Genomic DNA, 111205 nt, shown 5'->3' on the forward strand with positions numbered 1-111205 from the left:
GCGACGGCGCCCAGTGCGGCTTCAGCGACGACACCACCAGGATGTAGGCGAAGTACAGGCACGACAGCAGCAGGCCCGGCAGGATCGCGCCGAGGAACAGGTTGCCGACCGAGATCGCCAGCAGGTCGGCCATGATCACCAACATGATGCTGGGGGGGATCAGGATGCCCAGCGTCGCCGATGCCGCCAATGTGCCGGTCGCCAGTTCCTTCTGGTAGCGCTGGCGCAGCATGGTCGGCAGCGCCATCAGCGTCATCATCACGACCGAGGCCCCGATGATGCCGGTGGTGGCCGCCATGATGGTGCCCATCACGGTGACCGACAGGGCCAGGCCGCCGGGAACCCGGCGCAACAGGATCTCCAGGATGTCGAGCAGGTCGTTCGCCACGCCCGACCGCTCGAGCATGGTACCCATGAAGATGAAGCAGGGGACGGCGACAAGCACCAGGTTAGCGGCGGCGCCGCCCCAGATGCGCGGCAGGATGTTGTAGAACTCGATCAGCGAGAAGTAGTCGACGGCGGCACCGATGAAACCGAACGCCAGCCCGATCCCGCCGACCACGAACGCCACGGGAAACCCGGAGAACAGTCCGAGCGCCAACGCCGCGAACATGTAGACGGAGAGATAGTCCTCCCAATAGAACTCCACGGCTCAACCTCCCCGGGCGATCTCGGGGTCGTCGTAGTGACCCTCGAGCTTCGCGATATCATTGTCTTCGTCGGTGTCTGCGATCTTCGGCAGGTGTTCCGCCTCGGCGCTGGTCAGCATGTTCATCTTGATCTCCGGCCGCAGCTCCTCCGGCCCGAACAGGTAGACCAGTTGTCGCAGCAGGGTGGAGATGCCGGCCATCAATGCCAGCAGCAGTCCGAGCAGCACGAAGGACTTGATGACCCAGCGGTGCGACAGGCCGGTCATGGCGTCCGACGACTCGTTGGATTCCCAGGCCTGGTGCACGAAGGTCCAGCCGTAATACATCACCACGACGATGTAGGGGATCATCAGCAGGCAGATCCCGCCCAGCTCGACCCAGGCCTGCCCGCGGTCGCTGAGTTTCTCGCGCATCAGGTCGACGCGGACATGGGCGTTGACCGTGTAGGCATAGCCCAGCGCCAGCAGGAACAGGGCGGCGTGCAGGTGCCACTCGAGCTCCTGCAGCTTGGTCGGCGACATGAAGTCGTACAGCGGCGTGGACATGATCCACTGCTGCATGAATTGGAACTTCCGGGTAATCACGTCGAACATGATGATCCCGATCAGCGGAAGGATCAGCCAGGACCCCAGCTTCCCAAACCTCTGCGGTATCCCTTCGAGCCGGTCCGCGACCGTCAAAAGACTTCGCATTGAGCGTCCCCAGGTAGTGGTTTTTTGTTATCAACGACTAAACGAACCGGTCGTCTTTCAAAATAACACCCGACTCCATCGGCGATCTGCCGACAAGGCCGGGTTCTGCAAAAAAGCCGCGGTACCGGCCCATGCCATCGGCCTGAGCCGATACCGCGATTACGCGTACTGCAATCCGGAACGTCGTCCGGCGACGGTTACTTCAGGTAGCCGTTGTCCTTCCAGATCGCATAGTCCTTGCGGAACGAAGACAGCGAAGCCCAGATCTTCTTGGAGTCCTCGTTGTCCTTGATCTCGTCGGCGATCACCTCGTTCCAGGCGGCCTCGAACTTGTCGAGCATGTCATCCGACCAGCGGTGGATGTTCACACCCTTCTCCTGGTGGAACTTCATCGCGGCGAACTGGATCGCCTCGCCACGGACGAACATGAACATCACGTTGGCGTCGCAGGAGGCCTTGATCACGGCCTTCTGGGTGTCGTCCAGCGCGTCATAGGCCGGCTGATGGATCAGCAGCTCGTTCAGGGTCGACTGCTGGTGCCAGCCCGGGAAGTAGTTGTGCTTGGCGATCTGGTAGAAACCCAGGTCCTTGTCGATCGCCGGCATCGAGAACTCGGTGGCGTCGATCGAGCCGAGCTCCAGGGCCGGGTAGATGTCGCCGCCGGCCAGCAGCTGGGTGGAGACACCGAACTTCTCCATGACCTTGGCGCCAAGCCCGAAGAACCGCATCTTCAGGCCCTTGAGATCATTGAGACTCTTGATCTCGTTGCGGAACCAGCCCGAGGACTCCGGTGCGATAACGCCACAGAGGTTGTAGCGGATCTTGTCGCGGCCATACATCTCGGTGGCCATCTCCTCGCCACCGCCGTACCGCATCCACGCCAGATACTCACCGCCGCTCGGCCCGAACGGAACCGCCGAGAAGAAGGCGTAGGCGTTGTTCTTGTTGACGTTGTAGCCCGGGGTGCCGAACGCCGCGTCGAGCGCGCCGCTGGAAACCGGATCATAATACTGGGTACCCGGAACCAGGGCGCCCGGCTCGAACATCTTCAGGGTGACGTCGCCGCCCGAAGCCTTGGTGATGGTGTCGGATGCGTTCACCGCACCTTCACCGATCACGGCGATTTTCGAACCGAAGGCCGAGTGCATCTTCCAGCGGACCCGCTTGGCGTCTGCTTCCCCGGTCGACGCCACCATGACGCCGGCGGCCAACCCCATCAAGGCGGCCGTTCTAACGAACTTCCTAAATGCCATTCCTGTTACCTCCCAGTCGAAGACCGACCCTGGCGGATCGGTTCCGTTTCGCCGATCCGTCGCTTTGTTGTTTGTTTTTGTTGATTAAACCCCGATCTGTCAGTGCCGGAGCCGCGACGGCTGGCGCAATTGTTACCGTCGCACCTACGGAATTCAAGAAGGTTCGGTACACAATCCCGCCGATCGGCGTCGATTTCCATCGATGCATTCCGAAATATGATGAATCTATGGGCAGTTACTTGGCGGCTCGCGATAAATTCAGCGAGCAGAACACGCATATCGCGAGAACGCCCGGCCGACACCGACCGTTCCCGCCGGTGGGCGGGTCGGGGAATGTCGATTCGACCGGTACCGGCGCGCCGAGGCGTCAGCCGCGGTGCGATTCCCGGTCTCGTCCGGCACGCGGGGTGACGGACGGGTCGTGTTTGCGAATCCGCTGCTCGATGTTTTCGATATGATCGAAATCGTAGCTGCGGCCGCGGACCTCGGCGGTGCGCTCGTCGATCCAGTCCCGGTCCAGGTCGTAGGAACTGGCGACGAAGTAGTGGATCACGAGTGCCGCCGCCCACAGCCCGACCGGCCAGAACAGCGGCCAGTCCGAACCGGACGCGGCCTCGGCCGCCAGGATGATCGACGCGGTGATTGCGAATACCGCGAAATGGGCCACGAAATGCAAGCGACGCGGCAGGCGGTGGCCCGGCCGGGACGGGTCGTCGCTCACTTGAACAGGCGCCGCCGAGGCGGCAGGGCGTCGCCTTCCGGCATCTGCGGATAGCCGCGCGCGAGATTGACCAGTCGGACCGAATACCAGAGCAGCAGCAGCAGGACGACGGCGACCATCGAGGTGTCGATCGGTTCGCGCGGGGTCCCGCTGCCCGCCAGGGTCGCGGCCAGGTAGACCAGCCCGGCGAGCGGCGCCGTACCCAGATAGACCGCGGCCGGGACCGCCTTGGTGTAGTTCAGCAGCAGGCAGGCGCAAACCACGGTGAACCCGTAAAGGGTGGTGAACGGCGAACGCCCGGTCGGCGACAACTCGCTCATCGCGCCGAGCGCGACCACGGTGAACAGCACGCCCATGAACAGGCAGTAGGCCAGCACCTCGCTGTCGGCCTGACGGCGGTTCAGCTTCGCGACCGGCACCAGATAGGGGGTGGTCCGGTCATCCCAGACGTAACGCTTGAACAGACCTTCCCAGTCGAGCACGGTCATTCCGTCCTGTTCCAGGCCCTGGACCTGCATTCAGTCCGAGGCCATCGCTTCCGCTTCCCGGCGCTTGCGTTCCATGGCCCGACGCTCGAGCTCGTCGGCGGCCTCGTCGAGGGCGATCCGCTCCTTGCCCTCGATGGTCGAGCCGGCTTCCTCCGGCCACTCCACCGTGCTGAGCGGGAACCGCCAGTGCTTCGGCCCGAACAGGGCCACCGCCATCTCCAGCCAGACCGCGATCCCGGCGATGAGCACCACGATCAGCCCGAAGGCGAGGGTCAGCTTGATGACCCAGCGATGGCTGAGCCCGACCAGGGAAGCCGATACCTCGCCGCACTCGTACCACGCGCAGCCCGCCTCGCGGTTGATCGCCCACGAATCGTAGGCATAGACCAGGGCGAAGTAGGTCACCACCAGGGTGAACGGAATCAGGAAGATGTTCAGCCCGATGAACTCGATCCAGGCCTTCTTCCGGAATGCCAGGTTCTCGCGCACCAGGTCGACCCGCACATGGGTGTTCCAGATGTAGCCGAATCCGAGCACCAGGCAGAACAGCACGGTGTGGGCGTGCCACTCCAGCTCCTGCAGCAGGGTCGATCCGAAATAGGGGCTGACGTTCTCGACCAGCCAGATCTGTATCCAGCCGGTCTTGCGGATCGCCAGGTCGAAGGCGGTCACCAGGATCAGCGGCATCGCGAACCACGACCCGAACCGGCCGACCAGATCGACGAAGTTCCTGAGCTTCTGGCTCACCTGGAGGATCGTCGGCATCTGATCCGGCTTCAGGTGGGTCAACTCGGCGGCGGCATCCACCGTCTTTGCCGGCGCGATGTCTGCGGTTGCTTGCGTCACTGCACTGTCTCCAGCTTTCCGGGCCGCATCGTCAGTAGTCGTAGACCGATTTCATCAGCCACAGGGCAAGGTTCGGCTGCCAGATCACCAGCAGCAGGCCGATCAGCTGCAGGATGACGAACGGCACGATGCCCTTGTAGATCGACTGGATCTTCACTTCCTTCGGCGCGATCCCCTTCATGTAGAACAGCGCGAAGCCGAACGGCGGGGTCAGGAACGAGGTCTGCAGGTTGATCGCCATCAGGATCAGGAACCAGAACACCACGTCCTTGGCGGCGACGTGGTCGCCGAAGTCGAGCGACGCCACCAGCGGCGCGAATACCGGCAGGACGATCAGCGTGATCTCGATCCAGTCGAGGAAGAAGCCGAGGAAGAAGGTGATGGCCATCAGCAGGAACAGCAGTTCCCAGGACCCGAGTCCGGCCGACTTGATGAGGTGCTCGACGATGTCGTCGCCGCCGAGCGACCGGTAGACATAGGCGAAGCAGGTCGCGCTGATGATGATGAAGAAGATCATCGCGATCGTGCGGGCCGAGGTGTTGCACACCCCCTGCAGCAGCGGGAAGGTCAGCCGCCGGTTACCGGCCGCCAGCACCAGGGTTCCGAAGGCGCCGACCGCACCGGCCTCGCTCGGCGTGGCGACGCCGAACAGGATCGAGCCCTTGATCATCGAGATCAGCAGGACCGGCGGCAGGAAGCTCTTGAAGATCATCTTCGGGTATTCGTTCTTCGGTACGTAGAGCAGGTCGGGCGGCAGCGGCGGGGCGGCGGCCGGCGACAGCTTCGCGAAGATGCCGACGAACAGCAGATAGAACAGCGCCAGCAGCAGGCCCGGCAGGATCGCCGCCATGAACATGTTTCCGACCGACACCGCCATCAGGTCGGCCATGATGATCAGCATGATGCTCGGCGGGATCAGGATCCCGAGGGTGCCCGACGCGGCGATGCAGCCGGTGGCCAGCGCGTGACTGTAGCCCTGGCGGAGCATGGTCGGCAGCGCGAGCGCGGTCATCATGGTGACCGACGCGCCGATGATGCCGGTCATCGCCGCCAGCACGGTGCCCATCACCACGACGGCCAGCGCCAGCGACCCGGCGACCTTCTTCAGCAGCACCTGCACGCAGTAGAGCAGGTCGTTGGCGACCCCGCTGCGCTCCATCATCACGCCCATGAAGACGAAGGCCGGGACCGACACCAGGACGAGGTTCTCCGCGCCCTGGAACCAGATCCGGGGCATGAAGTTGAAGAACTCGATCAGCGAGAACATGTCGAGGTAGTAGCCGATCAGCCCGAACAGCAGGGCGAGGCCACCAAGGATGAAGGCGACCGGAAAGCCCGAGAACAGCAGGGTCGCGAGCGAAACGAACATGATGATCGGCAGGTAGTCCTGGATCAGCCAGAGCAGTTCGTTCTGCTCGTCGGCGGTCATGCCCAGGATCCGCGCGTAGGCGATTCCGATCACCGCGAGCGCGACGATCGCCACGACCAGGGCCGGGTTGCGGCCGAACGTCCTCAGTGCAGGCGCCAGATATTGCATCTACCGGATCCCTCGAGCGCGAAGTGGGAATGGCCGACCGCGCCGCGCAGGCTCGGGAGATGCCACCGCCCTGTCGGGTCGGCGGCACCCCCCGGGTCCCCCCGCAAACGAACGGTCGTCCGTGTGTGAGACGCGTTCTCAGTCCAGATAGGTCGGCTTGAGCGCCTGGGCGTTGCCCCACTTCGAGTAGACCTTGCGGAACGCCAGGTAGCTGTCGGCGACCTTCTTGAAGAGCGGATCCGTCTTGGAATCCTCCTCCATCACCTCGAGCCAGGCCTTCTCGAAGGTCCCGATCTGGGCGTCGGTCCAGCGCTTGGTGATCACGCCGTATTTCTCGCCCATTTCGGTCATCGCGGACGGGTTGACGTATTCCGTCTCGGCGAAGGTGTAGTGGATGCTTTCGCCGGCCGCGATCTCGACGATGGCCTTGTACTTGTCCGGCAGGGCGTTCCACTTGTCCATGTTGATTAGCAGGTGGCTCACCGACACCTGCTGGTGCCAGCCCGGGAAGTAGTTGTACTTGGCGATCTGGTAGAAGCCGTACTTGATGTCCATGGCGGGCATCGAGAACTCGGTGGCGTCGATCACGCCCTTCTCCAGCGCCGGGAAGATGTCGCCGCCGGCCAGCAACTGGGTCGACACGCCGAGCTTCTGCATGACCCGGGCGCCGAGGCCGAAGAACCGCATCTTCAGGCCGCGAAGCTGCTCGAGATCGTTGACCTCGTTCTTGAACCAGCCCGAGGTCTCCGGGCCGATCGCGAAGCAGTCGATCTTCTTCACGTTGTGCTGGCCGTAGATCTCCTGCTCCAGCACGTCGCCGCCGCCGAACTTCTTCCAGGCGAAATACTCGCCCATGGTCGGGCCGAACGGCACCGCGGTGAAGAACGCCAGGGCCGGATATTTGCCTACATCGTAGCCGGCAGTGGTCCAGGCCGCCTCGATGGAACCCTTGGAGGTAGCGTCGAAGCCTTCGTTCGCCGGAATCAGCGCGCCCGGCTCGAAGAACTTCATCGTGAAGTCCCCGCCGGTCATCCGGTCGATGTTCTCGGAGTAGCGGACCGCCGAGGTGCCCAGATGCGGGACGCTGGATCCCCAGGCGCTGTGCAGCTTCCAGCGGACCCGCTGCGCTTCCGCTGACGTCGCCGCCAGCGTCACGACCGCGACAGCTGCGGCCAGCACGAACTTGTTGGTGAGATGCATGAGTACTCTCCTCCCAGTAGAGCCCGGTTGGATTGGCGTCGGTGGCTTGTCGCCACTCGGATCTCTGTCGAAACAGCCAATCGCTCTGGTCGTTCAGCTAGAACATTCGTCCGATCGCCCCCCGACTTCGTTCGAATGGACGGTCCATTCGATTACCGGATGCTCGGATCATATCTCATAGGATGGGTGGAGAGAAGTATCGAGGTCAAATATGTAGAGTCCAATGACAGATAAGCTAGGCAATAATCAGGGTGAATACTTTTGTCTTACATAACCTAAGCGTGACAACCGGAAGTGGCCTGGGCAACGATTGCCCATGCAACGTCACGAGGACTCGAAACGGACTCGTATGTTGTTCAGCGGGTTATTGCGGTCATGCATCGCCGATGCGACGCGCTGATCCCGCCCCGGGCGCGACCGGCCGGCGACGCGCCACCGGGGGCGGGCCGCTATGACGGGCCGTGCGAGCGGCGCTCGATGAGGCGCGCCAGAGCCTCCAGACCGAACCGGTAGGAGTCGATTCCAAGGCCGACCACGATGCCGTCGGCCTCGCCGGCCAGCACCGATCGCATGTCGCGACGTTCGATGTTGGTCATGTGCACCTCGACATAGGGCAGACGGACCCCGCGCAGGCAGTCTCGCAGCGCATAGCCGGCGTACAGGAAGCCGGCCGGGTTCATCAGCAGGCCGTCGACACCGCTGCGGGCGGCCTCGTAGATGCGGTCGATCGCGATGCCCTCGAGGTTCGTGTAGGCGATCTCCAGATCGACCCCCAGGCGCTCCGCCTCGGCCGTCACGATCGCGTCGAGTTCGGCGGCCGTAGTGGTGCCGTAGAGTTCCGGCTGGCGGAATCCGAGCCACCCCATGTTGGCTCCCTGGATCAGCAAGATGCGCATGGTCGGTCTCCGTTCAGGCGGTCCGAAAGTCGGGGCAGGGGCGTTGCAACGGGCGGGCGGCTGCCCGACAGTCGCGGCGGTGATCCGAGCATGCCGCATCCGGGGCGGCAAACGACAGCTGGAGGGAGGATTCGATGTCCGACGCGGCGATGGCGGTCTGGGGCGACGTCGAGCCCGGGGCCGAACCCGAGTTCAACGAGTGGTACCACCGTCAGCACGTACCGGAGCGGGTCGGCATGCCGGGTTGGCGTGCCGGCCGGCGCTATCGGCGGGTCGACCGCGGCCGGCATCGCTATCTGGCGCTCTACGAGGTCGATTCGCTGACCTGCTTCGACGACCCGGTGTACCGGCACGCACTCGACCATCCGACCGACTGGACCACCCGGATGATGCCGTCGTTCCGCAACTTCGTTCGCGCGACCTGCCGGGTCCGGCTGGTGGCCGGCGAGGTCGTGGGCGGCTACCTGGCGTCGGTCCGGTTCGATCCGCCGGAGCCGGAGCGCGAGGCGGTGGTGCGCTGGATCGGCGGCGAGGCCCTGCACGACCTGCGGGAGCGGCCGGGTATCACGCGCGTGCAGCTCTGGGAGGCCGACAGCGGGCGCAGCCTGGCGCCGACCGCCGAACAGACGATGCGGACCGGGCCGGACGGACGGGCGGCGTTCGCGGCGATCATCGAAGGGACCGACCGGGCGGCGGTCGAGGCGGCGCTCGTCGCGTCGGCCATCGGGCCCGGGCTGGCCGCGCGGAACGCCCGCGACGTCGAGACTGGGGTCTACCAGCTGATGTTCGCGCTGACCCGCTGAACTCGACGCCGGCAGGGCAACGCAGCCGTGCCGCGGAACGGCTGCCACGGGGGTTGCGGGACGCCGCGCATCCCTGCGGTAATGCCCGCCGCGAAATCGTGACCGACGTCAGGAGAGCGTGCCCATGGCCGACGATATCAGGCGCTTCGAAACCATCCTCTACGAGGAGGACGGCCCGATCGGCTGGATCACCATCAACCGGCCCGACGACGGCAACATGTTCACCGCCGTCACCTGCCACGAGATCCGCGACTGCATCGAGGGGATCCGGCGCGAGACCCGGACCCGGGTGGTCGTGCTGACCGGGGCCGGCGACAAGTTCTTCTGCATCGGCGGCCGCAAGGACGCCATGGAGGACACCAATCTCTATGCCGGGGTGCTGCCGACCCTGGAGATGTACGACGCCATCGACCGGCTGCAGAAGCCGGTGATCGCCATGGTCAACGGCTTCGCGGTCGGCGGCGGCAACGTGCTGCAGGTGGTCTGCGACCTGACCATCGCCAAGGAGAGCGCGGTGTTCCGCCAGGTCGGGCCGATGATGGGCAGCTTCGACGCCGGCTACGGCACCTGGTACCTGGAGGACGCGATCGGCAAGAAGCGCGCCAAGGAGCTCTGGTACACCAACCGCAAGGTATCGGCGGCCGAGGCGGTCGAGATGGGCCTGATCAACCGGATGGTGCCGGACGCCGAACTGCGCGCCGAGACCCGCAAGTGGGCGCTGGAGATCGCCGAGCGCGGCCCGATGGCGCTGGCCGGCATCAAGAGCGCGTTCCTGGCCCGCCACGGCGGCGTCGCCGGCCTGGGCCGGGTCAGCCACGACATGCTGCTGAAGCTGTACCTCAAGACCGACGAGTCCAAGGAGCTCTCGGCGGCCTTCGGCGAGCGCCGGACCCCCGACGCCGACAAGTTCGGGCATTGAGGCCACTCGCATGTCGCGGCTGCTGACCCTGCACGACCCGGCCGAGGCGAGGGCGCACTACGACGCCGGGCTGTGGCACGACGAAACTTTCTACGCACTGCTGGCGAAGCACGCCGCGGCCCGTCCGGACGCCAGGGCGATGCGCGATTCGGCCCGGCACCTGAGCTGGGCGGAGCTGAAGGACTGGGTCGACGCCATCGCCGACGCCTTCCACGAGTCCGGCCTGCGCACCGGCGAACGGGTCGCCCTGTGGGCCTCGAACCGGGTCGAGGTGGTGGCGGCCTTCCTGGCCTGCTCGCGCCAGGGCTATGTCTGCAACCCGTCCCTGCACCGCAACTACACGGTCGAGGAGATCGCCGGCCTGCTGACCCGGGTGCGCGCCGCCGCGGCGGTGGTCGAGGACGGCTGGGGCGCCGATACCGACCGCCACGACCCGGTCGCGGCGGTGTCCGATCTGCCCGACATGCGCCGGGTGTTCCGGCTGCCGAAGGCGCGGGCCTGCGGCGACCTGCCGGCGATCGGCGCCTCGCCGCGCAACCTGCGCGAGCCCGACCCGAACCCGGACAGCGTCTGCTACCTGGCGTTCACCAGCGGCACCACCGGGCGCCCGAAGGGCGTCATGCATTCCGACAACTCGCTGCTGGCGAACTGCCGCGACCTGGTGCGCGACTGGGGCCACGACCACTCGACGGTGCTGCTGACCCTGTCGCCGCTCAGCCACCACATCGCCTGGGTGGCGGTCGGGCAGTGGCTGGTCGCGGGGATGGAACTGGTGGTCGACGACCCGGCGCCCGGCCTGTCGCGGCTCGACTGGATGATCGAGACCGGGGCGACCTACGTGATGGGGGTGCCGACCCACGCCATGGACATCCAGGCCGAGCAGGCGCGCCGCGGCATCGCTCGTCTGGGCGCGGTGAACCTGTTCTACATGGCCGGCGCGCCGATTCCGCCGGCGGTCGCCGAGCGGTTCGTGGCCCAGGGGGTCAGGCCGCAGAACATCTACGGCATGACCGAGAACTCGTCGCACCAGTACACCCACCCGACCGACGACGAGGCGACGATCTGCACCACCTGCGGGCGCGGCGGCGCCGGCTACACCGTGCGGATCTTCGCCCAGGACGACCCGGACCGCGAAGTGCCGGCGGGCACGGTCGGCCAGATCGGCGGCAAGGGGGCGGCCCTGATGCTCGGCTATTTCGACAACCAGGAGGCCACCGAGACCTCGTTCAACCGCGACGGCTGGTTCCTGTCGGGCGACCTCGGCGTGCTGGACGAGCGTGGCAACCTGTCGATCGTCGGCCGGCTGAAGGACGTGGTGATCCGCGGCGGCCACAACATCTTCCCGGCGCGCGTCGAGGACCTCGCGATCAAGCACCCGGCGGTCGCCCGGGCGGCGGCCTTCGCGGTGCCGGACGAGCGGCTCGGCGAGAAACTGTGCCTGGCGGTGCTGCCGGCCGGGCCGGACCGGCCGGCGGCCGACGAGGTGCTGGCCCACCTGTTCGCCGTCGGGCTGTCGAAATACGACATGCCGGAATACTTCCTGGCCATGGACGCGTTCCCGCTGACCGCCAGCGGCAAGATCCTGAAGCGCGAGCTGGCGGAGTGGGCGAAAGCCGGCCGGATCGCGCCGCAGCCCTGCCGGTTCCGGGCCCCGGAGACGGCGGGATGAGGGATCGCCGGAACACGGTCAGCCAAGGCGGCGGCGGGTGGGTTCCGGCTCGATCCGGCACGCTCGCGCGTTCCGGCTCGTCCGGAATGACGATGAGAATGTTTGTCGTCATTCCGGACGGACGCGCCGCCGCGGCGCGACCGAGCCGGAACCCACGTGCACCGAGCGGCACCACATGAGGAGCGGCGGATGAGTCTTGCTCTCACCACCCGTGACGGCGTCGCGGTCCTGACGATCGACCGGCAGGACGCGCTGAACGCCCTGAACTTCGGGCTGATCGCCGAGCTGTCGCGGCTGCTGGACACCGTGCCGGGCATGGGCGTTCGAGCCCTGCTGATCACCGGGGCCGGCGACAAGGCGTTCTGCGCCGGCGCCGACATCAAGGAGCTGATGGACCGCGGCCTGATGGCCCAGCGGCGCGGCGCCGAGGCCGGCCAGCGGGCGTTCGCCAGGATCGCCGACCTGGAGATCCCGTCGGTCGCGCTGATCAACGGCTACGCCTTCGGCGGCGGGCTGGAGATGGCGCTGGCCTGCAGCTTCCGGCTGGCGGTTCCGACCGCGAAGATGGGGCTGCCGGAGATCAAGCTCGGGCTGATCCCGGGCTATGGCGGCACCCAGCGGCTGCCGCGGCTGGTCGGCGAGGGCCGGGCGCTCGAGATGATCATGACCGGCCGCACCGTCGATGCCGCCGAGGCCGAGCGTATCGGGCTGGTGAACCGGGTCCTGGCGGGCGACGCCCCGATGGCGGAAGCCCTGGCCTTCCTGGGCGAGATGACGTGCTACGGCTTGCCGGCGCTGGCCCTGGCCAAGCAGGCGGTGAGCCGGGCGCTCGACCTGCCGGTGCACGAGGGGCTGAAGGTCGAGGCCGACCTGTCGACCCTGGCCTACCGCACCGAGGATGCCGCCGAGGGCCTGGCGGCCTTCGTCGAGAAGCGCAAGCCGAGCTTCAGGGACCGCTGACCATGACGACCGTCTTCGACCGCCTGGACGCGGAACTGGCGCTGCCCGAGCACGAGGCCCAGGTGCTGGAGTCGGTGCGCCGACTGGCGGCCGAGGTGATCGCGCCGCGCGCCGCCGACTACGACCGCCGCGAGGCCTACCCGGCCGAGAACATGGCCGCCATCAACGACCTCGGCCTGAACGCCATGTTCGTGCCCGAGGAGTACGGCGGCATCGGCCTCAGCTACTCGGTCTACCTCGCCTGCGTGCGCGAGGTGTCGAAGGCCTGCGCCTCGACCGGGATCATCTGGGCGACCACCTTCCACGGCATGAAGCCGGTGATGGACTTCGGCTCCGAGGAGCTCAAGCGCCGGGTGCTCGGCAGCGTCGCCGAGGGCGGGATCGGCGCGCTGTGCATCACCGAGCCGACGGCCGGATCCGACGCCACCGGCATGAAGACCCGGTTCACCCCGGACGGCGACCACGTGGTGGTCGACGGCGGCAAGACCTTCATCTCCAACGGCGACGTCGCCGACCACCTGCTGGTGTTCGGCAAGTGGGCCGGGATCGACGACCCCAAGGGCGCCATCACCGCGCTGGTGGTCGACCGGGGCACGCCCGGCCTGTCGGTGCTCCGCAAGGAGGAGAAGATGGGGCACCGCGCCGCCCCGACCGTGGCGCTGTCGTTCGACGGCATGCGGGTGCCGCGCGGCAACGTCCTGGGCGGGCCGGGCGAGGGGCTGCGGATCCTGCTCGCCTCGCTGAACAAGTCGCGGCCCAGCGTGGCGGCCCACGCGCTCGGCATCGCCCGCGCCGCCTTCGAGGACGCGGTCGGCTACATCAACGACCGCCGCCAGTCCGGCCGCCGGATCGTCGAGTTCCAGGGCATCCAGTTCACGCTCGCCGACCTCGCGACCGACCTGGCGATGTGCGAGAACTGGCTGTGGCGGGTCGCCAGGATGGTCGAGGCCGGGGCCACCGACTTCGGGGTCGAGGCGTCGATGCTGAAGATGCGGGCCTCCGACCTCGCCATGCGGATCGCCGAGGAGGCGGTGCAGCTGCACGGCGGCTACGGCTACATCCGCGACTACCGGGTCGAGCGGCTGATGCGCGACGCCAAGATTACCCAGATCTGGGAAGGCACCAACCAGATCCACCGCCAGCTGATCGGCCGCAGTTTCGTTCGCAAGTAGGAGGCAAGCCTTGTCCGAGATCCGCACCGTCGGCGTCTGCGGCGCCGGCACCATGGGCGCCGGGATCGCGATCGTCGCGGCCCGCGCCGGCCATCGGGTGGTGCTGTACGACACCCACGACTCCAGCCTGGAACGGGCACGCCGGCAGACCGAGGGGTTCTTCGGCAAGTCGGTGGAGCGCGGCAAGATGACCCGCGAGCAGGCCGACGCCGCGCTGGCCGCCTGCAGCACGACCGGTTTCCTCGCCGACCTCGCCGAGTGCGACATCGTCATCGAGGCGGTTTTCGAGAACCTCGAAGTGAAAAGATCGCTTTTCGCCCAGCTCAACGAGATCTGCCCGGCCCGCACGATCCTCGCGTCCAACACCTCGACCCTGTCGATCACCGAGATCGCCGGCGGCTGCGGCCGCGAGGACCGCGTCGTCGGCATGCATTTCTGCCTGCCGGCCCAGCTCATGAAGCTGGTCGAGATGTCGCCCGGGCTCAACACCTCGGACGAGACCTTCCGGTCGGCCTGGGCGTTCTGCGAGGCCATGGGGCAGCGGCCGGTGAAAACCCAGGACACGCCGGGCTTCGTGCTCAACTACTTCCTGGTGCCGTTCAACAACGACGCGATCCGGTTGATCGAGGCCGGCGTGGCCGAGCCGGCCGACGTCGACCGGGCGATCAAGGCCGGGCTCGGCTACAAGATGGGACCCTGCGAACTGCTCGACCTGATCGGCCTGGACACCCAGGTGCTGCTCTGCGAGGCGTTCTACGGGGTCACCCACGATCCGCGCTGCGCGGCCCCGCCGCTGCTCAAGCGCATGGTCGCCGCCGGCCATCTCGGGCGGAAGTCCGGCCGCGGCTTCTTCACCTACGACCGCGACGCGATGTTCGGAGGCTGACATGACGAGCCATGCCATCGTCGACACCGGCGGCAGCCGGTCGTTCCCCGTCCCGCACGCCTTCCTCGACGGCGCGGCGCCGCACGGAGAAGTCACGGTCTACGTCGGCGCCGGAGCGGTCGCCGCCTACCGGCCCGATCCGACCCGCAAGGCGATCCTGGTCGAACTCGGCACCGAATGCCTGGGCGAGGCGACCGGCGAGGGTGCCGGGCTGGAGGGCTCCAACACCCTCGGCTTCGCGCGCTTCCGGCTGGGCGACGGCGAGCCCTCCGACCTGGTCGAGCTGGTCCGCCAGCCGGCCACCGACCCGGCGGCAATCGAGGCCGCCAGGGCGATGTTCGAGGCCGCCGGCCTGCAGGTGTCGGTGTGCGCCGACTTTGCCGGCCGCATCCTCGACCGGCTGATCCGGCCCTACTACAACGAGGCGCTGACCCGGCTCGACGAGGGCCTGGCGACCGCCGCCGATATGGACCTGACGGTCAAGCTCGGCCTCGGCTATCCCGAGGGGCCGATCGAGCTGCTGGAGCGCACCGGCCTGCATCATCATCACGACGTCACCCGCGCACTGTTCGAAACCTACGGCACCCGCCACTACGCGCCGGCCCGGCGGGCGGTGGTGGCCAGGCGCCGGGCCGACCGGGAGGCCGGCGAGTGAGTGCACCGCGCAAGCCGCTGACGGGCGTCCGCGTCCTGGACTTCTCGACCCTGCTGCCGGGGCCGATGGCCACCCTGATCCTGGCCGAGGCCGGCGCCGAGGTGATCAAGGTCGAGCGCCCGGGCAGCGGCGAGGAGATGCGCCACTATCCCCCGATGGTGACGGCCGACAGCGGCGTGAACTTCGCCCTGCTGAACCGCGGCAAGCGATCCCTGGCGCTGGACCTGAAAAATGAAGAATCAATACGTATTATCAAATCATTGATGACCGATATTGATGTTGTAGTCGAGCAATTTCGGCCCGGCGTGATGGACCGGCTCGGGCTCGGCTGGGAGGCGCTGAAGGCGATCAACCCGGCGCTGGTCTACTGCTCGATCACCGGCTGGGGCCAGGACGGCCCGAAGGCCCAGCTGGCGGCCCACGACCTGAACTATATGGCCGAGACCGGGGTGCTGAACCTGGGCGCCGACCGGGCCGGCGACCCGGTGGTGCCGCCGGTGCTGGTGGCCGACATAGGCGGCGGCACCATGCCGGCGGTGATCTCGATCCTGCTGGCCCTGCGCGAGGCCGAGAAGACCGGCGCGGGGGCCCATCTCGACGTCGCCATGGGCGACAACCTGTTCGCCTGGGCCTACTGGGCGCTCGGCGAGCGGGCGGTCGGCCGGCCCGACCCGCGGCCCGGCGGCGAACTGGTGACCGGCGGGTCGCCGCGCTACCAGGTGTACCGCTGCGCCGACGGCCGCTGGCTGGCCTGCGCGCCGCTGGAGCAGAAGTTCTGGATGAACTTCTGCGCGGTCATCGGCCTGCCGAAAGCCCTTCGCGACGATTCCGGGGACCCGGCCGCAACGATGGCGGCGGTTCGCGACATCGTCGCCGCGAAACCGAGTGCCGACTGGCTGTCCGCGTTCGAGGGCGTCGACGCCTGCGTTACCCTGGTGAAGTCGATCGGCGAGGCGGCCGACGATCCGCATTTCCGGGCGCGCGGCCTGTTCCGCGGCGCCATGCCCGCCGGCGAGGTCACCCTGACGCCGCTGCCACCGCCGATCGCCCCGATCTACCGCGACCCCGAGGGCGGGCAGGGCTTCCCGGCGCTCGGCGACGCCAACGCCGACCTGACAGGAGGCTGACATGCGCGCGATGGTGATGCGCGGGTTCGGTCCGCCCGAGACCGCCGAGAGCGTGGAACTGCCGGACCCGGAGCCGGGCCCCGGCGAGGTGGTGGTCCGGATGCGGGCCGCCGGCGTGAACTACCCCGACCTGCTGGTGGTCGAGGGCCGCTACCAGCACAAGCCGCCGCTGCCGTTCACCCCGGGCAAGGAGTTGGCCGGCGAGGTGCTGGCGATCGGCTGGGAGGTGACCAACTTCGTCGCCGGCGACCGGGTGATGGTGCAGGTCGAGCATGGCGCCTTCGCCGAGCGGGTGGTCGCCCGCCAGGAGCAGTGCCTGGAGATCCCCGACGAGATGCCGTTCGACGACGCGGCGTCGATGGGGCTGGTCTACCAGACCGCCTGGTTCGCCCTGCGCGAGCGGGCGCGGTTCCAACCCGGCGAGACCGTGCTGGTCAACGGCGCCACCGGCGGGGTCGGGCTGGCGGCGGTCCAGCTGGTCAAGGCGCTGGGCGGCACCGCGCTGGCCGGGGTGACCACGCCGGCCAAGGCGCAGGCCGCGGTCGACGCCGGCGCCGACCACGTGATCGACCTGTCGGTCGCCGACCTGCGGGACGGCCTGCGCGCGCAGGTCCACGCGGTGACCGAGGGCAAGGGCGCCGACGTCTGCATCGACATGCTGGGCGGCGATCCGTTCGACGCGGCGATGCGGGCGCTGGCCTGGTGCGGCCGGATGGTGGTGGTCGGCTTCGCCGCCGGCCGGATCCCGGAGATCAAGGCCAACTACCTGCTGGTCAAGAACATCGAGGTCTCCGGGCTGCAGTGGTCGGACTACCGCGACCGCACCCCGGCGGTGATGGCGAAGGCGCAGGCCGAGATCTTCCGGCTGTACGGCGAGGGCAAGCTGAAGCCGGCGATCATGGCGCGGCTGCCGCTCGACCGCATGGCCGAGGCGCTGGCGCTGATCCGGGACCGGAAAGTGATCGGCAAGATCGTCCTGGAGGCCTAGCGGCGGCGCGCCGCATGGCTATGCTGCCGCCACGGGACCGGCCCATGTCCCGAGCCAGGGAGGCACCCAGCATGAGTACCCTCGATCCGAACCGCCTGATCATGACAGGCGAGAACCCGTTCATCCGGCTGTCCCAAAAGGACGGCGACCCGCTGTCGACTGACGCCAGCTTCTGGCGGGTAATCACCTGCCCGGGCGGCCCCGGCCACGTGCTGTACGTGAAGAGCGAGCTGACCGACGGCGCCTGGCGGATCTACTCCGACAACATCGCCATGGCCCGTTGGCTGCAGCAGACCGTGCAGGGGATGCTTAACCCGGAACTCGCAGACACCTCGATCCCGGTGATCGGCGCCGAGTTCTCCAAGGAGGGCGACCCGCGCTACTTCTGGACCGAACGGCTGGTGTCCTACGACGACGTGGTCGAACTGACCTGGCACGACTGCGGCGATCCGCTGCTGATCCACACCCAGCCGAATCAGACGCCGGGCCGGCCGTACGGCGTGTGCACGGTGCTGATCCCGGCGCATGGCGCCCGGCTGACCATCAACGGCGAGCAGGCGGCCGGCACCCCGTTCCCGCGCGACCGCGAGGGCAAGCCGTTCAGCACCTGCGCGCTGGCGTTCTCGGAGAGCTGGACCGAATAGCCGCTACCCGCCGCCGCCGAGACCCTGCAGGCCGTCGACCACGGCCCGCAGGCCCCGGGTCAGCGGCTTGTCGTGGCGCAGCACGACCGCGAGCTTGCGGATCAGCGGCGGTGCCAGCGGCCGCACGGTCAGCCGCGGGTCGGTGCGGTCGCCGCGCAGCGCCATGCCCGGCAGCACCCCGCAGCCGAGGCCGGCGGCGACGATCTCCTTGATCGCCTCGACGCTCCCGAGCTGCATGATCGGCCGCAGGGTCAGGCCGCCGCGCGCCGCCCAGTCGTCGACGATGCGCCGGGTGTTGGCGCCCGGCTCGTACAGCACCGTCGGCCAGGCGGCCAGCACGTCCGGGGCGACCGCGTCCGGGATCGGGGCCTGTTCCGGCGGGAAGATCGCCATGAACTCGTCGTCCATCACCGGCGTGACCTGGAATCCGCGGCCCGGGATCGGCAGGGTGGCAAAGGCGACGTCCAGCCCGTTGTTCTCCAGCAGCCGCAGCATCTCCGCGGTGTTGCCGGTACTGACCACGATCTCCAGGCCCGGGAAACGGGTGCGGAGCGCGCGCAGCAGCGGCGGCAGCAGGTAGGTGCAGGCGGTGGCGCCGGTGCCGAGCCGGACCCGGCCGGCGACCCCGCTGGCGTGCTCGGCCAGCGCGTCGAACGCCCCGATCACGGCGGCGTCGATGCGCCGGGCGTGTTCCAGCAGCACCAGCCCGGCGGCGGTCGGGGTCGAGCGTCTTCCGGTGCGCTCGAGCAGCTTGACCCGCAGCCGCTGCTCGAGCTGGCGGACCTGCAGGCTGACCGCCGGCTGGGTCAGGTTAAGGCGCTCGGCGGCGGCCGAGAAGGAGCCGAGCTCCGCCACGTCGGCGAAGGCGCGCAGGTGGTCGAGGTTGAGGCCGCGCATCCAAAGATTTCCTGATCCGGAAAATAAGAAGTCTAAATTTCACTTATCCGGCGGTCGAGCATCAGGATGGCGGCAACGATCCGACCGGAGCCGCCGATGACCCTGCTCGCCCCCGATCCCGTCCCCGAATCCGCCCCCGATCCCGCCGTTGCCGTCGGTGCGCCGCCGACCGTGCGGGATTCCCGTGACGGCGACGTCGCGGCGATCCACGGGATCTACGCCTTCCACGTGCTGCACGGGCTGGCGAGCTTCGAGGAGCAGCCGCCGGCGGTCGACGAGATGGCGCGCCGCCGGGCCGCGGTGATCGCCGCCGGCTACCCGCATCTGGTGGCCGAGCTCGACGGCGCGGTGGTCGGCTACAGCTACGCCTCGGCCTACCGGCCGCGCCCGGCCTACCGGTTCACGGTCGAGAACTCGGTCTATGTCCGCGACGGGCTGCATGGCCGCGGGGTCGGGCGGGCGCTGCTCGGCGCGCTGATCGACCGCTGCGAGGCCGGGCCGTGGCGGCAGATGATCGCGGTGATCGGCGACACCGGGAACGAGCCGTCGATCGGCCTGCACGCCGCCTTCGGGTTCCGCAGAGTCGGCACCCTGCAGGCGGTCGGCTTCAAGTTCGGGCGCTGGGTCGACAGCGTGCTGATGCAGCGCGAACTGGGCCCGGGCGACGCGGCCGACCCGGTGTGAGCGCTCAGCCGGCGACCGCCTCGTAGCTGACGATCGGGCGGGTCGACAGGTCGGCCGGCAGCGGAACGCCGAGATCGCAGTAGGTGGTGTCCTCGCTGGCCAGGATCGCGGCGAGCGACGAGCCCTCGATCTCGGCGGCGCAGTCGACGTCCTGCGGGAAGCCCATGTCGATCAGCTCGCGGCCGGACGCGCTGGCGCGCAGCCGGTCGGGGAGCGCCGGACGGGCCACCAGGAAGGCGGCGCGGGCCGCCTCGGCCTCCGGCGACGCCGCCAGGTCCAGTGCCGCGACGATTGCACCGGCGCCGATCTGGTCCTCGACGGCGACCCTGAGCCGGCCGTCCGGCCAGCGCTCGCCGGCCGGCACCACCAGAATCCGTTGGCCGAGGTCGCACGCCGCCCGGGCCACCGCGCCGGCGTTGCGCAGGCAGCCGCACAGCACCGCCGGGCCGTCGGGGATCAGCGACAGGGTCGAGCCGTTCGGGGAGGGCAGCAGCACCCTATCGCCGGCCGACAGGGCTGCGAGGCTGGGCGGCGACAGCGACAGGCCGCCGGCCGAGCGGGGGCCGGCAGGACGGGCGCCCAGGGCCGCCGCGACGGCCGTCGCCGCCTGCGGGTCGCGGAACGGGAACGGGTAGACCGTGGCGCCGCGCCCGACCGCAACGCTGACGCAGGTCGAGAACGACAGCACGTCGACGATGATCACGACATCGAAGCCGGGCAGCGCCGCCCCGTGCTCGCCCCACTCGACATGGACGCGCGGGCTCACCCGAGCGCGCGCTCCAGGTCGGCGATGATGTCGTCGGCGTTCTCCAGGCCGATCGACAGCCGGATCACGTCGTCGCCGGCGCCGGCGGCGGTGCGCTGCTCCTCGGTCAGCTGGCGGTGGGTGGTGCTGGCCGGGTGCAGGATCAGCGAGCGGGTGTCGCCGATGTTGGCGAGGTGCGACAGCAGCCGGCAGCGCTCGACCGCCCGCACCCCGGCCTCGAAGCCGCCCTTTATCCCGAAGGTGAACACCGATCCCGCGCCCTTCGGCAGGTAGCGCTGGGCAAGGCCGTGGTAGCGGTTGCCCGGCAGCCCGGCATAGGACACCCAGGCGACCTTCGGGTTGCCGTTCAGCCACTCGGCGACCTTCGCGGCGTTGGCGACGTGGCGCTCCATGCGGACCGGCAGGGTCTCGATGCCGGTGATCGTCAGGTAGGCGTTCATCGGCGCCATGGTCGGGCCCAGGTCGCGCAGGCCGATGGCGTGGCCGTAGATGGTGTAGGCGAGGTCGCCGAAGGTCTCGTAGAAGGTCAGGCCGTGATAGGCCGGCTCCGGCTTGGACAGCGACGGGAACTTGTCGTTCTTGTCCCAGGCGAACTTGCCGCCGTCGACCACCGCCCCGCCCATGGCGTTGCCATGCCCAGACAGGAACTTGGTGGTCGAGTGCACGACGATGTCGGCACCGTGCTCCAGCGGCCGGCAGAGATACGGCGTGGCCATGGTGTTGTCGATGATCAGCGGCACCCCGGCCTCGTCGGCGATCCGCGCCAGCGCCTGGATGTCGGTGATCACGCCGCCGGGGTTGGCCAGCGACTCCGCGAAGATCGCCTTGCATTTCGGGTGCAGGGCGGCCTGCCGGACGATCTCCGGCTCCTCGACGTCGACGAAGTCGCAATGCCAGTCGAACTTCTGGAAGGTCCGGCCGAACTGGGTGATCGAGCCGCCATACAGCTTCTTCGAGGCCACGAACCGGTCGCCCGGGCCCATCAGCGCGAACAGCGCCAGCAGCTGGGCGGAGTGGCCGGACGCCGTGCAGGTGGTGCCGTGGCCGCCCTCCAGGGCCGCGATCCGCTCCTCCAGTACCGCGACCGTGGGGTTCGACAGGCGCGAGTAGATGTTGCCGAAGGTCTGCAGGTTGAACAGCGACGCGGCGTGGTCGACGTCGTCGAACACATAGGCGGTGGTCTGGTAGATCGGCGTCGAGCGGGCGCCGGTGGTCGGATCGGGGGCCGCGCCGGCATGCACCGCCAGGGTCTCGAAGCCCTTGGCGACGAAGCCGTCGCCGACGTCGCTGTCGCGGCTGACGGTATCGCTCTTGCCCGGGGTGCGGCGCTTGGAGGAGATCACCCGGCTGTTGAAGCCGTGCCAGCCGAGCTCGCCGAAAAGCCGCGAGAACTCGATCTTCGGGCAGCGGTTCATGACGACCTTGATTCCGGCCTTCTCGGCCCGGGCCGCCGCTTCGTCGTTGCGCACGCCGAGCTGCATCCACACCACCCGGGTGCCGTGGGCGATGGCGGCGTCGGTCACCGGCCCGGCGGCCTCGGAGTTGCGGAACACGTCGACCATGTCGACGGTCTCGGGCAGCGAGTCCAGGTCGGCATAGGCCTTCTCGCCGAGGATCTCGCCGCCGGCCGCCGCCACCTTCGGGTTCACCGGATAGACCCGGTAGCCCTTCTGCTGCAGGTACTTCATGGCGAAGTAGCTGGGCCGGTTCCAGTTGTCCGACGCCCCGACCATGGCGATGGTCTTCACGTCCCGCAGGATCCCGCGGATGAAGTCGTCGGAATAGGCGTCGTGGACGACCGGCGCGGTCGGATCGTTCTCGGCCATGGGTTCAGGTGTCCGTTTCTTCGAGGTCTGAAATGACGGAGAGGTGGGTGGGTCCCGGCTCTGGCCCACCTGCGGCGATCCCGTCCGGGATGACGTCAGAGGAGGGCGCTCCTCCCCCTGTCGTCATCCCGGACGAGGCGGCCCGAAGGGCGTCTCGATCCGGGACCCACGGAGCGACGGGCGCTAGTGTCCCCATCACTCCCCCCGCCACACCGGCTCGCGTCTGGCGATGAAGGCGTCGATGCCCTCCCGGGCGTCGCGGGCCAGCATGTTGCGGGTCATCACCGCGCTGGCGTAGCCGTAGGCCTCGGCCATCGGCATCTCCAGCTGGGCGTAGAACGCCTGCTTGCCGATCGCCAGGGTCAGCGGCGACTTCGAGACGATCTTGCCGGCCAGCTCGGCGACCGCGGCGTCCAGCGCGTCGGCCGGCACCACCCGGTTCACCAGTCCCAGGGTCTCGGCCGTCCGGGCGTCGATCGCCTCGCCGGTGACCAGCATCTCCATCATCTTCTTGCGTCCGACATTGCGGCTGATCGCAACCATCGGGGTCGAGCAGAACAGCCCGATGTTCACCCCCGGCGTGGCGAACCTGGCGTCCTCGGACGCCACCGCGAGGTCGCAGCTGGCCACCAGCTGGCAGCCGGCGGCGGTCGCCATGGCGTGCACCCTGGCGATCACCAGCTGCGGGATCCGGGTGATCGTCAGCATCAGCTCGGAGCACTGCTCGAACAGCGCCTTGAAGAACGGCTCGTCGCTGCGCGAGCGCACCTCCTTGAGGTCGTGGCCGGCGCAGAACGCCGGGCCGGCGGCCGCCAGCACCACCACCTTGACCGAGCGGTCGTCGCCGATCGCCTCCAGCTCGGCCTGCAGCGCCGCCATCAGCTCGCGCGACAGGGCGTTGCGGGCGCCCGGGCGGTTCAGGGTCAGGGTGGCGACCCCGCCGCCTTCCTGGCGCAGCAGGATCGGCTCGGGCTCGGCAGCGTGGGCGATCGACATCGGCTTCTCCTTCCCTGGCGGTCACTTTGCCCCGCGGCGGCGGGATTGCAAGCTCACCGCACCTCGAGCAGGGTCAGAACCCCGGCCACCGTCAGCACCGACAGCCCGGTCGAGATCAGGATCGCGGTCACCGTCGGGGCGATGCCGGCCTGGTAGCGCTGGGCCATCAGGTAGACGTTGATGCCGACCGGCAGCGACGCCAGGATCACCGCCACGTCGCGCCACAGCGGGTCGACCGCGAACACATGGGTCGCCAGCAGCCAGACCAGCACCGGGTGCAGTGCCAGCTTGAGGGCCACGCCGATGCCGGCCTCGCCGATCGAGCCGGCCAGACGGTAGCCGGCCAGCGAGGCGCCCATGGCGAACACCGCGCAGGGCAGGGCGGCCCGCCCCAGGGTGCCGGTCAGGGTGTCGACCACCGGCGGCAGCTGCAGCCCGGCCAGGTTCCACAGCACGCCGGCCAGCAGGGCGATGATGATCGGGTTGCGGACCAGGCCCTTGATCACGTTGACCGGCAGCCGGCGCATGTCCTCGCGGGCGCCGATGCCGGCCTCGGCCTGGACCGTCACGACCGACAGCAGCTGCCAGGAATGGCAGGCGATGATCAGGAACAGCGGCAGGGTGGCCTGGTCGCCGAGCGCCGTCAGCACAAGCGGCACGCCGAGCATGACGGTGTTGGAGAAGCCGCCGGTCATGCCGGCGATCGCCGGCTCGGCGCCGCCGCGCCGGAACACGAAGTGGCTGAGCAGGCTGCCGATCAGCCAGGCGCCGTAGCCGCCGCCGAAGTAGGAGATCAGGTAGGCCCACTCGATCTCCGCCGGCAGTGCGGTGGTCGCCATGGTGCGGAACAGCATGGCGGGAATCGCGAAGTCGAAGACGAAGGCCGACAGGCCCTTGTTGGCCTCCTGCCGGAACACCCCGAGGCGCGCGGCGGCGTAGCCGATTCCGACGATGCCGAACACCGGCACGATGATCTCGAGGATGATCTCCATCAGCGAGCCTTACGGGGCGGTCGCCGGTCCGACAAGCGCCATTGCCGCAACACGGTCTTGCGGCGGCCGGGCGGGTCGGCTGTCATCGGGGGCGAGATTGACGCGGCCGACGTGCCGTCGTACCGACAAGTCCAATCCCCGGGAGGAAGACCGATGCCGCACCTCGAGATCGCCGACGGTGAGAGCCTGTACTACGAGTACGTGGCGCCCGGTTCGGCCGGCAAGACCTTCGTGTTCGTGAACGCGCTGACCGGCAGCTACCAGATGTGGGAGGCCGTGATCGGCCCGAAGCTGCGGGAGGCCGGCTACGGCACCCTGGTCTACAATTTCCGCGGCCAGGCAGAGAGCCGGACGAAGCCGACCACGCCGCCCACTCCGACCCAGATCGTCGACGACCTGGTTCGGCTGTGCCGGGCGATCGACCCGCCGAAGCCGGTCCTGGTCGGCCTGTCGATCGGCGGCCTGTTCGCCGCCCAGGCCTTCGCCAAGGGCGTGCCGGCGGCCGGGCTGGTGCTGATCAACACCCTGCGCAAGCCGACCGAGCGGCTGGCCTGGATCAACCAGGCGATGGCCCACGGCGTGGCGGCCGGCGGATTCCGGCTGATCATGGAGCTGTCGCTGCCTATGCTGGTGAACCCGGACAAGCTGGCCGAGATGAAGGCGACGGTGCAGACCGGCGAGCCCTATGCGCCGATCGACCCGGCCGACGGCGGCTACCGGCTGATGGTGGAATCGACCGCGACCGACTGGGACTTCCCGTGGCAGAGCCTGACCCCGCCGGTGTTGCTGACGGTCGGTGCCCACGACCGGGTGTTCTACGTGGCCGACGACGTCGACGAGCTGGCGGCGCGGATTCCGAACCACACCCGCATCGACTTCCCGGACGCCGGCCACCTGATCCCCGCCGAGCGGCCGGAAACCTTCACCGCGGCGCTGCTCGACTTCGCCGGCCGGATCTGAGGGCGGACCGATGGCATGGACGCCGGCCCTGGTGATCTTCGACTGCGACGGGGTGCTGGTCGATTCGGAGCCGATCGCCAACCGGCTGATCGCCGAGGCGCTGAGCAAGGCCGGCCTGCCGATGTCCGGCGACGAGGCGCTGGAGCGGTATCGTGGCGGCAAGCTGACCCGCATCAAGCTCAGGGTCGAGGAGGACCTCGGCATCGACCTCGGCGAGCACTGGGTCGACGACATCTACCAGCGCCAGTTCGACATCTTCCGGCGCGAGCTGCAGCTGATCCCGGGAATCCTGGACGTCCTGGACGCTCTCGATCGGGCGGGCGTGCCGTACTGCGTCGGCTCCAACGGCCCGCTCTACAAGATGCGGGTGTCGCTCGGGGTGACCGGGCTGTACGAGCGGCTGGAGAGCCGGATCTTCTCGGCCGACATGGTGCCGGAGCCGAAGCCGGCTCCCGACCTGTTCCTGCATGCGGCCGCCGCCTTCGACATCCCACCCGAGGATGTGGCGGTGGTCGAGGACAGCGCCCCCGGCGTCACCGCCGGCGTCGCCGCCGGCATGCGGGTGTTCGGCTATGCCCACGATTCCGGCGAGGCGCCGCTGGTGCAGGCCGGGGCCACCGCCACCTTCCTGCGCATGCCGGCGCTGCCCGGCCTGCTCGGGCTCGGATAGCCGTGGCCGTAACAGACCGTAGCCATTCGTGACGTGACGGCGGCCGGCCGGCCGGGTAATCAGCGCCCATGAACTATGACGCGATCATCTTCGACTGCGACGGCGTCCTGATCGATTCCGAGCCGATCGCGGTGGCCATCCTGACCGAGGACCTTCTGGAGCTCGGCCTTCGGACCACCGAGGAGGAGGCCCATCACCGGTTCACCGGCTGGGCGTCGAGCGAGATCGCCGCCGCCGTGTCAGCCGAGACCGGGATCCCGGTGCCGGACGGCTGGGTGACCCGGCACAACGCCAGCGTGCGCGAAGCGGTCGCCGCGGCCGTCGAACCGATCGCCGGCGTGCTAGACGTGCTGGATGCCCTCGACGCGGCCGGCGTCCGCTGGGGCGTCGCCAGCCAGAGCGGCCTGAGCTACCTGGAGCGCGCGCTCGGCCGGGTCGGCATCTGGCAGCGCGCCCGGGGCCGGGTGGCGTCGTCGCAGATGGTCGCCAGGCCGAAGCCGGCGCCCGACGTCTACCTGAAGGCGATGGAACTGGTCGGGGTGCGTCCGGACCGCGTGATCGTGGTCGAGGACAGCCCGACCGGGGTGCGCGCCGGCGTGGCGGCCGGCGGGCGGGTGATCGGCTATGCCGTCGACCGGGCGCCGGCGTTGCTGCTGTCGGCGGGGGCCTCGCACGCGGTCACGGCGATGGCCGATCTCGGCCCGATCCTGGGCCTCAGGCTGCAGGCAGGCGCGTGAACAGCAGGTTCTTGGCGTCGTCGGCGATCGCGACCGAATAGCCCTGGTCGACGATGCTGTCGACCAGCTTGCGGCGCTCGGCCTCGTGCCAGCGGATCTCCATCCGCAGCGACTTGAAACGGGGGTCCGCCAGGATGCCGCGCATCCCCTCGATCACCTGTTCCTCGAAGCCGTCGACATCGATCTTCACATGGCTTGGGAACGGGATCTCGCCGCGCGCCACAAGGACGTCGATCGGCACGCCGCGAACCTCCTCGCGGTCGGCGTCGCGGTCGTCGTACTGCTCGCTGATGTCGTCCCGGCCGAAGGACTGGTTGGCGGCGCCCGCATAGTCCTGGCCGAAATACAGGGTGTCGATCCGCTCGCGGTCGCTGGCGGCGGCATGCATCACCGTGACGCGGTCCTGCAGGCCGTTGACGGCCACGTTGTGATCGAGGTCGGCGACGTTGAGCGAGAACGGCTCGAGCGCGATCACCCGGCACCCCGACAGGCCGGCGGCCAGCACCGTGAACATCCCGATGTTGGCGCCGATGTCGACCAGTACGTCGTCGGGCGAGAAGCCGGCGAACCAGAGCAGCATCCCGGGTTCGAGGGCATACAGGATGCCGGCCGAGCTGCGGATCTGCGGCGAGGTCAGGCGCAGGCGGAGATGGCGGCCGGCGACGGCGATGTGAGCATGGGTGGCGCCCCGGCGGACCGCAACGTTGCCGCCGAACGTGGCCCCGGCGGCCAGGGCGCCCAGCGCGTGGGCCAGCCGCAGCCCGTGGCCGCTGGTCCGGAGCGACATGTCGTTCTTCAGCCGCACGCACTCGGCGAACGCCATGTCGGGTCCCGGCGTCAGGCCGGTGCCCAGCAGCCAGGCGGCACGGCGCGCCAGCCGCAGGATCTCCGCGCGGTCGTGGTCGGCCGAATGCAGCAGCATGGTCAGAAGGACGAGTATCGCGTCCGGCGCATCGGGAGCTTCCAGCAGCCGGCTGCGGGCGGTGGCGAGGGCACGCGCCGCCGAGCGCGCGTCGCCCAGCTCGAGCGCGATCTCGTGGCGCAGCTCTGCGCCTGAAGGATCGCGGCCCTGGACGGCGTCGAGCAAGGCTGCGGCCCGCTCGACCTGGCCGACGTGGAAGGCGGCGGCGGCCGCGACATGGGCGAGCTTCAGCCGGCGCAGTAGTGCCGGATCGAGGCCCCCGGCGAGGCGATTGACGCTCGCGATCCCGTTCGGCCTGTCGTGCATCAGGTTCGCGACCATCGACACCGCGGAGTCGACGTCGTGGTTCAGGCTGGCGGCCAAGCCGACCAGGTCGACCGCCTCGCGGTAGCGCTCGAGCTCCACGAGCGCCCGCAGCTTGGTCGTCAGCAATCCCTCGGGCCGGGCGCCGAGCATCTGTGCCTGCGCCGCCAGTCCGAGCGCGGTCGCCGGATCCGCGACCATCCCGGCCGCTTCGGCGACTGCCGCGGCGGCCACCGGGGCGGCGGGATCGCCGACCAGGATCCGCCGGAAGCGGTCGAACGCGATGCCGGCGCCGCCGCAGGTCATAAGCAGCCGCCCGACGGCGATCGACACCGACGGCTCGAGGCGCGTCGGGATCTTGCGCAGCGTCGCCAGCGCGCCCGGAAGGTCGACGTCGATCAGCTGGCTGTAGCCGACCAGCATCTCGATCGGGCCGACGATCGCCGGTATGCCCCGATAGGGAGCCAGCGCGGCGCGGGCTTCCTTGGTCCTGCGCTGCGCGATCAGGGTTCGCGCCTGTTCGATTGTCCTGGATACGTCGGTGGCGGACATCGGGCTCCCGCAGGAAATCTCGTCGTTTGCCCAGGTCCTGGGCCCTGCCGTCAGGGTAACGGCAAGGCCCGCGGCCGCGCCAGCGTCCGTTTCCCGGGCGCCGGCGCGGACCGGTCTATTCGGCGGCCGGCGCCATGACCGCCGGGGCCGCCCGCCAGGAGTCCGGCCGGCAGCGGATGTACTGCGGCGGATACTCGGTCTCGGCGCCGAGCGCCCGGGCCGCGTGCCAGGCCCAGCGCGGGTTGTCCATGGCGCCGCGGGCGATTGCCACGAAGTCGGCCTTGCCGGAGCTCACGATGGCCTCGGCCTGATGCGGATCGGTGATCAGCCCGACCGCCATCACCGGGATGCCGGCCTCCTGCCGCACGCGCTCGGCGAACGGCACCTGATAGCCCGGGCCGAGCGTGATCTTCTGGCCCGGGTCGTTGCCGCCGGACGAGACGTCGACATAGTCGCAGCCCTTCTCCTTCAGGGCTTTGGCGAACTCGACGATCTCGTCGACGGTGAGGCCGCCGTCGACCCAGTCGCTCGCCGATACGCGCACGCCGAGGGGCAGGTTCTCCGGCCAGGCCGCGCGGCAGGCCTCGAACACCTCCAGCGGGAAGCGCATGCGGCCTTCGATCGTGCCGCCGTAGCCGTCGTTGCGCCGGTTCGACAGTGGCGACAGGAACTGGTGCATCAGGTAGCCGTGGGCGCAGTGGAGCTGGGCTGTGTCGAAGCCGAGCCGGGCGGACCGCTCGGTCGCCGTCACGAACTGCTGCTTGACCATCGCGAGGCCGGCGTCGTCGAGGGCGCGCGGCGCCGGCCAGTCCCCGTAGGCCACGGCCGACGGCCCGAGGGTCTGCCAGGCGCCGTCGTTCGCGGCCAGCGGGCCGGCGCCGTTCAGCGGCGTGCGGTTGGACGCCTTGCGCCCGGCATGCGCCAGCTGGATGCCCATCCGGGCGACCCCGTGGGTCTTGCAGAAGTCGACGACACGCTTGAGGGTCCGCTCGTTGTCGTCCGACCACAGGCCCAGGCATTTCGGGGTGATCCGGCCTTCGGGCGAGACATGGGTCGCCTCGGTGAACACCAGCCCGCCGGCGCCCATCGACATCTGGCCCAGATGCATCAGGTGCCAGTCGTTGGCATTGCCGTCCTCGGCGAGGTATTGGCACATGGGGGCGACGACGAGTCGGTTGTTGAATGTTACGTCACGCAAGGTGATCGGCGAGAACAGCTGGCTCATCGGTCGCTCCGTCGGTCTAGAATTCGCGGCCGACCCTAACGGCGACCGTGACGGAAGGAAATGTGCGATGACGGCAAGGGTGTCGGTCGACGAGATGAACCGGATCATGCGCGAGGAGGTGCCGATGGCCGGCAACCTCGGGATCCTGTTCGAGTCGATCGAGGACGGCCGCGCCACCGCCCGCCTGCCGTTCCGCGACGATCTGCTGCGGCCCGGCGGTACCGTGACCGGTCCGGCGATGATGGCGATGGCGGATGTGGTGATGTACGGCGTCGTGCTGTCGCGCATCGGCCCCGTGAAGCTGGCGGTGACCACCAACCTGAACGCCAACTTCCTGCGCCGCCCGCGACCGGGCGACCTGCTGGCCGACGGCCGCCTGATCAAGTGCGGGCGGCGGCTGGCCTATGGCGAGGTCACGCTGGTGTCCGCCGATGCACCCGACGACCCGGTCTGCCACGTCACCTGCACCTATTCGATCCCGCCGGAGGAGGCCCGATGACCCCGCCACCGATTCAGTTGTCCGCCGGCGAGCTCGAGGCGACCGTCGAGCCCGCCCTCGGGGGCCGGATCACCGCGTTCCGGCGGTCCGGGGTGGACCTGTTCGTGCCGGTCGCCGGCGACCGGGACGAGCCGGCCCGGGTCGGGGCCGGTGGCTGCTTCCCGCTGGTGCCCTGGTCGAACCGCATCCGGGACGGTCGCCTGGGCATGGGCGGCCGGACGCTCGAGCTGGCCGCCACCGAGACCGGTGCGGGGCACGCGATCCACGGGCACGGGCGACGGCGGGCGTGGACGGTGTCGGCGGACGGCAGCCCGTTGTCGGTGCGGATGCGCTATGCCCATCCGGCGGGCGAGGAGGGCTGGCCGTTCGCCTATACCGCCGACCAGACCGTGAGCCTCGGCGACGACGCGCTGAGCATCACCCTGTCGGTCGAGAATACGTCGTCGGACGCGATGCCGGTCGGGCTCGGGCTGCACCCCTATCTGGCACGCACCCCCGAGATGGGCCTGTGGTTCGAAGCCGCCAGCGCCTGGCCGCCGATCGACGGCAAGCTCCCGGCCGGCCCGCAGCCGGTGCCGGCGGAGCTCGACTTCTCCGAACCGCGCGCGGTGGTGTCCGGCCTGGACCAGGGCTTCGGCGGCTGGAACGGCAGCGTCCACGCGATCTGGCCGGAGCGGGGACTGGCGCTGGCGATCCACGGGGGCGCCGCGCTCAACCACCTGATCGTGTTCACGCCGCCGGATCGGGACTACCTCTGCCTGGAGCCGGTAACCCACTGCATCGACGCCGCCAACCTCGCCGCGCGCGGCGTCGGGGGCACCGGGCACCGGATGCTCCAGGCCAAGGAAAGGCTGGCCGTCACGGTCCGGTTTCAGATCGAGGTATTCTGATACCCTATCTGTAATCTCACTGATTTTTTTGACGCTTTTCGGCTTGACCGGGCGAAATCGTTCCGTCATATAGCCGCCCGTCGCCGGTCCGTTCGGGGCCGGTGGTTTGTTTTTCTCGTGTCCTCGGGTGATCGCGATGCGGACCTACTCGGCCAAGCCGAGCGAGATTGAGAAGAAGTGGTACGTGGTCGACGCCGAAGGCGTTGTTCTCGGCCGCCTCGCCTCGATCATCGCCAACTACCTTCGCGGCAAGCACAAGCCGACCTTCACCCCCCACATGGACTGCGGTGACAACATCATCGTGGTGAATGCGGAGAAGGTGAAGCTGACCGGCAACAAGCTGTCGCAGAAGCACTACTACTGGCACACCGGCTATCCGGGCGGCATCAAGTCGCGTCGGGCCGACCACCTGCTGGCCGGCGCTCATCCGGAGCGGGTGATCACCAAGGCGGTGCAGCGCATGATCGCGCGCGGCCCGCTCGGCCGTACCCAGATGGGCAACCTTCGGGTCTATGCGGGCGGCGCGCATCCCCACGAGGCGCAGCAGCCCCAGGTGCTGGACGTCGCGGGCATGAACCCGAAGAACGCGAGGTAAGCGATGTCGATCGATACCGATACCGCCGAGCCGTCGGGCCTCGGCAAGCTTGCGGAGCTCCAGGCCGAAGCCGCCGCCGAGGCGAAGCCGGTCGAGCCGCAAATCGATGCGCAGGGTCGCTCCTATGCGACCGGCAAGCGCAAGAACGCGATCGCGCGGGTCTGGCTGAAGCGCGGCCAGGGCCGGATCACCGTGAACGGCAAGGACCAGTCCGAGTACTTCGCTCGCCCGGTTCTGCAGATGATCATCGGCCAGCCGTTCCATGTCGCCGAGCGCACCGGCCAGTTCGACATCGTCTGCACCGTCAAGGGCGGCGGTCTGTCCGGCCAGGCCGGGGCGGTCCGCCACGGCATCAGCAAGGCGCTGATCCTGTTCGAGCCGGACCTGCGCCCGGTACTCAAGAAGGGCGGCTTCCTGACCCGCGACCCGCGCGTGGTCGAGCGCAAGAAGTACGGCCGGGCCAAGGCGCGCCGGAGCTTCCAGTTCTCCAAGCGCTGACGTCTCGCCAAACCGCATACGGGAGGCCGGCTCGCGAGAGCCGGCCTTTCGCGTTTCGGACGCTGCTTCCGCCGGCCCGCCGCGTTACTATCGTCACTGGTCCGGCCGCGCACCGTGGACGGAAACCGGGGAAACCGATGCCGACGTCGTCGAACAGAGCCGAGGCGCTGCCGTGGCGGCGCTGATCCGCCCGCACCATGGCGTCGCGCCGACGTTGAGCCCGGACGCCTTCGTCGCCGAGACGGCGGTGCTGGTCGGCGACGTCGCGATCGGGGCGGGCGCGTCGATCTGGTACGGCTGCGTGCTGCGGGGCGACGGCAACTACATCCGCGTCGGCGATCGCACCAACGTCCAGGACGGCACCGTGGTGCATATCGCCACCGATCGGTACCCGACGCTGATCGGCGCCGGCGTGACCATCGGCCATGCCGCGGTGATCCACGCCTGCACGCTGGAGGATGACAGCTTCGTGGGCATGTCGGCGACCGTGATGGACGGCGCGGTGGTACAGCGCCATGCCATGGTGGCGGCCGGGGCGCTGGTGACCCCGGGCAAGATCGTACGCTCGGGCGAGCTTTGGGCCGGCTTGCCGGCGAAGAAGATGCGCGACTTGACCACCGCGGAGATCGACAATATCCACGCCTCGGCGGTGCATTACTGGGAGCTGGCGCAATCCTACCGATGACAACGCAGGACGGCGGCATGGTTGCGGGCGTCGCCGATCGCCTGACCTGCGAGAGTTCCCGCAGGCTGCTGGCCGCGCTTGAGCGGTTTCGCGGCCCCGACGGGATCATCCGGCGCCATGCGTTCGGCCCGGAGGACCTCTGGCCCTGGCTCGGCGGAATTGCCATCAACCAGTGGAGCGAGCAGCGGGGCGACTACGTCTACCGGCTGTTCGGAACCCACCTGGCGGAGAACCTCGGCCGCGACCTCACCGGCCTGACCTTCGGCGAGTGGCCGGATCCGGTGGCCCGGATAATGCGGGACCAGGCGGACCTCGTCCGCCGGACCGGGGCGGTGGTGGTGTCGCACTACCGCCTCAAGGTGATCGAGCGGGACGGTCGGATCGAGGATCGTGTGCAGACCCAGGAGAAGGTCGTGGTGGCGATCGCCTATGCGGCCGAGGGTCCCCCCGACGCGGTGCTGGTGCATGTCGACCAGACCCGCGGTGACCTGTCGGTGCTGCACGCCCACATGAATGCGACCGATGGATCGTGCTGGTGCGTCGCCGGCGGGCCGGTCGACGAGGGATGCCCGATCGCGCCCCGGCCCCGGTCCGCGTAGGGCGGCTACCGGAACTCCGACCAGGGTTCCGACCGCGGCCGTTTCTCGAAGACGATGATCGAATCGTAGAACTGGATGCTGAAGGTCGACGCGGCGAACCGGGACGCGGTCAGGCTGCCCTCGCGCTCGTCCAGCGGTTGGGTGAAGTAGGCCTTCGGGCGCTCCCGGTAGATCGAGTGCATGTCGTCCACGGTCTTCTTGGCGTGCTCCATCATGGTGATGCCGGGGCCGGCATCCTGGAACTTCGACCAGTAGCTGGTATGGGTGTCCTCGCAGATGTACAGCCCGCGCTCGGCGACGCTGCCGTAGATCCGGTTGAAGGTGCTGATCTGCTGGCGCGCGGTGTGGCCGCCGTCGTCGATCACGATGTCGAACGGACCGTGGCTGGCGATCCGGTCGAGCACAGCCACATCCGACTGGTCGCCGATCATCACCGAGACGTTCGGCCGGATCCCGTCGAAGCACTTGGTCTTCGGGTCGATGTCGACGCCGATGATCCTCGCCTTCGGGCCGAGATACTCGCTCCACATGACCAGCGATCCGCCGTCCAGCACGCCGAATTCGAGCATCAGGCAGTCGGTTCCCCGGTACCGTTCCAGGTGCCGCTCGTAGATGTCGAAATAGTGGTGCCATTTGTGCAGCACGCGCGGCCGGGTCTCGCGGCTCCAGGCCAGGAACATGTCGTAGAGCACGCCGCTGGACTGCCGCGGGTCGCGGGCGAGCGGAACCTTCTCGTCCAATGGCGGCCGTGGAGGTGTCGTCATGGGGCCTCGGAATGGAGGTCGGCGGCGGTCCCGGGAGTCACTCTCCCGTCCGGACCGCGACATAGCGGCCGGGAGCGTCTTCAATCGGTGTCAGGGCGTGGTCTCCGGGAACCCGGGCCGGTATCTCGCCGCCGGAGAACCGGGCCAGCCAGTCCCGCCATTCCGGCCACCAGGACCCTTCGACATGGGTGGCGCCCTGCAGCCACTTTTCGGGGTCCTTGGGGGCCTTGCCCTTGCGGGTCCAGTAGCCGTATTTCGGCGGGTCCGCCGGCGGGTTCACCACACCGGCGATGTGTCCCGACATCGCCAGCACGAACTTCACCGGACCGCCATAGACCTGGGTGGCGGCATAGGTCGACTTCCAGGGGGCGATATGGTCCTCCTTGGTCGACAGCACGAAGGTCGGCAGCCGGTTCTGCGACAGGTCGATCGGTACGCCGGCCAGGGTCAGGCAGCCCGGCTTCACCAGGTCGTTCTGCTGGTACATGCGGCGCAGGTAGAAGCTGTGCATCGCCGCCGGCATCCGGGTGGAATCGGAATTCCAGTACAGCAGGTCGAACGGGAACGGTTCCTTGCCCATCAGGTAGTTGTTGATGACGAACGACCAGATCAGGTCGTTGGCGCGCAGCATGTTGAAGGTGCTCGCCATCGCCCGGCCGTCGAGATAGCCGGTCTTGTTCATCCGGTCCTCGAGGGCGGCCAGCTGCTCCTCGTCGATGAACACCGAGAGCTCGCCGGCCTCGGCGAAGTCGATCATCGTGGTGAAGAAGGTGATCGACTTGATCCGGTCGTCGCCGGTCGCCGCCATCCGGGCGATCGTGGCCGCCATCAGAGTGCCGCCGATGCAGTAGCCGATGGCGTTGATCTCGCGCTCGCCGGTGGCCTGTTCGATGGCGTCGAGCGCCGCCAGCGGGCCTTCCAGCAGGTAGTCGTCGAAGCTCTTCTGCGCGAGCCGCTCGTCCGGGTTGACCCAGGACACCACAAAAACCGTCAGGCCCTGGGAGACCGCCCAGCGGATGAACGAGTTCTTCGGGCGCAGGTCGAGGATATAGAACTTGTTGATCCAGGGCGGCACGATCAGCAGCGGCCGGCGCATCACCGTCTCGGTGGTCGGCGCGTACTGGATGAGCTGCATCAGCTCGTTCTCGAAGATCACCTTTCCGGGCGTGGTCGCGACGTTGACACCGACCTGGAAGGCGTCCTGGTCGGTCATGCTGATGTCGAGCTTGCCGTGGCCGCGCTCGAGGTCGGTGACCAGGTTCTGCAGCCCCTTGACCAGGTTCTCGCCACCGCTCTCCAGGGTGGTGCGCAGCACCTCGGGATTGCTCATCGCGAAGTTCGACGGCGCCATCGCATCGACGAACTGGCGGGTATAGAAGTCGACCTTGCGGCGGGTCTTGTCGTCCAGCCCTTCGACCTCCTGGACGGTCTTCTGCATCCAGCGCGCGGTCAGCAGATAGGTCTGCTTGATGTAGTCGAAGAGGTAGCTGTCCTCCCAGGCCTGGTCCTTGAAACGCCGGTCGCCATGCTCGGGGGCCGCCACCGGGTCGGCCTTGCCGCCGAACATCCGCGAGGTGGTGGCCTGCCACAGCGACATGTAGTCCTGCCAGAGACCCATCTGGGCCTGAAACAGGCGGGCCGGGTCGGCCATCATCTTGGTGGTCATCTCGATGAAGGCGTTGCCGATGTTCAGCGGGTCCGACATGCCCATCGCATCGCGGTCGCCCTCGGCGGCCGGCTGGCTCTCGATGAACTCCTGCACGATTCGCTGACTGCGCTCGGCGATGCTTGCCATCGTCCGGGACAGTTCCACCGGGTCTGGCAGCTTGCTCTGGGTATCCTGCGGCTCGGTCATGACAGTGCTGTAGCACCTCCGGACGGTATCGGGTCCGCCTTCTGCGGTCGGTTGTAGCAGAATTTGGTGATGCCTGGCCATTGCGGTACCGGCACTCTGTCTCTAAGCGTGTCCGTCTGTTGAAAACCGTGTTATTTTCGCGGCTTGACGGGTAAGGCTAAGGGGCTTCGGCGCGGCGTGCCGCGAAGGCCGGAGAGACCGCAAGGGCGAGGTCGGGAGAGCGGGATGGCGCAGCAATCGCGGGTCACGAAGGTGTCGGCAGGGCGACGGGCGACGACCGCGCTCGTGATCGCCGGGGCATTGGGTCTGGCCGGTTGCTCATCGGTGCCGGACGCGATCAATCCGGTCGAGTGGTACCGCGGCGCCTCGGATACCGTCGGGGGGTGGTTCGGCGACGACGAGCCGATCCCCGCCGAGCCCGGCAGAGCCACGGCCGGCGACCCCGGCAGCAGCCCCGGAACCGCGTATCCGAATCTGGCGACGGTACCGCCGCGTCCGACCCCGTCGACGACGGCGGCCGAGCGGGACGCGCTTCGCCAGGGTCTGGTCGCCGACCGCACCAACGCCCGCTATACCGACCAGCCGGCACAGGCTTCGGCGCCCGCCGCCACAGCGCCGCAGCCCGGCGCCCAGGCGAGCGTTGCGCCGGCACCCGAGCGGCAGGCCGCGGTGCCGCCGCCGGCCGCCGAACCGGCGGCACCCGCGGCGGCGCCGTCGCGCGCCAGCTCCTCGGGCGAGGGCTCAAATCTGTGGCCGAACCGGCCACCGCCGGAGACGCCGGGCCTGCGGGCGTCGACCAGCGGCCGGGTCGGAGGCGGGATCGTCCACAATGCCACGCCGGCGCCGGCGGCTGCGCCGGTGCCCGAGCGACGGGCACCGCAGGCCGAGCAGACCGCCTCGCGTACGACCCTGGATTCCGCCGGCAGCGCGGCCCGGACGCAGCCGCCGGCCAGCCGGGAGGCGGGGTCGATACGGGCCCCGGCGCCCGAAGTTTCCAACCAGCCCAGCAGGCAGGAGCCCAGCGCATCCAGCCAGAGCGTGATCGTCAACGAGGACGCGATCGGTGGATCGGCGCCGGCCACGGTTTCGTTCTCGGGACGCCGCTACCTGGCCTCGACGATCTATTTCGGGCACGGCTCGGCCCGGCTGACCGACGCCGAGCGGCAGACGATCGCCGAGATCGCGCGGACCGCCGCCGCCAACGGCGCCGCGGTGCAGGTGATCGGGCATGCCTCCGCCCGGACCGCGGAACTCGCCCTGCGCGACCACGAACTGGCGAACTTCACGATCTCGCTCAAACGGGCGCAGGCGGTGGCGGACGTCCTGGTTCGCGGCGGCCTGCCGGCCGACCGGCTGCAGGTCGAGGCGCTCGGTGACGCGCAGCCGGAGTTCTACGAGGTGATGCCGTCCGGGGAGGCCGGCAACCGGCGCGTGGAGATTGTCCTGATCTACTGATTCGCAAGGCTTAATACAAATCGTGCTTTCAACGCTCTACGGGGCGTTTTTAATGTGATTTGAGAGGATGAGATGAGCGAAGTTCTGCGGGTTGCGGTCGCCGGCCTGGGCACGGTCGGGGCCGAGACCGTGCGGTTGCTGCAGCTGCGGCGGGAGGACCTCGGACGCCGGGCCGGCCGGCCGATCGAGCTGGTGGCGGTATCGGCGCGCGACCGCGCCAGGAACCGTGGCATCGACCTGTCGGGCGTGGCCTGGGAAGACGATGCGGTGGCGCTCGCCCGCCGGGACGACGTCGACCTGGTCTGCGAGCTGATCGGCGGGTCCGAGGGCCCGGCGCGGACGCTGGTGGAAACCGCGCTGGCCGCCGGCAAGCAGGTGGTGACCGCCAACAAGGCCCTGCTCGCCCATCACGGTACCGCCCTCGCCAAGACGGCCGAGGCCGGCGGCGTCACGCTGGGCTACGAGGCCGCGGTGGCGGGCGGCATCCCGATCATCCGGGCCCTGCGCCAGGGGCTGGTGGCCAACAGCATCGGCCGCGTCTACGGCATCCTGAACGGCACCTGCAACTACATCCTCACGGCGATGCGCGAGAGCGGGCGGGCGTTCGACGACGTGCTCGCGGAGGCCCAGGAACTGGGCTACGCCGAGGCCGACCCGTCGTTCGACGTCGACGGCATCGACGCCGCCCACAAGCTGTCGCTGCTGGCGGCCCTGGTGTTCGGCCGCGAGGTCGACTTCGACGGCGTGCATGTGGAGGGCATCCGGCCGGTCTCGCCGCTCGACATCGCCTATGCCGAGGAGTTCGGCTTCCGCATCAAGCTGCTGGGCATCGCCGAGGAGGCCCCGGAGGGGGTGCGCCAGCGGGTGCACCCGTGCATGGTCCGCAAGGATGCCCCGATCGCCCAGGTCGAAGGCGTGTTCAACGCGGTGGTCGCCGAGGGCGACGCGGTCGGCACCACCCTGTATCTCGGTCGCGGCGCCGGTGCCGGGCCGACGGCCTCGGCGGTCATCGGCGACATCGTCGACGTCGCCGCCGGCCGGCGCGCGCCGGTGTTCGGGATCGCCGCCGCCGAGTTGCGGGCGGCCGAGCCGGCGCCGATGGAGGCCCTCGAGGGCCGCTACTATGTCCGCCTGATGGTGATCGACCGGCCCGGCGTGCTGGCCGACGTCACGGCGATCCTGCGCGACGAGCATGTCTCGATGGAGTCCATGCTGCAGCAGGGTCGCGATCCGATGGAGAAGGTCCCGGTCGCGCTCACCACCCACGAGGTGGACGAGGCTTCGATGCGACGGGCCCTCGAGAAGATCGGCCGGCTTGACGCGGTGCAGGAACCGCCGGCGATGATCCGGATTGTCGAGCTGTGACTCTCCAATAGGCCCTCGCGACGGGGGCCGGTTTGGGCTAAAAGCCCGGCTGGGTGGGGCTCGTCGCTCGGACGGGTCGATCGACCTGCAAAGATCATAATCAAGGGATCGGGAGCGACCGATGTCGGAAGAGGGCGCCGAAGTTTTCACCATGGACCGGAACCTCGCGCTGGAAGCGGTGCGGGTGACCGAGGCCGCGGCTTTGGCCGCATCGCGGCTGATGGGCCGGGGCGACGAGAAGGCGGCGGACCAGGCGGCGGTCGACGCCATGCGGACCGCGCTGAACAACCTCGAGATCGACGGCACGGTGGTGATCGGCGAGGGCGAGCGCGACGAGGCGCCGATGCTCTACATCGGCGAGAAGGTTGGCCGCGGCGGCCCGAAGATCGACATCGCGCTCGACCCGCTGGAAGGCACCACCATCACCGCCAAGGGTGGGCAGAACGCGCTGGCCGTGGTCGCCCTGGCGTCCGAGGGCGGCTTCCTGAACGCCCCCGACGTCTACATGGACAAGATCGCGATCGGCGGCGGGCTGCCCGAGGATCTGGTCGACCTGGACGCCTCGGTGGTGGAGAACCTCACCAATCTCGCCAAGGCCAAGAAGGCCGAGGTCTCGGACATCGTCGCCTGCATCCTCGACCGGCCGCGCCACGCCGAGCTGATCGCCAAGGTCCGCGAGGCCGGCGCCCGCATCATGCTGATCTCCGACGGCGACGTGTCCGGCGTGATCGCGACCTCGCAGCCGACCAGCGGAGTAGACATCTACATGGGCTCCGGCGGCGCCCCCGAGGGCGTGCTGGCGGCCGCCGCGCTGCGCTGCATCGGCGGCCAGATCCAGGGCCGCCTGCTGTTCCGCAACGACGACGAGCGGGCGCGGGCCAAGCGCTGGGGCATCGAGGACCTGGACCGCAAATACGGGCTGATGGAACTGGCCGGCGGCGACGTCATGTTCGCCGCCACCGGCGTCACCAACGGCGCCATGCTGAAGGGCGTGCGGCGGTACCCGGGCGGGGCCTACACGCACTCGATCATCATGCGGTCGAAGACCGGGACGGTCCGGACCGTCGAGGCGACCCACGACTTCACTCGCAAGCCCTCGGTCCGCGATTGAGCCGTCGGGCATGACCGCCACCGTTCTCGGTGTCGAGCGGTCGGCGACGGGCAGGCGCTGGGTGGAGCGCGGGATGGGCGGCGTCGAGGCGGAGCGCCTCGGCCTCGCCATCGCCCAGCGGCACGGGCTGCCGGAGATCGTCGGCCGGCTGATCGCCGGCCGCGGCATCGACCTCGACGCGGTCGAGCGTTTCCTCGATCCGACCCTCAAGACAGAGCTGCCCGATCCTAGCGTTCTCAAGGACATGGACGCCGCGGCGACGCGCCTGGCCGACGCGGTCGAGGCGGGCGGGGCGATCGGCCTGTTCGCCGACTACGACGTCGACGGGGCGACCTCGGCGGCGCTGATGTCGCGCTATCTGCGGGCGGTCGGCACCGAGACCGTCGTCCATATCCCGGACCGGATCGACGAGGGCTACGGACCGAACCTGCCGGCCCTGCAGGGCCTGGCGGACCGCGGGGCCGGCGTGGTCGCCTGCCTCGACTGCGGCATCCTGGCGGTCGACACCCTGGGCGAGGCCCGGGCCGCCGGCATCGACGTGATCGTGATCGACCACCATCTGGCCGGGCCGGAACTGCCGCCGGCGGTCGCCGTGGTGAACCCGAACCGGCTCGACGAGGACGGCCGGTTCGGCCAGCTGGCGGCCTGCGGGGTCACCTTCCTGGTGCTGGTGGCGCTGAACCGCGAGCTCCGGCGGCGCGGCCGTTTCCGCGCCGGGGCCGAACCGGACCTGCGGGCCCTGCTCGACGTGGTCGCCCTCGGCACGGTGTGCGACGTGGTGCCGCTGGCCGGGCTGAACCGCGCCTTCGTGGCCCAGGGCCTGAAGGTGATGGCCGGCCGGGGCAATCCCGGGCTGGCTGCGCTCGGCGACATCGCCCGGCTCGACCGCCGGCCCGACCCCTATCATCTCGGCTTCGTGCTGGGGCCGCGGATCAATGCCGGCGGGCGGGTCGGCCGGGCCGATCTCGGTGCCCGGCTGCTGTCGACCGACGATCCGGCGGAGGCGGCCGCGCTGTCCGCCGAGCTCGACCGCTACAACGACGAACGCCGGGTGATCGAGGCGCAGGTGCTGGAGGCGGCGATCGAGCAGGCCGAAGGGCAGGGCGACGCGCCGGCGCTGGTCGTGGTCGGCGACGGCTGGCATCCCGGGGTGGTCGGCATCGTCGCCAGCCGCCTGAAGGACCGCTTCAACCGGCCGGCCTGCGTGGTCGGGGTCGAGGACGGCCAGGGAAAGGGCTCCGGCCGCTCGGTACCGGGCGTGCAACTCGGCGCCGCCGTGATCGCGGCCCAGCAGTCCGGGCTGCTGCTGAAGGGCGGCGGCCACGCGATGGCAGCCGGCTTCACCGTGGCGCTCGACCGGGTCGACGCCTTCCGCGCCTTCCTGTGCGACCGGGTGACGGGCGAACTGGCCGGGGCGGCGGCGACCGCGACGCTCTCGATCGACGCCGCCCTGGCCACGGCCGGCGCCACCGGCGACCTGGTGCGCACGGTCGGCCGGATCGGACCGTTCGGGACCGGCAACCCGGAGCCGCGATTCGTGTTCCCGGCGGCCCGCGTGGTCGGCGCCGGCGTGGTCGGCGAGAACCATGTGCGCTGCACCCTGGCCGGCGCCGACGGCGGCCGGCTCAAGGCGATCGCCTTCCGGGCGCTCGACGGCGATCTCGGGCCGGCCCTGCTGAAGGCCGGTTCCAGCCCGCTGCACGTCGCTGGGCATCTGCGCGCCGACGACTTCCGGGGCGGCGACCAGGTGCAGCTGATCGTCGACGACGCCGCCCCGGTCGGGGGCTGATCACATGGCCGCGTCGTCGGGGTTGATTTCCGCACGGCGCGAGGCTACACCCCCGTTCGCGACGAGACCCCTTCGTCTAGAGGCCTAGGACACCGCCCTTTCACGGCGGCGACACGGGTTCGAATCCCGTAGGGGTCGCCACGCTTCCGGTTCCGGGTTTCCGGCCGGAGGGCGGCGCGGCTACAGCACCCGGTACAGCCCGATCTCGACGGCCGACGCGTGCCGGGCCCCGGTGCCCACGAACACCATCCGGTTCACCCAGTCGTATCGCGGGTCGCCTGTCTCCAGGCGGGCGGTGGTCCGCATGTAGTATTCCGCCGGGTCGCAGTCCTCGCCGCGGCGCAGCCGCTCGATGACCTCGGGCGGGCCGTGGCGGTAGCCGTGATTGGCGACCTCGATCAGCGCGCCGTCGCCGGTTTCGAAGGCGTAGCGGGCGTCGAGTTCGGCGACGCCGTCGTGGAAGATCGTCTGCCAGTCGGCGCCGAGGTTCAGGATCCGGCCGGAGATCCGGGGGCCGGTCACCGTCCCGCCGACGATCGGGATGATCCGGCGGGCCCCGGCACGGCCCCGGCCGAGTTCCCGGACCGGGTCGAGCTCGACCAGCAGGTCGCAGACATGTTCGAGCGTCGGCGGCGTCAGCATCTGCTTCATCCTCCCTTGGCGATACCGAGCAGCAGCCGGAGCATCCGCAGCAGTTCGGCGCGCTCGTCGGCGGTCAGGCTCTCGGTCAGGTCGTCCTCGCTCCGCATGATTGCCGGGCGGATCCGCTCGAACCATCGCAGGCCCTCGGCGGTCGCCTCGTAGACCCGTTGTCGGGTGTCCCCGGCCTTCGCGGCGCTGGCGATCCTGCCGTCCTTCAGCATCGGCTTCAGGGTCGTGGTGACGACCGAGGGCGCGGTGCCCATGGCCCGGGTGACGTCGCCGTGGGTGACCCCCGGGTTGTTCTGGATCAGCTCGAAGATCATGAACTGCAGCGGCGAGATGTCCTCGTCGCCGAAGGCGGCCTCGAACGCCGCGAAGGCGCGGTTGTAGGAGTGCCGCAGCAGATGCCCGACGAGGTCGTGGAGGATTCCGTAGCGGAGCGGCGGGAACGCCGGGGGCGGCCGGTCGGTCATCGGGAAGGTCCAGTGGGTCCGGGTGGAATCGCGGGAACGGGGCACTGTTCGTGGCTTCGTTCGTTTACGGGATAAACGAAATCGTTTACGATCTGAACGGAATTCGCAATGACAAGAAACCACGAACGGGAGGGTAGAATGGCACAGAATCGGTTTGGTTTCCTCGCGGCGGCGGCCGTCTGCCTCGCGCTCGGCGCGACGCCGGGCCAGGCCCAGGAGGTCACGCTTCGCCTGCACCAGTTCCTGCCGCCGCCGGCGACGCTGCCGGCCAAGGTCATCAAGCCGTGGGCGGCCTCGGTCGAGGCGGCGTCCGGCGGCCGCATCAAGTTCGAGCATTACGACGCCATGTCGCTCGGCGGGCGCCCGCCGGAGCTGTACGACCAGGCGCGCGACGGTGTCGCCGACATCGTCATGACCGTCACCGGCTACACGCCGAACCGCTTCCCGAAGTCCGAGGTGTTCGAGCTGCCGTTCATGATGCGCGGCTCGGTGGCGACCTCGAAGGCGTTCTGGGACCTGGTGGAGACCGAGCTGCAGGCCACCGAGTACCGCGACGTGAAGATGCTGGGGGCCTGGGTGCACGGCCCGGGGGTGATCCACACCGCCGATGGCGTGGCGAAGCTCGAGGACATGCAGGGCCTGAAGCTGCGCGGCCCGACCCGGGTCATCAACTCGCTGCTCGGCACGCTCGGCGCGGTGCCGGTCGGCATGCCGCTGCCGGCGATCCCCGAGGCGCTGTCGAAGGGCGTGGTCAGCGGCACCGTGATCCCGTGGGAGGTCACGCCGGCGATCAAGCTCAGCGAGCTGGTGCACAACGCCACCGAATTCTCCGGCAAGGAGGCGCTGTACACCGCGACCATCATCATGGCGATGAACAAGGCGCGCTATGAGGGCCTGCCGGCCGACCTGAAGGCGATCCTGGACGCCAAGTCCGGCATGGCACTGACCACGCTGGCGGCCGACGAGATGCTGGCGGGCGACGCCCCGGGCCGGGCGATCGCGGTCAAGAACGGCACCAAGGTGGTGGTGCTGGACGACAAGGAGGTGGCCCGCTGGAAGGCGGCGGCGCAGCCGGTGATCGAGCAGTGGACCGCCGACGTCGCCAAGCGCGGCATCGACGGCAAGGCGGCGATCGCCCAGGCCAACGCGCTGATCGACAAGTACCAGCAGTAACCCCTTCGAGGCGTGCCTGCGGCGCACGCCTCAGGATGATAGAAAGGGGTATGCGACGCCCACACCCCAACCCTGTCGCCCCGAGGTGCCCTCCGCGCAAGCGGGGGGCCGCCAGGGGCGGGGAGCGCCTGCGACCATGACCGTGATCATCGCCGGGGCCGGCATCGCCGGCCTGACGCTGGGCCTGACCCTGCACCAGATCGGCGTGCCGTTCCGGATCTTCGAGGCGGCGTCCGAACTCAAGCCGCTGGGCGTCGGCATCAACCTGCAGCCCAACGCGGTCCGCGAGTTGTTCGACCTCGGGCTCGAGGCCGAACTGGACCGGATCGGGATCCGCACCCGGGACTACGGCTTCTACACCAGGACCGGGCTGGAGATCTGGACCGAGCCGCGCGGGCTCGACGCCGGCTACCGCTGGCCGCAGTACTCGGTCCATCGCGGCAAGCTGCAGATGGCGCTGTACGACGCCCTCGTCGCGCGGGCCGGCCGCGACTGCGTGACACCGGCAGCCCGGGCGACCGGATTCGACAACGTCGACGGCGCCGCCGTCCTCCACCTCGACACCGGGGCCGGGGCGACCGACGTCCACGGCGACCTGGTGGTCGCCGCCGACGGCATCCACTCGGCGATCCGCCGGCAGATGTACCCGCAGGAGGGGGCGCCGATCTGGGGCGGCGCCGTGCTCTGGCGCGCCACCACAGAGGCGGCCCCCTACAAGAGCGGCGCCTCGATGATCCTCGCCGGCCACCGGACCCAGCGGATCGTGGCCTATCCGATCACCCCGCCCGACCCGGCCACCGGGCTGGCGACGATCAACTGGATCGCCGAGCTCACAATCGACCCGTCGCGCGGCTGGCGCCGGGAGGACTGGAACCGCCGGGCCGATCTCGGCGACTTCCTGCCGGCGTTCGATGACTGGCGGTTCGACTGGCTCGACGTGCCGGCGCTGATCTGCGGCGCGAAGGAGGTCTTCGAGTATCCGATGGTCGATCGCGACCCGATCGACCGCTGGACCGACGGCCGCGTCACCCTGATGGGCGATGCCGCGCACCCGACCTACCCGGTCGGCTCGAACGGCGCCAGCCAGGCGATCGTCGACGCCCGGGTGATCGGCGCGGCGTTTCTCGAGCACGGCGTCGGCGCGGCGGCCCTGCAGGCCTACGAGGACGTGGTGCGGCCGCAGACCGAGCGGGTCATCCTCGCCAACCGCGGCAGCGGGCCGGACGCGATCATGCAACTGGTGGAAAGCCGCTGCGGCGGTGTTTTCGATCGGATCGAGGACGTCGTCCCGCGCGCCGAACTGGCCGCCCACGCCGAGAAGTACAAGAAGATCGCCGGCTTCAGCATCGCCGAGCTGAACGCCCGGCCGCCCCTGATCCCGGCAGGGGGTAGGGTCGGATGATGAGGCGCGCGCGCGCATCGGCCGCCGCAGCCACGAATCGCTGCCCGTCACCGCGTGGGTTCCGGATCGTTCGCGCCGAAGGCGGCGCGCCCGTCCGGAATGACGAGGGAGGAGGATGCCCTCGGAGTTCCGATCTCGGAAGGCTCCCTCTATGTCGTCACTCCGGACCAGACCGCCGAAGGCGGGACGGATCCGGAACCCACCCGCCGCTTCGGCAACCGACATGAAGAGCGCGGTCGAACGCCTGGCGGTCTGGACCGCGCTCGCCGGCGGGCTGGTCCTGGTGGCGCTGGTCGGCCTGACCTGCGTCAGTATCGCCGGGCGGGCGCTCAGCGGCATCGGGCTGGGCCCGGTCCCCGGGGACTACGAACTGGTCGAGATCGGCATCGGCTTCGCGGTGTTCGCTGCGCTGCCGTGGTGTCACCTCAACCGGGGGAACGCGACGGTCGAGCTGTTCGCGCCGCTGCTCGGCGACCGGCTCAACCGCGCGCTCGACGCCCTGATCGACCTCGCGGTCCTGGCGATGGCCGCCTTGCTGGCCTGGCGGCTGGCGGTCGGGATGCTGGACAAGAAGGCGTTCTTCGAGACCACCTTCATTCTCGGGTTCGAGATCTGGCAGGCCTACACGCTGTGCCTGGCCGGCGCCGTGGTGTTCTGCGTGGTGGCGCTGTGGCGCGCGGGCGAAAGCCTCGCGGCCCTGCGCGGCGCCCGGGCATGAGCAACCTGGAGATCGGGATCTGGTCCTTCCCGGTGCTGCTCGCGCTGATTTTCCTGCGGGTCCCGATCGGCGTCGCGATGTTCGGCGTCGGGGTGGTGGGAAGCGTGATCGTCAACGGCACGCCGCTGATGATGCTGGCTCAGCTCAAGCACCTGACCTACGGGACGTTCTCGAACTACTCGTTCTCGATCGTCCCGCTGTTCCTGCTGATGGGGCAGTTCGCGACGGTCGGCGGGCTGTCGAAGGCGCTGTTCAAGGCGGCGGAGGCCTGGATGGGGCACCGGCCCGGCGGCGTCGCCATGGCCGCGATCGGGGCCTGCGCCGGCTTCGGGGCGATCTGCGGCTCGTCGCTCGCCACCGCTGCGACCATGGGCCAGGTGGCGCTGCCGGAACTCCGTCGTTTCGGCTGCTCCGGCAGCCTGGCGACCGGCGCGCTGGCGGCCGGCGGAACCCTCGGGATCCTGATCCCGCCCTCGGTGATCCTGGTGATCTACGCGATCCTGACCGAGCAGAACATCGCCAAGCTGTTCTCCGCGGCGCTGCTGCCCGGCCTGCTGGCGGCGGCCGGCTACGTCCTGGCGATCTACGTCATCGCCCGCCTGAGCGGCGCCGCCGGCAGCCCGACCGAACGCATGCCCTATGGCGACCGGTTCCGGATGCTGCTGCGGATCTGGCCGGTGATCGCGATCTTCGCCGCGGTGATCGGCGGGATCTATGTCGGGGTCTTCACGCCGACCGAGGCCGCCGCCGTCGGCGCCGCCGGCACCGGGCTCGTCGCGCTCCTGAACCGCGGCCTGAACCGCCAGAGCTTCCGGGCCTGCATTCTCGGGACGATGTCCTCGACCGGGATGATCTTCCTGATCATCCTCGGCGCGGCGGTGTTCAACACCTTCCTGGCGACTACCCGGCTGCCGCAGGAACTGTCGGTCTTCGTCGCCACGCAGGCCCTGAACCCATGGCTGGTGCTGGTGCTGGTCCTGGTGCTGTACCTGGTGTTCGGCTGCGTGATGGACAGCCTGTCGATGGTGCTGCTGACCGTGCCGATCCTGTTCCCGGTCATGAGCGCGCTCGACTTCGGGCTGACGCCGGAGGAGTTCGCCCTGTGGTTCGGCGTGCTGGTGCTGATCGTCGTTGAGGTCGGGCTCATCACCCCGCCGGTCGGGCTGAACCTGTTCGTCATCAACTCGATGGCCGGCGACGTGCCGATCGGCGAGACGTTTCGCGGCGTGATGCCCTTCGTGGCCACCGATCTCGCCCGGGTCGTCGTCCTGGTGCTTTTCCCGGTAATATCGCTGGCACTCGTGCGGGCGCTCTACTGACCGCCGCCGCAGGGCGAATTCCGGTTCGTCCGGCATCGCGGCGATTGACCAGCATCAAGGATCACTTGCCGTGGCGCCCGCATCGTGCATCTTCGTGGCCCGCACGGCGATCAGCGCCGAGAGCAGGACGACCTTGAAACCATGATGTTCTCGCGGCGCAAGCTCCTGAAGATGTTGACCGTCCTCGCCGCCGGAACGGCTGGCGGAAACGCCGTCCGCGCGGCGCCGGCGGGGCTGAACTTCGGCGCCGTGCTCGGCGAGGCCGAGGAACTGTCGAAGCGTGCCTATGCCGAGCCCGGCACCGCTGACCGCTACGGTTTCAACGACCTGACCTACGACCAGTACCGCGACATCCGGTTCCACCGGGACCGAGGTCTTTGGGCCGGGCAGGGGCTGAACTTCCAGGTCGACTTCTTCCACCCGGGGTTCCGGTTCAGGACACCGGTCGAGATCCTGGCGGTGGAGGGCGGGCAAGCGCAGCCGGTGGCCTTCACGCCCGAGATGTTCGAGTACGGTCCGCTGGTGACCGCGCCGACCGACCCGGCCGGGCTGGGGTTCTCCGGCTTCCGGGTGCGGGCGCCGATCAACACCGCCGACGTGATGGACGAGTTCGCGGTGTTCCAGGGCGCCAGCTATTTCCGCTCGGTCGCCAAGGGGCAGCGCTACGGGCTGTCGGCCCGCGGTCTGGCGATCAACACTGCCGACCCTGAAGGCGAGGAGTTTCCGCATTTCCGGAAGTTCTGGCTGATGCGGCCGGAACCCGGTGCGACGTCCCTGGTCGTCCTGGCGCTGCTCGACAGCCCGTCGACCACCGGCGCCTACCGGTTCGCCATCCGTCCCGGCTCGCCGACCGCGGTCGATATCGAACTGGTGCTGTTCCCGCGCGTCGAGATGCCGCGGGTCGGCTTTGGCGCCCTGTCTTCGATGTTCCTGTTCGGCCCATCGGGCCGGGCCGGCTACGACGACTTCCGCAACGCGGTCCACGATTCCGAGGGGCTGCAGATCGTCACCGGCGCCGGCGAGCGGGTGTACCGGCCGCTGGCCAACCCGTCGCGGCTGCAGGTCTCGGCCTTCCTGGACCGCGGGCCGCGCGGCTTCGGCCTGGTGCAGCGGACCCGGTCGTTCTCCGACTACCAGGACCTCGAGACCCGCTTCGAACTCCGGCCGTCGGCCTGGATCGAGCCGATCGGCGACTGGGGAGCCGGCGCGGTCGTGCTGGTCGAGATCCCGGCTGAGACCGAGACCAACGACAATATCGTCGCGTACTGGCGGCCGAGCGACCCGATCCCGGCGGGCCGGCCCTATGCGCTGACCTATCGCCTGACCTGGTGCGAGACACCCCCGGTGGACCCGGCACCGGCCCGGGTGGTCGCCAGCCGCGGCGGCCTCAGCTTCGACCGCAAGCGCCGGCTGTTCGTCGTCGATTTCGACGGCCTGGCGCGCGACGACCCGGCACCGACCGTGGATGTGAGCGCGACCCGCGGTACCGTCGGCAACGTGTCGGCCCGCTGGAACCCGCCGTCGGGCGGCTATCGGGTCAGCTTCGAGCTCGATACCGGTCGCGAGACGCTGATCGAGCTTCGCCTTGTGCTGGTGCGTGACGCGATGCCGGTCAGCGAAACCTGGTTGTACCGATGGACACCGGCCTAGAGGGTCGCGACCGGGTGCTGCGGATCGCCGGCGCCACACCGCCGCCGGAACCGCTGGACATGCCGGATCAGGACCTGCGGTCGCCACCGTTGCGCCGCATGACGCCCGGCGTCCAGGGCTGGCGGACCCGGCTCGCCCGTTTCGTGGCCTTCGGCGGCGCCGCCGCCCTGACCGTGGTGGCGATCGACCAGATGATCCGCACGGTGGCGGTCGGCGATCCGACGGTCATGCAGATCGTCCTGATCGGCATGTTCGCGCTGAACTTCGCCTGGATCGCCCTGTCGGCGACCTCGGCGGTCGCCGGCCTGCTGCCGCTCGAGGCCGGGCCGTCCGGGCGACCGGAGGGAGAGCCGGGGCGCTGCGCGCTGGCCATGCCGGTCTACAACGAGGATCCGGCGCGTACCACCGCGGCGCTGCTGGCGATGGCGCGCGACCTGGTCGATCTCGGCGAGGGCGAGCGGTTCGAGATCTTCGTGCTGTCGGACACCACCGACCCGATGGTCTGGGCGCGCGAGACCGCGGCGATGGCGCGGCTGCGCGACCGGCTCGACGGCCGCATGGCGGTCTGGTACCGGCACCGGCAGCGCAACGTGGACCGCAAGGCCGGCAACGTCCGTGACTTCGTCGAGCGCTGGGGCGGACGCTACGAGACCATGCTGGTGCTCGACGCCGACAGCCTGATGTCGGCCGAGACGATCCGGGCGCTGCGCGACGGCATGGCCGCCGATCCGGCACTGGGGCTGCTGCAGAGCGTGCCGGCCCTGGCCGGCATGGACAGCCTGTTCGCCCGCCTCCAGCAGTTCGCCGCCCGCATCGCCGGTCCCGTGGTCTCGCGCGGGCTGGCGGCCTGGCAGGGCGACGACGGCAACTACTGGGGCCACAACGCCATCATCCGGACCCGCGCCTTCGCCGAGGCCTGCGGATTGCCGCGGCTGCCCGGCCGGCTGCCGTTCGGCGGATCGATCCTCAGCCACGACTTCGTCGAGGCCGCCCTGATGCGGCGCGCCGGCTGGAAGGTCCGCATGGCGGCCGAGCTCGGCGGGTCGTGGGAGACGTCGCCGGCCTCGCTCTTGGACTCCGGCGCCCGCGACCGACGCTGGGCCCAGGGCAACATGCAGCACCTCGCGGTGATCGGCGCGCGCGGCCTGGGATGGTGCAGCCGGGCGCACCTGGCGACCGGGGTGATGAGCTACCTGTCGTCGCTGCTGTGGCTCGGCTTCATCGTGGTAGGGCTGGTGCTGCTGGTCCAGGCGCAGGCGCTGCGGCCGAAGTACTTCACCGAGGCGTTCCAGCTGTTCCCGACCTGGCCGCGGTTCGACAGCGAGCGGATGGTCTGGCTGTTCGTGTTCACCATGGCGACCCTGCTGGTGCCCAAGACCATCGGGCTGCTGCGGGCCATGCTGTCCCGCGCCCATGTGCGATCGGTCGGCGACGCGGTGCGGCTGCTGGCCGGCTGGCTGGTTGAGATCCTGGTGTCGGCGCTGTTCGCGCCGATCATGATGCTGATCCACTCGCGTCATGTGTGGGAGATCCTGCTCGGCCAGGACACCGGCTGGAAACTGCAGCGCCGCGACGACGGTGCGATCCCGCTGCGCGAGGCGGCGGCCAGGCACGCCGGGCACACCGTCGTCGGGATCGCGGTCGCCGGGGCGTTGCTGCCGATCTCGATGATCGCGTTGGCGTGGCTCGCGCCGATCCTGATCGGCTGGACGCTCGCGATCCCGCTGTCGATCGCCAGCGGCAGCGTTGGCCTGGGCCTGGCGCTCAGGCGGTTCGGCCTGCTGCTGATCCCCGAGGAGCGCGATCTGCCGCCGCTGCTGAAAGCGGCCGCCGAGGAGCGCGACGCAGTGACCGACGACCTGGCCGGGGTTTCGCTGGTCGGGCTGCTGGACACCCCGGAGGGGGCGGAGCGGCATTTCCTGTTCGCCGGCCAGCGCTGGCACTGGACCCGGGGCAGCCCGGACACCGACTACCTGACCCTGAACGCCAAGCTGGCGGATGCCGAGACCCGCGAGCAGGCGCTCGGCTGGCTGCGCCCGACCGAGCTGCTCCGGCTGCTCGGCGACCGCCGCGCCTTCGACACCCTGCGCGGCCTGCCGTCGGTGGTTTCCGGGGCCGCGATCGCGGGTTCCGGCGAGCGCTCCGCCGGCCCCCGCACTTCTTGATGTCGCCGTCGCATTCCGCCCCTTGCATTCGATCGGGAGGCTTGCTATCTGACGCGTCTCGTCGACGACCCCTTCGTCTAGAGGCCTAGGACACCGCCCTCTCACGGCGGCAACACGGGTTCGAATCCCGTAGGGGTCGCCATCGACGGACAATCCCAGAACCCACCGGTTTACCCTGCCGCCCCGGCGTCGCATGATGCGTCGGGGGTGTGTCCGGAGGCGGCGATGGTCAGCGATGACAATCTGCGCGTCGATCTGCAGGCGCCGGATATCGCGGACTGGCGGCACGGCAATACCGGCGTCGAATACGCGCACTGCCTGGACAGCGGCCGATCCGGTCCGGACGCCCTGATCAATGCCCTGATGCATGGCAATGAACTGTGCGGCGCGATCGCGGTCGACCGCCTGCTGCGCAGCGGCTTCCGGCCGACCCGCGGCCGGCTGACGCTGTGCTTCGCCAATACCGAGGCCTATCGCCGGTTCGACCCGTCGGCACCCGCCCGCTCGCGCTTCGTCGACGAGGACATGAACCGGCTTTGGTCGGCCGACCGCCTGGACGCGCCGCCGGTCACCGCCGAGGCCCGGCGGGCGCGGGCGCTGCGGCCGCTGTTCGACCGGGCCGACCGGCTGCTGGATATCCACTCCATGGGCACCCGGTCGGCGCCGGTCCTGCTGATCCACGGCCTGGCGAAGGAACGCCGGTTCGCCCGCGCGATGCGGGTGCCGGCGACGGTCGCCTGCGGCGGCGGCCACGTGCAGGGCCGCCGGCTGATCGAGTACGCGCCGTTCAACGATCCGGACAGCGACAAGGTCGCGCTGCTGGTGGAGTGCGGCCATCACTGGTCGCCGGAGTCCGCGGTGGTGGCGATGGACGCCGCCCTGTACTTCCTTCGGGCGCTGGACATGGTCGACCCGGGCTATTTCCGGGAGCATGTCGGCGATCCGGCGCCGCCGCCGCAGATCGTCCTGGACGTCACCCACGGCTACACCATCCGGACCGACGACTTCTACTTCACCGCGCAGTTCGCCGGGCTGGAACGGTTCCCGCGGGCCGGCGAGGTATTCGCGGTCGACGGCGGCGAGGAGAACCGGACCCCCTATGACGACTGCGTGCTGGTGATGCCGAACCATCGCGCGGTGAAAGGCCAGCGGGCGTTCCGGCTGGCGAGGGCGGCCGCGGACTGACCGTCCCGGAAACACGGCTCGAGCCATGCATGCCGCGCAGGTCGGCCGCGTGCCGGCCGCGCTGGTGCGGGCCCGGTGAAATCCCTACATCCGCGACAGTTCAGAGTCCCGGTCGCAGGAGGCCGCCATGACCCGTTCCGATCTCCGCCTCGGCGCCAACCAGACCCCGGCCGCCGCCGTCACGCTCGCTCAGTCCGAGGTGCTCGCCCCGGTCGCATTGGCGATCGCCGGCCTGGTCCTGGCCGGGATCGACCGCATCGCCCGGCTGTTTGGCCGCGGCTGATCGGGCGCCGGTCGCCCGGCCGCTCAAGGCACCACCCATTCGGCCTGACGGCTGCCGTCCGCGTCCCACCGGAAGCGGGCCCGCCAGTGGCTGTCGGGCCCGAGCCATATCCAGTCCCAGCGCCGCCACACGACGGTGACCAGCGCGAAGGCGCTGCGGTCGCCGTCGGCGGCCGGTCTGGCCGGCGTTCCCGGTCGGCCGATCGGCGTGCCGGGAGCCGCGCCGTGGCGGTAGATCGACCGGCCTTCCGGGGGCAGGGCCGACCAGGCGGCATCGGCGGCCGGGCCGGCGTCCTCGACCCGCGCATCGCCGGCAATCCGAACCTGCTGGGCGGTCGCGGGATTCCAGAAGCACAGCTCGACCTGCCGCTGCCGGTCGATCTGTCCGGCCTTGTCCGAGCGGATGTCGGTGTTCACCCGCAGCGCCCGGTCGGCCGGCCGAACCGACCGCAGCACGACGGTGCGCAGCGTCGGCTCGCCGTCGGCCGTGAGCGAGGCCAGCATCGGCGTGCGCCAGGGCGAGGCCGGGGCCGATACCGCATCGGAGAGCTGGCCGAGAATGTGCTCGGCGAGGGTGTTCAGGTCGTCGGGCGGCGTCACGGCGGCTACTCCGTCCGCGCGGTACGGGCCAGCAGGTAGCAGAGATAGGAGCCGACGCAGGCGAACAGGATCATGCCGGCCATGGCGCCGTGGTCCGTCTGGTTCTGCAGCACGCCGACAACGACGGTGAACACCGCGCCGACCGCCATCTGGCCGAAGCCCATCAGGCCGGACGCGGCCCCGGCGATCCGCGGGTTGACGCTGATCGCCCCGGCGATGCCGTTGGGCTGGCTGAGGCCGTTGCCGACCGCCACCAGCATCATCGGCACGAACACGCTGGCGGTGGTCACGATCCCGGCCAGCAGCAGGCCGACGCCGGCCAGCCCGCCCAGCGTCGACACGCCGATCCCGAGCGCGATCATCCGGTCGACACCGAGCCGCTGGGACAGCCGGCTGGCGAGGAAGTTGCCGGTCATGTAGCCGCCCGAGATCAGCACGAAATACAGGCCGTATTCGCTCGGATCCTTGTGCAGGATCTCGATCACGACATAGGGACCGCCGGCCAGGAACGCGAAGAAGGCGCCGACCGACATGGCGGTATTGCCGGCATAGCCGAGGAAGGCGCGCGAGCGCAGCAGCTCGCCGTAGCTTCGCAGCATTGACAGCAGGTCGATGCGCGGGATCGGCGTGAGGTTGGTCTCGTTCAGGCGGGGGATCGCGGCCGCCAGTACGACCAGCCCCAGCGCCATCGGCACCAGGAAGGTCGAGTGCCAGCCGAAGCTGGCCTCCAGCAGCCCGCCGAGCGCAGGGGCGATCGCCGGCGCCACCGCCATCGCCATGGTGACCAGCGCGATGACGCTGGCGGCACGGTCGCGCTCGAACACGTCGCGCACGATCGCCCGGCCGAGCACCATGCCGGCGCAGCCGCCGACCGCCTGCAGCACGCGCCCGGCGATCAGCGCTTCGACCGACCAGGCGAAGGCGCACATCAGACTGGCGGCAACGTAGATCGCCAGGCCGGTGAGCAGGGCCGGTCGTCGCCCGAAACGGTCGGACAGGGGGCCGTAGGCGAGCTGCGCCACCGCGACGCCCGCCAGATAGAGCGTCAGGGTCAGCTGGATGGTGGCGTAGTCGGTTCCGAACACCCGCGTCAGCCCGGGCATCGAAGGCACGAAGATGTTGAGCGCCAGCGGTCCGGTGGCGGTGGCCACGACCAGGATCCAGATCGGCGGGGAGATCGGCTTGTCGGACATCGCGCTGCGGCCGGCGGGCCGTCCCAGGTGATAGGCGGGACACCCTAAGGGCGGGACGGTCGGTGGCCAAGGGCCCCTGAGGAAAGCCTCCTCCGACAGGTATGTCGGCCTTGGCGACCGGGCCGCGCCATCGGGCTTGCGGAGTGCGTCCCGCACACCGTCCTGCCGTTGGCGGCCGGCCGATCCCTCGCGTTAACACCTTGGCGACGTTTGTATGGTAAAAACCGCGACGGAGAGGGGCGCACACCCGCCAACGCGGAGACCGAGCCGGGGATGACGAGCGCCGCGCAGATCGGAGCGACAGGGATCGGAGGCGTGCCGGGATACGGCGCGCCCGGGATCTATGGCCGCCCGCCTGCCGGCCCCGACCAGGGCGAGGACGAGCGCAACGCCACCACGCTTCCCGGCCAGGACGATACCGAGCAGAGCGAGGCGCTGCCGGGCCGCCGGCCGCCGCCGCCGCCGGGCACCGCGCCCTCGACATCCGATGTCGTGCGGCTGCCCGGCCAGGAGACGGTCGGCGAGAGCGGACCGCGAAACCCCTTGATCGCCGGCGGTGCCTTCACCCTCGCCGTCGCCATCGGCCTGTCGCTCGACCAGCGGACGCAGCCGCAGGGGCTGGAGCCGGCGACGCCGTCCACGACGGCCGCCGCCGACGACGAGGACCAGGCCCAGGCGGAAGGCGAGGAGGACATCGAAGGCCTCACCGAGGAAGAGCGCGAACTGGTCAGGGAACTGCAGCAGAGCGACGCCGAGGTGCGGCGGCACGAAGCCGCTCACGCGGCCGCCGGCGGCGAGTTCGCCGGCGCTCCGACCTTCACCTACCAGACCGGTCCGGACGGCAAGCGCTATGCGGTCGGCGGCGAGGTCTCGATCGACACCTCGCCGGTCAGGGGCGATCCCGAGGCGACCATCCGCAAGGCCCAGCGTATCCGGGCCGCGGCCAACGCACCCGCCGACCCGTCGTCGCAGGACCGGCGCGTCGCCGCCCAGGCAGACTCCCTGCGGCAGCAGGCACAGGCCGAACTGCAGGCCGAGCGCCGCGAGGAGCGGCAGGCGGAAGACGCGGAATCCGCGGGCGGGGGCACGCCGGTCGGCCAGGCCGGATCGCAGGACGCCCCCGGGGCCGAGGCGGCTGCCGTGCCGGGCGTTGCCCCGCCGGCCTCGCCGCCGCCGGCGCCGGCGGAAGAACCGGGCTTCGGCGCGCGAAGTGCCGGGGCCGGTGGCGGCTTTGCGCCGGCTGGGGAAGACACCGATACCGCCGCGGGTTCCCGACCGCCGAACGGACCGCAGGATCGCGACGACGATTCGGCGGGTCCGTTCACGCCGGGCGCCTTCAGTGCCGCCGCCGCGAGCTACCGCGGCCCGACAGCCAGGCAGAGCCTGGTTTCTCTCGCCGTCTGAACGGACACCAGCGTCTTCAGCTCTTCGGGGCCGCCGCCTTGTCGCCGCCTCCGGCCGGGGTGGCCGGCTGTAGGCGCCGCGGCTCGAAGCCGAGGCATTTCTTGAAGCTGTCGGCGGTCTGGCCCGGTGTCTCGGAGCATGTGAAGAACAGGTCGCGGCAGCGGGTGTAGTCGGTGTCGTTGCCGGTGAAGCGAAGGTCGTCGCAGAGTTCCTGGAACCGCTTTGCGATCAGGGAGAAGCTCTCGGCCGGCTCCTCGAATGCGTCGGCCTCGGGATCGAGCGGCTTCACCTTCAGGAACTGCGCGATCGCCTGGTTGGCGCGCCGCAGCGTGAGTTCCGCCCGAAGCTGCTCGCCGAGGATGGTGTAGTAGGTCACGTGGATATTCTCGCCGAGCATCATCTGGCGGAGCACCGGCGGAATGAATCCCCGCCGTGCGTCGCCCCAGATGATGAACTGGATGGCGCGACCGGCGATCTTGTAGAGGGTCGGCTCGCTGCCGACCTCCAGTTTCTTGAGTTCATCGAGGTCGATCGGGTCGTTGCCGTCGATCTGGTAGGTCGGCAACCGGTCGGAAGTCAGCATCGCCTGGCTGGAGCGTGGCAGGTTGAACTCGCCCCAGATAGAATTATCGTTCAATCTCATAAGTTTGAAGCTGTATCCCTCCTGCGTCAGGATGCGCGCTTCGAGGATCGGCTGTTTGCTGATCGGGTCGGTGAGGACCTCGACGTACCACTGCACGCGCGCTGCGCTCGCGGATGTGATCCCGGTCATGCATCCAAGTGCGAGGATCATGACGAACAGGGAGGCGCGGATGGATTGCGGGATGCTCTGCATGGACGCGCATTATAGGCGAATCGGGACTGGGTCGATAGGACGCGGCGATGGGAATGGTGGCCGGACTTGCGATGACGGCGGTAGCCGGATGGGGGCTGCTGGCGACGGTGCTGTACGTCATGCAGCGCAGCATCCTGTTCGTTCCGGACGTCGCCCGGCCAGACCCGGCGGAGAGCCGGGCACCGACGATGCAGCGCGTGCAGGCCGAGACCGGGGATGGACTGCGGCTCGAGGGTTGGTGGCAGCCGCCGGCGCCCGGCCGGCCGACGGTCGCCTATTTCCACGGCAACGGCGGCAACGTCGGCGGCCGCGACGAGAAGGCGCGCCGCTTCATCGAACGCGGCTACGGGCTGCTGCTTGCGGGTTACCGCGGCTATGGCGGCAATCCCGGCTCGCCGAGTGAACTCGGGCTGATCGAGGACGGTCGCGCCTGGATGGACCGGCTGGAGCAGTTCGGGGTGCCGGCGCAGGGCGTGCTGCTGTACGGCGAGTCCCTCGGATCGGGGGTTGCGACCGCACTGGCGCTCGAACGGTCGGTGGCCGGACTGGTGCTGGAGGCACCCTATACGTCGATCGTCGACATCGCCGCCGCGCGCTACTGGTTCGTGCCCGTGCGGCTGCTGCTGCTCGACCGGTTCGACACCCGCAGCCGGCTGCCCGGGGTCGGGATGCCGGTGCTGATCGTCCATGGCACCGACGACCGGGTGATCCCGGCGTCCCACGGCGAAGCGCTGTTCGCGGTCGCGCCGGAGCCGAAGCGCCTGGTGCAGATCGAAGGCGGCGGCCATACCGACCTGTTCGAGCACGGCGCCCTGGATGCGGTCGACCGCTTCGTCCGCGAGGTCCTGGGCCCCGGTCCCTGGTCGGCGGCGCGGTTATGAGTTATTTAACGGGTGTCGGAGGAAGATGACGCGATGGCTATCGGCAACGCGATCTCCAGCGCCCTGAGCGGCGTACTGGCCGCCGAACGGCGGGTCGGGAACTCGGCGAACAACGTCGCCAACCTGCGCAGCGTGGCGGCGCCCGGCGTCGACGGCCCGGCGACCGATGCCGAGGGCAACCCGCTGTTCCGCCCGGGCCGCACCGCCGACGTGACGGCACCGACCGGCGGCGTGCGGTCCAACCAACTGCTGGTCGATCCCTCGGCCGTGCGGGAATACGATCCGTCGGCGCCCGACGCCGATGCCGAGGGCCTGGTCAACCGCCCGAATGTCGACCTGGCCCGGGAAACCGCAGACCGGATCGCCGGTCAGCGGCAGTTCGAGGCCAACCTGGCGACGATCCGCGCGGCCGACGAACTCCTGCAGGCGACCTTAGACATCAAGAGCTGACGGCTTCGCGCTGGCTCAGGGCCTTGCTGGCCGCCTTGAACGGCAGCAGCACGCAGTCGTGTCGCGGCCGCGCGCCCCGGACCGGCGCGAAGCTGCCCAGCTGCGCCCACGGAAGCCCGTCCTCGGCGACCTGCCCGGCCAGATAGGCCGCGACCGCGGCGCCGGCGTGCTCCAGCGTCGCCACCGGCGCGCCGACGGCTTCCCCGGCGATGATGGCGGTGGCGGCCTGGCAGAGCGCGCAGCCCTGGACCTTGGCCCCCACGGCGATGATCCGACCGTCCTCGATGCGCAGGTCGACGGTGACCCGGTCGCCGCAGATCGGGTTGTCGATCCGGGCCGAGACCGTGGGCTCCTCGAGCCGGCCGATCGCGCGGCCCAGCCTGGCGAGAGCGAGGATCTCGGCCTGGTAGAGCGGATCGCTCATGGCTCGGCACCGCCGGTGAGGGCGGCCAGCGCCGCCGGCGTATCGACGTCGAGCAGCACCGCCTCGTCCTCGACCTCGACCTCGGCGACCACCTCGTCGTGTTCGCCGATGATGTGACGGGCGCCGACGTCGCCGGACACCGCCCCCATCTCCTCGAAGAACCGCCGGGCGAACAGCACCGGGTTGCCGCGCTTGCCGCGCCGCGTGGGCACGATGATCGCGCGGCCCTCGACCGGGTCGAAGGCGGCGATCATGCGGTCAAGGATGGCGGCGCTGACCTTCGGCATGTCGGCCAGGCAGACGATCGCCCCGTCGGTTTCCGCCGGCAGGGCGGCGAGGCCGGTCTTCAGCGAGGTCGACAGGCCGTCGGCGAAATCCGGGTTCTCCGCGAAGGTCACCGGGCAGCCGCCGAGCGCGCTCCGGACCCGGTCGGCCTCGTGTCCGGTCACGACGACCACCGGGTCGGCCCCGGACTCCAGTACGTGGTCGACCACGTGGCGGACCATGGGGCGCCCGTCGATGTCGGCCAGCAGCTTGTTCAGTTCCCCCATGCGGCGGGACTGGCCGCCGGCGAGGACCAGGGCGGCGACCGTGGGCCGGCGGGCCGGGGCCTTGTGGGCCTGGACCGGGGCCTTGCCTTCCTTGGCGCGGGTACGGGGCATCGGGCGGCTCGGTATGTCCTTCAGCAGGCCGCCGGGTCCCATGCGCATGACCTCCTCGCGGCCGATCGGCAGTCGGGCGACCGCGCGCTGCAGCACCCAGTCGAAACCGTTCAGCTTGGGCGAGCGCGCGCAGCCCGGCAGGCCGATCACCGTGGCGTCGCCGATCCGCCCCATCAGCATCAGGTTGCCCGGATCGACCGGCATGCCGAAATGGGTGACGGCACCGCCGGCGGCGACGATGGCGGCCGGCACCACGTCGCGGCGGTCGACCACCGCCGAGGCGCCGGACACCAGAACCATCTGGGCGCCGTTCTGCAGGGTGGTCTCGATCGCCTTGGCGATGGCCGCGGTGGCATGCTCGCAACGGGCCTCGTGGCAGATCTCGCTGTTCATCGGGTGCAGGCGGGTGCGGGTGACCTCCAGCGTGGAGTCCAGCACGCTTTCCTTGGTCCCGGGCAGCCGCGACTGCACCAGGCCGACCCGCGTCGGCCGGTACAGTGCCACCCGGACCATCGGCGTGTCGCGCCGGGCGATCGCCTCGGTCAGCAGCACGGTGTCGTCGGGGACCGCGAAGGCGATGATCTTCAGGGTGGCGATCATCTGGCCGGCCTCGACCGACAGGTAGGGCGGCACCATCGCCAGGGTCACGGCCTCGTCGATCAGGTTGAAGGCGTCCAGCCGGGCGGGGTCGTAGACCACGACGCCGGCACTCTCGGCGTACAGGTTGGCGCGGCCGGTGAAGGCGGCCCCGGCGGTCACCGCATCGCCGACCAGGGCACGGGCGAGCCGGTTCGCGGCATCGTCCTCGCCGACGTCGCCGGGCTCCAGGCGGGCGGCGACGACCTGGGCGTAGCCGGCGTCGCGCAGCACCGTCAGGTCGTCCGGCCCGAGCACCGTGCCCTTCTTCAGGGTCTTGGCTTCGAGTCGCAGCGAATGGGCGAGGATGGCGCCCTCGGCCTCATCGGTCGGAATGTCGCCGAACTGCAATCCAGTCTCCTCAGGCGGCCTTGGCTACGGCCGGCGCCTCGTGCAGTACCGCGGTAAGCTCGGCCAGGATAGACAACGCGATCTCGGCCGGCGAGACCGCCCCGATCGGCAGTCCGGCCGGCCCGTGGATACGGGCAAGGGTAGCGTCGTCGAAGCCGAGCTCGCGCAGCCGGTCGAGCCGGCGCGCGTGGGTGCGGCGGCTGCCCAGGCAGGCGATGTAGAAGGCGTCGGACTTCAGCGCGATCTCGAGCGCCGGATCGTCCAGCTTGGGGTCGTGGGTGAGGGTGACCACCGCGGTCCGGTTGTCGGGGGCGAGCGCCTCCATCGCCTCGTCCGGCCAGTCGTCGACCAACTGTACGTTCGGGAAGCGCTCGGCGGTGGCGAAGCTGGCGCGCGGGTCGATGACGATCACCTCGTAGCCGGCGATCGCCGCCATCGGCACCAGGGTCTGGGAGATGTGGACGGCGCCGACCACGACGATCCGCAGCGGCGGGTTGTGGCAGTCCACGAAATACCGGGCGTCGCCGTGCTCGACGGTGCCGCCGGCGTTGTCGCGCAACCGCCGCCGCGCCTCGGCGACCACCGCATCCGGCAGCGTTCCGTCGACCCGATCGTGGAATACCAGGACCTGGGCGCCGTCGGTCAGCGCCGTGACCAGGGCCACCGGGGTCTTGGCCGCCCGGGCGGCCTGCAATGCGTTCAACAGTACCGCCTTCATGACCTCAGGCCTCCAGCCGCTCGACCCAAACCTCGACCTTGCCGCCGCAGGCCAGCCCGACCTCCCAGGCCTGCTCGTCGCTGACCCCGAAGTCCAGCAGGCGCGGGGCGGCGCCGGCCATCACGTCGAAAGCCTCCTTGATGACGGCGCCCTCGATGCAGCCGCCGGAGACCGACCCGACCATCGCGCCCTCGCCGTCGACGACAAGCCGCGAGCCGACGGGCCGCGGCGAGCTGCCCCAGGTCTTCACAACCGTGGCGACCGCGACCTTGCGACCCTCGGCCAGCCAGGCGCCGGCGGTGGCGAGAACGTCGTCCTGGGTGGCGAATGCGCTGGTGTCGGTCATCGTCAGGTTCCCCTCACACGGTTTCCCGGGTCTCGCGCTGCTCGTCCTCGACGCGGCGCAGGGCCGCCAGCCAGCCTTCCATGCCCTCGCGCCGGCGCAGTGCCGGCCGGCCGATAGCATCCGCAAGTTGCTCCAGGCTGTCGAGCGAGTGAACGGTCCGGAAATCGTCGACATGCGGAAGGATCGCCCGCACTCCCAGAGATTTGGGCGCGAAGCCGTCGAAGCGCAACAGCGGATTGAGCCAGATCAGGCGGCGGCAGGACTTGTGCAGCCGTTCCATCTCCTCGGCCAGCCCGGCGCCGACCTCGCGGTCCAGGCCGTCGGTGATCAGCAGCACGACGGCGCCCTGGGTCAGCACCCGGCGCCCCCAGTAGCGGTTGAATTCGTGCAGGCAGTGGCCGATGCGGGTGCCGCCCGACCAGTCGTCGACATTGGCGCCGACCTTGGCCAGGGCATCGTCCACGTCGCGCGAGCGCAGGTAGCGGGTGACGTTGGTCAGCCGGGTGCCGAACAGGAAGGTGTGGACCCGGTCGCGGTCGCTGGTCACCGCGTGCATGAAATGCAGCAGCATCCGGGAATACCGGCTCATCGAGCCGGAGATGTCGCACAGCGCCACCAGCGGCGGGTGCCGCATCCGGCGCTTCTTGTGCTGCAGCGGGATCTCGTCGCCGCCGGACCGCAGGGTCGCCTGAAGGGTGCGGCGCAGGTCGACGCGGTTGCCGAACTCGGCCGGCCGGAACCGGCGGGTCGGGACCTCCATGATCGGCAGCCGCATGGTCCGCACCGCTTGCGTCGCGCGCGCGACCTCCTCGGCCGACATCTTCTCGAAATCCATGGCGCGCAACAGCTCTCGGTCCGACCAGGTCATGGCGGCGTCGAACTCGATGTTCTCCTCGTCGGGTTCGCGGCCTTCGTCCTCGCGCGGGGTCTTCGGCGGCTGCAGCGCCTCGGCGACGCGGCGGTTGATCTCCTCACGCTGCTTGTCGTCGGGCACGTCGGCCCGGAATTCCGGCAGGATCACCTGCAGCATGCGCTCCAGGATCCGCGGGTTGCGCCAGAACACGTGGAAAGCCTGGTCGAACACCGTCCGCTGGTCGCGGCGGTTCACGAACACCGCGTGCAGCGTCCAATAGAAGTCGCGGCGGTTGGTGATTCCGGCGACCTCGACCGCCTTGATCGCATCGATCACCGTGCCCGGCCCGACCGGCAGGCCGGCCGCCCGCAGGGCACGGCCGAAATACATGATGTTGTCGACCAGCTTGCCGCCGCCGGGTCCTTCGGCGTCCGGCAGCCCGCGTTCGGGAGGGGCGGCGTCGTTCACGGTGCCTCCGGCGTGTTCCGGATCACGCCACCGCCGCGGCGCCGGCCAGCTCGGACTTGATCTGGTTCAGGATGCGGGTCGCCTCGCTGCCCTGGATCTTGGCGATGTCGTCCTGGTACTTCAGCAGCACGCCCAGCGTATTGTCGATGGCAGCCGGGTCGAGTGCCAGATGGTCGAGCTGGACCAGGGCGTGAACCCAGTCGATGGTCTCGGCCACGCCGGGCAGCTTGAACAGGTCCATCTTGCGCAACGCGTGCACGAAGGCGACGACCTGGCGCGTCAGTTCGGCCGGCGCCTCCGGTGCCTTGACCCGCAGGATCTCGCGCTCGCGCGCGGCACTCGGATAGTCGACCCAGTAGTAGAAGCAGCGGCGCTTCAGGGCGTCGTGGATCTCGCGGGTCCGGTTCGAGGTGATGACCACGATCGGCGGCGTCGCCGCCTTCATCGGGCCGAGTTCCGGGATCGTCACCTGGAAGTCCGAGAGCACCTCCAGCAGGAACGCCTCGAACGGCTCGTCGGTGCGGTCGAGCTCGTCGATCAGCAGCACCGGGGCGCCGCGCTCGTCGGCCTCGAGGGCCTGCAGGATCGGGCGCTTGATCAGGAACCGGTCGTCGAAGATGTCGCGCGCCAGCGCCTCGCGGTCGGCCCCGCCGGATGCCTCGGCCAGCCGGATCTCGACCATCTGCCGGGCGTAGTTCCACTCGTAGACCGCGGAGGAGACGTCCAGGCCCTCGTAGCACTGCAGCCGGATCAGCCGGCGGTCGAGCTGCTCGGCCAGCACCTTGGCGATCTCGGTCTTGCCGACCCCGGCCTCGCCCTCCAGGAAGATCGGTCGCTGCAGGCTGAGCGACAGATGCAGGGCGGTGGCCAGCGACCGGTCGGCGACGTAGTTGCCGCCGGTCAGCAGCGCCAAGGTGGCGTCGACGGACTCGGGGATCGAGACGGCCATGGGATCTCCGGGTGGGATCGAGGTCGAAGGGGAAGTCGTGGGCGACATAACATGCAGTGCCGGTTAAGGCCAATAACGGCCCGAGGCGCCGATCGCCACGACGACCAGGCCGAGCGCGAGATTGAGCGCGACGATCCGGCGGATACCGGCGAGCGCCGGCCCGGCGGCCTGCAGGTCGCCGGCGTCGACGGCCCGGCGGAACCGGGCCCATGACGCGAAGTACAGGTGCCCGTACAGCAGGAACATGATCCAGCCGAGGCCCTGCATGACGTGGATGTGCAGGCCGACCCCGGCCATGCCGCCGAAATGCCCGAACACCAGGGCGTAGCCGGTGACGATCAGGACCAGGACGGCGGCCGAGACCCAGGGGAAGAACCGGGCGAACACCCGGCGCCACAGGCGCGGGCGCTCCGCCGCCGGCTCGATCCCGCCGACCGACGGCCGCAGGACGACGTAGGCGAAGAACATCCCGCCGACCCAGATCACGGCGGCGACGATGTGCAGGGCGACAAGCAGGGCGGTCATGAACGGGGCCTTCTCACGCGGTTGCCCAACAGATTGGTGTTTGTGGCACGAATGCCAGCCCCGGGTAAGCCCGGCACGGGTGCGGTGCCCCGACGGCGCCGGTCCCCGCCGCCTGGGAGCCGAAACCCGCCCCGGGGGTTGTCCGGGGCGAGGGCGCGCCACCACCGGGCGGGGCCGCAAGACATCGATGGGAGTACCCAATGCCGGACGCAGGAACCGTCCCGCCGCCGGAGGCGGTGAGCCGACTGCCCAGCATCGACTATGCCGTCTGGGTCCTGGCGGCCTGCGTCTTCGGGGCCGCCATGTTCGCGGCCAGCGCCGTGGTGATCCCGATCGTCGGGGCGGCGGTGCTCTCGGTGATCGTCGCACCGATCGCACGGTGGCTGATGCGTCGCCTGCACCTGCCGAACGGCCTGGCCTCGCTGGCGGCCTTCCTGCTGGCCGTCGTGGTCATCCTGTCGGTCGCGCTGATCGCGGTTCCCACGGTTCAGCGTATCGCAAACGACTTCCCGCTGCTGTCGTACCGGGTCGAGTACAAGCTGCGCAGCCTGGCGCTGCCGATCGATGCCGTGAAAAGCTGGTCGGAGACCGTCGAGAAGGTCGCGTCGTTCGGCCAGGAGACCGACAACGAGAAGGTGGTGGTGCGCGAGGGCGGGGGCACCATTGGCCAGCTGATGAGTTCGGCCCCCGGTTTCGCCGCCCAGCTTCTGCTGATGGTGGTGCTGGTGTTCTTCTTCGTACGGGACCGCCGTACGATAAACCGGACGGTCCTGGCGCTGGCGCCGACCCATCAGGCGCGGTTGCGGATCGGCCGGGTATCCCGCCTGGTCCAGCGCAACGCGGTATCCTATCTGGCCGCCGTCACCATGATCAACGTCACCCTCGGCGTCGCGACCGGCACCGCGTTCTGGATCATCGGCATGCCGGAGCCCTGGGCCTGGGGGGCCGCGATGGCGGTCCTGAACTATCTGCCGTTCATCGGCCCGTTCACCCTCCAGGTGATCTCGTTCCTGGCCGGACTGATCGTGTTCCCGTCGGTCGAGGCGGCACTGGTGCCGCCGATCGTGCTGCTGGCGCTGAACATCGCCGAGTCGAACTTCGGGATGCCGCTGGTGATGGAGCGCCGGTTCATGACCAGCCCGCTGGCGATCCTGATCGGGATCGCCTTCGGGGCCTGGCTGTGGGGTGTGGCGGGCGCGATCCTGGCGGTGCCGCTGGTGGTGATGGTGGCGACCGGGATGCGGGCGTTCTACGATCGCGGGAGCGGCGCGCCGGTGACCGCCAGGAAGCGGGTGGCGGCGGTCCGCGGTTAGCGGCGACCGCCGCTGCGGGCGACCAGGGTTCCGACGATGAAGGCCGCCGCAACCAGGCCGAGCGGCGGCAGGGCGTTGCTGGCGCTCATGCCGGCCCGGAACCCGATGTCGGACATCAGCGCGGCGCCGGGGTCGGGGACCGGCGCCGCGCCGGCCCGCTCGATCTCCCGCAGGCGCCGCCGCCGTCGTCCCGCCATCTGGACGTGCAGGGCGGACAGGGTCACCAGGGCAAGTCCGCCCGACCACGCCAGCAACGCTTCGACCAGGCCGATGCGGTCGGCGGTCGCGATCACCCCGGCGGCGACCGCGAGGCCGACCGCCAGGGTGCCGGCGAACAGCAGCACGACGGCCCCCGCGACGCTCCAGGCGGCCTGTCGCAGGCGGGCCCGGAGCAGTTGCCGCAGGACGACGACGGATGGCAGCGCCATGTCAGGAGCGGCGCGCGAAGGTACCGAACAGCAGGCCGACGCCGAAAGCGATCAGCAGCGAGGTGGTCGGCTTCTCCTCGACGAAGTCGGTGACGCGGGTGCCGGCGGAACTGGCAGCCTGCTGGGCGGCGGTGGCGGTCTTCTGGACGCGATCGCGGGTGCGGTCGCGGACATCGTCGGCGGTTTCGCCCAGGAGCCGGCTGACGGCGTCGGTCAGGCTCGAGATGTCGCGGCGCAGCGCGTCGAACTCGGCCTGAACGTCGGCGCCCGCGGTCTTGGTGGTTTCGGCCATTGTCATGCTCCTGTGATGGTTGCCGGTAAGGGAACCGTCAGGACGGCGGAGCGGTTCCGCGCAGGCAGGTCGACGCACCGGACATTGCCGCACCGGTTGAACTCCGCCGGAAACCGCCGGAGACTGCAGCTTCCGAGAACCCCCATACGAGGCCGCGATGCGCCCGAGTGCCGGCAGTTTCCCCTACACCGACCAGAACGGCACGGTCTGGCTCGCCTTCATGGACTTCGGCGAGCGTTCGCGCGACCGGGTGGTGATCTGTGTCCACGGCCTGACCCGCAACGGCCGCGATTTCGACCGGCTGGCGACCGCCATGGCCAGGGACTTCAGGGTCATCGAGGTCGACGTCGCCGGGCGCGGGCGGTCGGGCTGGCTGGCCGACAAGGCCAGCTACGGCTACCCCACCTACCTCAAGCACATGGAGGCGCTGCTGGCCTATCGCGGCCTCGAGCAGGTCGACTGGATCGGCACCTCGATGGGCGGGCTGATCGGCATGCTGATGGCGGCCCAGCCCGAGAGCCCGATCCGCCGGCTCGTCCTGAACGATGTCGGTCCGTTCATTCCGAAGGCGGCGCTCGAGCGGATCGGCGAGCGGGTCGGCAAGGATCCGCGGTTCCGGAACCACCAGGAGGCCGCGGACTACTTCCACGAGGCCTATGCCGACTTCGGCATCCCGGACGAGGTCGCCTGGTCCGACCTGACCCTGCACTCGACCGTCCGCCAGGAGAACGGCACCTACGCGCTGCATTACGATCCGGCGATCGGCGACGCCTTCAAGGAACCGATGGAAGACGTCGACCTGTGGGCGGTCTGGGATGCCATCCAGTGCCCGGTCCTGGTGCTGCGCGGCGCCGACTCCGACCTGCTGACCCGGGACACCGCCCGCGAGATGACGCAACGCGGGCCCAAGGCCGACCTGGTGGAGTTCCCGGGCTGCGGCCACGCGCCGGCGCTGATGAGCGAGGACCAGATCCAGGTCGTGCACGAGTGGCTGCTGTCGTTCGAGGAAGACGAGGAGGACACGGCGGCCGATGCCGTCTGACGACGTCGCGAAGGATTTCTGGCCGCTGCGGCCCGAACGCCCGGGTGGGCGTCCGGCGGATCGCGGGCTGCCCCCCGTTGCTCCCGGGTTTCCGGAATTCCGGCCGCGCTGGCCCTGGTGGGGTAGCGACCTGCAGACCCTGCGCGACGTCCTGGTCCCGGCCGCCGACCCGCACGACCCGGCGAGCGCCACGCTCCTGCAGTTCGAGATGCCGGACGGCACCGGCGACCGGCTGACGGCTGTGCTGGAACGGCCCCGCCATCCGGTCGCCGGGCGGCCGCTCGCGGTGCTGGTGCACGGCCTGACCGGCTGCGCCGACAGTCGCTACCTGCTGCGCGCGGCCGGCCGGTTGCTGGATGCGGGCTTTCCGGTCCTGCGCCTCAACCTGCGAGGGGCCGGGGCGTGTCGTTCCTTGTGCCGGGAGCAGTACCATTCCGGCCGCTCGGAGGACCTCGACGCGGTCCTGCAGCGTCTGCCGGACGGCCTGACGGCCGATGGCCTGGTGCTGGTCGGCTGGTCGCTCGGCGCCAACCTGCTGCTGAAGGGGCTATCCGAGTTCGGGGCGGCACACCCGATCCGCGCCGCCGTTGCGGTGTCTGCGCCGATCGACCTGGCCGCTGCCGCCGAGCGGATCCGGTCACCGCGCAACCGGCTGTACCATCGCTGGCTTCTGCGGCGCATGAAGCTGGATGCGGCCGCCGCCCCGGAACCGGTGTCCGGCGACCTGCTGGCGGCTCTCCGGTCGGTGCGCGACATCGTCGATTTCGACCAGCGGATCACCGCGCCGCGCAACGGCTACGACAGCGCCGCCGACTACTACGCCCGGTGCTCCGCGACCGGCTTCCTGGCCGACATACCGGTCCCGACCCTGGTGCTGCACGCCCTCGACGATCCGTGGATCCCGGCAGCGGCCTACAGGGGCTACGACTGGGACGCCAACCGCAACCTGATACCGTTGCTGCCGGCACAGGGCGGGCATGTCGGATTCCATGCGCCGGGCGGGCGGGTGTGGTCCGACGACTGCATGCTCGGCTTCCTGGAAGCGGCCTGCGACGGCGCCGTCAGCCGGCCTTGAGCTTGCGGGCGACCTCGACCGCGAAATAGGTCAGCACGCCGTCGGCGCCGGCCCGCTTGAAGCCCAGCAGGGACTCCATGATCACCCGGTCGCCGTCCAGCCAGCCGCGCTCGTCGGCGGCGCGCAGCATCGCGTACTCGCCGGAGACCTGGTAGGCGAAGGTCGGGACGCCGAAGCTGTCCTTCACCCGGCGCACGATGTCGAGATAGGGCATGCCCGGCTTCACCATCACCATGTCGGCGCCCTCGGCGAGATCGAGGGCGACCTCGCGCAGCGCCTCGTCGCTGTTCGACGGCTGCATCTGGTAGGTCGCCTTGGAGCCCTTGCCGAGGGTCGAGGCCGAGCCGACCGCGTCGCGGAACGGCCCGTAGAACCCGGAGGCGTATTTCGCGGCATAGGCCATGATCTGGACGTGACCATGGCCGGCGGCGTCGAGCGACGACCGGATCGCCCCGATCCGCCCGTCCATCATGTCCGAGGGCGAGATCACGTCGCAGCCGGCCTCGGCCTGGATCAGCGACTGCCGCACCAGCACCTCGACCGTCTCGTCGTTCAGGATCTCCTCGCCGCGCATCAGGCCGTCGTGGCCGTGCGAGGTGAACGGGTCGAGCGCGGCGTCGCACATTACCCCGATCTCGGTGCCGGCCGCCCGGATCGCCCGCACCGCCCGGCACACCACATTGTCGGGATCGACGGCGTTGCTGCCCTCGGCGTCCTTCAGCGCGGGCTCGACATACGGGAACACCGCGACCATCGGGATGCCGAGCGCGGCGGCGTCGCCGACCGCGTCGACCAGCGCGTCCACGGAATGCCGCACCACCCCCGGCATCGACGGGATCGGCACCTGCGGCTCGTCGCCGGCATGGACGAACACCGGCCAGATCAGGTCGTCGACGCCGAGCCGGGTTTCCGCGACCAGACGACGGGACCATTCGGTACGGCGGTTGCGGCGCATCCTGGTGGTCGGAAAGCCCGGCGTCACGGTCGGAACCTTCGGCCCGGTCGGGTGTCCATTGAACGGCATCGTCGTCTCCCTCGTCCCCCGTCGGCGCGAGGGTCTCGCGCGATCATAGGCCGCGTGGCCGGGCATGCAATTTCCGCGTCCGCGGCCTGTCGCCACGGGGTTCCGGCGGCGATTGACGCGGGGGCAGCGTTGACAGCGGCGACGGCCCGCCCGCATATCCGGCGGATCGCGACCACGGTGGAGTCGACCCATGGATTTCGCGCTCAGCGAGGAGCAGCAGGCGATCCGGGATATGGCGCGGGCCTTCTCGCAGGAGAAGCTCGCCCCGAACGCGGCGGCCTGGGACGAGGACGAGGTGTTTCCGGTCGACGTGCTGAAGGAAGCGGCGGCCCTCGGCCTCGCCGGCATCTACGTGCGCGACGACGTCGGCGGGTCCGGGCTCGGCCGGCTCGACGCGGCGCTGATCTTCGAGGAGCTGTCGGCCGGCTGCGTGTCGACGGCGGCGTTCCTGTCGATCCACAACATGGTCTCGTGGATGGTCGACCGGTTCGGCACCGAGGAGGTGCGCCGGCGCTTCCTGCCGAAGCTGGCGTCGATGGAGACCGTCGCCAGCTACTGCCTGACCGAGCCGGGCTCGGGCTCCGACGCGGCGGCCCTGAAGACCCGGGCCGACAAGGTCGGCAACTCCCACTACGTGCTGAACGGCACCAAGGCGTTCATCTCCGGCAGCGGCAGCAGCGACCTCTACGCCGTGATGTGCCGCACCGGCGGCGACGGCCCGAAGGGCGTGTCCTGCATCCTGGTCGAGAACGGCACGCCGGGCCTGAGCTTCGGCAAGAAGGAGCGCAAGCTCGGCTGGAACAGCCAGCCCACCGCCATGGTGAACTTCGAGGACTGCAAGGTCCCGGCCGAGAACCTGGTCGGCGGCGAGGGCGAGGGATTCCGCATCGCCATGGCCGGGCTGGACGGCGGCCGCATCAACATCGCCGCCTGTTCGCTCGGCGGGGCCCGGGCGGCACTCGAGCAGGCCCTCGGCTACGTGAAGGACCGCAAGCAGTTCGGCAAGCCGATCGCCGACTTCCAGGCCACCCAGTTCCGGCTCGCCGACATGGCGACCGAGCTGGACGCCGCCCGGCTGATGGTGCACCGCGCGGCCGCCAGCCTGGACGCCCGGTCGCCGGACGCCACCCAGCACGCCGCCATGGCCAAGCGCTTCGCCACCGATGTCGGCTTCAAGGTGGTCGACGAGGCGCTGCAGCTGCACGGCGGCTACGGCTATCTCCGGGACTTCCCGGTCGAGCGGCTGCTGCGCGACCTGCGGGTGCACCGGATCCTGGAGGGGACCAACGAGATCATGCGCGTGATCATTGCGCGCAAGCTGCTGGCCGACTGAGGCCGGCTCCGCCAACCCTGTCGAGTTCTGGAGACGCCGGTGTCCGACGAGATCCGTTTCACCGTCGAGGGTGGCCTGGCCACCGTCGAGCTGACCCGCCCGAAGGCGCTCAATGCACTGACCCTGGGCATGATCCGCAAGATGCATCCGCAGCTCGAGGCCTGGGAGGATGACGATTCGGTCAAGGCCGTGCTGATCAAGGGCGAGGGCGAGAAGGCGTTCTGCGCCGGTGGCGACGTGCGTGCGGTCTACCGCTCGATCGTCGACGACCTGGGCGGCAAGGGGCCGTCGGAGCTGTCGAAGACCTTCTTCCTGGAGGAATACCGGCTCAACCACACAATCCATGCGTTCTCCAAGCCCTATGTGGCGCTGCTGGACGGCGTCACCATGGGCGGCGGCGTCGGCCTGTCGGTCCACGGCTCGCACCGGATCGTCACCGAGCGCCTGATGTTCGCCATGCCGGAGACCGGGATCGGCCTGTTCCCGGACGTCGGCGGTGGCTGGTTCCTGCCGCGGCTGCCCGGCGAGTTCGGGACCTATCTGGCGCTCACCGGCGCCCGGCTCGACGCCGCCGGCGCGGTCGCCCTCGGGGTGGCGACGCACTACGTCCCGAGCACCCGGCTGCAGGGGCTGGAAGCCGCGCTGGCGACCACGATCGCGGAGGCCAGCGACGGCCGGACCGCGATCAACGACGTGCTCGACCGGTTCGCCGAGGCGCCCGACGACGATCCGACGGCCGGTCACCGCGAGCTGATCGACCGCTGCTTCGCGGAATCGTCGGTGGAAGGCATCCTGGAGGCGCTCGACCGGGCGGCCGCGGACGGCTCCGGCTTCGCCGCCGAGACCGCCGCGACGCTTCGTCACAAGTGCCCGACCAGCCTGAAGATCAGCCTCGAGCAGCTGCGCCGCGGACGGTCCATGTCGAATCTCGCCGAGGTGCTGGCCATGGAGTACCGGATGTCGCAGCACTGCATCGCCGGGACCGAGTTCTTCGAAGGCGTCCGGGCGATACTGGTCGACAAGGACCACGCCCCGAAATGGCGGCCGGACAGCATCGAGGGGGTGTCCGCGGCGCTGGTGGCGAGCTTCTTCGATCCGGTTCCAGGCCGTGAGTTCTCGCTGTAGCCCCGGCTTGACCGGCACGGTTCCCGGCACGAGCATCGCTGAAACCACCGGCAGCAACCGGATCTGAGGGAGAGACCACCATGGCAACCATCGGCTTCATCGGCCTCGGCAATATGGGCCTGCCCATGGCCCGCAACCTGGTCAAGGCCGGCCACACCGTGCAGGGCTTCGACATGGCGACCGAGCAGGTCGAGGCGCTGGCCGCCGACGGCGGCGTGGCGGTCGACACCGCGGCCGGCGCGGTCGACGGGGCGGAGGTGGTGGTCACCATGCTGCCGGCCGGAGAGCATGTGCGGACGGTCTACGGCGAATCGGTCATCGGCCGGGTGCCGTCGGGGACCCTGCTAATCGACTGCTCGACCATCGACGTCGAGAGCGCGCGCGCGGTCGCCGCCGACGCTGCCGAGGCCGGGCTGGCTATGGTCGATGCCCCGGTGTCCGGCGGTGTCGCGGGCGCCGCCGGCGGCACGCTGACCTTCATGGTCGGCGGCCCCGACGACGCGTTCGCCCGGGCCGAGCCGTTCCTGCAGAAGATGGGCAAGACGATCGTGCATGCGGGCGGCGCCGGCAACGGCCAGGCGGCCAAGATCTGCAACAACATGATCCTCGGGATCTCCATGATCGCCGTGAGCGAGGCGTTCACCATGGCCGAAAAGCTCGGCCTCGATACCGCCCGGCTGTTCGCCATCTCGTCGAAGGCCTCGGGCCAGTGCTGGTCGATGACGAACTACTGCCCGGTGCCCGGCCTGGTCGAGTCGGCGCCCTCGAATCGGGACTTCAAACCGGGCTTCACCGCCTCGATGATGCTGAAGGACCTGACGCTGGCGGAGGACGCCGCCGAGGCGGTTCATGCGGCCACTCCGCTGGGCCGCGAGGCCGCGCGACTCTACAGGGACTATGTGGAATCGGGCCACGGAGCGGTGGACTTCTCGGGCATCATTCAGATGCTGCGCGCGAACTGACGCATCCGACAATTCGAAACTCGTTGATTTAAAGGGAGGTTGTGGGCTAGATGCGATCAGGTTTCCAGAGGTTGAGATGATCGGTTAAACTGCGACCATGTCGACGCCCGATCCAAGCATCGCTCCGACTGACGTCGGATCAGCCGTAAAGCGCGAGTACCTCGAGGCTATCAAGCTTATCGAGCGGCTGCACCGTCAGTTCCTGGAGGTCGTTAAGACCGAACTCGACCGCATCGGCGTCGAGGACATCAACAACATCCAGGCGCTGATCCTCTTCAACATCGGCGAGGAGGAGCTGACGGTCGGCGAGTTGACCAACCGCGGCTACTATCTCGGCTCCAACGTGTCGTACAACGTCCGCAAGATGGTCGAGAACGGCTATCTGGTGCAGGAGCGCTCGACCCATGACCGGCGCTCGATCCGGGTGCGCCTGTCGGACAAGGGGCTCGCGCTTTGTGGGCAGATCGGCGACATGTTCGAGCGTCATGCCGGTTCACTGGCCGAATCGAACATCGCGCCGGAACACCTGAACGCGGCCAGCGTGTCCTACCGGCAGCTGGAGCGTTTCTGGATCTCGATGCTGAACTTCAACCTGCGCGGCACGATCCTCTGATCCGGCGCCGTGGCGGTCGACAGGCCGGGCGCTGCGCCCGGCATTTCCCTTGGACAGCCCCGACCCCCTTTCATAGAGTGCGCGCCTCGCCGCGACGACGTGAGAAGGGTCCATGCGACTTTCCCGCTATTTCCTGCCGACTCTGAAGGACACGCCCCGAGAGGCCGAGATCGTCTCGCACCGCCTGATGCTGCGGGCCGGGATGATCCAGCAGGCGAGTGCCGGGATCTATTCCTGGCTGCCGCTGGGCTTCCGGGTGCTCAAGAAGATCGAGCAGATCGTCCGCGAGGAGCAGGACGCCGCCGGCTGGCACGAGATCCTGATGCCGACCATCCAGTCGGCCGACCTGTGGCGCGAGAGCGGGCGGTACGAGGACTACGGCAAGGAGATGCTCCGCATCCGGGACCGGCACGACCGCGACATGCTGTACGGGCCGACCAACGAGGAGGTGGTGACCGACATCTTCCGGACCCACGTGCGCAGCTACCGCGAACTGCCGGGCCGGCTCTACCACATCCAGTGGAAGTTCCGCGACGAGGTCCGCCCACGCTTCGGCGTGATGCGCGGCCGCGAGTTCCTGATGAAGGACGCATACTCCTTCGATCTCGATTTCGAGGCGGCGAAACGCGCCTACAACCGGCAGTTCGTCGCGTATCTCAGGACTTTCGACCGGCTCGGCCTGAAGGCGATCCCGATGGCCGCGGATTCCGGGCCGATCGGCGGCGATCTGAGCCATGAGTTCATCATCCTGGCGGAGACCGGCGAGAGCGAGGTGTTCTGCCACAAGGACTGGCTGAGCGTCGATGCGGTGCCGGCGGATGTCGATTACGACTCGGACCTGCAGCCGATCGTCGACGCCTGCCTGGGGCGCTATGCGGCGACCGACGAGAAGCACGACCAGGCCACCTGCCCGGTGGCCGATGGGGACCTCGTGCGGACCCGCGGCATCGAGGTCGGGCACATCTTCTATTTCGGCACCAAGTACTCCGACCCGCTGGGTGCCAAGGTGGCCGGTACGGACGGCAAGGAAGTCACCGTCCACATGGGGTCGTACGGGGTCGGCGTCTCGCGGCTGGTGGGCGGCATCATCGAGGCCAGCCACGACGATGCCGGGATCGTCTGGCCGGAGCCGGTGGCGCCGTTCAAGGTCGGCCTGGTCAACCTCAAGGTCGGCGACGCCGGCTGCGACGCCACCACCGAGGACCTTTACGCCAGGCTCGAGAGCGCCGGGGTCGAGGTGCTGCTGGACGACCGCGAGGAGCGGCCGGGGCCGAAGCTGGCGAACATGGACCTGATCGGCCTGCCGTGGCAGGTGATCGTCGGCCCGCGCGGCATCGCCAACGGGGTCGTCGAGGTCAAGAACCGCAGGACGGGCGAGCGCGAGGAGATGACTCCCGAAGCTGCCCTCAACCGGCTGACCGGGTGATCGGGCGCGCCCCGATTTCGCCGTCGTCCCCGAGGAGACTGCCCGAATGATCTTCGGAGCCTTCGAGCGGATGCTGGCGATGCGCTACCTGCGGGCCCGCCGGCAGGAGGGGTTCATCTCGGTGATCGCCGCGTTCTCGCTGCTTGGCATCGGCCTGGGCGTGGCGACCCTGATCATCGTCATGAGCGTGATGAACGGCTTCCGGGGCGAGCTTATGGGCCGCATCCTCGGGCTGAACGGCCATGCGGCCGTGTACTCGCGCACCGGCTATATCGAGAACTTCGACCAAGCCGCCGTGCAGGTCGCCTCGATTCCCGGAATCTTCAGCGTGACCCCGCAGGTCGAGGGTCAGGCGATGCTGACCGTCAACGGCGCCGCCTCCGGCGCGGTCGTGCGCGGCATCCGGCCGAGCGACCTCAAGGCCAAGCGGCTGATCGCGGAGCATGTCGACGCCGGATCGCTCGACCGCTTCCAGGGCGACGACGCGGTGATCCTGGGCGCCCGGCTGGCGCAGCGCCTGCGGGTCGGGGTCGGCGACCGGGTCACGCTGATCTCGCCGACCAGTTCGGTCACGGTGATGGGCAGCGTGCCGCGGATGAAGGCCTACGAGATCGTCGGCCTCTTCAACGTCGGCATGTTCGAATACGACAACACCTTCGTGTACATGCCCCTGGAGGCCGCCCAGACCTTCTTCAAGATAGGGGCGACCGTGAACGCCCTGGAGGTCTTCACGCTCGACCCGGAGGACATCAGGCGGTTCCGGCTCCCGTTGCTGGAAAGCCTGCCGCCGGAGCTGTATCCGGTCGACTGGCAGCAGCAGAACTCGAGCTTCTTCAACGCGCTCCAGGTGGAGCGCAACGTCATGTTCCTGATCCTGACGCTGATCATCCTGGTGGCGGCCTTCAACATCATCAGCTCGCTGATCATGCTGGTGAAGGACAAGAACCGGGACATCGCTGTGCTGCGCACCATGGGGGCGACGCGGGGCATGATCACCCGGGTTTTCTTCATGACCGGGGCCAGCGTCGGCGTGCTCGGCACCGCGTTCGGCAGCGCGCTCGGCCTGCTGTTCTGCGAGAACATCGAGGCGATCAGGCAGGGCCTGCAGAACCTGCTCGGCGTGAAGCTGTTCGACCCGGTGATCTACTTCCTGAGCAAGATGCCGGCCGAGGTCGATCCCTGGGAGGTCGGCTCGGTCATCCTGATGGCGCTGCTGCTCAGTTTCGCCGCCACGATCTATCCGGCATGGCGGGCCGCCCGCGTCGATCCGGTCGAGGCGTTGCGCTATGAATAGCGAGCCGGTGCTGCGGCTGGAGGGTGTCACCCGCCGGTTCGGGTCCGGCGACGGCGCGCTCGACATCCTGCGCGGCGTCGATTTCGAGCTGCGCCCGGGCGAACTGGTCGCCCTGGTCGGCCCGTCGGGCGCCGGCAAGTCGACCCTGCTGCATATCGCCGGCCTGCTGGAGGCGCCGACCTCGGGCAAGGTTCTCGTCGACGGCAAGGACTGCGCCGGGCTCGGCGACGCCGGCCGGACCCGGCTGCGGCGCGACACCATCGGCTTCGTCTACCAGTTCCACCATCTGCTGCCGGAGTTCTCGGCCCGCGAGAACGTCATGATCCCGCAGATGGTGGCCGGCCTGTCGCGGGCCGAGGCCGGCCAGCGCGCCGACCAGCTTCTCAAGATGGTCGGGCTGGAGCGGCGGGCGTCGCATCGACCGGCGAAGCTGTCGGGCGGCGAGCAGCAGCGGGTGGCGATCGTGCGTGCGATCGCCAACGTGCCGCAGGTCCTGCTGGCCGACGAGCCGACCGGCAACCTCGACCCGCAGACCGCCGCGGAAGTGTTCGCGCAGCTCACCCGAATCGTCCGCGCAACCGGCCTGGCGGCACTGATCGCCACCCACAACCTGGATCTGGCGGCCACCATGGACCGGACGCTGGAGCTGAAGGACGGGACGGTTGTGGAGCAGGCGCGACGACCGCGGTCGTGAAGCCGGCCCCAGGGGCTGGGGGCGGGCGGTCTGGTTCAGTTCTTCTCGAGTCCCGACGCGTTCTTGATCGTCGCCTGGTCGAGCCGGGATCCGGCGTGGTTGGCGCCGGTAAGGTCGACCCCGTCGAGGATCGCCCCGACGAAGTTCGCGTCCTGCAGGTCGGCACTGCGGAACCGGACCGGCAGGCTCTTGCCGGTGCGGTGCCCGGCCGGATCGAGGATCTCGGCGCCTTCGATGCGGGCGCCCACGAAGCTCGCGTTGGACAGCCGGCACTCCGTGAAGTTCGTGCCGGCGAGCCGCGCCAGCGAGAAGTCGGCGCCCTCGAGGTTGGACTTCCGGAACGAGGTCAGGAACAGCTCGGAGCGGACGAAGGCCGAGCCGCTCAGGTCGGTTTCCTCGAACGACACGCCGCGCACGTCGCAGCTCGAGAAGTCCAGGCCGCGCAGATCCTTGCCGGTCAGGACCGCGCGCATGCCGAGCCGGCCGTTGCTGGCGATCCAGGTGCTGTGGAACCGCAGGGCCTGCTCGATCTCCTCGGGCAGACTGTGTTCCGCGTCCCGGTGGATCGCGCCCATCAGGTTGGTGTTGTCGAGGATCGCCTTGGACAGGTCGACGTTGCGGAGATTGGCGTCGGCGAGGTTGGCGCCCTTGAGGTTGGCGCCGTCCAGGTTGGTGCCGGTCAGGTTGGCGTTCTTGAGGTTGCAGCCGGACAGGTCGGCGCCCGAGAGGTTGGCCCCGGCGAGGTTGACCGCATGCAGCACCACATCCCGGAACACCGCGCCGCGCGCGCTGCTGACCGACAGGTTCGCCTCCGACATGTCGGAGCCGGTGAAGTCGGCGCCGTCCAGGTTGGCGTCGGTGAAGCTGGTGCTGCGCTTCTCCTCCTCGCCCCACTGCACGACATGGCCCGGGCGCATGTCGGCACCGCGCAGGACGGCGCCGGAGAGGTTGGCCATGGCGAAGTTGGCGCCGCGCAGGTCGGCCTTCTCGAAATTCGCCGACTGCAGGTCGGCCTGCGAGAAGTCGACCCCGAACAGGTCGGCGTCCGAGAAGTCGGTGACCCGGGCGTTCGCCTTGACGAAGCTGGCGCCGGTCAGGATCGCGCGCCGGAGGTCGAGAGTGTCGACGGTCTTGCCGTTGAGATTCGAACCCTTCAGCACCAGCCGTCGGCCGTTCGGCCGGCCGTTCAGGTAAGCCTCGTGCGCCTTGATCGCCTTCGCGGTCTCGAAGGGAACATCGATTGGGCGGGTGAGAACGGCTGGGGGCATCTTTCTGACGCGTCGGTTGTGGCAGGTCCGGTTTCCCCCCGGCTGGGTTCGCGCAGAATGCGGGTGAGTCGGTAAAGACTCGGTAAACACGTACCCACGATATCGGTTAAGAGGGCGAAACCGAGTCGTGTCCGGCCCGGTCTCCGCGAACGCCCGCAGACCCGCACGAACCTTGACCCGAGCCGCTGACCGTGACCGGCCGCGGCCGGCATGAAATGATGAACGATCCGCCGCCGGAGCCGAAAATGAGCCACGCCGACTTCGTCCATCTTCGCGTCCACTCCGCCTATTCGCTGGCGGAAGGGGCGATTCACGCGAAGCAGCTGGTGAAGCTGGCGAAGTCCAATGGGATGCCCGCCGTCGCCATCACCGACAGCGGCAACCTGTTCGGAGCATTGGAGTTTTCGGTCGCGGCATCGGACGAGGGGGTGCAGCCGATCGTCGGTGTCCAGCTGAAGGTCCGGCGGCCGGCGGAACCGGACCGGCGCGGGCTGCGCGTCGTGGGCGGCCGCGACGTGCAGCCGGACCAGTTGCTGCTGCTGGTGCAGTCCGAGGCCGGCTACCGCAATCTCATGGAGGTGGTCAGCCGGGCCTACATGGAATCTTCCGGCGAGGAAGAGCCGCAGGTCGCGCTCGACGAGCTGGACGGTGCGACCGAGGGGCTGATCGCGCTGACGGCGGGGCCGCGGGGCGCGGTCGGGAGGATGCTCCTGGAAGGGCGCGACGTCGACGCCGAGGCCATGCTCCTGCATCTCAACCGGCTGTTCCCGGGACGGCTGTATGTCGAGCTGCAGCGGCATTTCGAGGAGGAGGAGAACCGGATCGAGGGGCGGCTGGTCGACCTGGCCTATGCCCACGACATCCCGCTGGTCGCGACCAACGAGGTGTTCTTCGCCGACGAGGCGATGTCGGAGGCGCATGACGCGTTGCTGTGCATCGCCCAGAGCACGACGGTCGGCAACCCCAAGCGCCGCCGGGTGACGCCGCATCACCGCTTCAAGTCGGCCGAGGAGATGCGCGAGCTGTTCGCCGACCTGCCGGAGGCGGTCGACAACACGATCGTCATCGCCCGACGATGCTCCTACATGCCGCGCAAGCTCGACCCGATCCTGCCGCGCTTCGAGACCGAGGCCGGCCGCACCGAGGCGGAGGAGCTCAGGGCCCAGGCCGAGGAAGGACTGCTGGCGCGGCTGGAAGCGCATGTGTTCACGGCCGACATGGACGCCGGACGTCGCGAGGAGGTCGCCCGGCCTTACCATGCCCGGCTCGACATGGAACTCGGGGTCATCGAGCAGATGGGCTTCCCGGGCTACTTCCTGATCGTCTCGGACTTCATCAAGTGGGCCAAGGCGCACGACATCCCGGTCGGACCGGGCCGCGGTTCCGGCGCCGGCTCCCTGGTCGCCTACTCGCTGCTGATCACCGACCTGGACCCGCTGCGCTGGGGCCTCCTGTTCGAGCGCTTCCTGAACCCGGAGCGCGTGTCGATGCCCGACTTCGACATCGACTTCTGCCAGGACCGCCGCGACGAGGTGATCCGCTACGTTCAGGAGAAGTACGGCCGCGACCGGGTCGCCCAGATCATCACCTTCGGCAAGCTGCAGGCGCGCGCCGCGCTGCGCGACGTCGGCCGGGTGCTGGAGATGCCCTACGGCCAGGTCGATCGGATCTGCAAGCTGGTCCCGAACAACCCGGCCAACCCGGTCACCCTGGCGCAGGCCCTGACCTCGGAGGAGGAGCTGCGTCGCCAGCGCGATTCCGACGAGAACGTCGCCAGCCTGATCCGGGTCGCCCTCAAGATCGAGGGCCTGTACCGCAACTCCTCGACCCACGCCGCCGGGGTGGTGATCGGCGACCGGCCGCTTTCGCAGCTGGTGCCGCTGTACCGCGATCCGCGCTCGGACATGCCGGTCACCCAGTTCAACATGAAGTGGGTGGAGCCGGCCGGCCTGGTGAAGTTCGACTTCCTGGGCCTGAAGACGCTGACGGTGCTGCAGCGGGCGATCGACCTGCTGAGGGAGCGCGACATCCCGCTCGAGCTGTCGAAGATCCCGCTCGACGACGAACCGACCTACGCGATGCTGGCGCGCGGCGAGAGCACCGGGGTGTTCCAGCTTGAAAGCTCAGGCATGCGCGACGTGCTGCGCCGCCTGAGGCCCGACCGCTTCGAGGACATCATCGCGCTGGTGGCGTTGTATCGCCCGGGCCCGATGGCCAACATCCCGAAATACATCGCCTGCAAGCACGGCGATGAGAAGCCGGACTACATGCACCCGCGGCTGGAGCCGGTGCTGACCGAGACCTTCGGGATCATGATCTACCAGGAACAGGTGCAGCAGGCCGCCCAGCGGCTGTCGGGCTACACCCTCGGCGGCGCCGACCTGCTGCGCCGGGCCATGGGCAAGAAGATCAAGGAGGAGATGGACGCCCAGCGCGAGAGGTTCGTGTCGGGCGCGGTCGACAACGGGGTCGACGAGGCACAGGCCAGCGGGATCTTCGACCAGATCGCGGCGTTCGCCGGCTACGGCTTCAACAAGAGCCACGCCGCCGCCTATGCGCTGGTCGCCTATCACACCGCCTACCTGAAGGCCAACCACCCGGTCGAGTTCCTGGCGGCGTCCATGACCTACGACATGGGCAACACCGACAAGCTCAACACCTTCCGCCAGGAACTGCAGAAGCTGAAGATCCCGCTGCTACCGCCGGACATCAACCGCTCGCGCCGCGATTTCGCGGTCGAGCGCCTGGCCGACGGCCGCATGGGTATCCGCTACGCCCTGGCCGCCATCAAGAACGTCGGCGGGGCGGCGATGGATGCGCTGGCGACGGCTCGCGACGAGGGCGGGCCGTTCCGCAGCCTCGGCGACTTCGCGGACCGTGCCGACCCGCAGCACGTCAACAAGCGCCTGCTCGAGAACCTGGTGAAGGCCGGCGCCTTCGACGCCCTGCACCCGAACCGGGCCGAGCTGTTCGAGAGCCTGGAGACCGTGGTCCGGCACGTCAGCGCGGCGGCCAGCGAGCGCGATTCCACCCAGGTCAATCTGTTCGCGGTCGACGGTGGCCGCGAGCCGACGCGGCTGCGCCTCAAGGACCGCCCGGACTGGCCGCCGATGGAGCGGCTGAAGGAGGAGTTCGACGCGCTCGGCTTCTATCTCTCGGCGCATCCGCTCGACGCCTATGAGGAGTCGCTCGGCCGCCTGAAGGTGGTGCCGTCCGACCGCGCCCTCGCCGAGACCCGCGCGAAGGGTGGCACGACCCGGCTGACGATGGCCGGCATCGTCGTGGGCAAGCAGATCCGCACCTCGAAGTCGGGCAACCGCTTCGCCTTCGTGCAGCTGACCGACCGCACCGGGGTGTTCGAGGTGACGCTGTTCTCCGAGGTGCTGGCGGTCAGCCGCGAACTGCTGGATTCCGGCGAGCCGCTGCTGGTGAAGGCCGACGCCCGGGTCGAGGACGACGCCATGCGGCTGCTCGCCTCGCGGTTGGAGCCGCTCGACAAGGCGGTCGAGCAGACCGCGGCCGGGCTGGAGATCCATGTGCGCGATACCCGGGCGCTGGAGCCGCTGCGGTCGCTGATCGCCAACGAGGGCCGCGGCCGTGGCCGCATCCGGGTGGTGGTGCCGACCGGCGAAGGCGACGTCGGCATCGTCCTGCCCGACGCCTACAAGGTGTCGAGCCAGCTGCGCGGGGCGGTGAAGGCGATCCCCGGAATCGATCTGGTGCGCGATCTCTGAGCGGCTGCCGATGGCGGAGGTGGGTTTCGCGCCGTCGCCTTGAGTGGCAGGCTGGGCGTCTTCGATCGACCGGAGAGATCCGATGAAACGCATCGCCGTCCTCGGCTTCGCGCTCGAGAGCAACGCCTTCGCGCCACCCTGCGGGCGGGCCGACTTCGAGCAGCGCGGCACCTATCGCGGGGCCGAGATCGACCGCGAGGCGCGGGCCGAGCATCCCGCGATCTATTCCGGGATCTCCGGGTTCTATGCCGAGATGGACCGGCGTTACGGCCGGTCCGGCTGGCAGCCGGTGCCGGTCGTCCATGCCGCCTCGCAGCCGGCCGGACCGGTCGAGGAGGACTATTTCAAGGGGCTGCTGGCCGAGTTCGAGGCTGGGCTGGCCGCGGCCGGGCCGCTGGACGGGGTGTATATCGCCGAGCATGGCGGCGCGACCGCGACCCATACCCACGATCCCGACGGCGAGGTGTTCGCGCTGGTGCGGCGGGCCGTCGGGCCGGATGTCCCGGTGGTGGCGACCCTCGACCTGCACGCCAATGTCTCGGACGTCATGATGGACAGCGTCGACGTCCTGGTCGGCTATCGCACCAACCCGCATGTCGACATCTTCGAGCGCGGCGCGGAGGCGGCGCGGCTGCTGGAGGAGCTGATGGCCGGCGTGCGGCCGACGGCGTTCCGGGTCCGGCTGCCGCTGGTCGGACCCTCGGTCACGCTGCTGACCGCCGACGGTCATCCCTACGGCGATCTGATCCGGCTCGGGCAGTCGAAGCTCGACGACCGGGTGATGAACGTCACCATCCTGGCCGGCTTCGCCTTCGCCGACACGCCGAAGAACGGCATGACGGTGATCGTGACGACCCGGGACGACCCGGCGCTCGCGAAGCGTCTGGCGGTCGAGCTCGCGGCGGCCGGCTGGGCCGACCGCGGGCGCTACGTGCCCCGCATGATCGGGCTCGACGACGCGGTCGCGCAGGCCCTGGCGGCCGGTGCCGACCCGATGAGCCCGTCGCTTCTGTTCGCGGATCCGGCCGACAACCCCGGCGGCGGCGGCCGCGGCAACACCACCTACATCCTGGCGGCCTTCCTGGCGGCCGGCGTGCACGGCTGCATCGCCGGCGTGTTCTTCGATCCCGCCCTGGTCGAGCAGGCCTTTGCGGCCGGCGAGGGCAACGGCTTCCGGGCCGACCTGAACACCCGCGAGACCGCGCGGTTCTCCGATCCGCTGTCCTGGGACGCGCGCGTCGTGCACCTGCACGACGGCCGGTTCGTCGGCCGCCACGGCATGGTCGAGGGCAAGTCCGTGGATCTCGGCCGGACTGCCGTGCTGGCGCTCGACGGCGTCACCCTGGTGGCGATCAGCAAGCGCCAGCAATGTCTGTCGAGCGACTTCTTCGAGGCGTTCGGGATCGACGTTGCCGGTGCGCGGTCGATCGTCGTGAAGTCGCGGGGCCATTTCCGTGCCGGCTTCCAGCACCTGTTTCCGCCGGAGCGGATCCGCGAGGTCGACGTACCGGGGCTGACCTCGCCGAACCTCGCGAACTTCGACTGGCAGGGCCTGCCGCGCCCGGTGTTTCCGCTCGATTCGGACGCGGGCTGGGCGCTGCCGTCCTAGCGGTCACGGGCAAAGCCGGGCGCGGTCCTTGGTCAGGACGCCGCCGGCATGGCTCACGGCGGCGCAGAAGAACAGGGTCAGCCCGCTGTCGGCCGGGGTGCGGCAGACGGCACCGCCCGGCGACTTCTCGAACCAGGCGCGGGCGTCGGCACCCTGGATGTCCCGGTAGTCGCCGGACAGGCGGTCGGATTGCCGGTAGCTCGCGCCGTCGTCGTCCGACAGGGCGAGCCGCGTGGCGCTCGGCGGGTAGCACAGGGTCTCGGCGATCCGGTCGCCCAGCTCGCCGGCACGGGCGTCGCCGACACCCGCCGCGAGGACCGCCACGGCAAGGCCTGTTGCCGTGAAAGCGCTGCCCGACGCTTGCAAAATCCGGCCGGGGAGAGTAGATAGGCGCCCGCTCAATCCCGCACACGGGCCCGCGGTGGCGGACGGCCGAAACCCTTCGGTCGCCTGTCGTCGCTCCGGTGTCGAGGCGTCGCCTCGACCAAGACCCGTGGAGGCGAAACCGGAGAATGTGAGGAAAATTATGGCTGTCCCGACGTTTACCATGCGCCAGCTCCTTGAAGCCGGCGTGCACTTCGGCCACCACACCCGCCGTTGGAACCCGAAGATGGAACCGTACATCTTCGGCGTCCGGAACAACATCCACATCCTGGACCTGCGCCTCACGGTGCCGATGCTGCATCGGGCGCTCGAGGCGGTCCGCGACACCACCGCGAAGGGTGGCCGGGTGCTGTTCGTGGGCACCAAGCGCCAGGCGGCCGACATGATTTCGGAGGCGGCCAAGCGCTCCGGCCAGTACTTCGTCAACCACCGCTGGCTCGGCGGCATGCTGACCAACTGGAAGACGATCTCGCACTCGATCAAGCGTCTGCGCGATCTCGAGGAGCAGCTCGACGGCTCCGAGGCCCTCGGCCTCACCAAGAAGGAGACCCTCGGCCTGACCCGCGAGCGCGAGAAGCTCGAGCGGGCGCTCGGCGGCATCAAGGAGATGGGCGGCCTGCCGGACATCCTGTTCGTGATCGACACGAACAAGGAGAGCCTGGCGATCCAGGAAGCCAACAAGCTCGGCATCCCGGTGGTGGCGGTGCTCGACAGCAACTGCGACCCGCACGGCGTGCAGTTCCCGATCCCGGGCAACGACGACGCCATGCGCGCGGTGTCGATGTATTGCGAGCTGGTGGCGAATGCCGTGCTCGCCGGTCTGCAGGCCGAGATGATGGCCTCGGGTTCCGACGTCGGGGAGAGCGCCGAGGCGCCGTCCGAGCCGGCGCTGGCGGCCGAGGTCGCCGAAGCGGCGGCCGAGGGTGCTCCGGCCGAGGGTGCTTCGGCCGAGGGTGCTGCGGCAGAGGGCGAGGCCGTCGCCGAGGAGAAGGTCGCCGAGCAGGCCCAGGCCTGATCGCGACCGACTGACTGGCGGATGAGAGCGGCGCCGGCCCCGGGGGTCGGCGCCGGCGTCCATATCGAACGACGAGGATGAGAACGATGGCGGTTACGGCAGCCCTGGTGAAGGAACTGCGCGACAAGACCGGCGCCGGCATGATGGATTGCAAGAAGGCGCTGAGCGAGACTGACGGCAACCTGGAGGCGGCGGTCGACTGGCTGCGGACCAAGGGCTTGGCGGCGGCGGCCAAGAAGTCCGGCCGGGTCGCGGCCGAGGGACTGGTCGGCGTCGCCGTCGACGGCACCAAGGGCGCGGTGGTCGAGGTCAACTCCGAGACCGACTTCGTGGCCCGCAACGAGGGCTTCCAGTCCTTCGTCGAGACCGTGACGTCGCTGGCGCTCGCCAACGGGACCGATGTCGAGGCCCTGAAGGGCATCGCCTATCCGGGCACCGGCCGAAGCGTCGGCGAGGAGCTGACCAACAACATCGCGACGATCGGCGAGAACATGTCGATCCGGCGCGCGGCCTCGGTCGCGGTGTCGGACGGCGTGATCGTCCCCTACGTCCACAATGCGGTGAAGCCCGGTCTCGGCAAGATCGGCGTGCTGGTGGCCCTGGAGTCGACCGGCGACAAGGCCAAGCTGGCCGATCTCGGCAAGCAGATCGCCATGCACATCGCGGCGGCGGCGCCGCAGAGCCTGTCCACCGACGACCTCGACCCGACGGCGGTCGAGCGCGAGCGGGCGGTGCTGGTCGAGCAGGCGCGCGCGTCGGGCAAGCCGGACAACATCATCGACAAGATGATCGAAGGCCGGATCCGCAAGTTCTATCAGGAGGTCGTGCTGCTCGAGCAGACCTTCGTGATCGACGGCGAGACCCAGATCCGCAAGGTCGTCGAGGCGGCAGCCAAGGACGCCGGTGCACCGGTGGCCCTGACGGGCTTCGTCCGGATGCAGCTCGGCGAGGGCATCGAGAAAGAGCAGTCGGACTTCGCTGCGGAAGTGGCAGCGCTCGCCGGTTGATGTAGAACAGGAGCGGCCGCCGGCGACCGGAGGGACAAGGGCGATGGGCTCCGAAACCGACCAATCAGAGACCGACCATAGGGCAGCACCCGGGCCGTATTCCCGGGTGCTGCTCAAGATTTCCGGCGAGGCCCTGATGGGCAACCTCGCCTACGGCATCGACCCGGAGATGGTCGACCGGGTGGCCGGCGAGATCGAGTCGGTGCACTCGATCGGCATCGAGGTCTGCCTCGTCATCGGCGGCGGCAACATCTTCCGCGGCATGTCGGCGGCCGCTTCGGGCATGGAGCGCACGACCGGCGACTACATGGGCATGCTGGCGACGGTCATGAACTCGCTCGCCATGCAGAGCGCGCTCGAGCGGCGCGGCATCCCGACCCGGGTGCTCTCGGCACTGCCGATCGCGGCGGTCTGCGAACCCTACATCCGTCGCCGCGCGATGCGGCACATGGAGAAGGGCCGGGTGGTGATCTTCGCCTCCGGGACCGGCAACCCGTTCTTCACGACCGATACGGCGGCCGCGCTGCGGGCCTCCGAGATGGGCTGCAGGGCGCTCCTGAAGGCGACCAAGGTCGACGGCGTGTACGACGCGGATCCCATGAAGGTGCCGGACGCCAAGCGTTACGAGCAACTCACCTATATGGACGTCCTGCGCCACGACCTTAAGGTAATGGACGCGTCGGCGATTTCGCTGGCGCGCGAGAACGACATTCCGATTCTGGTGTTCTCGATCCACAATAACGGCGCGTTCGCCGACGTGGTCCAGGGTAAGGGACGGTTCACGATAATCACGGAGTAGGGGACATGGCGGACCTCGATCTCGACGACATCGAACGGCGCATGGACGGAGCCGTCAGCGCGCTGAAGAGCGAGTTCGCCGGACTGCGGACCGGGCGCGCCTCGGTCAGCCTGCTGGAGCCGATCCATGTGGAGGCGTACGGGGCCCGTATGCCGCTGAACCAGGTGGGCACCATCAGCGTGCCCGAGCCGAGGATGATCTCGGTCCAGGTGTGGGACCGTTCGATGACCAAGGCGGTGGAGAAGGCGATCCGCGAGTCGGACCTGGGGCTGAACCCGCAGTCCGATGGCCAGCTGATCCGGGTGCCGCTGCCGGACCTCTCGGAGGAGCGGCGGGCCGAGCTGGTGAAGGTCGCCTCGAAATACGCCGAGAGCGCCCGGGTGGCGGTCCGCAACGTGCGCCGTGACGGCATGGACCATCTGAAGAAGATGGAGAAGGACAGCGAGATCAGCCAGGACGACAAGCGCCTCTACGAGGATGAGATCCAGGAGCTGACCGACAAGCACGTCAAGGCCATCGACGAGGCCTTGGCATCCAAGGAAAAGGACATCATGCAGGTCTGACCGATGGTCGATGCCGCGCCGCAGCTTGGGGAGAGCGACCGGCCGCTGCATGTTGCCGTCATAATGGACGGCAATGGGCGGTGGGCCAGGGCGCGCGGAATGCCAAGGACCTTCGGTCACCGCGAGGGGGCCAAGGCGGTCCGGCGCGCCGTCGAGGCGGCGTCCAGTCTGGGCGTCGGCCACCTGACGCTGTTCGGCTTCTCTTCGGAGAACTGGAGCCGGCCGGTCCAGGAGGTCGTCGACCTGATGGATCTGCTGCGGTTCTATCTGCGTCGCGAGATCGCCGATCTGCACAAGGACGGCATCCGTTTCCGGGTCATTGGCGACCGCAGCCGGCTGTCCGACGACATCGTGACCCTGATCGAGAACGGTGAGCGGCTGACCGCCGGCAACAGCCGGATGGTGCTGACGGTGGCGCTGAGCTACGGCGGCCGACGGGAGCTGACGGGCGCGGTCCGGCGGATCGCCGAGGAAGTCGCCGCCGGTCGCCTGAACCCCGCCGACATCGACGAGGCGGCGGTGGCGTCCTGGCTGGACACCGCCGACATGCCGGACCCGGATCTGCTGATCCGGACCAGCGGCGAGAAGCGGATATCGAACTTCCTGCTGTGGCAGATCGCCTATTCGGAGTTCATCTTCATGGATGTGCTGTGGCCGGACTTCGACCGCTCGCATCTGGAGGCGGCGCTCGACGAGTACGCCCGCCGAGACCGGCGCTACGGGCGGGCGACGGGGCAGGGCAGCGGATGACCGACGGGGCCGGCAAGCCACCGCCGAGAAGCGGCCGCAGCGACCTGCGACTCCGGGTGGTTTCCTCCCTGGTCATGATTCCGGCCGCCGCCGCCACCGTATTCGCCGGCGGGCCCGCCTTTCAGCTCGGTGTCGCACTGGTGTGCGGGCTGATGGCCTGGGAGTGGGGCAGCCTGGTCGCCGCGCAGCCGGGCAGGGTGGTGGCCCGGAGCCTGGTGTTCGCGGTGTCGGCGCTGTCGCTCGGCTGGATGCTGCTGCGCGGCCCCTACGAGGGGGTCGCGGCGGCCGTCGTCGGTGCGCTCGCGATCATCGTCCTCGGACGGGTCACCAAGCTGCCCAGCGCGCCCTGGCTGGCCGTCGCGATCATCAGCATCGCCATGCCGGCGATCGCGATCCTTTGGCTGCGCGACGGTGCGCCGCTCGGCCTGGAAACCCTGATCTGGGCGTTGGCCACGGTCGTCCTGACCGATATCGGCGCCTATGCGGCGGGTCGGGCGATCGGCGGCCCGAAGCTCATGCCGTCGGTCAGCCCGTCGAAGACCTGGGCCGGCCTGGCCGGCGGGGTCGCCGCCGCGGTCGCCGGCGCCCTGGTCGCCGCCAGCCTGGTCGACGGTGCCAACCCCTGGATTCTGGCTCCGATCGCGGCGCTGCTCGCGGTCGTGGCCCAGATCGGAGACCTCATGGAATCGGCGGTGAAACGGGTCTTCCGGGTCAAGGACTCGAGCAGGCTGATCCCCGGGCACGGTGGCGTGCTCGATCGCGTCGACGGACAGGTCGCGGTGCTGCCGCTGGTTGCCCTGCTGGTGCATCTCACCGGCCGCAGCGTGCTGCAGTGGTGAGCGACGGGCGGCCGCGGCGCGTCAGCGTCCTCGGCTCGACCGGGTCGGTCGGCTGCAACACCCTGGACCTGGTGGAGCGACACCCCGAGCGGTTCGCCGTCGCCGCGCTGGCGGCCGGATCGAATGCCGGGCTGCTGGCCGAGCAGGCGAGGCGGACCCGGGCCGGTTTCGTCGCGATTGCCGACGAGAAGGCCTGGCCGGCCCTGAAGGACGCGCTCAGCGGGTCCGGGATCGAGGCCGCTGCCGGCCCGGCGGCGGTCGACGAGGCGGCACGCCGCGACACCGACTGGACGATGGCGGCGATCGTCGGGGCCGCCGGTCTGGCGCCGACCCTGACCGCGCTCCGCCAGGGCCGGGTGGTGGCGCTCGCCAACAAGGAGGCGCTGGTCTGCGCCGGCGACCTGTTCGTCGCCGAGGCGCGGGCCGCCGGCGCGACCATCCTGCCGGTCGATTCCGAGCACAACGCGATCTTCCAGGTGTTCGAGGCCGACCGCCCGGCGGCGATCGAGAAGATCATCCTGACCGCGTCCGGCGGGCCGTTCCGGACCCTGTCGCGCGACGCCATGCGGGCGAAGAGCGTCGAGGACGCTCTGGCCCACCCGAACTGGTCGATGGGGCCGAAGATCTCGATCGACTCCGCCACCATGATGAACAAGGGGCTGGAACTCATCGAGGCGCACCATCTGTTCGGCCTGCCGGAGGACCGCATCGACATCCTGGTGCACCCGCAGTCGGTGGTGCACAGCCTGGTCGCCTATGTCGACGGCTCGGTGCTTGCACAGCTCGGGTCGCCCGACATGCGCACGCCGATCGCCTACGCACTGGCGTGGCCCGACCGGATGCCGTCGCCGACGCCGCGGCTGGACCTGGCGGCTCTGGCACAGCTGTCCTTCGAGGCACCGGACCCGGTCCGCTTCCCGGCGCTCCGGCTGGCGCGCGAGGCGCTGCGCGCCGGCGGATCCGCGCCGGTGGTCCTGAACGCCGCCAACGAGGCGGCGGTCTCCGCCTTCGTGGCGCACCGGATCGGCTTCACCGAGATCGCCGAGGTGGTGGAGGCGGTGCTGGAGGCCATGCCGGTGTCGAGTGTCGCCGATCTCGACGCCGTGACCGGGTTCGACCGCGCGGCGCGTGAATGTGCGGCCGGCATCATCGCCGGCATATTGACGCACCGGCCGCGCGTTGCTTCCGCGGGCGGCGCGGACTAAGTTCCCTCCGCAAGCGGGCGGGGACAGGCCAAACCAAGGGGACCCGAAGGCATGTGGGCCGGGCTCGTCGAATACGTCATTCCGTTCCTCGTCATTCTGACCGTGCTCGTGTTCGTGCACGAGATGGGGCATTACCTCGTGGCCCGGCGCGCCGGCGTCAGGGTCGAGGTGTTCTCGGTCGGATTCGGCCGGGAGCTGTTCGGCTGGACCGCGCGGTCCGGTACGCGCTGGAAGATCTCGCTGCTGCCGCTCGGCGGCTATGTGAAGATGTTCGGCGAGGCCGACCCGACCAGCACCGGCGGCTCCGGCGTCGATGCAATGTCCGAGGACGAACGGTCGGTCTCGTTCCATCACAAGCCGTTGAAGTCCCGCGCCGCGATCGTGGCCGCCGGACCGGCGGCGAACTTCCTGTTCGCGATCCTGCTGCTGGCCGGACTGTACACCTTCGTGGGCCGGACCTACGCGCCGCCGGTCGCCGACGAAGTCGTTGCCGGTTCCGCGGCGGAGCAGGGCGGGGTCAAGGTCGGCGACACCTTCGTGACGGTCGACGGCGCGGCGATCGAGCGCTTCGACGACCTGCGGCGTGCGGTGTTCGAGCGCCCGGGGCAGCCGATCGAGCTGGTGGTCGAGCGCGACGGCAGCCGGATCCCGCTCACGGTGACGCCCGCGACGGTGACCGAGACCGATCGTTTCGGCACCCAGCACACTTTCGGCCAGCTCGGCGTGCGAACCAACCGGGTCAGCATCCAGCAGCTCGATCCGGTCTCGGCGATCGGGGCGGCCGGCGCGGAAACCTGGTCGATCGTCGGGCAGACCCTCAACGCGGTCGGCCAGATCATCGCCGGGACCCGCGGGACCGAGGAGTTGGGCGGACCGCTGCGGATCGCCCAGTTGTCGGGCGACGTCGCGCAGCGTGGCTGGGTGACGACGATCTGGTTCATGGCCATGCTGTCGATCAACCTCGGTCTCATCAACCTGTTCCCGATCCCGGTCCTCGACGGCGGACACCTGCTGTTCTACGGAGTCGAGGCGCTGCGCGGGCGGCCGCTTGGCGAGCGTGCCCAGGAATGGGCGTCGATGGCCGGACTCACCCTGGTCATCGCGCTCATGCTGTTCGTGACCTGGAACGATCTCATCCACCTCAAAGTGGTCGAGTACATCGGGTCGCTGCTCGGGTAATTGGTTGTGATTTCTTCGGTTTGCGCCGCGTAGCCCGAACGCTATAGTCGCCGCCGCGCGTGCCAGCGCGACCGTGTTCGCCGATAGGGGGCCGGCTCTTGCCGTCATCGATCAAGATTTTGGTACAGGCGGTCGCGGTTGCGGTCGTATTGCTCCTGGGCGGGCCAGCGTCCGCGCAGAGCGGTTCCGGCCGTGTCTCGGACATCGAGGTCCAGGGCACGCAACGGATCGATCCCGGCACCGTGCGTTCCTACATGCTGATCCAGCCGGGCGACCTGTTCGATCCGGAACGCCTGGACCGTTCGCTGAAGGCGCTGTTCGGGACCGGCCTGTTCGCCGACGTCACGATTCGCCGCCGCGGCGACGCGCTGCTGGTGACCGTGGTCGAGAACCCGATCATCAACCGGATCGCCTTCGAGGGTAACCAGCGGATCGACGACGAGGAACTGACCCGCGAGGTCGAGCTTCGGCCGCGCGTGGTGTTCACCCGTACCCGGGTGCAGCAGGACGTGCAGCGGATCGTCGAGATCTACCGGCGCTCAGGGCGCTACGGCGTGGCCGTCGAACCGAAGGTGATCCAGCAGGAGCAGAACCGGGTCGATCTGGTGTTCGAGATCGACGAGGGCGAACAGACCCCGGTGCAGACGATCTCGTTCATCGGCAACAAGCGGTTCAGCGATTCGACCCTGCGCGGGGTGATCCAGACCAAGGAATACGCCTTCTACCGCTTCCTGAGCTCCTCCGATACCTACGACCCCGACCGGTTGAGCTTCGATCGCGAACTGCTGCGCCGGTTCTACCTCGAGAGCGGCTACGCCGACTTCCGTGTGCTCTCCGCGGTGGCCGAACTGACCCCGAACCGCGAGGCCTTCGTGGTCACCTTCACGGTGGAGGAGGGGCAGCCCTACGACTTCGGCAAGATCAGCTTCGACATCGGGCTGCCGCGCATCACCGATCAGGACCTCGCGGGGCTGGCGGTGACCGAGACCGGCGATCGCTACGACTCGACCAAGGTGGACGACACGGTCGATGCGATCTCCGACAAGCTGGGCAACCAGGGCTACGCCTTCGTCGACATCCGGCCGCGGGTCGATCGGCACCCGGAGACCCAGACCGTCGACATCACCTATCAGATCGGCGAAGCCAGCAAGGTGTTCGTCGAGCGGATCGATATCGTCGGCAACGTCCGGACGCTCGACCGGGTGATCCGGCGCGAGATGAACCTGGTCGAGGGCGACGCCTTCAACGTCTCAAACATGCGGCGATCCGAGCGTCGGATCCGCAACCTGGGCTTCTTCAAGTCGGTGAAGGTCTCAAACTCCGAAGGCTCGGCGCCGGACCGTACCAACATCCTGGTCGAGGTCGAGGAGCAGCCCACCGGCGAGATCTCGTTCGGCATCGGCTATTCCTCGGTCGACGCGGTGATCGGCGACGTCGGGATTCGCGAACGCAACCTTCTCGGCCGCGGCCAGGACCTGCGCTTCGGCGTCTCGGGGTCGGCGAGCTCGACCGAGTACGACATCTCGTTCACCGAGCCTTACTTCCTCGGGCGCGACGTCTCGGCCGGCTTCGACCTGTTCCGCGTCGAGCGCGAATACGACGAGAGTTCCTACTCCGAGGTGCGGACCGGCGGTTCGCTGCGCGCCGGCTACGAGCTCGCCCCGGACCTCCGGCAGACCGTCAACTACACGCTGAAGAACACCGAGATCAAAGACGTCGAGGCCGATGCCTCGCGCTTCGTCACCGAGCAGGAAGGCGAGACCCTGGTGTCGCAGTTCGGCCAGACCCTGACCTACGACAAGCGCGACAGCCGCGTCGACCCGCGCGACGGCTACATCGCCCAGTTCACCTCGGAGATCGCCGGCGCCGGCGGCGACGAGCGGTTCCTGCGCCTGAAGACCAAGGGGGCCTACTACGTCCCGTTCGATACGGTCTGGGGCCTGGCGTTCCTCGGCCAGGCCGGCTACATCGTCGGCCTCAGCCAGGACGTGTCCATCGCCGAGCGCTTCTTCATCGGCGGCAACAGTTTCCGTGGCTTCGAGAAGGCCGGTATCGGGCCGCGCGACGTCGATTCGGACGACGCGCTGGGCGGCAACCAATACTATGTCGGATCGGTCGAGTTGACCTTCCCGACCGGTCTGCCCGAGGATCTCGGCATGCGCGCCTACGTGTTCAGCGATGTCGGCAGTCTGTGGAACGTCGATGCCACCGGCCCGGAGGTCCGCGACGTGAACTCGATCCGGGCATCGTTGGGCATCGGCGTGGAGTTCGTGACGGCATTCGGGCGGATCCGGGTCGACGCCGCCGAACCGGTGCTGAAGGAAGACTTCGACAAGACCGAGCTGTTCCGCTTCAGCTTCGGCACACGCTTCTGAGGAGGCCGCATATGTCGGCCCGAATGGCGGCGGCCATGCTGGCCGCGCTGATGTCCATTGCGGCGCCGGGCGGATCGGCGATCGCGCAGACCGCTGCACCGTCCGTCGCGCAGGCCGAACTGCCGATCGCCGTGGTCGACGTCCAGGGGATCATGCGGGCGGCGAAGGCCGCCAAGGCGATCCACGACCAGATCGAGACCCGGCGCAGCGCCTACCAGGAAGAGGTTGCGGCGGAGGAGCGGCGGTTGCGGGTCGCCGAGCAGGATCTCTCGCAGCAGCGCGCGGTGCTGGCGCCCGATGCCTATCAGCAGAAGGTCCGGGAGTTCCAGACGAAGGTGGCGGAGGTCCAGCGCCAGGTGCAGATGCGCAAGCGGGAGCTGGACGAGACCTTCGCCCGGGCCATGAACGAGGTCCGGAAATCGCTGGTCGCGGTGGTGGCGGAGATCGCCGAGCAGCGCGGCATCAAGCTGGTGCTCTTCAAGAGCCAGATCGTGATCGCCGAGAAGTCCCTGGACGTCTCCGACGAGACGCTGCAGCGTCTGAACGAGCGGCTGCCGACGGTGAAGGTCGAGCTGCCGGCCCTGAAATAGGATCCGCGCGATGACCGATCCACGGTTCTTTCGCTCCAGAGGCCCGTTTTCGCTAGCCGAGCTGGCGGCCATGACCGGGGCCGAACTGGTCGGCGCAACGGACCCCGAGCGACGGGTGGCCGATCTGGCGTCGCTCGACAGCGCCGGAGAGAGCGACATCAGCTTTCTCGAGAACCGCCGCTACCTCGCCGGTTTCCGGACCAGTCGGGCCGGAGCCTGTCTGGTGGCGCCGGACTTCGTCGACCAGGCACCGGCCGGGATGGCCCTGCTGGTGACCAAGCGTCCGCGCCGGAACTTCGCCCGGATCGGCCAGACCTTCTATCCGACCGAGCCGGCGTCGCCGGGCGTGCATGCGGCGGCCTTCGTGGACCCGAGCGCCGAACTGGGCGACGCGGTGTCGGTCGCTCCCGGAGCGGTGATCGGGGCCGGAGTCAGGATCGGCGCGCGCAGCGAGATCGGCCCGAACGCGGTGATCGGCGAAGCGGTCGAGATCGGCGAGTCGACGCGGGTCGGGGTCGGGGCCTCGGTCAGCCACGCACGCATCGGGTCCCGGGTGTTCCTGTATCCCGGGGTCCGGATCGGTCAGCCGGGCTTCGGGTTCGAGATGGATGGCGACGGCCCCTTCGTGGTGCCGCAGCTCGGCCGGGTCATTGTCGAGGACGACGTCGAGATCGGTGCGAACACCACCGTCGATCGCGGCAGTGGCCCGGACACCGTGATCGGGCGCGGTACCATGATTGATAATCTTGTGCAGATAGGCCACAACGTCGTGGTCGGTCGCGGCTGCATCATTGTCGCGCAGGTCGGCATCTCGGGAAGCACGCGGCTGGGCGATCGGGTGGTTCTGGCCGGTCAGGTCGGGGTCGCCGGGCATCTGGAAATCGGCGACGGAGTCCAGATCGCGGCCAAGTCCGGAGTAACCCGAAGCGTGCCTGCCGGCGTGGCGGTGGGGGGCGCGCCGGCCGTTCCGGTTCGTGAGTTCCGCCGCCAGATCGCGGCCATCAAGCGATTGGGACGACGCAGCGAAGACGAGACGTGAGGCGTCGAGAAATGAGTCAGGCGGAATCGGCCCCGGCAGCGGAAGCCGGATTTGATATCGACGTGATGCGGGTCATGGAATTGATCCCGCATCGCTATCCGTTCCTGATGGTGGATCGCGTCGCGTCGATCATTCCGAACGTCAGCTGCATCGGGATCAAGAACGTTTCCATCAACGAGCCGTTCTTCGCCGGCCACTTCCCGCAGCGCCCGGTGATGCCGGGGGTGCTGATCATCGAGTCGATGGCGCAGACCGCCGGCTGCCTGGTCGTCGCCACCCTCGGCGCGGAGTCGGAGGGCAAGCTGGTGTACTTCATGACCGTGGACGACGCCCGGTTCCGCAAGCCGGTTGTGCCCGGCGACCAGATGAAGGTCCATGTCAGCAAGCTGCGTAACCGCGGCGCCGTCTGGAAGTTCCGGGGAGAGGCACGGGTGAACGGGACGCTGGTCGCGGAGGCGACCTACTCCGCGATGATCCTCGACGCCTGAACCGGAGAGGCAGAGTGGCGCGCGAGATCCATTCGACAGCTGTCGTCGACCCCGGCGCCGAACTGGCGGACGGTGTAAAGGTCGGCCCCTTTTCCGTGATCGGTCCGCAGGTCGTCCTGGCCGAGGGCTGCGTGGTCCACAGCCACGCGGTCATCGGCGGCCGCACCAGGATCGGCGCCCGCAGCGAGGTGTTTCCGTTCGCCAGCGTCGGGCTGCGCCCGCAGGACCTGAAGTACCGCGGCGAACCGTCGGAGCTGGTGATCGGCAGCGAGACCGTGATCCGCGAGCACGTGACGCTGAATCCCGGCACCGAGGGCGGCGGCATGGTGACCAGGGTCGGCGACCGCTGCCTGCTGATGGTCGGGACCCACGTAGGTCACGACTGCGAGGTCGGCGACGGGGTGATCATGGCCAACAACGCCACGCTGGCCGGCCATGTCCGGGTCGGCGACTTCGCCGTGCTGGGCGGGCTGTCCGCCGTCCACCAGTTCGTCCGGATCGGTCGCAACGCCATGGTCGGCGGCGTCACCGGCGTCGAGCGCGATGTCATTCCGTACGGGTCGGTCATGGGCGACCGGGCCCGGCTCTCCGGAATCAACATCATCGGCATGAAGCGTCGCGGCCACAGCCGCGAGGACATCAACAGCGTACGCAAGGCCTACCGTCTGCTGTTCGCCAGCGAGGGGACGTTCATGGAGCGTCTGCAGGAAGTGGCCGAGGAGTTTGCCGATTGCGCGCCGGTGATGGAGATCGTCGGCTTCATCCGCGAGGATTCGTCGCGGAAGATCTGCCAGCCGGGGGACGGCGGCGAAGTCTGAGGCGGACATGAGCGGTCTCGGGATTGTCGCGGGAGGGGGAGTCCTGCCCCGGCGCATTGCGGAAACCGCCGCCGCGGCCGGCCGGCCGGTATTCGTGGTGGCTTTCGAAGGCCATACCGACGCGGAGACGGTGGCCGGCCTGCCCCATGTCTGGCTCAAGCTGGGACAGACCAACGCGGCGCTGCGCGCCCTGCGCGAGGCGGACTGTGCCGACGTGGTCATGGCCGGACCGATGCGGCGGCCGACGCTCTCGTCGCTGTCGCTCGACTTCCGCTCGATGACCGCGCTCGCCAGGGCCGGCAGCCGGGTGTTCGGGGACGACGGGCTGCTTTCGGTCATCGTCGAGGAGATCGAGCGCGAGGGGTTCCAGGTGGTCGGCGTGGAGGATGTGATCGGCGGCTACCTGGCCCCGGAGGGGATGCAGGCCGGAAGATCGCTCGACGCGGCCGACGAACGCGACGTCGCGCGCGGCATCGCCGCCCTTCACGCCGTAGGCGGTGCCGATATCGGCCAGGCGGTGGCGGTCCAGGAGGGCCTGGTGCTGGCGGTTGAGGCCATCGAGGGAACCGACGCCATGATCGCGCGGGCCGGCGCACTGCGCAGGCCGGGCCCGGGCCCCGTGCTGGTCAAGGGGGCCAAGCCGGGCCAGGAGCAGCGTGCCGACCGCCCGACCGTGGGCGAGGCGACCGTGGCTGCGGCGAAGGCCGCCGGGTTCCGCGGCATCGTCGTCGAGGCCGGGGCGACGCTGGTGATCGACCGCGAGGCCACGGTCGGCGCGGTCGAGGCCGCCGGGCTGTTCCTGCTGGCGCGGCGCTTCGCGGGCCCGACATGATCGACGACGATGCGCCGCTGATCTACCTGATGGCCGGCGAGGCTTCGGGAGACGTCCTTGGCGCCGGCCTGATGCGGGCACTCCGGATCCGCACCGACGGTCGCGTCCGGTTCGCCGGCCTGGGCGGCGACACCATGGCGGCCGAGGGGCTGGACAGCCTGTTTCCGATCTCCGAGATGGCGGTGATGGGGATCGTCGAGATCCTGCCGAAGGCGCCGATGCTGCTGCGCCGGGTCTGGCAGACCGCCGACGACGCCTGGGCCCGCCGGCCGGCGGCGGTTGTATCCATCGATTCCAAGGCCTTCACCATGCGGGTCCAGAAGATCCTGCACCGGCGCCGGGCCAAGGCCGGCGGCGAGGGCCCGAAGCTGATCCACTGGGTGCCGCCGACGGTCTGGGCCTGGCGGCCGGGGCGGGCCAAGGCGATCGCCCGCCACCTCGACCACCTGATGACGCTGTTCCCGTTCGAGCCGCCGTATTTCGAGGCGCACGGGCTGGAGACCACCTTCGTCGGGCATCCCGCGGCCGGTCAGCCGGCCGGCAACGGCGCGGCGTTCCGCGGCCGGTTCCGGCTTCCCAAGGGCGCGCCGGTGCTCGGCGTGATGCCGGGCAGCCGGCCCGGCGAGGTCCGGCGGCTGCTGCCGGTGTTCCGCGAGGTGGTGGCGCGGCTGGCCGGCCGCTACCAGTCGCTGCAGGTGGTGATCCCGACGGTGCCGCTGGTCGCCGAGGCGATCCGCGAAGAGACCCGGAGCTGGCGGGCGCCGGTCACGGTGGTCGAGGATCCGCGCTACAAATACGACGCCTTCGCGGCCTGCACGGTGGCGCTGGCGGCGTCCGGCACGGTGACGCTGGAGCTGACCCTGGCCGGCGTGCCGACGGTGGTCGCCTACCGGGTGAACGCGGTCTCGGCGGCGATCGCCCGGCGCCTGATCGACCCCGAGGCGATCGTCCTGACCAACAAGCTGCTGGGGCGGCGGGTGATCCCGCAGTTCATCCAGGAGGACTGCACGCCCGACCGGCTGACCGTCGCGGTCGAACGGCTGTTCGACGACCCACGGGCCCGGGCCGAGCAGGGAGCTGCCAGCGAGGCCGTGCGCCGCCTGCTGACCGCCGACGGCGAGGCGCCGTCGATGCGGGCCGCCGACACCGTGCTGCGGGTCGCCGGCGTCGTCGCCTGAGCGGAGCGACGGTCCTCGACTGACGGATTCCCACGCAGGCAGCGGAAATGCGAAGGGGCGGCCCGAAAGCCGCCCCCGAGATGCCGAAGCCGCGGGACGCGGTCGGTCAGCGCTGGCCCACCGGCACGTAGGCCCGCTTCTCCGGGCCGGTGTAGAGCTGCCGCGGCCGGCCGATCTTCTGGCCCGGTTCCTCGATCATCTCCTTCCACTGCGCGACCCAGCCGACGGTGCGGGCGACCGCGAACAGCACGGTGAACATCGAGGTCGGGAAGCCGAGCGCCTTCAGCACGATTCCCGAATAGAAGTCGACGTTCGGAAACAGCTTGCGGTCGACGAAGTATTCGTCCTCCAGGGCGATCTTCTCGAGCGCCATGGCCAGCTCGAGCAGCGGATCGTCCAGGTCGAGCTCCGCCAGAACCTCGTGGCAGGACTTCTGCATCACCTTGGCGCGCGGGTCGTAGTTCTTGTAGACACGGTGCCCGAAGCCCATCAGGCGGAACGGATCGTCCTTGTCCTTGGCGCGCTTGATGAACTCGTTGATGTTGTCCTTGTGGCCGATCTCCTGAAGCATGTTCAGGACTGCCTCGTTCGCGCCGCCATGCGCCGGGCCCCACAGCGAGGCGATGCCGGCGGCGATGCAGGCGAACGGGTTGGCGCCGGACGAGCCCGACAGCCGGACCGTCGAGGTCGAGGCATTCTGCTCGTGGTCGGCGTGCAGGATCAGGATCCGGTCCATCGCGCGGGCGACGGTCGGGCTGATCTTGTACGGCTCCGCCGGCACCGCGAACATCATGTGCAGGAAGTTCTCGGCATAGGACAGGTCGTTGCGCGGGTAGTTGAACGGCTGGCCGACCGAGTACTTGTAGGCCATGGCGGCGATGGTCGGCATCTTGGCGACCAGCCGGAACGAGGCGACCATCCGCTGGTGTTCGTCATGGATGTCGGTCGAGTCGTGATAGAACGCCGACAGGGCCCCTATCACGCCGCACAGAACCGCCATCGGATGAGCGTCTCGCCGGAAGCCGCGGTAGAAGTTGCTCAACTGCTCGTGGACCATCGTGTGATAGGTCACGTCGCGGTCGAACTTCTTCTTCTGGTCCCTGTTGGGCAGGTCGCCGTAGAGCAGCAGGTAGGCGACATCCAGGAAGTCGGAGTTCTCGGCGAGGTCCTCGATCGAGTATCCGCGGTGCAGCAGGATGCCTTCGTCGCCGTCGATATAGGTCAGCGCCGACTCGCATGAGCCCGTCGAGGTGAAGCCAGGGTCGTAGGTGAAGTGCCCGGTCTCGGCGTACAGCTTTCGCACGTCGATCACGCTCGGGCCCATCGTGCCGTCGATGACCGGCAGCTTGTAGGACTTGCCGGTGGCATCGTCGGTGAGCGTAAAGGTACCGGCGTTGCTCTGAGTCATAGTTGTCCGTCCCCTGTGTCTCGTGCGGCCTCTGGCGCGGTACCGTCGGGGGTCCCGCCGGGCCGGGCGTGGATCTTAGCCGTTAGTGTGCACTGCGCAAACCGCCTCGATGCGGCGCAGCGTCTCGGCCTTTCCGAGCACTGCGAGAACCTCGAAGATCCCGGGCGAAGCGGCGGATCCGGTGATGGCCGCGCGCAGAGGCTGCGCCACTTTCCCGAGCTTCAGGCCGTATTCCTCTGCAAATCTGCGCACAGCGTCTTCGATGCCATGCTCGTCGAATGACGTAAGTGCCGTTAGGTGCGGTGCAAGAGCGGCGAGCGCTGCCCGGCCCGCGTCGTCGAGCAGGGTGGCGGCCTTCTCTTCCATCGGAATCGGGGTGTCGACCACATAGAAGCGCGCGTTTGCGGCGAGTTCGACCAGGGTCTTTGCGCGCGACTTGAGCCCCGGCATGCCGGCACGCAGGCGGCGTCTTGCCTCGTCGTCGACGGTCAGCGCCGGATCGTCCGCCAACCGCTCGGCCACCAGTTCGGCCAGCCGGTCGTCGTCGGTCTCGCGGATGTAGTGGCCGTTCAGGCTCTCCAGCCTGGCGTAGTCGAAGCGCGCCGCCGACTGACCGACCTTGTCCAGGTCGAACCACGCGACCGCGTGCTCGGTCGAGATGATCTCGTCGTCGCCATGGCTCCAGCCGAGCCGGAGCAGGTAGTTCCGCAGCGCCTCGGGCAGGTATCCCATGTCCCGGTAGGCGTCGACGCCGAGAGCGCCGTGGCGCTTGGAGAACTTGGCGCCGTCCGGTCCGTGGATCAGCGGCAGGTGCGCGAACACCGGCAGGTCCCAGCCCATCGCCTGGAATATCAGGGCCTGCCGGAAGGCGTTGTTCAGGTGGTCGTCGCCGCGGATCACGTGGGTGACCCCCATGTCGTGGTCGTCGACCACCACCGAGTGCATGTAGGTCGGCGTGCCGTCGGCGCGCAGCAGGATCATGTCGTCGAGCTGGGCGTGCGGGACCGTGACCGCGCCCTGCACGGCGTCCTGGATGGTCATCTCGCCGTCGAGCGGCGCCTTGATGCGGATCACCGGGTCGACGCCGGCCGGTGCCTCCGACGGGTCGCGGTCGCGCCAGCGGCCGTCGTAGCGGACCGACCGGCCCTCGGCGCGCGCGCGCTCGCGCATCTCCGTCAGTTCCTCCGGCGTGCAGTAGCAGCGGTAGGCCTTGCCCTGCTCCAGCAGGGTCCGGGCGACCTCGGCGTGGCGTGCCGCGCGCGCCGACTGGAACACGACCTCGCCGTCGCCCTCCAGGCCGAGCCAGGACAGCCCGTCGAGGATCGCGTCTACGGCTTCCTTAGTGGAGCGCTGGCGGTCGGTGTCCTCGATGCGCAGGCGATAGGTGCCGCCGTGGTGCCGGGCGAACAGCCAGTTGAACAGGGCGGTCCGGGCCCCGCCGATATGCAGGAAGCCGGTCGGCGACGGCGCGAAGCGGGTGACGACGGTCATGGGCGCGGCTCGTGTCGCGTTTCGGGTGCGTGCGATCGGCGTCGATCGCGCCCGCCCGGCGGGAGGGCGGGTGGTGAATAGCACAACGTCCGTTGCGAGGCGACCGACCGCCGATCCGGCCGTCGCGGTGCGTCGGCGCCTGGGATTGCAGGCCGGGTCGTCGCCCGGTCCGATGTCTCGGCTGGCCGGCCTCGTGCGGCGCGAGGCTCCCCGACGCCTGCTGTGGCTGCCGGTCGCGATGGCGGGCGGGATCGGCGGCTACTTCGCCCTGACCGTCGAGCCGGCGGCGGCGGCCGGCCCGGCGGCGGTGGCTGCCGCCGTGGCGGGGGCCCTGCTGCTGCGCCGCAACCCGATCGCGGTCTGGCTCGCGCTGCTGCTGGTCGCGGCCGGGCTCGGTTTCGCGGCGGCGCAGATTCGGACCCGGTCCGTCGCCACCGTGATGCTGGAGCGCGAGACCTGGGCGATCGTCGAGGGGCGCGTGGCGGCGATCGAGCGGCGGCCGACGGGCTGGCGTCTGACCCTGGTCGAACTCGCCTCACTGGCCGCGACCGGCGGAGCGACCACACCCAGCGGCGTGCGGATCTCGCTCGCGGGGCGGCGGGCCGCCACCGCTCTGGAGACCCTGCGCATCGGCGACCGGGCGAGGGTCCGGGCGCGGATCCGACCACCGTCGCCGCCGGTGGCGCCGGGCGCCTTCGACTTCCAGCGCCACGCCTTTTTCCGGGGGATCGGTGCGGTCGGTTTTGCCGTGGGGCCGCTCGAGCCGGTGGCCGGTGGCGAAACCGGGCATTGGAGCGGTGTCCGCGAAGCGGTCGATCGCGTGCGGGCGGCCACGGCTCGCCGGATCCGGGCGGCGCTGCCGGACCCGGCCGGGTCGGTGGCGGCGGCCATGCTGGTCGGCGACCGTGCCGGCATCGACGAACCGACGGCGGAAACGTTCCGCGAGACCGGGCTGGCTCACCTGCTGGCAATCTCCGGGCTGCACATGGGGTTGGTGGCCGGCACCGTCTACGGTTCAGTGAGGTTGGCGCTGGCGACCTGGCCCGCGGTGGCCCTGCGCCGGCCGGTCAAGAAATGGGCGGCGACGACGGCCCTGGGGGCGGCCGCCCTCTATCTGCTGCTGGCCGGGGCTCCGGTGCCCACCCAGCGGGCTTTCCTGATGACCGGCCTGATCCTCACGGCGGTGCTGCTCGACCGCGAGGCGATCAGCCTGCACCTGGTGGCCTGGGCGGCGGCGGTGGTCCTGCTGATCGCTCCGGAGACGCTGATCGGCCCGAGCTTCCAGCTGTCCTTCGCCGCCGTCACGGCGCTGATCGCGGTGTGGGAGACGCTGTCCCGGCGCCGCCGCCGCCGAACATCGGGGCCCGTCGGAGTGCTGTGGCGGTCGGCCGGCTATGTCGGCCGGGTCGCCGCCACCTCGCTGGTCGCATCGCTGGTGACGGCACCGGTGGTCGCGCATCACTTCCAGCAGGTGCCGCTGCTGGGGGCGGTTGCGAACCTGGTCGCGGTGCCGCTGACCGCGTTCGTGACCATGCCGGCCGGTGTGGTGGCGCTGGCGGTCATGCCGGTCGGGGCGGAGGTCCTGCCGCTCAGGGTGATGGGGTGGGGGATCGAGGCGACGCTGTGGTCCGCGGATCTCGCTGCCCGGGCACCGCTGACCGCCGTCGGCGTGCCGGCGCTCGGGAGCGCAGCGCTGCTGTCGCTGGCGATCGGAGGCCTCTGGCTGGCGCTATGGCGCAGCGCGCTGCGATGGTTCGGGCTCTGCGGGATTGCCGCCGGGTTGCTCGTCGCGGTCATGGACCGGCCGCCGGACGCCTTGTTCGCCGCCGATGGCAGCCTGGCCGCCGTCCGGATTCCCGGGGCCGGCTGGGCGGTGTCCGCCGGGACCGGCAACCGGTTCACGCGGGCGGCCTGGGAGCGTCGCTGGGGCGGCGAGCCGGCGACCGCCTTCCTGGCGGCCGACGGGGTCGCCGACGGCTTCGGATGTGACGGGCTCGGCTGCGTGCTCCGCCTCGGCGGACGGGTCCTGGCGATGCCGACGTCGCCGGAGGCGGCGCGGGAGGACTGCCGGCGGGCCGACATCGTGGTCACCGCCGTCGGGCTTCGGCAAGGCTGCGGCGAGGGTGCCGCGCTGGCGTTCGATCGCCGTGCGCTGCACCGTGGCGGTGCCCTGGCGGTCTGGATGGCGGCCGACGGGATCCGGACCCGTTCGGTCGAGGAGTCCCGCGGCGTCAGGCCGTGGGTCGTGGCGACCGACCCATAGCCGGAAGGTAAACAAATCGTGAATCACCTTGGCAAATAGATCGAAAGCGATGTAAAAGCCGGGATCCACCTCCGGGGGGCGGCGGATGAGACCGGATTAGGGGAGGTCTACGGATGTCGGATTCGCTTCGTCAGCGTTGCTTCATGATTCTCGGGGATGCCGTGGCCGACGTCGTCGGACGTCGGAACCTCGCCTATGTCGCGGTGGCTCAGGCGGCAAAGTCGGAAGATCACAGCAAGGATCGCTGGGCGAGCACGATGTTTCAGCAGATCTCGGTGACCAACCGGAAGCAGATCCGTAGCAACGCAATCGAGCGCGCTCATGTCGAGCGTTCAAGGGCGATCGAAGCGGCCCGTCGCAAGCAGCCGGAAGTCGTCCTGGCCGATCTGAGCAAGCTGTTCGGGCGCCCGCAACTGGCCTGACGATCTCCGCTCCCGGTCGGCCGGCACTGTCCCGGTCGCGATCAGTACTGTCTGAGTAGACCGACCAGCTTGCCCTGCACCTTGACCCGGTCGGGGCCGAAGATCCGCGTCTCGTAGGCCGGGTTCGCCGGTTCCAGCGCGATCGAATGGCCCTTGCGCCGCAGCCGCTTCAGGGTCGCTTCCTGGTCATCCACCAGGGCGACCACGATCGAACCGTTCTCGGCGTTGTCGCACTGCCTGATGATGACGGTGTCGCCGTCCAGGATGCCGGCGTCGACCATCGAGTCGCCGGCGACCTCGAGGGCGTAGTGGTCGCCCCCGGTCAGCATCGAGGCCGGCACCGCGATCGAGTTGGACGGGTCGCGCAGGGCCTCGATCGGCGTGCCGGCGGCGATCCGACCGTACAGCGGGAGGTCGACGCTCTCCGGACCTTCACCGGGGGCCGGGGCGGGCACCGGCGGATCGCCGCGGAACGGGAAGTTCCCGGGAATGACGTTCGGCGCGAAGCCGCGGGCCGCCGGGCGATCGGGACGGGCCGACCGGACCGACAACTGGTCGGCGGTGCGCAGGACCTCGAGGGCGCGGGCGCGGTGGGCGAGGCGGCGGATGAAGCCGCGCTCCTCCAGCGCCGTGATCAGCCGGTGGATGCCGGACTTCGACTTGAGGTCGAGGGCGTCCTTCATCTCGTCGAAGGACGGCGACACGCCGGTCTCCTCGATCCGCTTCTGAATGAACGCCAGCAATTCGTGCTGCTTCTTGGTGAGCATCGCCCCTGCCTCCAGACCGGTCGCGCCGAACTTTCGCGCGAACAAAAACGGTACATGGACCGATGTTCTACTTTTGGTCCCATCGCGGGTCAAGCAGAATCAAGACCCTGGCAGTAAGTCCGGGGAGTTCGTCTCAGATCGAGAGGAACCCGGCGTCGAGCGGCAGGATCTCGACCCGGTCGCCGGCGCTGCGCGCCGGGTCGTGCGGCGGCCGGACCACCAGGCAGTCGGCCTCGGCGAGCCGGGACATCATCGAGCTGTCCTGCTTCACGAAGGGGGTGACCAGCCGGCGGCCGTCCGGCCCGGGCTCCGAGGTGGCCCGCATGTAGTCCTGGCGCCGGTCGTTCGGCTTCAGGTCGACCGCGAGAACCGCCTCGGCGGGTGCCGACGGGCCGGCGGCGAGGCCGAGCATCCGCTCCAGCGCCGGCCGCAGGAACACGGTCGCGCAGACCACGGTCGACACCGGGTTGCCCGGCAGGCCGAGCATCGGGACCGCCCCCAGATGTCCGAAGATCAGCGGCTTGCCCGGGCGCATGGCGATCTTCCAGAACCCGACCCTGAGGGCGTCTGCGCCGAGCGAGCCGTCGCCCAGCGCTTCCTGCACCAGGTCGTGCCGGCCGACCGAGGCGCCGCCGCTGGTGACCAGCAGGTCGGCACCGCGGGCGCCGGCCGCCAGCGCCCGCAGCGCGTCCCGGTCGTCCGGCGCGATGCCGAGATCGACGGCCTCGCCGCCGACCGCCCGGACCACGGCGGCCAGGGCATAGGCGTTGGACGACACGATGCTGGTCGACTCGACCAGTTCGCCGGGCCGGACGATCTCGTCGCCGGTCGACAGGATCGCCACCCGCGGGCGCCGGGTGACGGCGATCCACGGCACGTTCATGGCGGCGGCCAGGCCGATGTCGCGGGCGGTGAGCCGGCGGCCGGCCGGCACCCCGACGTCGCCGGTCCTGAAGTCCAGCCCGGCGCGCCGCACGAAGGTGCCGGCCGGCGCGCCCTCGCGGACCGTGATCGCGGCGCCGTCGGCCTCGGCCGAGGCGTCGACGTCCTCCTGCAGCACGATGGCGTCGGCGCCGTCCGGCACCGGGCCGCCGGTGAAGATCCGGACCGCCTCGCCGGGGCCGAGAATTCCGGGGTAGCGGCCACCGGCCGGGGCCGAGCCCACCCGCCGCAGCGTTGCCGGGACGGTGGCGACGTCGGCCGCCCGCACCGCGTAGCCGTCCATTGCCGAGACGTCGACCGGCGGCTGGGTCCGGCGCGCCCGGATCGGCTCGGCCGTGACCCGGCCGAGGGCATGGGACACCGGCACCATCTCGGCCGGCAGCGGCGCCAGCGCGCTCAGGATGCGCTCCAGCGCCTGCTCGACCGGCAGCAGGTCACTCGCCACGGAAGTCCCCCGACTTGCCGCCGGCCTTGTGCACCAGCCGGACGTCGCCGATCCGCATGGTGCGGTCGACCGCCTTGACCATGTCGTAGACCGTCAGCGCCGCCACCGACACCGCGGTCAGCGCCTCCATCTCGACCCCGGTCCGGCCCTTCAGGCGGCAGGTCGCCTCGATGTCGACGGCGTTGCGGGCGCCGTCGATCGCCAGGTCGACCGCCACCGAGGTGAGGGCGAGGGGATGGCACAGCGGGACCAGGTCGGGCGTCCGCTTGGCGCCCATGATGCCGGCCAGCCGGGCGACCGATAGCACGTCGCCCTTCTTCACGCCGCCGCTGCGGATCAGCGCGATGGTGTCGGCCGAGCAGTAGACAGAGCCGCGCGCGGTCGCGGTCCGCTCGGTCTCCTGCTTGCCGCCGACGTCGACCATCCTCGCGTGGCCGGCATCGTCGAAATGGGTCAGGTCGCTCATGGTGCCGGCACCGGGTCGGGGGTCAGGCCACGGCGCCGACCGGATCGGCCAGCAGCGCGCGGGTGGCGGCGGTGACGTCGGGCTGCCGCATCAGCGACTCGCCGACCAGGAAGCAGCGGGCCCCGACCTTCGCCATGCGGGCCAGGTCGGCCGGGTGGTTCAGGCCGCTCTCGGCCACCAGCATGCGGTCGGCGGGCACCCGCGGCGCCAGCGCCTCGGTGGTGGCGAGGTCGGTCTTCATGGTCTTCAGGTTGCGGTTGTTGACCCCGAGCAGCGGCGACTTCAGGGCGAGCGCCCGGTCGAGCTCGGCGGCGTCGTGCACCTCGACCAGCACGTCCATGCCCCAGGCGACGGCGGCATCCTCCAACTCCAGCGCCTGGGCGTCGGACAACGCCGCCATGATCACCAGGATGCAGTCGGCGCCCAGCGCCCGGGCCTCGGCGACTTGCCAGGGGTCCAGCATGAAGTCCTTGCGCAGGGCGGGCAGGGCGGTCGCGGCGCGGGCGGCGACCAGATAGGAATCGGCGCCCTGGAAGTACTTCTCGTCGGTCAGGACCGACAGGCAGGTTGCGCCGCCGGCGGCATAGGCCCGCGCCAGCCAGGGCGGGTCGAAGTCGGCGCGGATCAGGCCCTTCGACGGCGACGCCTTCTTGATCTCGGCGATCAGGCCGTAGCCGCCGCCGGAGGCCCGGCGGAGCGCCGCCGCGAAGCCGCGCGGGGCATCCGCGGCGCGGGCCGCCGCCTCGACCTCGGCGAGCGGGCGGGCGGCCTTGCGCGCCGCGATCTCGGTGCGCTTGTGCGCGCAGATCTCCGCCAGCACGTCGCTCATGGGGGCCGGGCTCACGTCGCCGGGCTCCGGTTGGTGATCGCCACCAGGGCTTCCAGCTTGGCCTTCGCCCTGCCGCCGTCGATGATCTCCGCGGCCATCGCCACGCCGCCCTTCATGTCCGCCGCCCTGCCGGCGACGATCAGCGCGCCGGCGGCGTTCATCAGCACGATGTCGCGATACGGGCCGGGCACGCCGTCCAGCACGGCCCTGAGCGCGGTGGCGTTGTGCTCCGGGTCGCCGCCGCGCACCTGGTCGAGGGTCGCGCGCGGCAGGCCGGCGTCCTCCGGGCTGATCTCGAAAGTCTCGATCCGGCCGTCCTGCAGCGAGGCGACGGTGGTGATACCGGTGGTGGTGATCTCGTCCAGGCCGTCGCCGTGCATCACCCAGGCCCGCTCGGAGCCGAGCTTCAGCAGGGTCTCGGCCATCGGCACCACCCAGTCCTTGGAGAACACGCCGATCAGCTGGTGCCGGACCCCGCCGGGGTTGGAGAGCGGGCCGAGGATGTTGAAGATCGTGCGGGTGCCGAGCTCGACCCGGGTGCCGCCGACATGGCGCATGGCGCTGTGGTGGCGCGGCGCCATGAAGAAGCAGATGCCGGCCTCGTCGAGGGCGGCCTTCACCAGGCTCATGTCGCAGTCGATGTTGACGCCCAGATGGGTCAGCACGTCGGCCGCCCCGGCCCGCGACGACAGCGCCCGGTTGCCGTGCTTCGCCACCACCACGCCGGCCCCGGCCACCACGAACGCCGCCGCGGTCGAGATGTTGTAGGTCTTGGTGCCGTCGCCGCCTGTGCCGACGGTGTCGATCGCGCCGACCGGGGTCGGGATCCGCAGCATCTTGGCCCGCATGGTGCGGGCGGCCCCGGTGATTTCCGCCACCGTCTCGCCGCGCACCCTGAGCGCCATCAGGAAGCCGCCCATCTGCGACGGGGTGGCGTTGCCCGACATGATGATGTCGAAGGCCAGCTCGGCCTCGGTCTCGGTCAGCGTCGTGCCGTCCGCCACGCGGGCGAGCAGCGCCTTCATATCCTGGATGTCACCGGTCATTTTCGTCTTCAGCCGTCGGTCCCGGTCCGTTTCAGGCGCGCCTCGATCTCCTCGACGGGCTGGATCGGGGTGCCGTTGAAGCCGGCGAGACGCAGGAAGTTGGCAAGCAGTCGATGGCCATGCTCGGAGGCGATGCTCTCCGGATGGAACTGGACGCCCCAGCACGGGTAGTCACGGTGCTTCAGCCCCATGATCACCCCGTCGTCGGTCCAGGCCGTCTTGTCCAGCACGCTCGGCCATCGCTCGTCGCCCACGACCAGCGAGTGATACCGGGTCACGTCGAAACTGCGCGGCAGGCCCTCGAACAGGCCCTGGCCGTCGGTGTGCACCGTCGAGACCTTGCCGTGCATCGGCACCGGGCCTCGCCGCACCACGCCGCCGAACACCTGGCCCATGGTCTGGTGGCCCAGGCAGACGCCCAGCATCGGCACCTTCGGCGCCAGCCGCTCGACCAGCTCGACGCAGATGCCGGCCCGGTCCGGATCGCAGGGGCCCGGCGAGATCACGATGCCCTGCGGGTCCATGGCCTCGATCTGGTCGACGGTGATCCGGTCGTTGCGATGCACCTCGAACCGCGCACCGAGCTCCCCGAGGAAGTGGTACAGGTTGTAGGTGAAGCTGTCGTAGTTATCGATCAGAAGAAACATTTCAGCGGCTTGTCAAAGTTTGTTAACATTGCGGCGCAACGAGATCACGCTACCTTATCAACCCGATCACCGGCACGGAAGCGACAAGGATGGCGAGGCGACAGCGCCCGCAGAGCGGTCATCGGCGGTCGAAGCCGGCGCGTCCCGCGTGGCGACGCGCGGCGTTCGCGTTGTCCGGGGCCGTCGTCCTGTTCGGGGCCGGAATCGGTCTCGGCGCCTGGATCGCCCGGCCGTCCACGGAACCGGCGCGCACCGCCGTGTCGCCGGGCCCGTCGGCCGTCCGGTCGACGACCGTGGCCACGGCTCCGCAGCGACCCGCACCGGCAGTCGCGACACCGGTCGCGCCGGCGGTTCCGCTGCCGCGTCTGGCCGCCGTCGCCCCCGCCGTCCCGTTGCCGGTGACGCCGGCCGTGCCCGAGGGCGCGGCCGCCGCGCCCCGGCTGCAGGCTCCGGCCGCTTCCGGCGAGGCGGCCGATTCCCGCGAGGCGCCGGCCTGGCAGCGCTACGCGGCGGCGGCCGAGCCGGCCGAGGGCCGCCCGATGATCGCCATCGTCCTGGACGACCTCGGAATCGACAAGCGTCGCGGCCGGCGGGCGATCGAGCTGCCGGCGCCGGTGACGCTCGCCTTCCTGCCCTACGCCACCGAGCTTGAGGAGCAGACCGTGCTGGCCCGCCAGCGCGGCCACGAACTGCTGGTTCACGTGCCGATGCAGCCGCACGGCCACAACTCGGATCCCGGCCCGAACGTGCTCGACGTCGACCTCGGCGTCGCCGAGCTGCGCGGCCGCATCGCCTGGAACCTGAAGCAGTTCGACGGCTATGTCGGCGTGAATAACCACATGGGCAGCCGCTTCACCGAGAGCGAGGACGGCATGCGGTTGGTCGCGGAGGCCATGCGCGACCGCGGCCTGCTGTTCCTGGACTCGCTGACCTCGGGCCGGAGCGTCGGCGAGCAGGAGGCGCGCGCCGCCGGGGTTCCGACCACCCGCCGCGACGTGTTCCTGGACAACACCGACACCGCCGCCGAGGTCGAATTGCGGCTGGCGCAGACCGAGCGAGTCGCCCGCGAGACCGGCAGCGCGATCGCCATCGGCCATCCCCGCGACGCCACCCTGAATGTGCTGGAGGCCTGGATCCCGAAAGCCCGCGCCGCCGGTTTCGTGATCGTGCCGCTGACCGCGGTCGTCGCGGCCCGGGCCGCCGCAGGCCTGCAGCAGGCCAGACGCTAGGGAGGGGGCCTTGGCTGCGAACGACACCGTTGCCTGGCACTGGTACCGCTGGGACGACCTGGACCGCGACCTGCTGTACGAGCTGCTGCGCGCCCGCCAGGACGTGTTCGTGGTCGAGCAGGACTGTGCGTATCCCGACCTCGACGGCAAGGATGCCATGGCCTGGCACCTGATCGGCCGCGACCGGCCGGATGCCACCGCACCGCTGCTGGCCTCGGCCCGGGTGTTCGCGCCCGGCGACTACTATCCAGAGGCGGCGATCGGCCGGATCCTGACGTCGCGGGAGGGCCGAGGCCGCGGGCTCGGCCGGGCGATCATGGTCGAGTGCCACCGCTTCGTCGCCGAGCGCTTCGATGCCGGGGTCCGGCTCAACGGCCAAGCCTACCTCAAGGATTTCTACGAGGGCCTCGGCTACCGGGTAGTGAAGGGCCCCTACGACGAGGACGGCATCCCGCACTACGAGATGCTGAGGCCGCGTTGACCCGGCCGGACAGTTCGGCCGACGCCGAAGCATCGGCGCCTGGCCGGGCATAGTCTCGGCCTCATGGACAGCGTTTCCCTGATCGATCCAGCGACCCTGGCCCTGGTGGTCGGCGTTCTCCTCCTGGCCGGCACCGTCAAGGGCGTCGTCGGGCTCGGCCTGCCGACGGTGACCTTGGCGCTGCTGACCGCCACCATCGGGCTGGAGGCGGCGGTCGCGATCATGCTGCTGCCGTCGCTGGTCACCAATCTCTGGCAGGCGCTGGCCGGCGACGGCTTCGCGGTGCTGCTGCGGCGGCTGTGGCCGTTCCTGGCGGCGCTCGCCGCCGGCACCGTGCTGGCCAGCGCCGCGCCCACGCTGATCGCGATTCCGATCCTGACCATGGTGCTGGGGTTGTCGATCGCGGCGTACGGCGCGCTCGGCCTGGCGAC

General features: G+C 69.7%; 110 protein-coding genes and 2 tRNA genes (1 of these 112 cut by a window edge). 69 read left to right on the top strand and 43 right to left on the bottom strand.

Going from position 1 to position 111205, the window contains the following annotated elements; translation table 11 throughout:
* The 9 genes from RIC31_RS22860 to RIC31_RS22900 form a co-directional block, all read right to left on the bottom strand.
* Positions 1–649 (bottom strand): TRAP transporter large permease subunit (locus RIC31_RS22860; protein ID WP_350113479.1); only part of this gene is annotated, 649 nt, incomplete at its 3' end.
* 3 nt (positions 650–652) lie between these two features.
* Positions 653–1342 carry a TRAP transporter small permease subunit gene (locus RIC31_RS22865; RefSeq protein ID WP_350113482.1) on the bottom strand — a complete coding sequence of 230 codons (690 nt, stop codon included), beginning with the start codon at positions 1340–1342 and terminating at the stop codon, positions 653–655.
* Between the two features lie 197 nt (positions 1343–1539).
* Positions 1540–2595 carry a TRAP transporter substrate-binding protein gene (locus tag RIC31_RS22870; RefSeq protein ID WP_350113485.1) on the bottom strand — a complete coding sequence of 352 codons (1056 nt, stop codon included), beginning with the start codon at positions 2593–2595 and terminating at the stop codon, positions 1540–1542.
* A 367-nt stretch (positions 2596–2962) separates the two neighbouring features.
* Positions 2963–3316, bottom strand: coding sequence for a 2TM domain-containing protein (locus RIC31_RS22875; protein WP_350113488.1), 354 nt, complete (start codon positions 3314–3316; stop codon positions 2963–2965).
* On the bottom strand, positions 3313–3804 hold the full coding sequence (locus tag RIC31_RS22880; RefSeq protein ID WP_350113491.1) for a hypothetical protein: 492 nt from the start codon (positions 3802–3804) through the stop codon (positions 3313–3315). Before RIC31_RS22880 ends, RIC31_RS22875 begins: the two co-directional genes overlap by 4 nt.
* A gap of 30 nt (positions 3805–3834) precedes the next feature.
* Entirely contained in the window at positions 3835–4650 is an 816-nt protein-coding gene (locus RIC31_RS22885; RefSeq protein WP_350113494.1) for a TRAP transporter small permease subunit, read from the bottom strand.
* Between the two features lie 31 nt (positions 4651–4681).
* Positions 4682–6187 carry a TRAP transporter large permease gene (locus RIC31_RS22890; protein ID WP_350113497.1) on the bottom strand — a complete coding sequence of 502 codons (1506 nt, stop codon included), beginning with the start codon at positions 6185–6187 and terminating at the stop codon, positions 4682–4684.
* A gap of 138 nt (positions 6188–6325) precedes the next feature.
* Entirely contained in the window at positions 6326–7387 is a 1062-nt protein-coding gene (locus RIC31_RS22895; RefSeq protein ID WP_350113500.1) for a TRAP transporter substrate-binding protein, read from the bottom strand.
* Between the two features lie 449 nt (positions 7388–7836).
* Positions 7837–8283 (bottom strand): type II 3-dehydroquinate dehydratase, encoded by a 447-nt coding sequence (locus tag RIC31_RS22900; RefSeq protein ID WP_350113503.1) that lies wholly within the window; start codon positions 8281–8283, stop codon positions 7837–7839.
* Positions 8284–8417: 134 nt separating this feature from the next.
* On the opposite strand from RIC31_RS22900, the gene RIC31_RS22905 reads away from it, so the two are divergent.
* From RIC31_RS22905 to RIC31_RS22950, 10 genes are all read left to right on the top strand, one after another.
* Positions 8418–9086 (top strand): hypothetical protein, encoded by a 669-nt coding sequence (locus RIC31_RS22905; RefSeq protein ID WP_350113505.1) that lies wholly within the window; start codon positions 8418–8420, stop codon positions 9084–9086.
* A gap of 124 nt (positions 9087–9210) precedes the next feature.
* The gene (locus RIC31_RS22910) at positions 9211–10005 is read left to right on the top strand and encodes an enoyl-CoA hydratase-related protein (RefSeq protein ID WP_350113508.1); all 795 of its coding nucleotides are present in this window, start codon (positions 9211–9213) and stop codon (positions 10003–10005) included.
* Between the two features lie 10 nt (positions 10006–10015).
* A complete protein-coding gene (locus RIC31_RS22915) occupies positions 10016–11674 on the top strand; it encodes a class I adenylate-forming enzyme family protein (protein WP_350113511.1) in 1659 nt (552 codons plus the stop codon).
* A 189-nt stretch (positions 11675–11863) separates the two neighbouring features.
* Positions 11864–12634, top strand: a complete 771-nt coding sequence (locus tag RIC31_RS22920) for an enoyl-CoA hydratase/isomerase family protein (RefSeq protein WP_350113514.1) — start codon at positions 11864–11866, stop codon at positions 12632–12634.
* Positions 12635–12636: 2 nt separating this feature from the next.
* Complete coding sequence (locus RIC31_RS22925) at positions 12637–13806, top strand: acyl-CoA dehydrogenase family protein (protein WP_350113517.1); 1170 nt, start codon at positions 12637–12639, stop codon at positions 13804–13806.
* Between the two features lie 10 nt (positions 13807–13816).
* On the top strand, positions 13817–14692 hold the full coding sequence (locus tag RIC31_RS22930) for a 3-hydroxyacyl-CoA dehydrogenase family protein (RefSeq protein WP_350113519.1): 876 nt from the start codon (positions 13817–13819) through the stop codon (positions 14690–14692).
* A 1-nt stretch (position 14693) separates the two neighbouring features.
* On the top strand, positions 14694–15347 hold the full coding sequence (locus tag RIC31_RS22935; RefSeq protein ID WP_350113522.1) for a 3-hydroxyacyl-CoA dehydrogenase family protein: 654 nt from the start codon (positions 14694–14696) through the stop codon (positions 15345–15347).
* Positions 15344–16474: a CaiB/BaiF CoA transferase family protein gene (locus tag RIC31_RS22940; RefSeq protein WP_350113525.1), complete on the top strand. Its 1131-nt coding sequence runs from the start codon at positions 15344–15346 to the stop codon at positions 16472–16474. The genes RIC31_RS22935 and RIC31_RS22940 overlap by 4 nt, the downstream gene beginning before the upstream one ends.
* Position 16475: 1 nt before the next feature.
* Positions 16476–17462, top strand: coding sequence for an NADPH:quinone oxidoreductase family protein (locus RIC31_RS22945; protein WP_350113528.1), 987 nt, complete (start codon positions 16476–16478; stop codon positions 17460–17462).
* Between the two features lie 71 nt (positions 17463–17533).
* A complete protein-coding gene (locus RIC31_RS22950) occupies positions 17534–18106 on the top strand; it encodes a hypothetical protein (RefSeq protein ID WP_350113530.1) in 573 nt (190 codons plus the stop codon).
* Positions 18107–18109: 3 nt separating this feature from the next.
* On the opposite strand, the gene RIC31_RS22955 is transcribed toward RIC31_RS22950, so the two are convergent.
* Positions 18110–19003 (bottom strand): LysR family transcriptional regulator, encoded by an 894-nt coding sequence (locus RIC31_RS22955; protein WP_350113533.1) that lies wholly within the window; start codon positions 19001–19003, stop codon positions 18110–18112.
* A gap of 96 nt (positions 19004–19099) precedes the next feature.
* On the opposite strand from RIC31_RS22955, the gene RIC31_RS22960 reads away from it, so the two are divergent.
* Complete coding sequence (locus RIC31_RS22960) at positions 19100–19687, top strand: GNAT family N-acetyltransferase (RefSeq protein ID WP_350113536.1); 588 nt, start codon at positions 19100–19102, stop codon at positions 19685–19687.
* Between the two features lie 4 nt (positions 19688–19691).
* On the opposite strand, the gene RIC31_RS22965 is transcribed toward RIC31_RS22960, so the two are convergent.
* From RIC31_RS22965 to RIC31_RS22980, 4 genes are all read right to left on the bottom strand, one after another.
* Positions 19692–20453: a 2-phosphosulfolactate phosphatase gene (locus RIC31_RS22965; RefSeq protein WP_350113539.1), complete on the bottom strand. Its 762-nt coding sequence runs from the start codon at positions 20451–20453 to the stop codon at positions 19692–19694.
* A complete protein-coding gene (locus tag RIC31_RS22970; RefSeq protein ID WP_350113542.1) occupies positions 20450–22279 on the bottom strand; it encodes an O-acetylhomoserine aminocarboxypropyltransferase in 1830 nt (609 codons plus the stop codon). Before RIC31_RS22970 ends, RIC31_RS22965 begins: the two co-directional genes overlap by 4 nt.
* A 195-nt stretch (positions 22280–22474) precedes the next feature.
* Positions 22475–23275, bottom strand: coding sequence for an enoyl-CoA hydratase (locus tag RIC31_RS22975; protein WP_350113545.1), 801 nt, complete (start codon positions 23273–23275; stop codon positions 22475–22477).
* A 53-nt stretch (positions 23276–23328) separates the two neighbouring features.
* Positions 23329–24267, bottom strand: coding sequence for an AEC family transporter (locus tag RIC31_RS22980; RefSeq protein ID WP_350113548.1), 939 nt, complete (start codon positions 24265–24267; stop codon positions 23329–23331).
* Positions 24268–24420: 153 nt separating this feature from the next.
* Here RIC31_RS22980 and RIC31_RS22985 point away from each other — a divergent pair, with 153 nt between their 5' ends.
* The 3 genes from RIC31_RS22985 (at position 24421) to RIC31_RS22995 (ending at position 26634) form a co-directional block, all read left to right on the top strand.
* The gene (locus RIC31_RS22985) at positions 24421–25227 is read left to right on the top strand and encodes an alpha/beta fold hydrolase (RefSeq protein WP_350113551.1); all 807 of its coding nucleotides are present in this window, start codon (positions 24421–24423) and stop codon (positions 25225–25227) included.
* A 10-nt stretch (positions 25228–25237) separates the two neighbouring features.
* On the top strand, positions 25238–25897 hold the full coding sequence (locus RIC31_RS22990) for an HAD family hydrolase (protein WP_350113554.1): 660 nt from the start codon (positions 25238–25240) through the stop codon (positions 25895–25897).
* 68 nt (positions 25898–25965) lie between these two features.
* Positions 25966–26634: an HAD family hydrolase gene (locus RIC31_RS22995; RefSeq protein ID WP_350113557.1), complete on the top strand. Its 669-nt coding sequence runs from the start codon at positions 25966–25968 to the stop codon at positions 26632–26634.
* On the opposite strand, the gene RIC31_RS23000 is transcribed toward RIC31_RS22995, so the two are convergent.
* A complete protein-coding gene (locus RIC31_RS23000) occupies positions 26612–28411 on the bottom strand; it encodes an FkbM family methyltransferase (RefSeq protein WP_350113560.1) in 1800 nt (599 codons plus the stop codon). The two genes, RIC31_RS22995 and RIC31_RS23000, sit on opposite strands and share 23 nt — an antisense overlap.
* A gap of 115 nt (positions 28412–28526) precedes the next feature.
* Positions 28527–29636 carry an NADH:flavin oxidoreductase/NADH oxidase gene (locus RIC31_RS23005; RefSeq protein WP_350113563.1) on the bottom strand — a complete coding sequence of 370 codons (1110 nt, stop codon included), beginning with the start codon at positions 29634–29636 and terminating at the stop codon, positions 28527–28529.
* A 67-nt stretch (positions 29637–29703) separates the two neighbouring features.
* Between RIC31_RS23005 and RIC31_RS23010 the strand changes: the two genes are divergently transcribed.
* From RIC31_RS23010 to RIC31_RS23035, 6 genes are all read left to right on the top strand, one after another.
* Entirely contained in the window at positions 29704–30135 is a 432-nt protein-coding gene (locus RIC31_RS23010) for a PaaI family thioesterase (RefSeq protein WP_350113565.1), read from the top strand.
* Positions 30132–31025, top strand: a complete 894-nt coding sequence (locus RIC31_RS23015) for an aldose 1-epimerase (RefSeq protein WP_350113568.1) — start codon at positions 30132–30134, stop codon at positions 31023–31025. Before RIC31_RS23010 ends, RIC31_RS23015 begins: the two co-directional genes overlap by 4 nt.
* 136 nt (positions 31026–31161) lie before the next feature.
* Positions 31162–31620, top strand: a complete 459-nt coding sequence (rplM, locus tag RIC31_RS23020) for a 50S ribosomal protein L13 (protein ID WP_350113571.1) — start codon at positions 31162–31164, stop codon at positions 31618–31620.
* 3 nt (positions 31621–31623) lie between these two features.
* A complete protein-coding gene (gene rpsI, locus RIC31_RS23025) occupies positions 31624–32118 on the top strand; it encodes a 30S ribosomal protein S9 (RefSeq protein ID WP_350113574.1) in 495 nt (164 codons plus the stop codon).
* 172 nt (positions 32119–32290) lie between these two features.
* Positions 32291–32803: a gamma carbonic anhydrase family protein gene (locus RIC31_RS23030; RefSeq protein WP_350113577.1), complete on the top strand. Its 513-nt coding sequence runs from the start codon at positions 32291–32293 to the stop codon at positions 32801–32803.
* A complete protein-coding gene (locus tag RIC31_RS23035) occupies positions 32800–33402 on the top strand; it encodes a PAS domain-containing protein (protein ID WP_350113580.1) in 603 nt (200 codons plus the stop codon). Before RIC31_RS23030 ends, RIC31_RS23035 begins: the two co-directional genes overlap by 4 nt.
* Before the next feature lie 5 nt (positions 33403–33407).
* Here RIC31_RS23035 and RIC31_RS23040 read toward each other — a convergent pair whose 3' ends face one another.
* Together RIC31_RS23040 and RIC31_RS23045 are read right to left on the bottom strand one after the other, a co-directional pair.
* Entirely contained in the window at positions 33408–34166 is a 759-nt protein-coding gene (locus RIC31_RS23040) for a class I SAM-dependent methyltransferase (protein WP_350113583.1), read from the bottom strand.
* A gap of 37 nt (positions 34167–34203) precedes the next feature.
* The gene (locus RIC31_RS23045; protein WP_350113586.1) at positions 34204–36021 is read right to left on the bottom strand and encodes a PHA/PHB synthase family protein; all 1818 of its coding nucleotides are present in this window, start codon (positions 36019–36021) and stop codon (positions 34204–34206) included.
* Between the two features lie 225 nt (positions 36022–36246).
* Between RIC31_RS23045 and RIC31_RS23050 the strand changes: the two genes are divergently transcribed.
* From RIC31_RS23050 to RIC31_RS23070, 5 genes are all read left to right on the top strand, one after another.
* Positions 36247–37476, top strand: a complete 1230-nt coding sequence (locus tag RIC31_RS23050) for an OmpA family protein (protein WP_350113589.1) — start codon at positions 36247–36249, stop codon at positions 37474–37476.
* A 72-nt stretch (positions 37477–37548) separates the two neighbouring features.
* Positions 37549–38841, top strand: coding sequence for a homoserine dehydrogenase (locus RIC31_RS23055; RefSeq protein ID WP_350113592.1), 1293 nt, complete (start codon positions 37549–37551; stop codon positions 38839–38841).
* A 151-nt stretch (positions 38842–38992) separates the two neighbouring features.
* Positions 38993–39952 carry a class II fructose-bisphosphatase gene (glpX, locus tag RIC31_RS23060; RefSeq protein WP_350115204.1) on the top strand — a complete coding sequence of 320 codons (960 nt, stop codon included), beginning with the start codon at positions 38993–38995 and terminating at the stop codon, positions 39950–39952.
* 10 nt (positions 39953–39962) lie between these two features.
* Positions 39963–41741 carry a single-stranded-DNA-specific exonuclease RecJ gene (recJ, locus tag RIC31_RS23065; RefSeq protein WP_350113595.1) on the top strand — a complete coding sequence of 593 codons (1779 nt, stop codon included), beginning with the start codon at positions 39963–39965 and terminating at the stop codon, positions 41739–41741.
* Positions 41742–41806: 65 nt separating this feature from the next.
* A tRNA-Glu gene (locus RIC31_RS23070) sits at positions 41807–41882 on the top strand.
* Positions 41883–41921: 39 nt separating this feature from the next.
* On the opposite strand, the gene RIC31_RS23075 is transcribed toward RIC31_RS23070, so the two are convergent.
* Positions 41922–42383, bottom strand: coding sequence for a DUF3237 domain-containing protein (locus RIC31_RS23075; protein ID WP_350113598.1), 462 nt, complete (start codon positions 42381–42383; stop codon positions 41922–41924).
* Between the two features lie 5 nt (positions 42384–42388).
* Positions 42389–42856: a MarR family winged helix-turn-helix transcriptional regulator gene (locus RIC31_RS23080; protein ID WP_350113601.1), complete on the bottom strand. Its 468-nt coding sequence runs from the start codon at positions 42854–42856 to the stop codon at positions 42389–42391.
* A 138-nt stretch (positions 42857–42994) separates the two neighbouring features.
* Here RIC31_RS23080 and RIC31_RS23085 point away from each other — a divergent pair, with 138 nt between their 5' ends.
* The 9 genes from RIC31_RS23085 to RIC31_RS23125 all read left to right on the top strand — a co-directional run bounded on the left by RIC31_RS23085 (position 42995) and on the right by RIC31_RS23125 (position 52751).
* A complete protein-coding gene (locus RIC31_RS23085) occupies positions 42995–44029 on the top strand; it encodes a TRAP transporter substrate-binding protein (RefSeq protein ID WP_350113604.1) in 1035 nt (344 codons plus the stop codon).
* A 136-nt stretch (positions 44030–44165) separates the two neighbouring features.
* Complete coding sequence (locus RIC31_RS23090) at positions 44166–45431, top strand: flavin-dependent oxidoreductase (RefSeq protein ID WP_350113607.1); 1266 nt, start codon at positions 44166–44168, stop codon at positions 45429–45431.
* A gap of 223 nt (positions 45432–45654) precedes the next feature.
* Positions 45655–46149 carry a TRAP transporter small permease gene (locus RIC31_RS23095; protein WP_350113610.1) on the top strand — a complete coding sequence of 165 codons (495 nt, stop codon included), beginning with the start codon at positions 45655–45657 and terminating at the stop codon, positions 46147–46149.
* Complete coding sequence (locus RIC31_RS23100) at positions 46146–47468, top strand: TRAP transporter large permease (protein ID WP_350113613.1); 1323 nt, start codon at positions 46146–46148, stop codon at positions 47466–47468. Before RIC31_RS23095 ends, RIC31_RS23100 begins: the two co-directional genes overlap by 4 nt.
* 84 nt (positions 47469–47552) lie before the next feature.
* Positions 47553–49118: an OpgD/OpgG family glucan biosynthesis protein gene (locus RIC31_RS23105; protein WP_350113616.1), complete on the top strand. Its 1566-nt coding sequence runs from the start codon at positions 47553–47555 to the stop codon at positions 49116–49118.
* Positions 49103–51283 carry a glucans biosynthesis glucosyltransferase MdoH gene (gene mdoH, locus RIC31_RS23110; protein ID WP_350113619.1) on the top strand — a complete coding sequence of 727 codons (2181 nt, stop codon included), beginning with the start codon at positions 49103–49105 and terminating at the stop codon, positions 51281–51283. Before RIC31_RS23105 ends, mdoH begins: the two co-directional genes overlap by 16 nt.
* A gap of 66 nt (positions 51284–51349) precedes the next feature.
* Positions 51350–51425: transfer RNA gene (locus RIC31_RS23115), tRNA-Glu, on the top strand.
* A gap of 83 nt (positions 51426–51508) precedes the next feature.
* Positions 51509–52468 (top strand): M14 family metallopeptidase, encoded by a 960-nt coding sequence (locus RIC31_RS23120; RefSeq protein WP_350113622.1) that lies wholly within the window; start codon positions 51509–51511, stop codon positions 52466–52468.
* Between the two features lie 127 nt (positions 52469–52595).
* Positions 52596–52751, top strand: coding sequence for a hypothetical protein (locus RIC31_RS23125; RefSeq protein ID WP_350113625.1), 156 nt, complete (start codon positions 52596–52598; stop codon positions 52749–52751).
* Positions 52752–52774: 23 nt separating this feature from the next.
* Here RIC31_RS23125 and RIC31_RS23130 read toward each other — a convergent pair whose 3' ends face one another.
* Complete coding sequence (locus RIC31_RS23130; RefSeq protein ID WP_350113628.1) at positions 52775–53350, bottom strand: pyridoxamine 5'-phosphate oxidase family protein; 576 nt, start codon at positions 53348–53350, stop codon at positions 52775–52777.
* Between the two features lie 5 nt (positions 53351–53355).
* Positions 53356–54543, bottom strand: a complete 1188-nt coding sequence (locus RIC31_RS23135) for a multidrug effflux MFS transporter (RefSeq protein WP_350113631.1) — start codon at positions 54541–54543, stop codon at positions 53356–53358.
* A gap of 168 nt (positions 54544–54711) precedes the next feature.
* Here RIC31_RS23135 and RIC31_RS23140 point away from each other — a divergent pair, with 168 nt between their 5' ends.
* Positions 54712–55947 (top strand): putative metalloprotease CJM1_0395 family protein, encoded by a 1236-nt coding sequence (locus tag RIC31_RS23140; RefSeq protein WP_350113634.1) that lies wholly within the window; start codon positions 54712–54714, stop codon positions 55945–55947.
* A gap of 16 nt (positions 55948–55963) precedes the next feature.
* On the opposite strand, the gene RIC31_RS23145 is transcribed toward RIC31_RS23140, so the two are convergent.
* The gene (locus RIC31_RS23145; protein ID WP_350113637.1) at positions 55964–56782 is read right to left on the bottom strand and encodes a hypothetical protein; all 819 of its coding nucleotides are present in this window, start codon (positions 56780–56782) and stop codon (positions 55964–55966) included.
* Between the two features lie 71 nt (positions 56783–56853).
* On the opposite strand from RIC31_RS23145, the gene RIC31_RS23150 reads away from it, so the two are divergent.
* Positions 56854–57663, top strand: coding sequence for an alpha/beta hydrolase (locus tag RIC31_RS23150; protein ID WP_350113640.1), 810 nt, complete (start codon positions 56854–56856; stop codon positions 57661–57663).
* Positions 57664–57696: 33 nt separating this feature from the next.
* Entirely contained in the window at positions 57697–58113 is a 417-nt protein-coding gene (locus tag RIC31_RS23155; RefSeq protein ID WP_350113643.1) for a flagellar basal body rod protein FlgC, read from the top strand.
* Here the strand turns inward: RIC31_RS23155 and RIC31_RS23160 are convergent.
* From RIC31_RS23160 to RIC31_RS23190, 7 genes are all read right to left on the bottom strand, one after another.
* On the bottom strand, positions 58103–58537 hold the full coding sequence (locus RIC31_RS23160; RefSeq protein WP_350113646.1) for an iron-sulfur cluster assembly scaffold protein: 435 nt from the start codon (positions 58535–58537) through the stop codon (positions 58103–58105). The genes RIC31_RS23155 and RIC31_RS23160 overlap by 11 nt on opposite strands.
* A complete protein-coding gene (locus RIC31_RS23165) occupies positions 58534–60186 on the bottom strand; it encodes an NTP transferase domain-containing protein (protein ID WP_350113649.1) in 1653 nt (550 codons plus the stop codon). The genes RIC31_RS23160 and RIC31_RS23165 overlap by 4 nt, the downstream gene beginning before the upstream one ends.
* A gap of 10 nt (positions 60187–60196) precedes the next feature.
* Positions 60197–60904: an XdhC family protein gene (locus tag RIC31_RS23170; RefSeq protein ID WP_350113652.1), complete on the bottom strand. Its 708-nt coding sequence runs from the start codon at positions 60902–60904 to the stop codon at positions 60197–60199.
* 4 nt (positions 60905–60908) lie between these two features.
* Entirely contained in the window at positions 60909–61250 is a 342-nt protein-coding gene (locus RIC31_RS23175) for an XdhC family protein (RefSeq protein WP_350113655.1), read from the bottom strand.
* Between the two features lie 13 nt (positions 61251–61263).
* A complete protein-coding gene (locus tag RIC31_RS23180) occupies positions 61264–62571 on the bottom strand; it encodes a vWA domain-containing protein (RefSeq protein ID WP_350113656.1) in 1308 nt (435 codons plus the stop codon).
* A 22-nt stretch (positions 62572–62593) separates the two neighbouring features.
* Positions 62594–63520 carry an AAA family ATPase gene (locus tag RIC31_RS23185; protein ID WP_350113659.1) on the bottom strand — a complete coding sequence of 309 codons (927 nt, stop codon included), beginning with the start codon at positions 63518–63520 and terminating at the stop codon, positions 62594–62596.
* A gap of 63 nt (positions 63521–63583) precedes the next feature.
* Complete coding sequence (locus tag RIC31_RS23190; protein WP_350113661.1) at positions 63584–64045, bottom strand: CopD family protein; 462 nt, start codon at positions 64043–64045, stop codon at positions 63584–63586.
* Positions 64046–64245: 200 nt separating this feature from the next.
* On the opposite strand from RIC31_RS23190, the gene RIC31_RS23195 reads away from it, so the two are divergent.
* Complete coding sequence (locus tag RIC31_RS23195; protein WP_350113664.1) at positions 64246–65358, top strand: AI-2E family transporter; 1113 nt, start codon at positions 64246–64248, stop codon at positions 65356–65358.
* On the opposite strand, the gene RIC31_RS23200 is transcribed toward RIC31_RS23195, so the two are convergent.
* A complete protein-coding gene (locus RIC31_RS23200) occupies positions 65355–65786 on the bottom strand; it encodes a hypothetical protein (protein ID WP_350113667.1) in 432 nt (143 codons plus the stop codon). The two genes, RIC31_RS23195 and RIC31_RS23200, sit on opposite strands and share 4 nt — an antisense overlap.
* A 1-nt stretch (position 65787) precedes the next feature.
* Positions 65788–66078, bottom strand: a complete 291-nt coding sequence (locus RIC31_RS23205; RefSeq protein ID WP_350113670.1) for a hypothetical protein — start codon at positions 66076–66078, stop codon at positions 65788–65790.
* Between the two features lie 157 nt (positions 66079–66235).
* On the opposite strand from RIC31_RS23205, the gene RIC31_RS23210 reads away from it, so the two are divergent.
* Together RIC31_RS23210 and RIC31_RS23215 are read left to right on the top strand one after the other, a co-directional pair.
* Complete coding sequence (locus RIC31_RS23210; RefSeq protein ID WP_350113673.1) at positions 66236–67120, top strand: alpha/beta fold hydrolase; 885 nt, start codon at positions 66236–66238, stop codon at positions 67118–67120.
* Positions 67110–68195 carry a YheT family hydrolase gene (locus tag RIC31_RS23215; RefSeq protein WP_350113676.1) on the top strand — a complete coding sequence of 362 codons (1086 nt, stop codon included), beginning with the start codon at positions 67110–67112 and terminating at the stop codon, positions 68193–68195. The genes RIC31_RS23210 and RIC31_RS23215 overlap by 11 nt, the downstream gene beginning before the upstream one ends.
* Here the strand turns inward: RIC31_RS23215 and hemB are convergent.
* Positions 68182–69219 (bottom strand): porphobilinogen synthase, encoded by a 1038-nt coding sequence (hemB, locus tag RIC31_RS23220; RefSeq protein ID WP_350113679.1) that lies wholly within the window; start codon positions 69217–69219, stop codon positions 68182–68184. The two genes, RIC31_RS23215 and hemB, sit on opposite strands and share 14 nt — an antisense overlap.
* 190 nt (positions 69220–69409) lie before the next feature.
* Here hemB and RIC31_RS23225 point away from each other — a divergent pair, with 190 nt between their 5' ends.
* The 7 genes from RIC31_RS23225 (at position 69410) to RIC31_RS23255 (ending at position 76666) form a co-directional block, all read left to right on the top strand.
* Entirely contained in the window at positions 69410–70552 is a 1143-nt protein-coding gene (locus RIC31_RS23225; RefSeq protein ID WP_350113682.1) for an acyl-CoA dehydrogenase family protein, read from the top strand.
* 39 nt (positions 70553–70591) lie between these two features.
* Positions 70592–71677, top strand: a complete 1086-nt coding sequence (locus RIC31_RS23230) for an enoyl-CoA hydratase/isomerase family protein (RefSeq protein WP_350113685.1) — start codon at positions 70592–70594, stop codon at positions 71675–71677.
* A gap of 80 nt (positions 71678–71757) precedes the next feature.
* The gene (gene mmsB / locus RIC31_RS23235) at positions 71758–72639 is read left to right on the top strand and encodes a 3-hydroxyisobutyrate dehydrogenase (RefSeq protein ID WP_350113688.1); all 882 of its coding nucleotides are present in this window, start codon (positions 71758–71760) and stop codon (positions 72637–72639) included.
* A gap of 97 nt (positions 72640–72736) precedes the next feature.
* Positions 72737–73252 carry a MarR family winged helix-turn-helix transcriptional regulator gene (locus RIC31_RS23240; protein WP_350113691.1) on the top strand — a complete coding sequence of 172 codons (516 nt, stop codon included), beginning with the start codon at positions 72737–72739 and terminating at the stop codon, positions 73250–73252.
* Between the two features lie 112 nt (positions 73253–73364).
* Positions 73365–74678: a proline--tRNA ligase gene (gene proS / locus RIC31_RS23245; protein WP_350113694.1), complete on the top strand. Its 1314-nt coding sequence runs from the start codon at positions 73365–73367 to the stop codon at positions 74676–74678.
* 46 nt (positions 74679–74724) lie between these two features.
* The gene (locus RIC31_RS23250; RefSeq protein WP_350113697.1) at positions 74725–75972 is read left to right on the top strand and encodes a lipoprotein-releasing ABC transporter permease subunit; all 1248 of its coding nucleotides are present in this window, start codon (positions 74725–74727) and stop codon (positions 75970–75972) included.
* Complete coding sequence (locus tag RIC31_RS23255; protein ID WP_350113700.1) at positions 75965–76666, top strand: ABC transporter ATP-binding protein; 702 nt, start codon at positions 75965–75967, stop codon at positions 76664–76666. Before RIC31_RS23250 ends, RIC31_RS23255 begins: the two co-directional genes overlap by 8 nt.
* Positions 76667–76701: 35 nt before the next feature.
* Here RIC31_RS23255 and RIC31_RS23260 read toward each other — a convergent pair whose 3' ends face one another.
* On the bottom strand, positions 76702–77934 hold the full coding sequence (locus RIC31_RS23260) for a pentapeptide repeat-containing protein (RefSeq protein ID WP_350113703.1): 1233 nt from the start codon (positions 77932–77934) through the stop codon (positions 76702–76704).
* A gap of 245 nt (positions 77935–78179) precedes the next feature.
* Here RIC31_RS23260 and dnaE point away from each other — a divergent pair, with 245 nt between their 5' ends.
* Positions 78180–81668, top strand: coding sequence for a DNA polymerase III subunit alpha (dnaE, locus tag RIC31_RS23265; protein WP_350113706.1), 3489 nt, complete (start codon positions 78180–78182; stop codon positions 81666–81668).
* 82 nt (positions 81669–81750) lie between these two features.
* A complete protein-coding gene (locus RIC31_RS23270; RefSeq protein WP_350113709.1) occupies positions 81751–83277 on the top strand; it encodes a M81 family metallopeptidase in 1527 nt (508 codons plus the stop codon).
* A gap of 3 nt (positions 83278–83280) precedes the next feature.
* Here RIC31_RS23270 and RIC31_RS23275 read toward each other — a convergent pair whose 3' ends face one another.
* Positions 83281–83601, bottom strand: coding sequence for a hypothetical protein (locus tag RIC31_RS23275; protein WP_350113711.1), 321 nt, complete (start codon positions 83599–83601; stop codon positions 83281–83283).
* Positions 83602–83803: 202 nt separating this feature from the next.
* On the opposite strand from RIC31_RS23275, the gene rpsB reads away from it, so the two are divergent.
* The 15 genes from rpsB (at position 83804) to lpxB (ending at position 98338) form a co-directional block, all read left to right on the top strand.
* Complete coding sequence (rpsB, locus tag RIC31_RS23280) at positions 83804–84676, top strand: 30S ribosomal protein S2 (RefSeq protein WP_350113713.1); 873 nt, start codon at positions 83804–83806, stop codon at positions 84674–84676.
* Between the two features lie 86 nt (positions 84677–84762).
* Complete coding sequence (tsf, locus tag RIC31_RS23285) at positions 84763–85683, top strand: translation elongation factor Ts (protein WP_350113717.1); 921 nt, start codon at positions 84763–84765, stop codon at positions 85681–85683.
* A 43-nt stretch (positions 85684–85726) separates the two neighbouring features.
* Entirely contained in the window at positions 85727–86482 is a 756-nt protein-coding gene (gene pyrH, locus RIC31_RS23290) for a UMP kinase (protein WP_350113720.1), read from the top strand.
* A 5-nt stretch (positions 86483–86487) separates the two neighbouring features.
* Positions 86488–87045, top strand: coding sequence for a ribosome recycling factor (frr, locus tag RIC31_RS23295; protein WP_350113723.1), 558 nt, complete (start codon positions 86488–86490; stop codon positions 87043–87045).
* 3 nt (positions 87046–87048) lie between these two features.
* On the top strand, positions 87049–87795 hold the full coding sequence (locus RIC31_RS23300) for an isoprenyl transferase (protein WP_350113726.1): 747 nt from the start codon (positions 87049–87051) through the stop codon (positions 87793–87795).
* Positions 87792–88634 carry a phosphatidate cytidylyltransferase gene (locus tag RIC31_RS23305; protein WP_350113729.1) on the top strand — a complete coding sequence of 281 codons (843 nt, stop codon included), beginning with the start codon at positions 87792–87794 and terminating at the stop codon, positions 88632–88634. Before RIC31_RS23300 ends, RIC31_RS23305 begins: the two co-directional genes overlap by 4 nt.
* Positions 88631–89839 (top strand): 1-deoxy-D-xylulose-5-phosphate reductoisomerase, encoded by a 1209-nt coding sequence (locus RIC31_RS23310; RefSeq protein ID WP_350113732.1) that lies wholly within the window; start codon positions 88631–88633, stop codon positions 89837–89839. Before RIC31_RS23305 ends, RIC31_RS23310 begins: the two co-directional genes overlap by 4 nt.
* A 51-nt stretch (positions 89840–89890) precedes the next feature.
* A complete protein-coding gene (gene rseP / locus RIC31_RS23315) occupies positions 89891–91018 on the top strand; it encodes an RIP metalloprotease RseP (protein ID WP_350113735.1) in 1128 nt (375 codons plus the stop codon).
* A gap of 59 nt (positions 91019–91077) precedes the next feature.
* Positions 91078–93393 (top strand): outer membrane protein assembly factor BamA, encoded by a 2316-nt coding sequence (bamA, locus tag RIC31_RS23320; RefSeq protein WP_350113738.1) that lies wholly within the window; start codon positions 91078–91080, stop codon positions 93391–93393.
* 11 nt (positions 93394–93404) lie between these two features.
* Positions 93405–93983 (top strand): OmpH/Skp family outer membrane protein, encoded by a 579-nt coding sequence (locus tag RIC31_RS23325; protein ID WP_350113741.1) that lies wholly within the window; start codon positions 93405–93407, stop codon positions 93981–93983.
* Between the two features lie 10 nt (positions 93984–93993).
* Positions 93994–95022, top strand: a complete 1029-nt coding sequence (gene lpxD, locus RIC31_RS23330; protein WP_350113744.1) for a UDP-3-O-(3-hydroxymyristoyl)glucosamine N-acyltransferase — start codon at positions 93994–93996, stop codon at positions 95020–95022.
* A 65-nt stretch (positions 95023–95087) separates the two neighbouring features.
* Positions 95088–95510: a 3-hydroxyacyl-ACP dehydratase FabZ gene (gene fabZ, locus RIC31_RS23335; protein WP_502990149.1), complete on the top strand. Its 423-nt coding sequence runs from the start codon at positions 95088–95090 to the stop codon at positions 95508–95510.
* A 14-nt stretch (positions 95511–95524) separates the two neighbouring features.
* Positions 95525–96328, top strand: coding sequence for an acyl-ACP--UDP-N-acetylglucosamine O-acyltransferase (lpxA, locus tag RIC31_RS23340; protein WP_350113749.1), 804 nt, complete (start codon positions 95525–95527; stop codon positions 96326–96328).
* Between the two features lie 7 nt (positions 96329–96335).
* Positions 96336–97160 (top strand): LpxI family protein, encoded by an 825-nt coding sequence (locus RIC31_RS23345; RefSeq protein ID WP_350113752.1) that lies wholly within the window; start codon positions 96336–96338, stop codon positions 97158–97160.
* Entirely contained in the window at positions 97157–98338 is a 1182-nt protein-coding gene (gene lpxB, locus RIC31_RS23350; protein ID WP_350113755.1) for a lipid-A-disaccharide synthase, read from the top strand. Before RIC31_RS23345 ends, lpxB begins: the two co-directional genes overlap by 4 nt.
* A gap of 106 nt (positions 98339–98444) precedes the next feature.
* Here the strand turns inward: lpxB and RIC31_RS23355 are convergent, their stop codons facing one another.
* Positions 98445–99746, bottom strand: coding sequence for a citrate synthase (locus RIC31_RS23355; RefSeq protein ID WP_350113758.1), 1302 nt, complete (start codon positions 99744–99746; stop codon positions 98445–98447).
* Positions 99747–99821: 75 nt separating this feature from the next.
* Positions 99822–101237: a glutamate--tRNA ligase gene (gltX, locus tag RIC31_RS23360; RefSeq protein WP_350113760.1), complete on the bottom strand. Its 1416-nt coding sequence runs from the start codon at positions 101235–101237 to the stop codon at positions 99822–99824.
* 172 nt (positions 101238–101409) lie between these two features.
* On the opposite strand from gltX, the gene RIC31_RS23365 reads away from it, so the two are divergent.
* A complete protein-coding gene (locus RIC31_RS23365) occupies positions 101410–103500 on the top strand; it encodes a ComEC/Rec2 family competence protein (RefSeq protein ID WP_350113763.1) in 2091 nt (696 codons plus the stop codon).
* A 113-nt stretch (positions 103501–103613) separates the two neighbouring features.
* On the top strand, positions 103614–103922 hold the full coding sequence (locus RIC31_RS23370; RefSeq protein ID WP_350113766.1) for a hypothetical protein: 309 nt from the start codon (positions 103614–103616) through the stop codon (positions 103920–103922).
* Positions 103923–103963: 41 nt separating this feature from the next.
* Here RIC31_RS23370 and lexA read toward each other — a convergent pair whose 3' ends face one another.
* From lexA to RIC31_RS23400, 6 genes are all read right to left on the bottom strand, one after another.
* Positions 103964–104689, bottom strand: coding sequence for a transcriptional repressor LexA (gene lexA, locus RIC31_RS23375; protein WP_350113769.1), 726 nt, complete (start codon positions 104687–104689; stop codon positions 103964–103966).
* A 133-nt stretch (positions 104690–104822) separates the two neighbouring features.
* Positions 104823–106076, bottom strand: coding sequence for a molybdopterin molybdotransferase MoeA (locus RIC31_RS23380; RefSeq protein ID WP_502990143.1), 1254 nt, complete (start codon positions 106074–106076; stop codon positions 104823–104825).
* On the bottom strand, positions 106066–106542 hold the full coding sequence (gene moaC, locus RIC31_RS23385) for a cyclic pyranopterin monophosphate synthase MoaC (protein ID WP_350113772.1): 477 nt from the start codon (positions 106540–106542) through the stop codon (positions 106066–106068). The genes RIC31_RS23380 and moaC overlap by 11 nt, the downstream gene beginning before the upstream one ends.
* Positions 106543–106564: 22 nt before the next feature.
* Positions 106565–107371, bottom strand: a complete 807-nt coding sequence (trpC, locus tag RIC31_RS23390; protein ID WP_350115210.1) for an indole-3-glycerol phosphate synthase TrpC — start codon at positions 107369–107371, stop codon at positions 106565–106567.
* An 11-nt stretch (positions 107372–107382) separates the two neighbouring features.
* Positions 107383–108417, bottom strand: a complete 1035-nt coding sequence (trpD, locus tag RIC31_RS23395) for an anthranilate phosphoribosyltransferase (RefSeq protein ID WP_350113775.1) — start codon at positions 108415–108417, stop codon at positions 107383–107385.
* Between the two features lie 8 nt (positions 108418–108425).
* Positions 108426–109064, bottom strand: coding sequence for an anthranilate synthase component II (locus tag RIC31_RS23400; RefSeq protein ID WP_350113777.1), 639 nt, complete (start codon positions 109062–109064; stop codon positions 108426–108428).
* A gap of 410 nt (positions 109065–109474) precedes the next feature.
* On the opposite strand from RIC31_RS23400, the gene RIC31_RS23405 reads away from it, so the two are divergent.
* The 3 genes from RIC31_RS23405 to RIC31_RS23415 all read left to right on the top strand — a co-directional run.
* Positions 109475–110293, top strand: a complete 819-nt coding sequence (locus RIC31_RS23405; protein WP_350113780.1) for a divergent polysaccharide deacetylase family protein — start codon at positions 109475–109477, stop codon at positions 110291–110293.
* A 10-nt stretch (positions 110294–110303) separates the two neighbouring features.
* A complete protein-coding gene (locus tag RIC31_RS23410; protein ID WP_350113782.1) occupies positions 110304–110774 on the top strand; it encodes a GNAT family N-acetyltransferase in 471 nt (156 codons plus the stop codon).
* A 63-nt stretch (positions 110775–110837) separates the two neighbouring features.
* Positions 110838–111205: the start of a sulfite exporter TauE/SafE family protein gene (locus tag RIC31_RS23415; protein ID WP_350113785.1), read on the top strand. It continues 391 nt past the right edge of the window; 368 of the gene's 759 nt are visible here — the first part of the coding sequence; the start codon lies at positions 110838–110840; its stop codon lies beyond the right edge, outside the window.

This window comes from Thalassobaculum sp. (assembly GCF_040219615.1).
Classification (GTDB): Bacteria; Pseudomonadota; Alphaproteobacteria; order Thalassobaculales; family Thalassobaculaceae; genus Thalassobaculum_A.

Excerpts from the sequence above, each read along its gene's own strand:
- RIC31_RS23055 (WP_350113592.1), top strand. The coding sequence starts at position 37,549 with ATGAGCGAAGTTCTGCGGGTTGCGGTCGCCGGCCTGGGCACGGTCGGG.
- RIC31_RS23185 (WP_350113659.1), bottom strand. The coding sequence starts at position 63,520 with ATGGCCGTCTCGATCCCCGAGTCCGTCGACGCCACCTTGGCGCTGCTG.
- RIC31_RS23250 (WP_350113697.1), top strand. The coding sequence starts at position 74,725 with ATGATCTTCGGAGCCTTCGAGCGGATGCTGGCGATGCGCTACCTGCGG.
- mdoH (WP_350113619.1), top strand. The coding sequence starts at position 49,103 with ATGGACACCGGCCTAGAGGGTCGCGACCGGGTGCTGCGGATCGCCGGC.
- RIC31_RS23045 (WP_350113586.1), bottom strand. The coding sequence starts at position 36,021 with ATGACCGAGCCGCAGGATACCCAGAGCAAGCTGCCAGACCCGGTGGAA.
- RIC31_RS23040 (WP_350113583.1), bottom strand. The coding sequence starts at position 34,166 with ATGACGACACCTCCACGGCCGCCATTGGACGAGAAGGTTCCGCTCGCC.
- RIC31_RS23365 (WP_350113763.1), top strand. The coding sequence starts at position 101,410 with ATGTCTCGGCTGGCCGGCCTCGTGCGGCGCGAGGCTCCCCGACGCCTG.
- rpsB (WP_350113713.1), top strand. The coding sequence starts at position 83,804 with ATGGCTGTCCCGACGTTTACCATGCGCCAGCTCCTTGAAGCCGGCGTG.
- RIC31_RS23200 (WP_350113667.1), bottom strand. The coding sequence starts at position 65,786 with ATGGCGCTGCCATCCGTCGTCGTCCTGCGGCAACTGCTCCGGGCCCGC.
- RIC31_RS23300 (WP_350113726.1), top strand. The coding sequence starts at position 87,049 with ATGGTCGATGCCGCGCCGCAGCTTGGGGAGAGCGACCGGCCGCTGCAT.
- RIC31_RS23325 (WP_350113741.1), top strand. The coding sequence starts at position 93,405 with ATGTCGGCCCGAATGGCGGCGGCCATGCTGGCCGCGCTGATGTCCATT.
- RIC31_RS23175 (WP_350113655.1), bottom strand. The coding sequence starts at position 61,250 with ATGACCGACACCAGCGCATTCGCCACCCAGGACGACGTTCTCGCCACC.
- lexA (WP_350113769.1), bottom strand. The coding sequence starts at position 104,689 with ATGCTCACCAAGAAGCAGCACGAATTGCTGGCGTTCATTCAGAAGCGG.
- RIC31_RS22865 (WP_350113482.1), bottom strand. The coding sequence starts at position 1,342 with ATGCGAAGTCTTTTGACGGTCGCGGACCGGCTCGAAGGGATACCGCAG.
- RIC31_RS23005 (WP_350113563.1), bottom strand. The coding sequence starts at position 29,636 with ATGAGCCAGCTGTTCTCGCCGATCACCTTGCGTGACGTAACATTCAAC.
- RIC31_RS22975 (WP_350113545.1), bottom strand. The coding sequence starts at position 23,275 with ATGTCGATCGCCCACGCTGCCGAGCCCGAGCCGATCCTGCTGCGCCAG.
- RIC31_RS22890 (WP_350113497.1), bottom strand. The coding sequence starts at position 6,187 with ATGCAATATCTGGCGCCTGCACTGAGGACGTTCGGCCGCAACCCGGCC.
- RIC31_RS23195 (WP_350113664.1), top strand. The coding sequence starts at position 64,246 with ATGCCGGACGCAGGAACCGTCCCGCCGCCGGAGGCGGTGAGCCGACTG.
- RIC31_RS22955 (WP_350113533.1), bottom strand. The coding sequence starts at position 19,003 with ATGCGCGGCCTCAACCTCGACCACCTGCGCGCCTTCGCCGACGTGGCG.
- gltX (WP_350113760.1), bottom strand. The coding sequence starts at position 101,237 with ATGACCGTCGTCACCCGCTTCGCGCCGTCGCCGACCGGCTTCCTGCAT.
- RIC31_RS23095 (WP_350113610.1), top strand. The coding sequence starts at position 45,655 with ATGAAGAGCGCGGTCGAACGCCTGGCGGTCTGGACCGCGCTCGCCGGC.
- RIC31_RS23135 (WP_350113631.1), bottom strand. The coding sequence starts at position 54,543 with ATGTCCGACAAGCCGATCTCCCCGCCGATCTGGATCCTGGTCGTGGCC.
- trpD (WP_350113775.1), bottom strand. The coding sequence starts at position 108,417 with ATGACCGGTGACATCCAGGATATGAAGGCGCTGCTCGCCCGCGTGGCG.
- RIC31_RS23085 (WP_350113604.1), top strand. The coding sequence starts at position 42,995 with ATGGCACAGAATCGGTTTGGTTTCCTCGCGGCGGCGGCCGTCTGCCTC.
- RIC31_RS22915 (WP_350113511.1), top strand. The coding sequence starts at position 10,016 with ATGTCGCGGCTGCTGACCCTGCACGACCCGGCCGAGGCGAGGGCGCAC.
- rpsI (WP_350113574.1), top strand. The coding sequence starts at position 31,624 with ATGTCGATCGATACCGATACCGCCGAGCCGTCGGGCCTCGGCAAGCTT.
- lpxD (WP_350113744.1), top strand. The coding sequence starts at position 93,994 with ATGACCGATCCACGGTTCTTTCGCTCCAGAGGCCCGTTTTCGCTAGCC.
- RIC31_RS23150 (WP_350113640.1), top strand. The coding sequence starts at position 56,854 with ATGACGGCGGTAGCCGGATGGGGGCTGCTGGCGACGGTGCTGTACGTC.
- RIC31_RS23080 (WP_350113601.1), bottom strand. The coding sequence starts at position 42,856 with ATGACCGACCGGCCGCCCCCGGCGTTCCCGCCGCTCCGCTACGGAATC.
- RIC31_RS23170 (WP_350113652.1), bottom strand. The coding sequence starts at position 60,904 with ATGAAGGCGGTACTGTTGAACGCATTGCAGGCCGCCCGGGCGGCCAAG.
- RIC31_RS23035 (WP_350113580.1), top strand. The coding sequence starts at position 32,800 with ATGACAACGCAGGACGGCGGCATGGTTGCGGGCGTCGCCGATCGCCTG.
- recJ (WP_350113595.1), top strand. The coding sequence starts at position 39,963 with ATGACCGCCACCGTTCTCGGTGTCGAGCGGTCGGCGACGGGCAGGCGC.
- RIC31_RS22935 (WP_350113522.1), top strand. The coding sequence starts at position 14,694 with ATGACGAGCCATGCCATCGTCGACACCGGCGGCAGCCGGTCGTTCCCC.
- RIC31_RS23160 (WP_350113646.1), bottom strand. The coding sequence starts at position 58,537 with ATGAGCGATCCGCTCTACCAGGCCGAGATCCTCGCTCTCGCCAGGCTG.
- RIC31_RS22985 (WP_350113551.1), top strand. The coding sequence starts at position 24,421 with ATGCCGCACCTCGAGATCGCCGACGGTGAGAGCCTGTACTACGAGTAC.
- RIC31_RS22895 (WP_350113500.1), bottom strand. The coding sequence starts at position 7,387 with ATGCATCTCACCAACAAGTTCGTGCTGGCCGCAGCTGTCGCGGTCGTG.
- RIC31_RS22950 (WP_350113530.1), top strand. The coding sequence starts at position 17,534 with ATGAGTACCCTCGATCCGAACCGCCTGATCATGACAGGCGAGAACCCG.
- RIC31_RS23345 (WP_350113752.1), top strand. The coding sequence starts at position 96,336 with ATGAGCGGTCTCGGGATTGTCGCGGGAGGGGGAGTCCTGCCCCGGCGC.
- RIC31_RS22945 (WP_350113528.1), top strand. The coding sequence starts at position 16,476 with ATGCGCGCGATGGTGATGCGCGGGTTCGGTCCGCCCGAGACCGCCGAG.
- RIC31_RS23155 (WP_350113643.1), top strand. The coding sequence starts at position 57,697 with ATGGCTATCGGCAACGCGATCTCCAGCGCCCTGAGCGGCGTACTGGCC.
- RIC31_RS23100 (WP_350113613.1), top strand. The coding sequence starts at position 46,146 with ATGAGCAACCTGGAGATCGGGATCTGGTCCTTCCCGGTGCTGCTCGCG.
- RIC31_RS22995 (WP_350113557.1), top strand. The coding sequence starts at position 25,966 with ATGAACTATGACGCGATCATCTTCGACTGCGACGGCGTCCTGATCGAT.
- RIC31_RS23260 (WP_350113703.1), bottom strand. The coding sequence starts at position 77,934 with ATGCCCCCAGCCGTTCTCACCCGCCCAATCGATGTTCCCTTCGAGACC.
- RIC31_RS23215 (WP_350113676.1), top strand. The coding sequence starts at position 67,110 with ATGCCGTCTGACGACGTCGCGAAGGATTTCTGGCCGCTGCGGCCCGAA.
- RIC31_RS23015 (WP_350113568.1), top strand. The coding sequence starts at position 30,132 with ATGACCCCGCCACCGATTCAGTTGTCCGCCGGCGAGCTCGAGGCGACC.
- RIC31_RS22970 (WP_350113542.1), bottom strand. The coding sequence starts at position 22,279 with ATGGCCGAGAACGATCCGACCGCGCCGGTCGTCCACGACGCCTATTCC.
- RIC31_RS22980 (WP_350113548.1), bottom strand. The coding sequence starts at position 24,267 with ATGGAGATCATCCTCGAGATCATCGTGCCGGTGTTCGGCATCGTCGGA.
- tsf (WP_350113717.1), top strand. The coding sequence starts at position 84,763 with ATGGCGGTTACGGCAGCCCTGGTGAAGGAACTGCGCGACAAGACCGGC.
- RIC31_RS23305 (WP_350113729.1), top strand. The coding sequence starts at position 87,792 with ATGACCGACGGGGCCGGCAAGCCACCGCCGAGAAGCGGCCGCAGCGAC.
- RIC31_RS22920 (WP_350113514.1), top strand. The coding sequence starts at position 11,864 with ATGAGTCTTGCTCTCACCACCCGTGACGGCGTCGCGGTCCTGACGATC.
- RIC31_RS23075 (WP_350113598.1), bottom strand. The coding sequence starts at position 42,383 with ATGCTGACGCCGCCGACGCTCGAACATGTCTGCGACCTGCTGGTCGAG.
- RIC31_RS22905 (WP_350113505.1), top strand. The coding sequence starts at position 8,418 with ATGTCCGACGCGGCGATGGCGGTCTGGGGCGACGTCGAGCCCGGGGCC.
- RIC31_RS23145 (WP_350113637.1), bottom strand. The coding sequence starts at position 56,782 with ATGCAGAGCATCCCGCAATCCATCCGCGCCTCCCTGTTCGTCATGATC.
- RIC31_RS23210 (WP_350113673.1), top strand. The coding sequence starts at position 66,236 with ATGCGCCCGAGTGCCGGCAGTTTCCCCTACACCGACCAGAACGGCACG.
- frr (WP_350113723.1), top strand. The coding sequence starts at position 86,488 with ATGGCGGACCTCGATCTCGACGACATCGAACGGCGCATGGACGGAGCC.
- RIC31_RS23270 (WP_350113709.1), top strand. The coding sequence starts at position 81,751 with ATGAAACGCATCGCCGTCCTCGGCTTCGCGCTCGAGAGCAACGCCTTC.
- lpxB (WP_350113755.1), top strand. The coding sequence starts at position 97,157 with ATGATCGACGACGATGCGCCGCTGATCTACCTGATGGCCGGCGAGGCT.
- RIC31_RS23010 (WP_350113565.1), top strand. The coding sequence starts at position 29,704 with ATGACGGCAAGGGTGTCGGTCGACGAGATGAACCGGATCATGCGCGAG.
- RIC31_RS23190 (WP_350113661.1), bottom strand. The coding sequence starts at position 64,045 with ATGACCGCCCTGCTTGTCGCCCTGCACATCGTCGCCGCCGTGATCTGG.
- dnaE (WP_350113706.1), top strand. The coding sequence starts at position 78,180 with ATGAGCCACGCCGACTTCGTCCATCTTCGCGTCCACTCCGCCTATTCG.
- RIC31_RS23370 (WP_350113766.1), top strand. The coding sequence starts at position 103,614 with ATGTCGGATTCGCTTCGTCAGCGTTGCTTCATGATTCTCGGGGATGCC.
- RIC31_RS22925 (WP_350113517.1), top strand. The coding sequence starts at position 12,637 with ATGACGACCGTCTTCGACCGCCTGGACGCGGAACTGGCGCTGCCCGAG.
- mmsB (WP_350113688.1), top strand. The coding sequence starts at position 71,758 with ATGGCAACCATCGGCTTCATCGGCCTCGGCAATATGGGCCTGCCCATG.
- RIC31_RS23205 (WP_350113670.1), bottom strand. The coding sequence starts at position 66,078 with ATGGCCGAAACCACCAAGACCGCGGGCGCCGACGTTCAGGCCGAGTTC.
- RIC31_RS23090 (WP_350113607.1), top strand. The coding sequence starts at position 44,166 with ATGACCGTGATCATCGCCGGGGCCGGCATCGCCGGCCTGACGCTGGGC.
- hemB (WP_350113679.1), bottom strand. The coding sequence starts at position 69,219 with ATGCCGTTCAATGGACACCCGACCGGGCCGAAGGTTCCGACCGTGACG.
- RIC31_RS22990 (WP_350113554.1), top strand. The coding sequence starts at position 25,238 with ATGGCATGGACGCCGGCCCTGGTGATCTTCGACTGCGACGGGGTGCTG.
- rseP (WP_350113735.1), top strand. The coding sequence starts at position 89,891 with ATGTGGGCCGGGCTCGTCGAATACGTCATTCCGTTCCTCGTCATTCTG.
- RIC31_RS23400 (WP_350113777.1), bottom strand. The coding sequence starts at position 109,064 with ATGTTTCTTCTGATCGATAACTACGACAGCTTCACCTACAACCTGTAC.
- RIC31_RS23120 (WP_350113622.1), top strand. The coding sequence starts at position 51,509 with ATGGTCAGCGATGACAATCTGCGCGTCGATCTGCAGGCGCCGGATATC.
- proS (WP_350113694.1), top strand. The coding sequence starts at position 73,365 with ATGCGACTTTCCCGCTATTTCCTGCCGACTCTGAAGGACACGCCCCGA.
- RIC31_RS23240 (WP_350113691.1), top strand. The coding sequence starts at position 72,737 with ATGTCGACGCCCGATCCAAGCATCGCTCCGACTGACGTCGGATCAGCC.
- moaC (WP_350113772.1), bottom strand. The coding sequence starts at position 106,542 with ATGAGCGACCTGACCCATTTCGACGATGCCGGCCACGCGAGGATGGTC.
- rplM (WP_350113571.1), top strand. The coding sequence starts at position 31,162 with ATGCGGACCTACTCGGCCAAGCCGAGCGAGATTGAGAAGAAGTGGTAC.
- RIC31_RS22870 (WP_350113485.1), bottom strand. The coding sequence starts at position 2,595 with ATGGCATTTAGGAAGTTCGTTAGAACGGCCGCCTTGATGGGGTTGGCC.
- trpC (WP_350115210.1), bottom strand. The coding sequence starts at position 107,371 with ATGAGCGACGTGCTGGCGGAGATCTGCGCGCACAAGCGCACCGAGATC.
- RIC31_RS23355 (WP_350113758.1), bottom strand. The coding sequence starts at position 99,746 with ATGACTCAGAGCAACGCCGGTACCTTTACGCTCACCGACGATGCCACC.
- RIC31_RS23225 (WP_350113682.1), top strand. The coding sequence starts at position 69,410 with ATGGATTTCGCGCTCAGCGAGGAGCAGCAGGCGATCCGGGATATGGCG.
- RIC31_RS23050 (WP_350113589.1), top strand. The coding sequence starts at position 36,247 with ATGGCGCAGCAATCGCGGGTCACGAAGGTGTCGGCAGGGCGACGGGCG.
- RIC31_RS23000 (WP_350113560.1), bottom strand. The coding sequence starts at position 28,411 with ATGTCCGCCACCGACGTATCCAGGACAATCGAACAGGCGCGAACCCTG.
- RIC31_RS23255 (WP_350113700.1), top strand. The coding sequence starts at position 75,965 with ATGAATAGCGAGCCGGTGCTGCGGCTGGAGGGTGTCACCCGCCGGTTC.
- fabZ (WP_502990149.1), top strand. The coding sequence starts at position 95,088 with ATGCGGGTCATGGAATTGATCCCGCATCGCTATCCGTTCCTGATGGTG.
- RIC31_RS22880 (WP_350113491.1), bottom strand. The coding sequence starts at position 3,804 with ATGACCGTGCTCGACTGGGAAGGTCTGTTCAAGCGTTACGTCTGGGAT.
- RIC31_RS23125 (WP_350113625.1), top strand. The coding sequence starts at position 52,596 with ATGACCCGTTCCGATCTCCGCCTCGGCGCCAACCAGACCCCGGCCGCC.
- RIC31_RS22910 (WP_350113508.1), top strand. The coding sequence starts at position 9,211 with ATGGCCGACGATATCAGGCGCTTCGAAACCATCCTCTACGAGGAGGAC.
- RIC31_RS22960 (WP_350113536.1), top strand. The coding sequence starts at position 19,100 with ATGACCCTGCTCGCCCCCGATCCCGTCCCCGAATCCGCCCCCGATCCC.
- pyrH (WP_350113720.1), top strand. The coding sequence starts at position 85,727 with ATGGGCTCCGAAACCGACCAATCAGAGACCGACCATAGGGCAGCACCC.
- glpX (WP_350115204.1), top strand. The coding sequence starts at position 38,993 with ATGGACCGGAACCTCGCGCTGGAAGCGGTGCGGGTGACCGAGGCCGCG.
- RIC31_RS22900 (WP_350113503.1), bottom strand. The coding sequence starts at position 8,283 with ATGCGCATCTTGCTGATCCAGGGAGCCAACATGGGGTGGCTCGGATTC.